The organism is Arsenophonus endosymbiont of Aleurodicus floccissimus (assembly GCF_900343025.1).
Taxonomy (GTDB): domain Bacteria; phylum Pseudomonadota; class Gammaproteobacteria; order Enterobacterales; family Enterobacteriaceae; genus Arsenophonus.
In genome coordinates this window covers 1-115343 of sequence record NZ_OUND01000004.1, presented here as the reverse complement: position 1 = coordinate 115343, position 115343 = coordinate 1, and the positions used below count along the sequence as shown (strand labels likewise).

Here is a 115343-nt window from a genome sequence, read left to right as displayed (position 1 = left end):
GTATTGACACATTATGATGCCGAAACGGTGCGTTATTTTTTATTATCAGGGCATTACCGTAGTCAATTAAATTATACCGAAGAAAATTTAAAGCAAGCTCGCACCACGCTTAAGCGTCTTTATACCGTTTTACGAGATACTGATACTAATAATTTTATATCTACAGATAATGAAATATTTAAGCGGCGTTTTATGCAGGCAATGAACGATGATTTTAATACGCCGGAGGCTTATTCAGTTCTATTTGATTTGGCAAGAGAAATTAATCGACTGAAAATCGATGATATGGCAATGGCAAATGGATTAGCCGTACAATTACGCCAATTAGCCAATATCTTGGGGTTATTAACACAGAATCCTGAACAATTCTTACAAAGTCGAGCACAAGTTTCTCACAGCGCTGACATAGAAAAAATTGAGACATTAATTAAGCAACGTAATGATGCACGCGAAAACAAATTATGGGCGCAGGCTGATTCAGCGCGTGATGAACTGACTAAAATGGGCATTATATTAGAGGATAGTCCGCAAGGAACCGTATGGCGTCGTAAGTAAAAAAACAGGTTCAAGTTTTAGTCTATTTATGGTTGTTAGATTGATTGTTTTTAGCTAAGTTTTGGTTTGTTGTGTAAGTTGTGTAAACAGAATGTTTCTTTATAGGATTTATTTCATCAGTAAACTATAAATCAATTCAGCCACCATGAGATCGCCAGTGCCGGCTGTACCAATAATTTTACAAGCCGGCAGTTTTGCCAACTATATTCCGCTATTATTAATCCGCATAGGCTCCTCTTTGCCTAATGATATTATTATGTGATAAATATCCTCTTTTGTGATCGTAAGATTGTTTGTTGAATATCCAGTAAAGCAGCAAGTGAATGAACAGCCCATATTGCAGTTGGTATCGATTCTAATTTATTTACACTGGTACTTAAGCGATTCTTTAAGTTTAGTAACTTATAAGCTTAATTCATTATTAATGTGTCAAAAACAAATATTGCTTTGATAGTTCGTCATATTTTCATTAATAAGTGAATTTGATTGAGTATAAATTATTTCTAAATAACATAATGTTTTACCAAAGCTTTTCCTGTTAATACGACATTACCTTTATTTTTCTATTTTCATTATGTTTAAAGCTTCGGAGGTTGAAACAAATCGGCAATCATTACATCAATAATCAATATATAATTTACCATTTAAATGATCTATTTCATGCTGAATAAGCCTAGCCAAAAATTCTGTTGCGTGAATACTTATTTTCTTACCTTCTAATGTATAAGCCTCATAATGTATTTCATTGTAGCGATAAACTTCACCGATCTTATTTGGTATTTAAAAACAACCTTCCCAATCTTTAGACCTGCATTTAATATAGGGGTATAAAACGGATTTATTAGTATCGTCGGTGATAAAGTATCATAAACATATTTACGTTTTTCTTTTGCGTCTGGAGGTATCTAAATAATTACGATTTGAAATGGATAACCAATTTGAGGTGCGGCTAAACCGGCTTGTTTTCCTAAAGGACTTTTTAAATTATGGAAAAATTTTGGCAAAGTAGAAATAATTTTTTTTTTGCTTGCTATTTAGCGGGAATATTACAGATATTGCTGATATTGAGCAAATATTATGATCGTCTTCTTCAATAGTAACTAATCGTACCGTATCTTTCATATTATTACCTTTATTACTATTTGTTAATGCATAACAGAAACTGATTTTATAAAGGAATAGTAGAATCACATACAAAAATATTTTCTTCATAATTGCTAATATTCTTTTAGTTTATATAGGAGTCACTCAGAATATTGATTGACATTTGAGTTGAATAATCAAGTGTATTTTTTACTCTTCATTATGTGTTTTAAGCGATATTTTATAATAAAATCGAAAATATCGCTCAATATCAAGATAATTTATTTATCTGACAACTATATTTTTTAGCGGTGGAATAAAGCCATAATCAAACTGTTTGACGACAAAAGTTCTATTACCAACAATTTTAATTTGCACAGTCGGTGCTTCAGTACCACCGATATGAAATTTGTGACCACGACCGGGAACATTATCGATGAATGAAGTGACAAGACCGTTAGGCATAACATATGTGAGTAAGTCTGAAACGGTTGGGAAGATGGATTGCCTAACACTAAACCAGAACTGTTAAGTGGTGTGTAAGGGCCGAATAATGAATCGCTGATAAAACCATAAACAGCATCTGGGCCTTTCAAACCATCGGCATAAGTGTATTGATGACTAATGGTAAAAAGATAATATTTACCATCTTTAAATACAAAATGTGGACGCTCTGTTTGATTATTTACACCTACAGCGGTGAACAATGGAGGAAGTATTTCCCAATTATTTCCCGTGCTGTATCTTGCAACTGCAAAACCAATACAACCAACTTGATACTTAGCGTCGCCCACATCTTCAAAACCTGGCGGCACATTTGCCCATATCAGTGCTAAAAATAATATGGGAGCCTCTATCACCGGCAACATTACCCTCAAAGACCATATAAAGATTGCCATCATTGGGATCAATGAAAGGGCAAGGATCGCGGAAATTCCAATACTCATTCTGTTCTTCTGTCTGATAATAAACGCCATCGGCAGAGAAAAGTGGGATAACCTTGTCAAAGCCACTTAGTTTTACACTATTATTGTTAGTTTGCACTTTACCACTAACTTTAGCGATAGTAGTGCCAGGTGTAACACAGGTATAATAAAGATCAATGTCACCGTTATCATTTAGTAAAATAGGAGTACCGGCCCACTCATGTTCTGTTGGCGATACGCCATCATTCATTACTAGGCTACCGTATTACCAACTCTTACTATTTCTGGCGTACCAAAAGCACATACGTGCTCGGCCATGTCGATCATTCCAATCTTTAACAATATCGTAATTACCATTTTTGTCTTTAAATCGGTCGGGTTGTTTCACTGCCGTGAGAGTAAAAATAATCGACCAACCATTTACTGATACAATATTGACCTTGGGTTGAGTTTTTGTTTGATCATCGAAATGCACCTTAAGTGCATCAGCTCGCGTCCAACAACTAGTAATAACTCTATCTCTTAGTATGTCCATGATTTAAGTTAATCTCCTTATCTTTACAGGAGTATTTAATCTAACAATAAAAAAACAAATTTCTAACGTTAAAAAAATCTATCGTCAACCACACAACAAAAAGGATAAAATGACGCGTTGCGGCTTAATAAAGAAAAGCGAGTGGTGATGTAGGTAGTGGTAAATATATTGAAATATCAAATAATCAACAAAAAATAGATGGTTCTTGCTATCTAACCTTGGTATAACGAGTTGATATTCCATTTTTAATGGATATTGATTTAAATAGCGCTAGTACTGAAGTAAAAGGTAGAGATTTATAACGAAAACAGATCACTTTACTTCTATATAAATTACTCAATCTTAAGTTTTTTAGGAGGTGTATATGATGCGTTGCCCTGTTTGTAAAAATACCGCTCATACTAGAACGAGCTGTTACTTAACTAACAAAACTAATGAATCTTATTATCAACGTTAAAATATAAGATGTTCTTGTACCTTTAAAACATTAGAAAGTTTAGCCAGAATAATTTCTGCTCCAGAGACAGAAGAAAATTTTACTATTGTTACTTGATAAGAATAATATTATGAAATATTCACTCATTAGCTTTAAAAGCTGTAAATCATTACTTAAAAATGAGTAAAAATTAAGCAGAAGATTAGCCCCCGTTATAAGGGGCATTGTTAAATATTTTTTTATAATTGATGATTACTCTTTAACTATTACGCTATTATTAATTAAAGTGACAATATTATTTTTGCTAATTTTACAGCGTTTACGGGTTTCAACTTCACCATCAACTTTCACATCACTTTGGGCGATAAGCGCTTTGGCTGCGGCGCCGCTATATCTACCCAACCTTGCAATTTCAATAAATTACATAATTTAATATAAGGCTGCCCATTTAGATGAAAGATGTCCATTTTATCGCCTATTGGTTAGTATTTTGAATATCATGATATTCTTCACAAGCTTGTAAGGTATTTTGCATAAGTGTTGCCACTGTCATTGGGCCAACGCCACCAGGCACAGGAGTGATCCAGCTAGCGCGTTGTTGTGCTTCTTGATAGCAGACATCGCCGGTAACGGTGCCATTTTTAAGCCGATTAATTCCCACATCGATAATAATGGCACCCGGTTTTATCCATTCACAGGGTATAAAACTTGGTTTACCAATAGCCACCGCTAGCAAATCAGCCTGCTCTATATGTTGACGTAAATTAGTAGTAAAGCGGTGGGTGACAGTAGTTGTACAACCAGCAAGTAGCAATTCCATGCTCATCGGGCGACCTACGATATTTGAAGCACCAACGATAACCGCATTTAAACCAAGTAGATTAATTTGGTAGCGCTCAAGTAAGGTAATAATGCCGCGAGGGGTACAAGGGCGTAGTCTTGGGGCTCGTTGGCAAAGACGGCCTATGTTATAAGGATGAAAACCGTCAACATCTTTGTCTGGATGTATATGTTCTAATATCTTGATATAGTCAATAGTTTTGGGCAGTGGTAATTGAACCAGGATGCCATCAATTGCCTTGTCATTATTAAATTGAGCAATTAATTGTAAAAGTTCAGACTCAGTGGTTTTTTCCGCTAAATCATATGAGCGAGAAATAAAACCAACCGCTTCACAAGTACGACGTTTACTGTTTACGTAGATCTGTGAAGCCGGATCATTACCGACTAAAATGACTGCAAGTCCGGGAGCTCGCTTGCCTAGTGACAGTCTCAATTTAACTTTTTCGGCAATTTCCTGTTTGATTGTTTCGGAAATCATTTTTCCGTCAATAATTTTTGCTGACATTTATTTCATTAATCCATAAAAACATTGTGATACTGCTATTTTGTCAGAAGAAAGGGATGCTGTCAGTTTTATTAGTAGCCAGAAAATGAGCAGATAGATAATTTTTCATTGAAAAGACATTGACTTAGTGCTCAGCAACCGTATAATCCAACGACATTATTTTATTATTGAATAAGCGTTTTTTTAAGCGCCCTTAGCTCAGCTGGATAGAGCAACGGCCTTCTAAGCCGTTGGTCGTAGGTTCGAATCCTACAGGGCGCGCCAATAAAATTAAGGTGTTAAGCAGATTAGTACGAGGTTAAGTTAAAAAATCAAGGTCAAGCAATGGGTCAAGTTAGTTATTCTGTAATTCAACCCACTTGTTGTAACTTTCCTCTGACCAACCAAGAAAAAGTCCGCCCAGCGTTACCTTAGGCTTCGGAAATTTACCCCTTTTGACCATCCTCCAAATTGTTGTTCTGCTTTTATTTAATTTCGTCTCCATCTCTTCATATCCCATAAATCTTGTAGTATCGAATGTCGCCTCTGTTTGCTGTCTGTTAACTTTAGTGGCGCGCTGTGCAGCTAACCATACCTTCCGAGCCTGCTCAATACGGAGATGACTCCACACATACCGACGCTCTGACATATCGCCAAAGCCGTCTGGAACAGTTTCACTAAGAAAATCATCAAAGGTTTTAATCACTTCAAACCTTTTTTTTCATTGTTTCAAGCAGAATATTCCGCAGTTCGTGTTTTAAGTTAATCCTATTCCACTCGAATAATATGATGTGTGTCATAATGACCTCTGCTAAAATCAAGCCGCTGCTCCGTTCGTCATGACGGGCTAGCAGGTAGGGGAATTATGAATCGTAGGAATGGGATTTTTAGTGACGTGATGAAGGAGAGTGAGCCTATCGCGCTACCAATGTATTTAACTTGACATTCTGTATCTCACCGCTGCTAATTTTTAGCGCTAGTTCCGGTCGCTAAATATATTATGGATGCTTGGGTGTGGTATATTTGCAGCCGAAGTGGTTGAGAAATGGCGAGCGACTTTTGTTTTCATAACTACAACGGAATTACATTGTTATTTTTCATCAGAGCCACTTTGACTTGTTTCAGAGTTTCGGTTAACTGGAAAATATTTGTACATAGTAGCCAATGAAACACCATACAGTAATGCAAGCTGTTTTCTACTATTGCCGGATCCAAGTAATTTTTTAGCCTGCTCTTGCTGCGCAGAAGATAATGCGTAAGGTCTGCCGCCGATACGTCCTCTACTTCTTGCTGCGGCTAAACTAGCCTGAGTACGCTCGATAATCAATTCCCGCTCCATTTGTGCCAACGCACTCATTACATGAAAGAAAAAACGGCCGGCGGATGAAGAGGTGTCGATAGAATCCGTCAAACTGTGAAAGTGAATCCCTTTATCTTCCAGTTCAAAGATTAAACCGATTAAATGTTTGATGCTGCGGCCTAATCTATCCAGTTTCCAAACAACTAAAGTGTCGCCCGCTTTTAAGCAATTTAAAGTGCGTTTTAATCCTGGTCTCTGGTCTGTTTTTCCACTGATTTTACCCTCAAAAATCTGTTCATAATTTGCGCAAATCAAGGATTTTTGCTATAAATCGGTGTTTTGGTCATTTTTTGACACCCTCATATATAGCCTATTTTTGCCATTTTAACCCCTTTCCTCTCCTCCGTAAGCCCTGTGTTAGCTGATAGATATTTAATTATATTAAACCAAGGTTTTTCAGAAAAAGATTTTTATCTGAAATGTCTGCCCCGTTTTGATTTTTTGCTAATTTTTGATTTAATAAATTAGTGACTGTTTCCGAAAACTTTGGGTCATTGCCAAGCGCTTTTGCAAGCTTGTTTAACGTATTTAAATCGACTGTTGAGCCATCAATTAGCGCTGTTTTAGCATTATTCGCTTCTGTCTCAGATAGTTTCTTTATTGCATGATAAAGCTGGTCATGCTGGCTTTTATCCAGTCGTATACCTGAACGCTCAACCACAGTACAAACTTCTTCCTGGAGTGCATCATAAATATCACTATTTAATTTTGTTGACGGTGTGTCGGTAGTGGGATCCCCGTTAGTAAAACCGTTTTTCCCCTGACCAAATTTATCTTTTTGTGCGGTCTGGGTATCAATCCGATGCATCATTTTCTCCTTTGATGTAGGCAAAAAGTACTTGGGTATAGGAAGGACATTGGCGTTCAATCACGCATTCCACTGCGCTATCGCCCCATGTCCTAATTGACTACATTGCAAGAACTGGTACAGTTAATCCAGCATACATTGGCTTCGGCAGGAATATTCACCCGCCAGCCAGTAGTAACGTCACTTATCCCCCCACACCGGATCCGGCGTACCTATCAAGATGGTGAAACTGTTCTATTGTTGCCGTGGGATAACCCAGGATTTCTAGCTGTTTTTTAAAGAAGGCTTCGTTAATACCACCAACTATATTGACTTTGGCATCAAGCACTTGCTGTCTTTCTTCTAATGTTTGCGCTTTATTGGCAAGACATTTATCCGGCAGTTCGCATAATTTTTCGTAGCGATTAATTAATTCAACCGATTGGGCCGGATTAATTTCAATCATCAGGCTATCGGCGTGTTGATGCGCATGTGCCAGAGAAAGTGCCAGCCCTTTAATCAGCAGATCTTTTTCATCCCATGCCGGGCCAGGCGGTAATAATGTTCGTAACAGTTGCGTATATTCGTCGTCGAGTTGACTCATTACGCTTATTCCTTATATTTTGCCCATGTGACCTCGCCCAATACCGGCACCTATGTATCGGTCAATTCAATATCTGCCGTTAGCGCAATTAGGCGATGCGTGACTTCTCCTGCCGCCAGACTGATGGCTTCCGCGAGTCTTGAAAGAAAAAGTTTGCTGCCAGGCTCTCCTTCTCGCTGTAAGAAGGCTTTGATTTCCACGATAACTGCTGCCCGAATTTCTGGCGTATCGGTTGATAATGCTATCGAAACTGGAACAGTTTTTGCCGTGACCGGAAAGACTGTTAAGCCACTACCTGCAACAGGGGCAAAGGGTACAATATGCTCTTTGACTTTGGTTAAGATTTTCTCTGTGGGTGCCGGATTATCGACATCATCACTCGCCGCCATGACTCCAATTGTGCCGATACCGTTCTTGTGTCGATGTGTCCATGCGCGGTTTATGCCTAAAATTTCTTTAGCCCAGCGAACATAATCACTATCTGCACGACCTTGTGGCGTATCGTACCAGTGCGCCATGATGCGTTGTCGCCAGCTATCCAAATCTTCAATATCGGTTCCTGTCCTGATGTTATCAGCATAACCGGTCGAAGATAAACCAGAAATAGGCGTAGCAAGTCTTAGCGCAATGCCGTCCTCACAATTGCCAGCCTGACCGCTGCTTTTTGCAACGACGGGTACGCGAAATACACCCTTTGCTGATGTTGCTGAGGCCGTTGTGGTGTATATTTGACCATCATCACGGTGTATTGCAGTATCAGCGGGCAGCGATATGGCATTTTGTACCCCCTCCCAGTGAACAAATCCGCTCGCTTTGGTTGCACCTTTGCGGGGACAACGCTTGATATTACCGTGTCGGGTCAACCAGTCTTCATCGGCTAAATCCGGCAAGATATTACGCGCTAAATAATCGATATAGCCGTACAGGGTATGAATAGCGGCGGCTTGTACTCTTGTGTACACTTCGGCATCTAGGTGGCGTAATACGCTATCTTCATTAAATCGTGTGAGCAAATCACCGCGAAGGGTGTCTATCAGTTGTGGCAGGGTCGGGCACGAAAAACCGCTATTTTGCATGGATTACGCTCCACAAATTGTTGATGGTCATCGTTTTTATGTTATGGTCAGGTAACGTCAGGATGACAGTTACAATTAATCTATCGATGCTTGAACGTACTACCTCAATATCAACCCGAAGCGCTACCCCGTCCTCCGTCATCCACTTGAGCGCCTGAGCGATATATTCGTTCGCTCTTTGCGCCGTTTGATGGGTTAAGGTCGCGCGTTTCAGCAGATGCAATCGAGAGACAATCCGGTCATTTTGTACGGTCGGCCAAGTATCGCCCCACCACCCAAACTGCGTATCTGTGTCATCATCCGGTTCAGCGCGTCGCCAGGTGAAAAGCGATATCATCACTGCCCACCTGAGTCGTTCCTGATCGGGTAACGCTGTATTCACTTTTTTATTCATCAGCATATTATTTACATCTGTTGATTGGGCTTGCCTGTTATGCCACCGCTATAACCTTTGTGATCGTAGGTATTGTACTGCGCTCGCATGGTGCTCAATGAGCCGATTTTGTCCTATATTTCTGCCTGTGAAACGATGGATTGTGCCACCGTGATCTTTCCCTGCGTTTCTACTTGTTGTGTGTCCAGCACGATTAAAAGTGTCCGTGGTCGCTTCTATCAATCGTCCACGCTTGAGCATGATGCTGTTGCCTTCGTCCGTGCAGATCGCTACTTCACCGCTTTTTAGCCTTTTTATCCGGTAGCGCCGATCAGCAATACTAATCACTACGCCATGCGAGCGGTCATCACCCAGGAATAGGGCAACCCATTCCGCACCAGCATGCGCTGTTGAGGTAAATCCGTAAGGCTCTAGATATTCCATTCTGTTTTTTGTTTCACTTGCCACTAACGAGATATCCACTTGCTGGTAAGTGAGGGTGCTATTCACCCCTCGTACAACGACCCTTGACCACAGGCGCAACAAGACTCGCTGTAGCATGGCTAAGGCGTTTTTCATTAATAAATCTCCTGCTTAATAAATGGTTATATCGTTTTAGATATCTGTTCCCAATCGTTTTCTGCGGTCAGCGCTTTCAATTCTTTAAGCAGCGGAATATACGCGGCTTCGGGTGTAACACGGAGTTCACAGCGTGTTCCGCCTTCATCATGCGTATAAAAAACTTCGCTAATGACCGGTTCCCGATTGTTAAAGCCTAGCACAGGATCAAAAACAATAACCCTCTGGTTAGGTTTCCACAGACTGCCGCCAACCTTGCACCGTATAAGCGGTTTCCTCGGTTCTGGCTGCCCGTTGCTACGCTTCAAATTGACTCTGAGCGCGACAACTGGCTCCGGTTGCATTTCCGGATTGGCGGATATGTTGCGGACGATAGCGCGTTATCTGGCTATCCCTGACTCTGGCGCGGAGTACTGTCAGCGTGGCTTCCCCGAAATCGTCATCATTACCCGACCGTTGACCTGCTACTTGATATTCAGAAAAGTGTTCACGGATACTTTGCTCGGTATTACAGGTAGGAATATTTTCACCCCAGACCAGCGCGGTGGTGGCTTTGTCATTACCAATCAAACCAATTAACAAATTGCCGTCTTCGTCATCCCAGGCGAGCGCCTGTTGGCTTCCTAGCGCCTTGTTTAATTTTCACGTGTACTTGTTGTTTCGCCGTAATCGGCCTGAAAAGCATATAGCGGCGTTTTTGGGGCTTTTTGGTTAATGAACTTAATACCAAAGGGTTTTGCCAGTTCTGACGGGATTTGATGTAAGGTTTTGCCCGTAAAAAGCGTAGTATTTGCAGCACAGTCGATTAAATCCGCTGTCTTACTACGACCACTGATACCAACATGGATACTTTTAGCGTCATAACGTATCGGTGTGGCTTCAATCCAGCCGGTTAGGACTTTATCCTGACCGATGAGGACTTCGACAAGTTCACCTTTTTTAATTCTGGGCTGTAACGGTACGCTTCCTGACTCCCCAGGCCATTGGCGGGTGATTTCTACATTGAAATCGCGTGAGAGCCGCTCTATTGCCTGCTAAAATTTGTACCCGCGTCCAGCCCCCCATTCGCGCTCGTTGACGCGCAATATCACGTAATTATTCATCTTGGCGGGTATTCTCAAAGGTTTAACTGGCATAAAGCCAGGATGATTAACGGCATTCCGGCTGGTGATATCGGTTTCCCGTGCCGCATTGTCATACCACTTGGCGGCCAGAACCAGTGCGGGTAGCACCGCCTCTGGCGTACGGGTAACCGTTTTTTCAACTTGCGCCAATCGTGTTGCAATATCACGGTTCGCATCGGTTTTCACCTGTTGCAAGGCAAGGAACAGCGCATCGTCAAGCGTTAATGCCTGTTCGTGCTCGATAAACCTGATTCAGGGTTTCTCGCACTGTGACCAATGCTCCCACGTGACCGCCGCCAGTCCTTCTGTGTGGCTGCCTGCCGCATGAGAAACCGCGTGTAATGTGGGATGGGAAATATTGACGTCTATCTGGCGTTTCTCACGTTGATTAACCGGTAACATGGCGGTACGTGGTGGTGGGAGTTGTATTAATCGCCACGTCGCCTCATGGATGGCCGTGTTACGCAAAAAAGCGGCAATACGATTACTGCGCCTATGTTCAGACTGAATACTTGGCCTGTCGCTTTTCCAGACGCCACGCGGCGCTAAATCATGCCCCAGCGTCACACCAGATAGCGTCTTGATTTTTGCTGTGCCAGCAGTGTTGTGGCATCCTGAATAGTACGCCTGCCAGATCGCCACATCCGCTGTATGGCTTCCACAAACCCTTTATCCGATGAGCCAGATTTAAACAGTACAGAAATATCACCGTGTAATAATCTTGATGCGGCGGTAATGCCGCTATCGATAGTATCAAAAGCGTTGGTAACATAGCTGACCATGGATTTAGCCTGATTCAACACCCCATTCTGGCTAAAATCCGTCCCCCTGTCGCGGAAAACAAAATGTCATAAGTAAGATTAGGATTAAGTTTATTGGGAAAAGTTCTGTCAATATAAGGAATTTTTGATAAGTTGACTATCACATCTTCGGTTTTATTATCTTCACGATATTTTATTCTTACAAATTTCATAATTATTACTCCTTGTTGTTTTATTTTGATTATAAATCAATGATTTATAACTTGATGGCTATATAGTCAAAATGATCATCACGCTTCCTGATGGTTTTAAAAGATTTTTTTCTGATAAAATTAGTATCTGAGGGATGCCTAAACTGACAGTTTTACTTATTTCTCCTATAGACTCAAAATTAATTCCTATCGTTTTCGTTGGTTCGTCCGCGTTTCCATTGTCGTAATTATCAACTTCTATTGCTAAAAAACTCATATTCCTTCTCCTTTGTTTTTACTTACTGCTACTGCCTGGAAAATCGGTTATAGCCGACATCGTAACTCAGCCAGGGTAGCGCATTGCCTACGGGGGAGATACGCATACCCGGCGGGGTATTTTCAAAGATCAGCCTGACTTCACCGTCTCGTGGTTCAGTTTTGCTCAGTGAATCCAAGGTGTTTTTTTGGGGCTTACTGAAATTGTCAGTTGCCCTTGTCATCTTTAAGCAAATGACTGTCGCCCATCATTGAACGACCAAACTCGCCCCAATCCCGCGCTGTTCTGATGTTTTGAAACCATTCATTATCACCGAATGCGGCATTGAGACTTTTGTCGACAAGCGGTGCGGCTTCCATCGCAACAGCACCAATAATTCCCGCTTTTCCCAGCATCCCCTTGATGCCAGAGGGGATGTTTTTAGCCAATGTTTTTATTTCACGGGTGACATGCCGAATCGATTTCACCATATCGACAGCCCATTTTGTCGTAACAAAAACCAGAATGCCTGCGAGCACGGTTTCCCAACCGCCGATTGCCTGAATAACGCCATCAATATCTTTCCAGACCGCTTTAATAATCGGGCCGATCGTTTCCCAGTTTTCGACGATAAGTCCACCCCTATTACCATTAACGTGACCAGTTTACCTAGCGTCGACATTTTCATCACACTGTTAAAAATCCTGAAAGCACGGGTAACAACACCTACTGTTGTCGCGGTTTCCAATAGATAAAGGCCCCACTTGGCGAAGGATTTAATCAGTTTTGGATTGGCTTTTGACCAGGTGCGAAATTGCTCAATCAACGGCTGGATTTTCTCTGTCGCTTCAACAATGGAAGGTAGAAAAATACTACCAATACTCACGCTGGCAACATGCATCTGATTTTTAAACAGTTGTATTGCATTTGCGGTAGTGACTGCCCGAGTAGCATATTCCTTCTGCATCGATCCGCCGTACTTTTGTTTATCGGCGACGCGATCCAGGTTAACTTCCAGTAATTTAAGGTTGGTGAGTAGTGGCGCAATGGCTCCAAGGGATGCAGAGCCAAACAAATCATTTAATAATGCGGCCTGATCTTTTTTAGGGACTTTCTCAATGGCTTTCAGCACCATCAACATGGCGCTTTTCGCGTCTTTCTGCATCTGTGCGGCCAGTTTTTTGGGACTTATTTTTAAGGTACGTAACGCAATTTTTGTGATTTTGTCGCTGATTTCCCTTTGGTTAACGCCAGCATAAAGTTTTTTATACCGGTTGCAGCCACATCTGACTCGACACGCCCATACCGGCAATCGTTACGCCAAGTGCCGCAATCTCACCCGAGGCAAAACCCGCCACTTCACCCAGCGGGCCAATACGGGTCACAATTTCAGAGATTTTGGCGGCATTGGCTGGGCCCGTTATTGCCAAGGTAGTTGATTTTATTGGCAAGCGAGACGACATCATTTTGCGTTAACCGGAAGGCGGTCCGCCACTGTGCCATCATCTACCCAGATTGCTCAGCCGTTTGGTCAAAGGCGATACCCATTTTTACGGCGGAGATTGGGTGAAGGACATTAATTCTTCTTTCGCTATCCCTGCCTGACCGCCCGCGGCCACAATCTGACCAATGCCATCTGCGGCCATCGGCAATTCTGTCGACAGCTTAAGAATATCTTCCGACATCTGTTTAAACTGTACAGGCGTATCAAAATCAACCACCTTGCAGATATCAGCCATCGTCGACTCAAAGTCTATTGTCTGCTTGATAGGGCCGGCCATTGCGGTAACAATCCCTGCCCCTAATGCCGCCGCGCCTGTCATTCCTGCGCTAAACTCTTTCTTGAAGGTCTTGATTTCACGCCGCATCCCCTTTAGCGGGGCGGAGAGTTTATCAACGGCAGTGATAATAGCTTTTAACTCAATACTGTTAGCCACCATGCTGCTCCTTGTTAATGTGAACAGCCTCCCGTTTCCAGATCAAAGAACTGGCTTAGCGGATGCTGGCGTAATTCAAGGGGATTTAGTCGCCAGAACCAGGCAACGTTATAGAATCGTCGTCTGAGACTGCCAGGTTCTGGGCACCGGTAAAAAAACCCGCGATGATCATCGAAGCTACAAACACATCATGTAGCGCTAGCTGTTGTGCGGAGGAGCGGGGTATCCCCCGTCAGTTCAGGCAGATAAGACAGAGCTGAACGCGTATCCAACCGCATATCGCCTCGTTCAGAGTAACTAAAAGGAATGCCGTATTTTTCAACCTGATCAAACGTGGGTTCCTGAATTCTCAGGACGGTGACTTTGTTATTGTGTACCTGAATCGGCTTACTCAGTGCTATTGATTTCATTGATAAAATCCTTCGTCTCCGTGAAATTCCATCTCGACCGTGCCTTCGTCAGCATTATGTGAAGATTCTCGCCGGATAGCCACCCGCCTGACAATACATAGACCATACCGTTAGCTAATTCAGCGGTAATGGTCATTTCATCTGCTGTAGTGAGTTTTTTTATCGGGAAACTTCTCTTAACTTTAAATTCTACCTTAATATAAGGCGCACGATGCGTTTCCTTGTAATACACACTGCCATCAATACCCACAAGATCTTCGCGGATAACCGTATTCATCGGCACTTCTACACTGCCATTCAGTGAGAGTTGTTGGCCGTCCACCTTAAAATAGCAGGTGTCACCTATTTTTCTTTTTCCCGTCATCACACCACCTCACCCTGATTATATTGCAGCCTGAATTGATTTGCCAACACAAATACCCGCAGTTGATTGATATAATCCGCAAGAAATACCACATCAATCCGGTTGGGGCCTTTTCCATTGTGTTCAACGATGAGATTTTTACGGAAAGCCTCGAAATTCTCGACAATGCCTTCATCTTCCATCTGGCGATAAACCGCACAGAGTTCACCTTTAATCACGGCGGGCGTAGCAATCGCCTGACCTGCCCAGAATCGTGTACCGTCATCGGCCAGTTTATGCCGTCCGTTGCTGCTGGTTACCGATTTCAATCGTCGCAAAAGGTAAGCGCTGGTATAGAGTCTTTCACTGTCCAGATAGCTGTTATCCGCCACCCCGTAACTGTTTTTCTGGTAGGTCGTCACATCGCGCTGAATGCGTAATACGCCGCCTTCTACATTGGCGGCGGCGATACTGTGTGAAAGCAGGGATTGCTGCTCTGTCAAGGTGAAGCGTTTGCCAGACGGTGCGGGTAATACCCCGCTTAACTCGCCCGTGTGGGTGGGTCTGGCTGGGTCATTACGCAAAAATATCGCGCACCGTGCCAGTCGTGCCGCTACCAGTTCATCAAGCGCAGTTTGTGTCGCTTTCTCATAGCCTGCAATGGTGAGATGCGGATCATTAAAGGTGTCACCAAAAGCGACCAGTTCACCGACCGTCGCTTTTTTTGCGGTATAAACATAACCGTATAACCGTTGATAAGAACTCCAGCGACCGTTCGTGTCGTTCATCTCCGCGCTTATCTTTTGCAAAGAGGCAGCATCAGAGAAAGGCAGCCCAACAAAATCAAATAATAAGTCATCCATTATGCTGATAACGCTATCCATATTGGGGGAGCCAGCACCGCCACTCATGGCAGTAATGGTAATATTAAGACCGTGAGGCGTATTCTCACCGCCTGTCGGCGAATAATAGTTCATCATCAAGGGAATATCGTTGCCGGTTAACCCTTTATGTTTTGCCATCAAGCTGATTTTGTCAGCATCTATCGTCGCGGTGACGGGTAAGTCCTCATTATCGTTAATGGCCTTGCCAAGCGCGGCGGCTAACCGTATTTGCCGGATCCGATTTCTTGACGGCAGCTAAAATACGTTGATTGCCGATATAGAGCGTGACGACACCAGAGTTGGTTGCTGTCCCGCTAATCGTGATGTCGCCTTTTGCTTCAGGCCCATTGTTTCAGGTAGGGCAATGATAAACAGTTAACCGACCGCATCAATCCGGGGATACGCCTGCACCATGCGGCGCAACTGGCTGCCACGACCGGCTAGCTGTTGCATCATTTCTGCTGATCTGCCGAGGGGATGATCATCGGTGAATTCAGGGTGATTTGTGCATGGGGTAATGCATGGCCAATGAGGAGTGCCGGGCCACTGGTTTGTGTCGTATTGGCAGCGCTGTTATCCATTTCTGGATAGAAACTAGGCACTCGCAGATGGGCGTTCACGGTATTAAAGCTAATGGTCATTCTTGAGTCTCCTGTTTAGCTTTTTTTAACTTGTTTCTTGCGGTATCAGCCGTCTCTTGTTCAATCGGGGAATCATCAGATTCAGACACTTCTTCAATATCATCGTCCTGCTTTCTTTTGATCCAAAAAAGTGTTTTTTGAACCTGCAAACCATCTTCGGGAAGATAGTTACCAAAATATTCTTTAGTATCGCGCATATATTGTGGAATAGGCACTTTTCGCGCGCGCTGGGGTTTTATAAAAACAATTTCTGGTTGTATACCCATCATTTTATATTCATCTCCAAATGTGCGTTTATACTGCTTGATTGCTCGTTTAGATCAATAGCAACGCTATGCAAATTGGGTAAATTGTTCAAATCAACATAGTGGCGGGTATCTTCAAGCGTTGATGTCTGTTTCAGTATTAAATTTAAACAGGTAGTGATATTCGGCGCGGTTTGAATCGGCTTCCTCTGCACCGTCATAATGAATTGCACCACAACCAGGCTCTGGCTGGCTGCCAAGTAATGCCCGCTAGATTTCAGACCTGACTTCATTTAATGTGTCGACAGAGGGATATTGTCCCTTTTGATTACGTGCATTATTTAAAATCACCACGACATAAAAACTTTCGGTTAATGATTGCCAATAATCCGTTTGTGACCGTTGTTCACCCACAACATCTTCTCCCGGAATAACGTAAGCAGCCGGCAAAGACAATTTTCCGCAATCAGGTAAATCCTCATATTGAGAAACACTGCCTACTCTATTCTCAAAGCGTGGGTAATAGGTACGTAATGCAGAGATAATAGGACTTAATTTCATTCATGACTCCGACGGCGCTCTGCTCGTAGTGATTTACGAAGTTCTCTTTTGAGTATGTAGGCAGTCCAACTTTTTAATCGCGTTAATTTTACCACCATGTAATTTTGACATTTCTCAATACGCCATCCCCCGCGTTGGTAGTGACGTTTTTGTCGTTTGTGCTGTTTAGACATGCCGCGAGAAGTGCTACGTACCCCGTATAATGCAGAAAAACAGTGTAGAAATCGCCTTCAATTGGTTCACTGCCGACACCACGTTTCTGCTTGGGGGCAATCTTGATCATTAATCCGGGTCGTCGTGATGTCGCTTTCGGAACGTAATAACCAATAGATCGCGCTAATCGTCCGGTTTGCCACCGTGGGGTTTCACCGGGTCTTGAACGGCCACCCCGCTTCATTAGTTGACGACGTGCTGCTTTCAGATGCATTTGACCGACTTTCACAAAAGCACGACGGATCCTTGCGCGATTAAAGACAAATTCTTTGGGTTGATGAAAATCAATATGGAGATTATCCAAAATCATTTCCTCTTTCGGGTTGACTGCGCATTTCCTCATAAGAAAAAGACAGAAACCGCCCCGCACTGTTGATATCAGTAACGCCCCGTATGATATAGACGACACCGTTAATTACCGTTTGATCACTTGAGTAAAGCGATTGTCTGTATCTCACAATAATTTTATGCGTGACGGTTTTGTTGATTTGAAAAGAATGGAGGCGAAGTGTGTCACTCACGGAGATCAATTTTCCCCAGACGGTATGCTCGTATTGATTTGCTGCCTGTATCCCGCTACCGCCTATCGGTTCATCTTGTCGTGTATAAAACAAAACGCGCTTATTTAACTCCCCGGGATATAGGAAACGGGAATACGGTCTGCTATAATGCAGTTTCATAGTCCGGTCAGCCTGTAGTCATCAACTAAAAACTTAAAAAACGGAAAAATAGACAACTATTCCATATCGGATAGCCCCCACGATACTCATATAACCCCGTCACCAATAGTAACATACCCTGAATAATCGCCGCATTGATAACCAGACCGTTAGGGTCAGTTTTAGGCACGGAGGCTTTGTAGAGATTACAGTTAAGGTGTGCGATGGTTTTTTGCTCTACGGCGGCGATATAACTATCAAGGAGTACATCTTCACTGTTATCGTCTAATTCAATCCTGCATTGTCGTTTGACCTGTTCTTTGTTAATAAGCATAGTTGTTTATTTCCAGTAAACAATGGCCTACATTGATAGGCCATTGTATTTAACGTTGATTACTCTCCGTTATTCCCGCCTTTTCCTGCGCCACCTAAAACCTCTATCTTAGTTAAGTCACCTTTGATAAACGCTTCAGGGTGGTAAACCGCGAGCGCCAGACGCTCTTCGCAACGAATCAAAATCATATTCTTTTCAAAATCATTGGTATTCTCGGTACTGATCACCATGTTTGCTTCTTCACGGTCAAACAGTTGCGCACTTAAATTGAAAGCCCCCACCAGGAATTTATCTTTAAACTCAGCGGCTTCTGTGACGACAACGGGTAAGCCCCACAACGTCGGCGTCGTCAGGGCTGCCGGATTGGAAAGGAGATAGCGCCCCAGCGTATTCTTGATAAGTTCAATCTGTGCCTAGTTGGTAAAGTGCAACACACGGCCTGTCGCGGGGATCCGTGTGAGTTGCCGCTTGTAGCATGGCAAGCCGCAGATCATCGATCGCGGTTCGATGTGCTGGTTTTAATTCTACTTTGAATGCAGTGGCTTGAGTAAAGATCCCGTTCAGGTTTGAACCGGGTACCGTCACCGAAGAGAATTTGCTGCTCTTCAACGTATTTCAGGCCATAACGTAGCTCCATATCGATAAGGGAGGCCAGTTGCGAAAAGTCATCCAGAATTTGTTTGGAGGCTTTAAACATATGGGCAATCGTGCGAACGGGGACGGTTGCCTCTTTAAATTCAATCGTGCTATAGGGCTTCGTGGTATTTTCCGCGACAGTCTTGGCATTATTATTATTGGTAAATCCTTTCTGCTTCACGTAATAAATCGTGTTACTTTGCGTCTTTCCACTGGCAATCAAATCACGAATAAACAACCATTGCTTCGGCTTGGTCAAGATGTCTGTTTGACGGTCTGGGGCGACAATCGTTCCTGTAACATCCGATGAAATAAGTGTAGCGTTAATCGGCGCGACTATCCGTTTGCTGGATTCCATGCCCGAGCCTAAAGCCTGTACCACCTCCATGCCAACCACTTGTTGACCGATAGAACTCACCACGTTCAACGCATTGGCGACCGGCATTTGGGCAATATGTTGTTCAACTTCGCCTACCTGGGCTTTCAGGGTTTTTTCTGCTTCGCGTAAGGCGTTTAATTCGACCGCCATTTTATCAACGGCCGCCTTGGTTTCTGCGGAAAGTTCACCGGATTTTTTCGCTTTCTTCAGGGGTTTCTCTGCCTGGGCGTTATATTTGCTGCTGGCTTCTTCAATAGAAGCCGTTACTTTCTTAAACATTTCATTAATATCAGACATATTGTCTCCAGTTTAATGGGGTATCGACACCAGACGACGCAAGGCATTATCCAGTTATGTCAAGGTCTCCGAAGAAACATTAAGGGTATAGCGGACAGCGTACCGTGAGAGGGCGTGATAGCGCTCGGCATATCACCCCGTAAAGCTTTAAATAATCGTCGGCGTTCAGCGCGAGGTGTATTGGTTTTCTCTAACAGTGCATCCAGTTTTCTCAGTGCGGCGGTAGGCGAATCGTTATCCTGTTGTGTGCTATCAGCGGGTAGGAAGGCATCCGCCGCAAAACCTTTCTCTACCGCTTCGCCGCCATTAATCCAGGTTTCATTATCCATCATCGCGGTGATCGTCTTTTCATCCATCCCGGTTCTGGCGACGTAAACATCCCGCATGGCAAAATCAAAGGGGGTCATTTTTTCGGCAATGTCGGCAAAGTCATGGCGATGACCGACGGCCATACCCCAGGTGTTGTGGATCATCAGAAAAGCACTTCGCCCGATTTGTATCTCATCGCCTGACATGGCAATGATTGAAGCCGCAGAAGCCACTAATCCCAATATTTTCACGGTCACTTTGCTAGCATATTCACGGAGTTGATTGAAGATAGTTAGCCCTTCAAATAGATCGCCACCCGGCGCATTGATATTGACGGTAATATCTTTACCTTTCAGTGAACGTAATATTGCGCCAATTCGTTTAGCGGTGATCCCTTCACATGCCCAATCCTGCCCAATCGTCTAAAATATCGATAGCGTATTATCATCCTGGATTGATGCCCTGATGATGCGGTTCCATTTTGTTAATGCTGACTGTGAAATTTCACTGGTCATTTTCGGACAGGGAAAAACCGCCGGGAATACCGGAAGTGCATGTTTTTTCATCGGGAAAAACTCCAGTTATTTTGTTTCTTGCTGGGGGCCAGTCGGGTGATGAGATGAGGATTTTTCAGGAAATAACCAGGCATTTAGAGCAACTCGTGCTTTTTCGCTGTCATTCGCCTGCCCCAGTTGATCGAGGGGCGTGAGGTTTAACTGAACAGTATACAGGTCTTCGCCATCAATCGGCGGCAGATTTTCCAGTCTCCTCACATCATTGCGACTCATCCAGCCATTTTGTAGCGCAGTAGTGTAATAGGCTGCTCGACCCGTGCTATCGGTTCTGAGCAGTCCTTTAACAGAAAATTCCGCAAAATAATCCTTGTTATTATCCAACAGACAGCGGGCAATTTCCTATTCAATATTGACCAGTAAGGGCCGTAATGTATTGGTCAAGAAAATCAGGTTCATCCCTTCTACGCTAGAAGCCTAACTGCTTTATTTCGTAATATGACCGACCATAAACGGCGGAACGCGATACCAACGGCAGATTTCTTCGACGTTATGATCGCTGCTTTCCAACATTTGTGAGGTTTGTGGATCGAGGGGGATACCATTAAATTTCATTCCGGCTTCTAGCAACATCACTTTGCCGATATTTTCTGAGCCAGCAAAGTTTTCAAGATGCTTATTAAATCTTTCACGTTGTTCTTCTGACAACAACTTATCGAACGAGATAAAACCGGATGCCGACATGCTTTTCTGGAAATACCGATCTGCCGTTATTTCGAGCGACATCGCGTAGCCAAACACCTCACGACCCGTTTTCAACGGCATTATGCCGGAAATACCGTCTAATCCGAACCCCCGTATGCGCATCATGTCATTATCTGCAATAACTCGGGGTTTTAATGAGGAATAACCCGGTTTGGTGTCGTTGGTATAGTGGTATTCCAGTCGCCCGTTATCACGGCGTTTAACGGTGATGTATTGGGGTAATAGTGGGACGAGGGAGACCAGACGCTGACCGACCTTCTTTTTTTCAACAAAGGCATTACCACGTAAACACAAGCTGGCAACAATCATTTAGATAAAACGCGAAGGGGTCATTTCCAGGTTAGGACGACGACACAAGACAGGATAAGCAGGGTGTTGCTGTGCGAGGCTGCGTGAACCATCTGACTCACGGTGATAGAGTTTGAGCGGTAACGTGGATATCGATTCACTCAACAGACGCACATACGCCCAGACCGCAGAAAGTTGTAGGGCTTTATCCGTTGTCACCACTTGCCCACTCTTACTTTGGCTATAGTCATGAAACGATGACAGCGTATCCGTTAAATTCTGCGGCACACCTAGCTAGGTGTGCACCGCGCTTTTAATTTTGCCAGGAGATTTATGTTTTTTCACTACAGCCCTAACATAATCGGATTTGTTAAAAAGCCAACCAGATCTCCGCTTTCTTCCTCAACAACCTCGGCGGCCCCGATTGCCATCGCCAGCGCAACAACCCCGTCAATGCACCCGGTTACTACGGCGTTTGCTAAAAACACGATTGCCGTTTTTATCTTCTTCAATAACGGTATTCGCGGCCTTCCAGCGTAGGCAGGGATTAAAATCAATGAGTAATTCACCACCGAGAAGACGCTGCTCAAGCAATTCAATGGATCGTGGCATCCAAAGTCCGGATTGTTTCGATTTTCCAAAGCCTTGTCCGTGCGGCGTTAATACCGTATTCACCCCTTCGTTTTCCAGTTCTGGCTGTAAATAATCAAGATGATACGCATCGTAGGCAATACGATTGAGGGTATATCGTGCGGATAATTCGGCTATTCGTTGAGCAACAAAACCCAGATTAATCTCATTCCCTGGCGTGGCGTTAATATAACCCTCTCGCAACCAGGCATCGTAAGGCACTCTGTTTACCCTAGCACGTTCCAGTAAGGTGTCTTTAGGTGTCCAGAACTCGACATAAGCCACTTTTTCTTCCGGCCAATAAAGCGCCAGTGCCGTTAAATTCTGCTTGCCGGATAAATCCAGGCCACCATAGCAGGGTGAGCTTGCTAGTGCTCCTAAATCCAGCGAGGCTTCCTCACCCGCCATCCAGCTATCACTATTAATCCAGGGATTCTCGGCATCGACCCACTGACAGAAATTGAGACGACGAACCAGGCCTCTCTTTGGCTGGCATACCACGGGCTTGCGTGACTTGCTCCTGTAGATAGCGTTCGCTGAACGTATGCTATAATGAGGGATTCGTTTTTTTCCAACAACCGCTATCTTTAAAGGGGTCATTGCCTTCGTCCAGCGAACAGATGAATGCGAAAAAGCTATCATCTTCAATGCTGCCCTCTGCCACTTTACGTCCGTATTCGTGATAGTCGTAACACACACTGGTTTTGTTATGGCCGCTATTGGTGATCATGAAAATCAATGCCTGTTGGCGGCCTTTCTTTTGTGCCCGCCCGCATCATTTCAACGATCTGATTACTTTTGTGTTCGTGAATTTCGTCAATCAAGGCACAGTGAGGACGCGGGCCGGATTGCCCATCATCGGCACTGATAGGCCGGAAAAAAGCACGGGCTTGTAAAAATGCCAGATTCCATTCCTTACCCGCCCCACCGGATTTCTGGATACGTTCGGCCAGCTTTGGCGATTGGTCTATCATCGCGACGGCGTCACGAAACAGGATCATCTCCTGGTCTTTTTTGGTGGCAGCGGCGTAGACTTCGGCTCGCGCTTCATTATCGGCAACCAGACAATAGAGCCCTATCCCCGCCGCCAGTGGCGATTTCCCTGATCCTTTTCCAGCTTCAACGTAGGCCATCCGAAAACGGCGTTGTCCTTCGTTGTTTCTCCAGCTAAAAAGGGTGCCAACGATAAAACACTGCCAAGGGAGTAAATTAAACGGCTTGCCTTCATAGATACCGCCGTTCAATTGCAATACGTTGGAAAAAAAACGGATGGCACGCTGTGCGGATCCGACATCCCACAACAGACCCCGCGTATTACCCGTCGATAAATCTCGCAAGTGACGTTGACAGGCATGACGAATATCAGGCCCGGCAATCTCTACGCCTGAAATAACTTGAGTGGCATAGTCGGTGGGCAAATCAGTGAGCGAAGAATTCGTCGAGTTCGTCCGTTTTTTTTCTTTGTCATGTGTCCTCACCTTGGTTCTTGCTGCGGGTGTTAAGCCAAATTCAACCAGATAGCTTTAAAGCGTTTATCCGCATCCGACAGCATCGAAACGGCTGGATTCGCCTTGATTAATATGCCGTTTTGAGAATGCACCTAAAACGTTTCACCGTTGCTCTCTATCAAGGCGCGATATCGCAGGATCTCAGCGTAAATATCACACAGCTTTTTCAGTGCAAAAGCATCGGCAATCGTTAATATGCCCATGCTATTTAACAGTAGTGTTAGCCGCTCCCAGATTTCTTTTGCCGTATTGGATAAGTGTTTTGGGGGAGGAACTGAATAGGGTGGTGGGGTAGGCTTTGCGCTATTAAGTAGTCTTCTTCCTGGATTACCGGTTACTAATTTTAAGGCGGTTGGTTTTGGGCGTCTTCCAGCCATAAATGTATCCATTTTGTTAATTTTTATAAAAGTATTTGTATTTCAATAATATAAGATGTTTTGTGAAATGAGATTTCATTTCGCGACTGTGCGTACAGAGGGGGCAACGTGGGTCAGTAAGCTTTATTTACTGGAACTTTTAACCCACTCTCCCTATTTATTTTGTTGATACCAGTGACTATTGGGATTACTCGGCATCCCGTTTTCATCACAACCAAAGCCTTTGTTACCTTTTTCCATCCGTTGCTTGGTTGTGTTGTGATGTTGAGCACAGAGTGGCTGCTAGTTCTTTTCATCCCAGAAACGTTTTTGTGCTGTCTTAACTTCTTCTGCTTGTCTGAGCAAAGTGAAGACGATGCGTTACAATGTGGTCAATGACGGTAGCAGGATTAATTAAATCACTATCTAGGCACATTACACATAAGGGATTTTTGGCAAGAAATGCCTGTCTCGCTTTATACCAGCGAGAATTGTACAGTTAGGTTTTCTTCATAAGGACAACCATGTTTTACAGGAAGGCCTAGAAATTTGGCTTGGCATATTGATTGTCTGAGTTAAAGAATGCCTTTAATTCTTTTTGTAGATCATTGAGACATTCAGGATTAATTCTTAAAGCACAAAATTTGTATAATTTAAACCTATAGACTTCGCCATTTTTTCTATTGGAACAGTTTTTACATACTTTATTCTCGATACAGGTATAAGAAACTCCACGCTATCAAACGTAGTAAATTTCAAAAAGTCATTATTTATTAATGGCTCACGCGCAGATATATACTCTTTGGGAGTATCAGCATCTTTGAAGCAGACTTGAATCCCATACGCAAACATTTTTGGCGAAATTCTCATTATATTTCCCTCTTTCTTTCATTATACTGACACGCTTTTTTGGCGTATTAAGTAACGCTTCTCTGGCATTTTTAAAAGTTTCAAGTGCATTATCTTCATTCGGCGGCTCAGGCAACGGCATCGAGTGGCTAGCGGTACAAGTTTTTTGGATACCTTGGCAAGAATATCCATAGTGGAATTTGCTATTTCCTAGATAAGTACCGATCAATTGCATTTTGTTTTCTTTTCGATAAATTAGTACCTTATCGTCAATGTCTGGCATACCAACACGACAATCAATCGAATGATTCATTCCTGCTTTTCCTGTTGATGAGAGAGCACCACCTGCCGAATTATAATCCTGCAAGCCGTTTATTTGCTGTTCTGCGATTTCAATTCGTCGTCTGAGGGTTAAATAATTTAGTTGAGCGGTGTAGTCAAAGTCTGGCGCGGGCTGCATCATCCAAGCCGGAGGGGGTGGTATTGACTGACACATTGGAACAGGTTGCTTTGACGTGCAACCGGCGACGACTAGTAGCTACATCGCGCTCAAGCTGGGTAATAAGTTTCTTATCATGTTCAAGTGCTTTGGTGTGTTGTGTATCCAGCGCTGGGATGGTCTGCATTTGATGGCTTAACTGCTCAAATACAACCTGTTGTTTTTCCCTATCATATACAGTAATCTTTCGTGCTTTTTCAGCGTCGTAATACAGTGTCCGGTAATACAGGGTTACTCCTAATATTGAGGTCAGTAGCAAAGCGATAACAAGAGGAATTTTCCAATTCATAAGTTGTTTCCAGAAATGCCGTTATGAATGCTGATGTAACTTGCGGAACAATCGCATTCCCGTAGGCGCGCAGTCGTCCCACTCTGTTGGTAATCCCATTAGCCAACGGGAATGTGTCGGGTTCAACTGATCGCCACCTTCCGTCCCTGCAATAAAGCCAATCAGCATCTCGCCAGAAGCCTTTAGTCGCATTAGTTGTGACCAATAAACTATTTTGTGTATCTGGTCTTTGAGATTCGAGCAACCCCTTTCTTCTTTCATTTTGCTAGTACTTCCACTGAACACATCGACATTGAGTCAATCGCATTCGGCGTGCCCTACAGAGCCCGTCAGCCATACCAAACGTACTAGCTGGGATTTGATCGCTGCATTGCATTCCCTGCCATCCTTCCAGTCGCCCGCAGTGGGTGTCGGCCAGCCAATATAGTCTCTGTTTGATATGCGGTGCGTCGAAGCACGCAATGAATAAATCAAGTGCTGCTGTGGTGTACTTCTCTGCTTCCAAGTCAGTTTGTACAATGTCGAGCCAGCCGAGGCCGTCTTTGCTCGCAACCTGTTCACCAAAAATAACGTCAGGGTTGCACTGCTGGATGAGATGAAAGAACGCGGGCCACAAGTGCCGCTCATCAGCAAATCCTTTACCTTTACCTGCCGCGCTGAAAGGTTGGCAAAGGCAGCTTCCTATCTAGACTGGCTTGTTATCGCGCCATTCTGCATTACGCAATGCGTATGACCAGACACCAATTCCGGCGAAGAAATGGCATTGTGTAGGGTTTAAGGTCATCCGGTTTGACATCCTTTATTGAGCATTCATCGACATCACCATCGGCAATATGACCCGCAACGATTAAATTACGCAGTCATTGCGCCGCGTAAAGGTCAATCTCGTTGTAATAAGCAGACAAAATGATTCCTTACCGTGCGATATAATAAGATTTATGGGGATAAATTCAGAACGGGTAATTATTTCTTTACGCAAATTGCTTTTGCGTTGATGTCCTTAAAAGTCTCAAATTCCTGTTCAAACCTTTTTGCGGCAAATTGATACCTGTTTTCAGTGTCAAACTTTTGTGTATGAAGGCTAGCTACGTTACTGGACGAGTAAGGACTGGCATACATAGCCAGGATTAATATCCACATGAAGTCATCCTCATTTTGGTTTGATTTGAGGCTGATACTTTCCAGCCCAGACTTTGGCAACATGCAGACAATCTACAAACATCTTACCTTTTGCACTGGCGGTATTGCGGCGATAATGTTCTTTTGCTATGTCTGCACTGATCCGTGCTACAGATTGGTCATATCCTTGTTTGATCAATTCAGTTATTACATGTTTTTCAATGAATTCTAGGTTGCTCATCTTGCTTTAAATTCCTGGTATCTGGAAAATTGCCAAGATCGCATAGAAGAAGTTGAGAGAGTTTTTTCACCTGTTCTTCAACTATTTTAATTGTCTTTTTTTCTCTTCTACGTAACGCCATTAGGCTGCTACCTTTTTGGCCATGCTCTGTAAAAGAATACTTTTCAGCCAGTGCAACCCGATCTTGCATCTGCTTAATGGTGAATTCTGTTAAATCGGACAAGTCGAGAAGGTTAATATCTTGACCACCTTCTAACTCAGTCATCCTGTCGAACACGGTTTCCTGTAGTTCGTAACTGTAGCTCATTGCCATTAGGCAAGCTTCACGTTTGGGGAAGCGATAAATCTTGCGTGTGGCCTGAGCGCCGTTTCCAGCGGTGAAAATATCATCTCCAAAAAACTTTGGAGATGTGGTCTCTCCTAAGACCTTTGGCACTTTGAGCATAAAGCTGTCGTGACGTAGCTTACGATACTTCTTGCAAGGGAACGCTAAACCCTTCACGTTTTGCTTTTGATGCACGGTCAGTGTTAATGCAGTCAACCATTTCAATACTGCTCATAGTTGGCTGTTTAGATGTGGGGAGTACGATAACATTTGAATATTGCATTGCGTTTTCCTTTTGAATTGAACCGTTGCTGCATAGGAAATCAGTCCATCGAGGCTCGCCAGCACTAACCGACTTCCTCAAAGGCTCATTTCAAAAGGTTCCGGTTTGATGTGATTCTTTATGTAGCGTGGCGCGTATAGAAAAGCCTTGAACGATAACCAAGGCTCATTGAGTTGGATTGATTAGTAAATCTGGATTTAAACAAAGTTCCCATTCCACCTCTCTGCGATTAATCAGCACGTTTGATACCTTTCCTTCATCGTATTTCCATCGGCACATCTGATCACAAGCGCCGTGAATATCTCCGGCGTTCAACTTTTTGAGTAGCGTTGAATTGGCAAAAGCCCCACTGCCAATATTGTAAACAAATGAAATTAAAGTGGCTTTCTGCAAATCGGAGAGCGGAACAGTGACATAATGTTCAACGGTGGAGCGTGCTACTTACAAATCCCGTTTCATCAACTCGTTACATTCTTCTTCGCTATAGATTTCTCCCTGTGTAACGTCCTTGCCCGTATGACCGTGACAAACAGTGAGCACACCACCACCATCACGATAGAGCTTATAGAGCTTATAGAGCTTATAGAGCTTATAGAGCTTATAGAGCTTATAGAGCTTATAGAGCTTATAGAGCTTATAGAGCTTACCTTCGTGCCACTGCACCAAGACGGCAGCCAGTGCTAATACGCCGCCTGCCGTCACTGTTATCAATCGTTTACGAAATTCAGGAGACATTATAGTTAGCCCGTCGGCAGTTCAGCCGAGTATTGGTACATATCGGGCGTGAAAGTTTCATATTGACCGTTATCCCAACCCTGAAAGTAGAGAAAATCTCCACTTTCCGCAATAACACTGACCACGACATTGTAATAGGCTGCATTATTGGTAATAAGATACTGCTTAACTTTTGATGACTTGCTGGGGTTTTCACTGGAAGGGTGCAAATGGAGTGGTATAGCCAACCGACTTAAAGATTACAGCCGATGCCCTGATATGTGGCAAAAAAGCATAGCTGACTGTTATCAAAATAATGTCGCTTGGCTATAATTCATTGCTCATCGTGACTTCCTCTTTATTGTTATTATTTTATCTTGAAACGGTACTCTTTGTGTCGGTAGTACCAGTTGAGGCCAACGGTCAACACTGAACAGATAATACCGGTAATTAGCGCCCATTCACTGAGCGAAAGCGCTCCAAATAGGAACGTCGTCGCGCTGGCAACATAGGTAGTGCCCGTTGTGTATTTTTCAATATTATTCATAGATAGCTTTATTTATTTTCGGGTGTTTGAATAATGGGGTATGTCTCTTCTGGGAGAAGGGTAGCGCTTCGGCAAAAAATCATACCTTTGTTATTGATTTGAGGAATAAGATTTCCTATTTCTTTTTTAGTCTGCAAAAATCTATCTATTTCTAACTCCACGCCGATAGCTTGCCGACCTAATTGAATTGCGGCTTTCACCGTTAAGCCTGATCCCATAAAGAAATCCACTACGGTATGTCCCGACTTACTACTGGCGTTAATAATATGCTCAAGCAAGGCTGCTGGTTTTTCACAAGGATGTTTACCGCTGGATAGTATAGTACGGGCGGAAAGTTCCACACATCGGTATACGGCACGTCTTTGGTGACAGAAAAAGGTCGGCGCAAGTTTTCATATTGTCGCTTAAGTTCGGCATAGCTTTTCATCAGTTCACCGTAATCACGCTGAAGTTCGTCGTGCTTCAAACTCAGTTGATGGTGATTATTGACGAGAGACGACGCTAATTTTTTCTCAGCTGCTTTTTGCGAAAAGAATTGTTGCAAACGTTCATACTGTATTTCGTTCGGTAGCTGCCACTGAGAATACGACAACCAATACCGATGCATGTAGCTTCCCATATACTTTTCTATTTCTTTGTTTGTGATATTGAGTTGATTTTTTGCGGTGATGAAATAGTCAATCAGTGGAGAAAACACTCCGCCTTTTAACTCAGCACATTTCAATGCATAGCCAGCGTCATTTTTTGCTGTACCCTCTGCCTCGTACTGCTCGGCAAACAATATTCGCTCGGTGCTGGGGAAAAATAAACGAAGCGTATCCTTCTTCTGTCGCCGCCACCGGCCAAACGGTTTAGCCCAAATAATGTGATTTAACACCCTCATGTGATTTTTTAGCATAATTTCGGTATCAGCGGCCAATGCCTCACTACAAAACAGATAGAGACTGCCGTTTGGCTTTAATATCCGCTGGAATTCAACAAGGTAATCATTTAGCCACGCTAGATATTGCTCGGTTGTTTTTCACTGTCTGTCCCATGTACAGGATTTAACACGATAGTATGGCGGATCAGTCACAAAGATCGATGGAATTATCTGACAGTGTTTTGATATATGGCAACTAGTCTCCGTTAACCAATATTGGTTGGTTTGAAAAAGTCATCGTTGTTACCTTAGATTTTAAATGTGATTGACCTTGTTGGTGTATTGATGGTTTTTTAGTCAGCGAAGGTTAACAATATTCATCAATAATGACGACACACTTGCCGCCTTTTACACCACCGTTGTTATCCATCTTCTCAATGGTCATCATGCGAACTTGGCTATCATCGTGCCAAATATCCGCCCCAGTTAAAGAATCGAGTACACCTTTGGAATAATTGTCTACATCACACTTTATCTTGTTGGGTAGATAGAGTTGCATCGATACAGAGACCTCACCTTCAAATTTTTGGCAGCCGGATTCTGGCGCATTTCGTTGACAATTTTTGCGGTTGTTGCTTTAAATTCTTTTGCTTTATCACTGAGGTAAGTTCTTTTTGAGTTATGTCGCCAATAAGTATTAACGCTGGGCGGGAATGGGAGTTCGATTATCACGATTCACACCTTTTTTTAATAATTTTTTTTCTTTGACCATACGTCATCCTGCATGCAGGTATTCGCCACGATCGCTAAATAAACAACACACTGCCCTTACTGTTGCCGGCCTTTCCTTCCTTGCCTGTTTCGGTAGAAACAAATAAGAGTCGTCCTTCAGTGATGAAACGCACTTCATCAGATGTTTTTAACGCTTCATGAAACCATGCTGTAGAGGTATCAGAAGGCAATAACATCACAATCGTTTTTTTCTGTTTGCGGTACTGTTTGGCTGCTTTTTTTACCCAAGGCATCATCTTGCTGCTGTATGGAGGATTGCAGAAGATGGCCCCTTCAATATTCCAGTCACATGTTAGTGCGTCTTGCTGTTCAGTTAAAAAATCTTTGCATAGCGTGTTATTTTCATCAGCAGTGGCATCTAATTTGAAATTAAATTCAACATCGAGTGCTTGAAATACTTCAATAGGCGTTTGCCATCGATCTTTGAATGGCTTCGGTGTTTTGCTGATAATCATAGGTTTTAAACCAGGGTAGGTTTTTGTATAACGGAGAATGCCAGACTTTGTTAATCATGAGAGAGTGTAAAAATATCTGTGTAAATGGCATTTTGAGGAAAACCTTCAAAGGACAACAAAATGCCTATCAGCAACGAACTTATTGACCAACTGCTTCAAGATTGTCATTCCCCTTAGGATCTGCTGGGTGAATCAGGCCTACTCAAGGTACTGATTAAAAGACTGGTGTAACAGGTTCTTGAAGCTGAGATGGAGATGCACCTTGGGTATGCCAAGCATGACCCGGCAAGGTAATAATTCAGGCAACTCCCGCAATGGCAAGACATCCAAGAGCGTACGTAGCCAAAATAGGGAGATCGAGCTCGATATTCCGCGCGACCGCAACAGTACCTTTGAGCCGACACTGATCGGTAAGAACGAAAAACAGCTTAACGGCTTCGATGACCGCATTATTTCTATATATTCTAGAGGGTTATCAACCCGTTATATTCAGGCACACTTTAAAGAAGTATACGGGGTAGATGTTTCCGCTAGCTTCATTTCTCAAGTCACCAATGCCGTGATGGATGAAGTTAAGCGCTGGCAGCAACGGCCGCTGGATGCGCTTTATCCCATTGTTTACCTTGACTGTATTGTTGTTTAAAAGCCAGGATGGTGGAGCCGTGGCCAATAAGTCTGTTTACCTGGCCCTCCGCGTCAACAGCCAGGGCGAAAAAGAGCTGCTGGGGCTATGGGATAGCCAAAACCGAGGGGGCCAGGTTCTGGTTATCTGTGATGACAAAACTGAAAAATAGTGGGCTTGGGGCTTGGGCTACAGGACATCGTCATCGCCCGCTGCGATGGCCTGAAAGGCTTTCCTGATGCCATTGAAGCTGTTTACCCGCATACGCGGGTACAGCTCTGCATCGGTGCATCAGGTGCGGAACTCGCTGCGCTACGTAGGCTGGAAAGAGGGTAAAGCCGTTGCTGCTGACCTCCCGCACCATCACCATCTTATAGTTCCGCAACGCTAGAGGGCGCTGAAGAGACCCTGGATGCCTTCGCCGCCAAATGGGATAAACAGTTCCCGACGATCAGCCTGTTGTGGAGAAGTAATTGGGAACGTCTCATCGTCATTTTTGACTTTCCGCCGGAGATCCGCAAGGTTATCTATACCACCAATGCGATAGAGTCGTTAAATGCTTCATTGCGCAAGATAACGAAAACGCGACGAATATTTCCAACGGATGACTCAGTGCTAAAATTACTCTATCTAGCCTTGCATAATATCTCGGCTAAATGGACCTTGCCAATCAGAGACTGGAAACCGGCTATGAGCCAATTCATGTTGATGTATGGAGAACGAATCTCCGGTTAAGCGATGGAGCCATTTACACAAAATTCATTACAGACTCAATCATGCAGCGTGGCGTGGGTTTATTGTTACAGCTTTCTTCAAGTTTCACCGAAACATCCCACAGTTTTTTATCGGTATTCATTGTTTTCTCAACATGATACCCCTTTTCTCTGTATTACTTCACAAGTCTATTAGCCTCTCTCGTGCTAATGGCCTCGTATCGAAACCAGCTTTTTCGTAAATATGTCATTTGGTACTAACCTTGAAAATTTAATAAATGCTATCTGTACGCCACTGTGAGCGCTGTTAGTAGTGAATTGGTGGAATTGATTTGGTGATTGAAAACGCCGTATAGAGCGTTTTAAGCCGTTTAAAAGCTACTTATGCAGCCATCCGTGAACGGTAACTACTCCACGTGAACGTCAAAGTACAACCTCCGCCGTCGTTCATCTGGTCAATCACACGCTCTCCGATAAATCCAGTCAGTTTGTTCAAGGCCAGATTGCTGATCATTATCGTCGGCTTCATACTCTCGTCGCGCGTGTTGATGACCTCGAATAAAATCAGCTTTTCCGCGTCGCTATCGAACTGAACCCCCACCTCGTCAATGATGAGCAAGTCAGGCTGCGTATAGCGCTTAATAACTTCAGCTTCTGAACATTCTGCATTTTTGCTCCAGGTCGATTTAAACTAACGGGCAATGCGCAAAACGGTCGTGAATAGCGCTGAGTTTTGGTGTTCGTTGATAACATGCTTAGCAATCGACAGGGCAAGGTGATTCTTGCCGGTTTCTGGCTTGCCACACATCCCCAAACCGCCACCCTGCTTAAGGCGTTCAGGCCAATGGGTGGGCATAGGCATTGCAAAATTTTAAGCAACGGGCCGCATCTGGGTTCACTGCCTCGTAGTTATCCAGGGTGACATTAGTAAAGCGCTCTGGCAGATTCAGGTTATCCATGAGAATTTTAATTTTGCTGCGCTTGCGCTGTTTTTCATGCTCTGCTTAGGCTTGCTGCAACTGAGATAATTTTTCGCTCAGGCAAGCAGGGCATTCGGTTTTTGTCTCAATCCCTTTGCCGTGAAGCGCCATCCTACGGCAACGTTGTTTGAATACGCCGTGCCTGTCACAGATGGCCTCTCTTTCCTCGTAAACCGTGTGTTCCAGTGGCTTAGGGGGCGCATTCAGGTCTGCCAGTTTTTGACGTACGGTAATAATTTCTGTGCTGTAGTTCATAGACCCTCCTTCGTTAGACACTCCCTCGCCCAATCAGGTAGCCGCTGTTCCCCATAGTCCTTGTCAGCAAAGCTATCTGCGACAGAGTGGGATTTCGTCTGTTGAGTTCTTCTTGGTTGATTAGGCTCGAAGAGTCCTTGCCCCAACCGTTGGCGATACTAGCGTTAATAATTTCTTCTGGCTGATGCCCATTGTCTTGGCACTTGCCTAGCAGCTTGATAGCTTGAATCACCGTCTGCTGGGATTTAATCGGCTTGTTGATTTCCTTGCGGTACTGCACCCAGGAATCCCAGGTTGATTTGAGTAGCCAAGCGGGAAGGTCTACCGAGCTTGGGTCAAATGATTTTGATTTTGCCAAAGAAGGGGTTTGGGGTAGTTTATGTTTTAAAATATTTCTTTCCTGTCTTTCCTTTCTTTTATGTTTAGCTGATTCGGCTAAACTCTCATTAGCTGATTTAGTTAAACTTATATTAGCCGTTTTAGCTAATGTGTAGCTGTTTTGGCAACCATTAGCCAATTCAGTAATGGTTAGCTGATTTGGCTCATTTTTATTAGCTGTTTCGGCTAATGTTTCATTATGATTAGCTATTTTGGCTAAACCTTGCTGATTTGGCTTAATTTTATTAGCTGGTTCAGCTAAACTTTTATTGAAACTCCACTCATGATGGTTTTGATTTATGGATACTTCATTATTGTGTTTAAATATCATATTCATGTTTTTAAGTTCTTTCCTAACTTTACTGACATGCGTATGATGGATCGCCGTCATTTTCCCTATCCGTGTATTTTCAATGTGTGAACACTGTTTATTCCAACCTATAGTCAGTCGGTGAATGGCGTCAAATACTTTATATTGCCGAAATGTAAGGGGCGCACGTAGTAATGCTTCTTTTAACTCATTATCCCACTTAGTAAATCCAATATCGCTTCCAGTCATGAGAAACGCCTGTGCCTCATCTTTTGATTTAAAATAGGATAGGTAACGTTAGTCATGACAAGGCTCCTGTAAATTCTCTTCTTTAAATAAATAGGTGCTTGATAAGCTGTTTCTCAATTCCTATTTGTCGATTTCATGCAAAATGACATCAATGTTTTTGCACAGATAATCCAGAATTTCAGGGAGCCACGGAATAGGCTTAAATTCAGCTTCTCCAGCCTCAAGATACTGATAGATATTATGCTGCCACGTCTCTTGCTCTAATAAGCTTGCTGTAGCTTTCTGAGCTAATTTCTAGCTTTATTTTTCCTGCCGAGCCACCGGAGGTATCAACAATTCTCATGTTAATTTTCCCCCATGCCAGTACGTACAGGTTGACGACCGGCCCAGATTAGGCAGTTATCTTTGAACATGCAATTGAAGGTGCGGCGATCTTGGCGTGTAAACGACACTTTGCGGTAAGGGGTAGTGGAGTATTCTCGGATAATCCAGTAGGTACCAATAAACTCAGGGCGAGTTTGGGTAGTAGCAACTATAGTGATGGCCTCTTGTTGAAGTTTTTCAAACCTCGTTCCACGCTTGCAGGCATGGTGGCGAGACGTAACAGGGATGCAAGACCAGTCAACAAGAAATCCGGCGAGCCTTTCAGCTTTCCCGCTACGTCCCACCATTATAGGGGCGTAGCGCTGATTTCGGACGTAAAAAACCGAATTAAAGCGGGCTATTATGTCCGCTTGTTGACTCAGGCTTTCAGGCCCGACACTCATTTTATTAACGGTGCTGGATACAATATAGCGCATGTTTTGCTCTTTCGTCAATACGTACATGGGTTTATGCCGCAATTCCGTTCATCATGACGCTTAAGAGCTTAGGAAAACAGGCTATCGTAGAAGTGTGGCTAGGTCTGGCGCGGGTTATTCGGATCGGTCAGGTTCTTGCCAAACTGTAAGCCTTATCAGTTAGTGACCAGAACAGCTTCTCTTTATCAGGATGCTTACTGCTAGGACGTGATTTACGTTCAGCAAGTCCCAGTAGTTGCAGCCGCCGGATAACCAGATTGGGCCGTATAGGGCTTACCGTGCAGCAGTAAAAGCTCTATGAACGAATGATGTGACTTCACTTGATCCGGTTACACTGCCCTCTGGCACGTCTACGGCGTAGGTTGGCAGAATATCTGGCATACCAAGGGAAGATTGCAACTTTTTCATTGTACCCAACATGGCAGAAGGTGCTATACATAGCTCCTGCTTGTAAAAAGCGAGCATTGCCAATCCAGCTTGAACTTTTTCTACCAGTACGCCGCCGCCGCTTTTTACTGAATTACGAAATTGCTCAAATACTTGAACTTTAAAGGTGGGTTCAATCCATGCAGCATAGCGAATAGCAACAAGTTCATTTGCTCAAGTACTTGATTCTAGGCCACCTTTAATGACGTTAACCGAAGCCCTTTTTTGGGCTTCGGTTAACGATTGTACAAATGCGGCAATACCATCAGAACGCATAAATTTTGAAGGACGCTGAGAATCTGTCGCTTTACCTTGCGCAGCGGCGGCACGGTGTAAATCATTTAAACAGTAATGCCCGAGACGGACGACGGTATTTTCGATCATAATTAACTTGGTCATAACAATCTCTTCACTGTTAAATGAATTCGGCTGAAAGCCATTGATGAGTAACGTTTAAATCCGTGTTGGCATAACAATAACGGATGTGTTTTTGTTTAACTTGATAATTACGACACTGTCATTACCGTTAGGTTTAATTTTTATTAATTTATATTTCGGGTTATAAATTTTTGCGACTTTCTCTATATCTGCAAGATAGCTGGCATTGAAGCCAATTTCTGAAACGGGCTTGTTTTCCTTGGGCATTATTCGGCTAATATCAGGGTATTTCCCGTTAATAACCTCACAAGTTGCTACACCAACCCTGATACCGAAACAATCAAGATAAGTGACCATACCCAATTCGGTGTCTATTTTTGCCTTATCAAATTTGACGAACTTAGGCCCTTTGATACCAACGATAACGTTTTCTTTCAGATCTTCGGACTCATGCTCACCGAGAAAAGCACGATGACCGTCAGTCGAATAAAGTTTTTTCTTGGGAGCAAAACAAATGCCGTTTAGATAATATCTTTCATCACATTTAGCCTGAAAAATCATCGCACTAAGAAGCGCCTGTTTACTAACAGTTAGAATCATTTTTATCCCCGATAAGATACTTGAACTTTATGATTTATTCACTAAAAAACACATTATCACTGGGATATTCTGATTGATACTGCTGATAACCTCTTTCTACCGGCTTCCTTTCGTCTTTATCCTGTAGCGTGGCGAGCTTCTTATCGATTGTTTGAGCGGGGTAGCCGCCCATTAATCTGTTCATCTAATGTTTGTCGTGTTTGAGCGATGAAGGGTAAGATAGTATAAAAGCTATAAGTATCCTGTCCGTTCGCTTTTGTCTTTAGTGTTTTTTACAGTACTAGCCCAACGCGCTTATTGGTAAGCTCTGGTGCTATATGGGTGTGCGCGTTAATCATCTTGGTTGGTTAGTTGCTGAACGCCAGCGCAGCCCATGATGGCATGAATCATATTGACACCGTGCTTATTGGGCGTTTTATCTTTTTTCTTCGTGTATGCATTAAGATAATTTGCTTTCTTGCCATCATCTGATTCAACCGAAAATTCAATTGATTCAGCACCGCCGCTACTGGTCATATATTTTGCTTCGAGAATCGTGACAATATAAGTGCCAAATTCATTGATGAATGCACTTTGACCGGCGGCTAATGTAGCTTCTTGGCTATACGTAAAGGTGATATTGTTCAAGAGTTGTCTCCTTAAGAAGCAATGATCTGTTCTATTTTATTTTTGGTGAATTTGATAACATCAAGAAACTGAGCGCGTCGAATTCTAAGTTGATTAATATCTTTCTCGTGATTTTTTCGATGCAGCCTATTTACAATTAACTGTCCACCCTCTGGGAAATCAGAACAGTAGCTGACAAAATCCACCCAATCACGACCTGTACAATCAAGGTGCCCTATGAGTTGCCATTTGTAAGCAGGGTCAAAAGATTCGCGTTCCAAAGTGGCATAATGCCCGGGGCGGTAACAGACTTAATTGCAATAACCCCGTCGTCTCTGACTAATCCATCAGGACTATCGCCATACTTACCGCAGTCAAAAAATCCTCCATTGGTTACATCAACAAGGTTTGTCTCTTCGTATAGCTTTCGGGCTATGGGTTCCTGCTCGCGCCCGCGTAGCATGTGCTCATTAGTGAAACTAACGTCTGATTTTTTCCCGTTGATAATTTTTAGCGCAATCTGTAACGCATATCGCCTTGCCGGTTCGCCGAAGGCTTTTCCCTGGTTGGCCATAAAACCGCTAAACTGTGATGCAGAAACCTTTCCTAAGCGCAACGTATCCCAGTCTCCCGTATTTTGCTGTACGTTATACCATTGCATTAGCGCACTCCTTCTTGAGGGTTCCTGGTCTTCCAGCGACATCTCAACATGAGCTAATACTTTTTCTAGCGAGCCAGTATTAAGATAACTTTGCTTGGCTCTTTCCCATGATTCTACTTTGCTTGGCGTTAATATTTTTTTCTGGGTAATGGCAGGATAAATTCTTAATTCATCGACAAATTCCTGTCTATTTTTTACGCGCTCAACGCAAATCATGACTTTTACATTTTGCCAATCTTCAAGAAACGGCGACCCCGTTATTTGTCTAACCATCTTGCTATTGGTTGCATTGAGAATCATCGGCTTAACTGTCTTCGCCGGGTCTAATTTCTTTCTCTTCAAAATAAGCTGTGTTAAAAACATCTTTTGTTCTTCTGGTTTTATCCGGTTCAAATAAAACATGAGAGATAGTTAACACTGTCGGCTCAACAATATCAGCGCTGCTCAAATAAGGAGAATCGAGCGCCTTTCTATAGTGTGTTTTTTCTGTCATTAAGCTGGAACCTCGTAGTAAGCATCACGACATTGCATCAGATATAAAATTTGTTCAACTTTCTGGGTAACATCGTATAAGACTTCATCGAATCCGTCGGTAGTTTCCAGTGCGAGTAACCATGCTTCGTATTCATCGCTTTTATCTGTATCGGAGAGTTTTTGCGTAAGATAGGCATTGGTTAAACTTTCGTATAAATACTCCCCACCCGGCTGACAGAACCCTTCTTCTTCGACCGTTAATTTTTTCAGTGCCCAAAGCATTTCATTTTCAGTTTGAATGTCCATGCGGTTTCCTTCTTCGGCGATAGCGATTCTTGACCGTATAGAGATACGCCTTCGTTAAGCAGCGGTTATCAATGCTGTCAGTAGGGTATCTGTCCAATTTATTTTTGAATGTAGCAAGAAGGTTGATGAGGTGATTTTCTTGTAAGTTATCTTCGGGCCATGCACTATCAATGATTTCTTCAGTTGGGCGTGTTTTTATCAAGCTTAATCTTATTGTGCGTATTCGACATTGGTCTTGATAATGCATTTGCTGCCGCTCACGGCAACGTTGACAAGCATTCATTGACAAATGTCTCCTTTATAAGAAGATTTATGCTAAGCACGAAACGTACTTACTACAAATACACCTATTGGTTATTCAGTGTTTGTGTACACCTGTATCGGCATACTCCGTTCGGAAAGTCCCTACGTAAAGTAGGCTCAACTCCGCTTCACATAAACTTCATGCTTAGCTATCAGCAAATTACAGGCGCAATTTCCCTGCCATCCGTTTCACAGATTTTTTTGCTGATACCGTATTGTTAAAGAGCAGTTCACCGCACTAAACGCTGGCTATGGACTTTTGTTCAAATTTCTTGCTTGGTTCACAATCCAAGCCACTTAAGCCCAAGCATCACGTTCTTCTGCGGGACGGTTGTAATAAGCTTCAAGGACTCTGTGATTAAATTCTGAGATGACTACCCAGCGTTCACCAACACGCGCCGCAGCTACTTCAGGATCGGTTAACTCAACAACAGGTAGTTTGTTGTTAATTATCATCTTCCTGACAGCGGTTTCTGGCTTTCCGAGTAGCTCGGAAAACTTTTCAACGCTGACTGCGTCAAGCGGATATTTAACCTCGTAGTCATTCTTAATCATCCGATCCTCATATCCTTCAAAGTGCTTCTAGGTACTGCTAAGTCGCTTTAAGTCACTTAAAGAAGAAAGTCTGGTATTTTTCTTAATAGTGGCATTTGTTGAAAATTATCCAGTTTTACGTGGATTTTTCTTCATTTATGGAGGGTTTACTTGGTTTGCAAGACAGCCCTGACTTTGTAGTCACTTATGGGCGACTTAATATAGAGGATAGACTTCTAATGAAGACTTTGTTAATAGATCACGGTAAAAAACTTAAAGCAGTAAGACTAAGTGAAGGTATGACACAAATTGAATTTTCTCATGTACTTGGCATTGGATTAGGGACAATCAAAAATTATGGGGCAGGCATAAGAGGTGTAGGTTTGGTTATTTTAGATAGAGTAACGAATCATCCAAAATTTAGTAAATATACGCTATGGCTAATGACTAACTCTACGGCTCCAGAATACGGCTAAATTGCGCCGGATCTTCTAGACATTGAAGCTGATAAAATTAAAGAAGATGGTAGATTATCAAGAAAAACAGAAGAGGTCATTGAGCAGATATCATCACAAAAACCAAATATGCAACTTATTATTAGTTGTATAGAAAATCTTGATGATAATGAGTTACAGCAGCTAGCCAAACTACTCTCTAGAAGACGAACTATGCTTTTGCTTGAATTATTAGATTTAGATAATCAATCATTTTGAATTTACCAGAAAATAAAAAGCGGGCAGCCCTGCTGCGTTTAGAATCTATGGGCGAGGAGCAGTTCAGAGAGATTTTATCCAAAATTGAAGCAAATACAGACTTACCTCAAGAAGAGATAAATGTATTTACAAAAAAAACAGCAGGTTAAGATATCCTCATCTTTAGGTAATTATTTGGAGGTGGGGAATATTTCAAACTAATAGTGTATTTAGTTCATCATCGGTTAGACCGGTAGATGTTTTTATAATTTGCCGATCAACACCATTAGCAAATAATTGCCTTGCTAGTTGGCGTGTCACTTCTTGACGGCCTTTTTCTAAGCTCTGCTGCAATCCCTCATTAACCCCATCCTGTCGGCTTAGCGGTAGCCTTTCTGTTTGCCTAGTTGGATACCTCTGGCCTCACCTTTAGCCTCAAGCTGTTCTGCTATCGTCATAAAATCCTCCCGGTAAGTCGGTGCTTTTCCGCAAGGTTACGTATGAATCCCTCGCCATCAATTATATTCCCTGCTTTAGCTATATAATATAATAAACTCTTGCATTGTTCTTTGGAATAATGCCATTTTTCTATTAGAGTAGCTAACTCTACGGCAAGTTCCAACATATCGCGGGTTCGGATGTGCTTTTGTACGAGTTGCAGAAGTGCTACTCGGCGATGTGTCAGGATCTCCTCATCCGGTATCGTGGTAATATCAACCAGCGGGAATGCTTGCCTGTAGACTGATTCTGCCAGTTCTGGGTCAGCAAAGCAATCGAGCCATTGGGTAGTGTACGGATAGGGTGATGTGGTGCCGTGATAGAACAGCAACGGGATCACTACCGGCAAGGTGACGCGCCGCTGCATGGCTGCTATACTGTACCGTAGAAGCCTGAATGCCATTAACTTTTCAGGGCGGCTCTGGTGCTCGACTACTGTGTGTATATAACCTTTCCCCGAATTCGTCTGTACAGAGTAGAGCATATCTGAATACTGGGTGCGTAAATCGTCTTCAATAAAGCTGCCTGACTCCATCGTCAGAGTACTGAAATCGCAACGCTCCCGAAGATAAGGTGGAAGATGCACTTCTAAAAATCCCTTGCTACAGCGATATAACCAAGGAACTTTTTGAAAAGGGCATCATGTTGGGATAGTGAAGGTTTTGTCATGAGCGTAGTATACCTAGCTAAGTTAATAAAATGCCATTAAAATAATAGCCCAACGCATAGCGACTCAAAAAACTACGTCGCTCCCGTTGGATGGATAACAGAAATTGATAAATTACAAGCTAAGTAATTTTCTTTCCCATAGTTCAATGATCTCACATTTTTCTTTTAGATAGTCGTATCGATCATAGTGTCGAACAGATACTATGGGCATTTTATGATTCTGCAATCTATCACGCATTTCAGCCCTGATCCCGATCTCACCCGCTAAAGTCTTAAATGTTCTGCGTATATCTCTGGGCGTAAATTTAGTGAACTTTTCCCGTAAACAAAACTTTCTTAATTACTTGGCGTATTCACTCGGTAGTAAATGTCCTTCCTGGGTATCCGAAGGAAATAAGAAGGCATTATTCGGATAACGCAGTTCCATCTCTGTCAAAACTTTAACGGCAGTAGGGCAAAGAGGCACTACATGATAATCCCCAGTTTTGATATATGAGGCGGAATTGTTAGCGTGGTATTGTTTTTATCCCAATTATCATACGTATTTGTCATCAGCTCCCAAGGCCGCTGCCCACCAGTAAAAATACAAAGCATTAACAGTTGCGCATAATCAGGATTTAATGGGCATGCTTCAGCAGGTATATTTATAGTTTCTAACAAAGTACGTAATTCGCTCGATGATATAAAGCGATCTAACGCTTTATCTGCACCGTGTTGAGAAGGTACTACTGTGACGGGGTTGCTTGTTATTCCGTACAGTATTTTTCCTCCCAGCTTAGCCGGATCATTATCAGAAAATAACCTAAAATTAAAAACGGCATGTAGATTAGCACGAACCTTATTTGCGCCAGCTAATGCTCCTCTTTCAATAAATTCAGATAATACTTTTTTAATATGTTCTGGTGTAATGTCACGCGCAGGTATATCACCGTTGATATGTTGACTGTTGAGTACTTGTTTTAGCCGATTATCGGTTTTCGCATAAGAACGTTTTCCCCGTAGTCGTTGATCTGTGATATAGTTTTTAAACTGGCATAAGGGCTTATGATTGGTTGACCTTGTTGTAGCTTTTTAGCTTCTTCTTTACATCGTAAGCTCGCATCAGACAAGCATAAAGCTGAATAGTCGCCTAAGTAATGAAAGAGGCTTTACCGTTAATGAAATATCGGTATATGAATGTTTTACGTCCCGATGGGTATACTTTTACAACAAGGCGGCCAGTTCCTCTAGAGGAGGATGCTTGCCAAGCATAGTAAGCCGATTGTTTGGGTTTCAAGCCTCGAATTTTAGTATCTGTGAGTAGTGAGCTAGCCATGATTTTGAGGTCAAGTTATGATGCAATGATATGCAACCCGATGAAACATTGCAATGCAATAAAACCATTTAAAAACAACTTGATGCTTGTATTTGAAACAGAATGAAATAGGGTGAAAAAGCGTGGTCGTGGCCTTCTAAGCCGTAGGTCACAGGTTCGAATCCTATAGGGTGTACCAGTTATTTCAATGTGTTACATCAAATTTAACTTTTCAGTTTTTTTAAGTGGGACAAATTTAAGACACGATTTTTGAATTTATTGAAAACATCGTCGATTTGTTTTGCATGTTCAGTAAGATGATTAGGCGCCAGGTGATCGTACCTACGTACCATCTCGATAGATTCCCAACCTCCCATCTCTTGTAATACTGAAAGCAGAACACCTGACTGAATTAACCAGCTAGCCCAAGTGTGTCTCAGATCATGAAATCGAAAGTTTTCTATACCGGCTCGGTTTAGTGCGGCTCTCCAGGCAGTATTAGAATAATCAACTGCAAAAATATTTTTCAGTTGGCTATTTGCACAGAATGGAAAAAAGCTAATAAAAAGTTTGATTAAATCTATTGGTAGAGGTCCAGGGATGTAACGCCTAGTTTTGAGGGGATGTCAATGGTTTGGTTTTATTGTTGTTGGCGGTGGTTTTACACTTTAATATGAGAGTTGATTATTTTAATTTTTGCTAAATTAGTCTGTAAGTTTAATAATATGTTTAAGCGCTCAATCATACATCATTTCTATTTTATCATTTAGTGAATCTTTGGTGTCATTATCTACAGAGTAGTACTCTGTATATTTGTTAGTAAAATCTATTGGTTTCTTTATTATATAGAATATTATTACAGTGTAAATCATCATGCATTATCTCTTTATCGCCTAAATCACAGATCATATGTCGAAAACGTTCCTGTGCACTCAGCGGAAATATTTTATCTTTAATGCTAGTGATTGTTACTTCAGGTACTTTATATATTCTAATATAAAATATATCACATTTTCTATTAGCGCGGTAGCTCCTTCTCCGTAATATTTATTAAAACAGTTTACTTCTTCTCTGGCTCAGAATTCTGTTCTATGTCTATCAATTAAATTATATAGTTTTTTTAATATGAAATTTTTATTATTATCATCAAAATATGTTTTTCCGTGAAGTCCTTCTCCGATTAGTTCTCCTAGTTTTATATTTTTATTTTCTATATCATTTTCTTTTTGTAATGCGGCAGATATGCTGAACTGATTATGATTAAAAACACTCAATATTTCTTTTGGCATATATTCACTATTTATATAATTATGTTATTTTAATGAGGATTAATCATAACAAATGTTTTTTATGAAATAAGTTTATTTTATTAACTAACATTATTGCAATTAATATATAAACATGATTTCTATGTAAATTTTTATAATCACACAATTAAATTTAATAGTGGCTGCTAATTGCAGTATGTGATGCCAAATATTTAAGCGATATCGATAGTTAAAGTATTAAAATATTTTATTAGTTATTACTTAGGTATTGATAATTTTTTATTATCAACAAAAGATTTGTTTTGAGTATTTTATTTTCTCTATACTTAAATAGGTTTATATGCTGTTAAAGCAAGTTTTAAATTAATTTATAAAAATTAAGATAAATATTTTAATATAATAATATCATGAAAACGGTGTCTAGAATATATTTAACAGTTACTTATAGTTAAGTTGAAATTTTGGATTTTAGTTGTATATTATTTTTTGTGATTAATAAATATATGCTTTTACAAAGCGGAAATATACTGATTGGTTTATATTTTTACAATAAAAAACGGAAAGATATTAAATTAGTCCTCTTCTATACTTTTGTATTTTCCTAAAGAATGAAGACAATCTATATAAAGCAGAGCTATTTAAATTCTTTGATAACTTCTTGTTTCTGCTTTTACCAGAAAACGCCGCAAATCCTTGTTATTTATCTTGGAGAGAATGTTATAGTATAATAAAAACCAATTTTAGTTGTTCAGTAAACAGAACATAGATACAGTAATACTGTATCTATGTATCAAATTTTTAATCAAAATTAATTTATTTTAAATTATGAAGAATGTGATTTTAACATCAGAGAAATAGTAGAAATTTAATCATGAGTTTATCTATTGGAAATGGTTTTTTATAAGAGAAAAGATAACTATTTGAGATGTTAAAGAAATACAAAAAAATAATTCATCTATTCAATTAACATTATGGGAAAAAATAAAATATTTATTTTTTTCTACGGGAAAAGAAAAAGCTTATTCTTGTGTAGCAAAATTAAATAACTCTTTAGCATAATTAAATTCTGAAGAAGCAACAAAATATTTTTTGACATTAAAATATTTAGCTTCTGATGGACATAAAAATCACTTTCTAGAATACGGCCACTATAATAATTTTTGTGAAAAAATAAAAATTTTTGAGTTAAAAGACGATAGCTGGAATACTTTAATAAAATTTTCATATTCAAGTAATGGAGGTTTTTTTTATATCAATTTTTAGATATAAAAATAACTAACTTATAGATTCCAACGCTATTTCTGGCTAAAAACAATATGACTTAATCATGCCGCTAAATCTAATTGATTATAGCGGCAATTTTTTATTAACTATTTAAGCAATAGAACGGCGCAGAGGTTTATAGATAAAAAATAATTGCCTAATACTACAGAAAATTAGAAGAGGTCTATTTTTGTTACTGAGGTCTTGCGGCAGAATCCGAGCGCTAAATCCATTTTGCATGGTATATGTGTATAACACAAACCGGATATTCTTTTTGGTATAACATAAATTGCCTGTCGCTTTATATTTTTAGGTTTGTTTAGTCTGACTTGTTATTATTTGATAAAGAAAGTTAAGTTCTCCCAAAGGAAGAAACAGTGAATATTTTAAATAATAATTTGATAACTCATCCTATCATCATTAAATAAAACATATTTAAACTTAATCACGGAATACTTTTTTTTTACTGTTAAAATTTAAAATCACTGCGTATTAGGTAAATTGTCGTTGATTGTGTTTGTAGCAATACAGTTATCAGGGTCGTCAAAATGTATAAAATATTTGGTGCTTGATTTTTTATTTATATCTCTAGTTATATTACCATTTTCAGATAATGATAAATAACTAAAGGATAAAAAAACGTAACAATAAGAATTTTGTTTAATGATTGCATAACTTACGCTCTATAGGCAAATAAAAATTATTAAATAAATAATACGCAACTTATATAGTAACTCAATAGCATTAGTATAAAGGCAATAAAATTCTATCTAGATGTGGGTATTATATTTTTTATATAACTTTTCACACTACCAGTGTGAAAAACTATTTGGTAGTTAACCAATAAAATTTTTCTTAATACTAAATATAAAATAAAGGGTAAATCTCATATTATTCGGCATCCACTCTGCCTATCGTAAAAGAGGTGGCGCTAAGATAAAAGTGCTGGCGGGAATGGTTGGATGTAAAAGTTACATTAGCCACAGCTGGGAGCCGTGGCTGTTCGGATGATAAGAAAGAAATTGTCAAAGTTGTTTAATCATGGATGCTTCTTCTTTTCGGGGGAATTTGTAAGTAAAAAAAGTCGCTAAAAGCAGCCAGCATAAGCCGTAAAATAAATTTAGCAGATTAAAAGCACCTTCATCTCTCCATAGATAAACTATTTTGGTAAGCTCTATGCCTAAAATAAATATTACTATGTTAATGATGCCCATAGCGGCAGAAACAGTGCCTCTGCTTACATCACTGGAAAATAAGATTAATCGGATTAAATCGGCGTTCGTCATACCAAGCCCGAATGCGTATACAGCTAGACCCGCAGTTATTCATAGGTAAGCGCCTGATGAGGAAAATATTGAACTGGTAGCTATTATCAGACCAATGATTATCAGCTTACCTCCAAATTTAATTAACTGAACTAAAGTTTTTTTCCAATTAGACGGCTTAATGTTAGGTTATCAATAATTAATCCACCGAAAACTGGTATTTGTAATAAGCCAGAGATCAGCATTGAGAGTTGTTGTTCACTTATGATAATAACAGGGGAGAGTGCTATCCAAGCTAGTAGCGGTACGGCGGCAAATCCTATTGCAAGTGCGCCGCTGATAAAATGCTAATTCTTCAGTACTTGTTTATAATCACGCCATAAATGGGGAAAAGATAATGTTTCCCCTTTTTGCGTTACGGTTTCTGGCATGAAGAAGAATAAGCCGACGAATGCGATCAAAGCTAAAATAGCAAAAATAATAAATATGCCTTGCCAGGGAAGGATATTGATTAAGGTAGCGCCGGCCAATGGCCCCAGTAATGATGCTATTAAAGCCACATTGGCCATTAGTGCAATAATTTTGACGCAGACGGTTTCGTTGGAAGCCTCTTGAATAGTTGCATAGCCGACTGAACCGATAAAGCACAGCCCAATGCCTTGTAAGAATCGCATGGCAATGAATTGCTCAATATTCGAAACGAGCAAAATGGCTAAACAGCTAATAATAAAGAACAAGACGCCAATAAGCATAATTGGACGTCGACCACGTCTGTCTGATAATGGGCCAAACAAACCATTGTAAGAAGACGCCCCCGGCCAGAAATGCTGTCATGGAGGTGGGGATCCATTTTACGCCAGCATTGAAATTTGCTATCACTTCTAACATGGTGGGTTGGATCATATCGTTAGCGATGTACACGCTAAATTCAAATAACGTTAAACTTAACGGAAAGAATATACGTTCTGACTTTGACAAAGAGGATGTGCGCATGAATTTATTCTTATTAAAATAGGTAACCGTATAGCCCGCTTTGAGTATTGATATAATAGTCAATAACGGATAGGTGTTATTTTATTTCAATTAGTATAACAAAATCCAGGCTATTTTATCGCACAGTAGATTAAGGTAAGCATAGAATTTTGGTGTTCTTATACACTATATCAGATATTTTGTAGCCAAAATTTTTTAGCGATAGCGACCCATTTTAGGATTTGGCTGTTATTTTCTATTAGGGTATGCGCTTTGTTATACACTAAATCAATAATATAAAAGTGATGAGCCCCAATTTTATCAATAAAGTAGGAATAAACAATGAACGAGTCACTTGTGCTATTCCATGGAACTAGTTTGCCATCGTCATCTTCCCAGATACAGTTCTCCTGCCACAAATGAGTATGATGGTAGCTATTCATGTCTGGCAAAGCTTGGTCTTTCCATTGGTTTATCTCTGTCAATAGTTTCAACAAACATAAGATGGGTGTTCTAGCTAGATATGGTATGGAGGTATAGGAATATCACCGAATGCCATATATTTTTGTTTATATTCTTTGAATTCGGTAATAAACGATTCTGCTATAATTCCTAAATTAACAACGAGGTTTGATAGAATTTTCTGTACATGAAAGCTACGAGTTATTTTTATTGCCATCAATCCTTATCTCACTTTTTCCATTTCCTTTGCTGCTATTTAAAAGGCATCAGACATAGCCTTTTTATATTCAGCAGAACGCCTAATAGTTTTACGAACTTTTTTATCTTTTTCCTATTCTTGTGATATAGTCTACCTCGATTTGTTATCTCACGCTTCACTCTATTCAAGTTTTGCTTGTTAACCTTTAGCCTGATTCTATCGTTAACAAGTAGATTTTTAAATAACTATTTATTACATTTTGAACGTTATTTGCTCATTATTACTATAGTTATATTTTAGAGCGCTTTTTATACAAAAAATTCCTTTTAGATATAACTATTACTCTCTTAGTTATAGATTAGAGCATATTTTAGCTAAAAATATCTCTATAGTTATAATCCATTATTACTTAAGTTATCATACTGAAAACAACCTTATTTGTAAAAATAACAAGATTTGCTTTTGCTTATAAATAGATATAAAAGCACCACTTGGGTGCTTTAACCCATAATGCAGTATTTGTTTAGTTCTTTAACGATATATTTAAAATGCCCCTTGATTTTGACAGCACTTTTTAGTTTCTGACGGATAGTATTTTTCATTGTGTTAAGTCCAATCAAAATAGCGCTGACATAATGGTTACTGTTTGGTGTTCTCCATGTTTTTATTCCTAATATTTAGTTAAATGTGATATTTAATATCGATTATATCAGATAGTTTACCTGTATATTTTGATTAATTCCTTGGCTCAACTAGAGCATTGTTATGTAATTGGTTGTTTTTTATTATTTAAAATAAAATTATTTATTATTCACTTTTAGATTACCACATATTACATTTTTATTAACATTAAAGTAATTAATGGAATGGTTGTTATTTGAACATTAAAGCTTATATTCATTATTTTTAATAATTTTGCGTTGTATTATAATTACATAAATTATTGTCGAATTTGTTGTTTTCCCTGTTGTTTTAGCCAGCCTAAATGCTGGCTTTTAGTTTTAAGAAAAAGTGATGCCTAAATTAATTGCAGTGTTATTATCGGCTTATGGGCATAATATTTCAGTGCTAAAGTGAAAAAATAATTAGCTTATAGATTGATATCGAGTGAACTGTGTCAACGAATTTAGTTAATTAACAAAAGACATTGCCAATCAAATAGTATTAATTTATTGATAAATATTATCAATAATAGCTTCAAGGCAAGAGTGTCAGTATTTAAACGAGCAGTATTTAAACGATATTAATAAGATGGATGTTGTTGACACTTAGTTGCTAAATAAATTTTTCACTATCGGTCATTTCTTTCGACAAAACATTAATTTGATAGAGCTAAATGCCACCTTAAAGGTGGCAATAAGAACAAACCATATGCTTAATCACATTTTCGCTGTTTGTTTTTTTAATCTATTTGTTTTATTTTACTGAGACTTTCGGCTAGCATGCCAGGATCAGCAATTTTTGAGACTAGCGCAAGATAATCAATCCCCATTTTCAGCATATGCTGCACCATTAAAATCTTGTTCATAGATTAGCTGTTCGTTAGTAATACTATTCCATAAATATCCGGCAACCCAGGTACAGTTGTTAATTGGGGTATAGGCGCCATTAGCAGGATTTTTTACCTCCATCCCCATTAACTTGGCCATTAGATAACTTTTTCTATTTAAACTGGGAATAATAGTTTGCTCTAATTTATCAGGACAATGGTCTGGATTTGTTAAGCGTATGCAACGCTGAATATAAAATTTACGTTCAGGGCTATCATTAATTTCTTCTTAGTCTGCGTTTTTAACAAATCCGAGATTTCCATGATACGCGTAGCTAGTATAATCTCCTTTTTTATCACTATTGAAAATAATTATCCACGCGTGGCCTAAATCTCCACTACTAAATATTGTCGCTAATGCTTCCATTACCACTTTAGCGCGTTTTTCTTTTTCATCAATAGGGTATTTGTCGCTGCGTCTAATATTTTTATGACTTCATTTAAATTTATTCGTTCTGCTGTGCGATTTGTGCGTATGCATAATTGCGGGTAGCCAATGGTCGGATCGCCAATTGGTGCATATTTGTTTGGTGTTACACTCATAATAGGAATAACTAAATTAAACATAATCAAACATCTCCTTTTTTATAATAAAGATTTATTTAATAAATCCTCTTATTAATATAAATATATCTATTGCTGTTTAATTTTTATATGTGCAAATATTTAATATAAATAATGATGTGAAATCTATTTGCTAGATATATTTAACAGAGAGAGTGATATATGTATAATAAAATAATTTAAAAAATTATATTCTATTTTTTATTTACTGGTTTACTAAATAAAATTTATCAGGTTTTTTTGTATAAGTTCATCAATTGTAATTAATAGAGAAAAACATAATTTTTTCTTTTAATATATATTGTTTCAAGGTTAAATAATTAAATTTATTGTTACTTAGGTTATTTTAACTATAGATTTTGATGAAACAAAACTTTTCATTTAATTTTGTTTACTGTTTTTTATTAACATGATTATGATAAATCTAAGTTTTAAATTATAATACAAATTGTAATTAATGAAAGTATTAACAATAGCTACGTGTTTTGTAACTATTTTTTAGCTAGCTAAATTGTTAATCAGAAAGATTTTAATCAGTCTATTAATTAAAAAATATTTGCCGACCTCTGAGTGATTGGATCTTTGCAACATATTGATTAGAAAGTTAAAAGTTGAATCTGGTTGCTTATTATAGTGTTAATAAATTATTTTAAATCTTTTTTAAGCAAGTCAGCAGGTAGTTTTTTAATATCACCATTTTTTAATATAAATAGTAAATTACCTTGCCAAAATTCAGCAATAAATACATTTTTTTCTTGTATTTTGATCTTTTTCAATTTCAATAAGGCCCGTTTTTCTTATTTCAGCATCTTTCATTAAGATCACTGATGGCATTTTTGCTCCCTCGCAAACAGCGGTCATCTGTCCATCTGGTTCAACTTACGCATAAACAACTTCTTGAAAAGAATGTATTCCTTTTGATCTCAGCTGTGAGGAGATTTTTAAAATATCTATTTTATTTTTGTTTTGCAGAATATTTTTCATTAAAAATTTGCCGTGTTTAATAATTGGAATTGGATCACCAATGGTGACAGAACGAATACAGTGGATATGCTTACTAATAAAATTCAATAAGGAAACCAATGAGACACCGATAAGCAAAACAATAATATATTGATATAGTGGAATGGAATCTGTGTAAATTACTCCACCAATTATACCTCCTAGAACAAAATTGCTTATAAAATCAATCGGCGTCATTTGCGATAGTTGATTTTTTCTTGAAAGGTTTAAATAGGTAATAACAATGATAAATTTGATAAGAACCCATCCATAATAAGCCATATTTCCCCCTTAAAGGTTAACTAAATGTAAAATATTATTATTTAAAAATATGCTAATTTTTGTCAAAGTCTATTATTAAATAAATTAGCTTGTTGTTTATCAGTAAGGGGAATAAATAAAAAAGTTGGAAAATAAAAGAATGTTTTTTAATAAATCATCGCTGATTTACAAAACTTTATCTGGACAGGATGCGATTAAATTAGAAAAATAGTTCTGCGCTGCAATTGTCATAACGTACAGGAAATGCTGGCAAAACGGCATTCTGTAGCGCCTGACCGGTCTTAGAATGTAAGGTTAACGGTGCTTTTACTTTCGAAGTTTCAACAATTTGACCATTTTCCATTATCATAATCTGTTGACAGAGACGCTCAACTAACCGTAAGTCATGTGTAATGAATAAACAGGTAGTGTGAAATTGTTGTTGAAGGTTTTTAAGTAATTGGATGATTTCAGCTTGGAGTACCAGATCGAGATTAGAAACTGCCTCATCAAGGATCAGCAATTTGGGCTCCACAGCCATAGCACGTGCCAGGCATACACGTTGTAACTGACCACCGCTTAGTTGAGGTGGACGTTGATTGAGTAGAAAACTATCTAATTCAACAGCATTTAGCATTTTAGTTATGCGTGCATGCTGTTCCTCTTTAGTTAGCGGTAAAAGGTGACGAATAGGTTCACGAATAATTTCCTCTATGGTTTTACGTGGGTTAACGGCAGTTATCGGATCTTGAAATACGATCTGAACATCTTTACGAAATTGTCTAATTGCTTTTCCTTTCAGTTTGGTTAGAGAAGTTCCGCACCAGAGGATCTGGCCACAACTAGGCGAGATAAGACCCAACAATAAACGTGCTAGCGTACTTTTTCACAACCACTGCGACCCAATAAAGCAACGTTTTCTCCGGCCTTTAGTGTTAGCGTTATTTGGTTTAAAAGCGGGGGGTTGATCGGGATAGCCAAAAGTGACTCTATCAATATCAAGCAATGTCATACAGAGAACTTCAGATCATATAATGATGCCAGATGCGTGGCTACTAAATTATGCGTAATTTGGTGTTTAGGTGTGTTAAAGATGGTGTTAACGTTGCTATATTCGACAATTTTACCATCGTGCATCACAGCGACGTCATCAGCCAAACGCGCCACTACTCCCATATCATGGGTGACTAATAACATACCAACCGCCCGAGTTTGAATAGTGTTTTCTAGTAGATCAAGAATATGTGTTTGGGCAACCGTATCAAGATCAGTCGTTGGTTCATCAGTAATGATAAATGGTGCATCACTGAGTATCGCTATTGCTATCATCATGCGTTGTAACATCCCGTCACTCATTTCAAAAGGATAAAGCGAAAGTATACGGCTAGCATTTTCTAATCCAACTGACTATAATGTTATGTTAATCCTCTCGATATCGACAGGTTTGCCAAGTGCCCGGCAGGTTTCTTGAATATGGCTAGCCATTGTATTAAGCAGATTAAAAGCACTGCGTGGATTTTGCATGATGGTTGCGATGTGGCTACCACGTAATTGTTGAGCGGAGATAATATCTCTATCTAGTAGTAAGCTTCCGACGGTCTGATTTATGCCCGCAGGTAATATTCCGAGCATGGCGGCGCATGTTAATGACTTGCTACAGCCGCTGCTATCAACTAATGCTAACACTTTGCCTTTATTAATGGTGAGTGATACATCTTGAACCAGCAATCGTTGTGCTTTTAGTGTTATATTTTGTAGCTCAATTTTCTGTGACATTAGCCGTTACGCTCCGCTAGCAGATAAGGATCGAGGTGATCGCGTAGGGCATCGCCAAGTAGATTAAAAGCCATCACCGTTAGAAATAGGGCTAAAAAACCCGGCCACAACATTTGTAGAGGTTGAGTCCAGATATATTGGCGAGCATCATTGATCATAACTCCCCATTCCGTAGTTGGGGCAGTAACATCCAGTCCAAGAAAAGACATGCCTGCCACATGTAGCATCATATGACCAAGATCTAAGCTTGCCAAAACCAACAACGATGGAATAATTGCACCGGCTAGGTAATCAATGAATAAACGGCTGTTGCTGGCGCCATACATCCTTGCTATTAGAATAAATTTGCGTTGACGCAGAGAATAACAATGTTTCGCACCATACGTGCATACCAAGCCCAATGTGATAAAGCGATAGCAATAATTACGTTTGTTAGCCCTGTTCCTAAAACGCCGACTATAAAAAATGATAAAATTAAAGTAGGAAACGTCATAAAAAGCTCAGTGGTACGCATCAGGATTTGATCTATTTTGCCACCTAATAACCCAGCGCTGCCAACAATGATCAATCCTAATGACAGTATCAAAATAAGACAGAGTATGACGGAGCCTAGTGAAACACTTGTAGCCGCTAATAAACGAGAGAAAATATCGCCGCCTAAATGGTCGGTACCAAGCCAGTGTTGCTGATTTGGTGGTAGTAGTCGCTGTGTTAACTCGATTGCTTGTGGATCGTAAGGTAGCCACCAGTGGCTGGTAAGGGCTGTTATAACCAGTAATACAATAATGATGATCGCTAAGCGGACAGACCAACGAGTTGAAAGGTAAAAATTCATGCATTTCCTCTTTCATGACGTTGGATCCTTGGGTCAAGAATGGCATTAAGGAGATCAACCAGCAGATTGCATAACACATAAACTACAACCATCATTAAGGTAAAACATTGGATCACCGGATAATCTCGATTAAAAATTGCTGATACGGCATAGCGACCTATACCAGGCCAGGCAAATATGCGTTCAATAATCAGGGTACCACTGATGAGCTCACCAATGTGCATTCCAAATGCGGTTACAATAGGTAATGATGCATTACGTAAAATATGTCGTCTTTCAGTTTGTTGCTTATTTAGTCCTCTTAACCTTGCCCAGCTAACATGTCGTTGTCCTGCAACTTCTAACATACTGGCACGTTGCAATCTTGCATTAATGGCTAGTGATATAAAAGCAATAGAAAATGCCGGCAAGATAATATGTTGCCAGCTACCATAACCAAAAGCAGGTAGCCATTTTAGCCACACTGAAAATAACATGATTAATAGAAAGGCTAGCCAGAAATTTGGCATTGAAACGCCTAAAAATGCGATAATACGTACGATAAAATCAAGTAAACGATTACGGTCACGTACCGCCCAGATACCTAAGGGTATCGAGGTAAATAAAATAATCAGTAATGCTGCTGCAGCGAGTTGTAATGTTGCTGGCATAAATTATAAAAGATCATTTAGTATAGGACGTTGAGTTGCATATGAAATGCTAAAGTCTAGATGCAGAGCTTGCCATAACCATGTTTCATACTGCACAGTGAGCGGTTGATCAAGACCAAGGATTATTCGTGTTGATGCCAACATTCTGGCGTAGGCGGCAGATTTGACAGCCGCAAATAGTCCATGGCTAAGTCACCGGTGCCATAACGCAGTAGGGCGAAAACAATCACTGAAGCAGCTAATAGCAACGGTATCAGTAGTAAAATACGCCGTAAAATATAACGTAACATTATGATTTCTCCGGCTTGATTTGCTCAAATGCAATTTCTGTCGATACAGGTGAAAACGGAATATAACCTAATTGTGGACGAGAGATGGACATCAGTGATATATAACTAATTGGCAGATAAACAGCTGAATGATGTAATCGAGTCAATAAATCGGCATATAGCATTTTACGCTGTTGTTCATCTGTTGTTGTCAGGATCTGGGTGATTTCACTATCAATTATCTTTTTGTCGGGCAAACTTAATTGAGCTTGATAATCTGCATGGGAAGGAACCCGCATCGAACTCATAAAAGCGTAGGGATCGTAAGGAGCACCCCAGGTGCGATTAAAAATCATGCTAAAACGGCCATCGTGTTGACGGGCATAAAAGCTGCTTTCTTCTTCGCCTATTAGTCTTGTGTCTACCCCAAGTTGCCGTAAGTTAGCCTGAATAACTTCAGCCATTGTTTTATTGAGGGTGTCGGTTGCAATAAAAGCAAGTTCAATTGTTAGCGGCTTACCTTCCTTTTCGCGGATTGTTTTACCTACCGGTAATATCCAGCCAGCACTATCCAATATTGCTTTAGCTTTCTGCGGATCATAATCTCTGGTCGTGAGTTTGATATTCGCATAAGGTACCGATGGGGCAAACAGGGTATTGGCTACTTTTTGGGTAGAATAAAATGTATTGGCGCTCAGCTTTTTTTATTAATAGCATGATTAAGTGCTTCCGGCACCGCTAACTCTTTAGTTGGTGTTCGCGCGGAGTTTAGAGCTAGCATCACCGTTTCAATCGGCGCAGAAAGCTGGGTATGGTACTTTAGATTATGGCTAAATCGTGCAAAAGTCTCGGGTGGTAATAGCCCTTCATTACCATATAGTAATTCGATATCGCCAGCTTCAAATGCGACGGCGCGACTAGTTGGATCGTGGATCACTTTGATGGTTATTTTTTCTAGAGCCGGTTTTATGCCCCAGTATCGATCATTACGTAGCAGAATATCATATTGATTAAGTTTTGATGTCTGTAACTTTCATGGCCCAGCCCCAATTGGCGCTATGATACCATCCATAGTTTCATGTTTTTTAAACTGCGAAGGTGCGATAAAACGGAAAGGACGAGGTAAAGATAGCTCCTGCAGGAAAGGGTAATAAGCGCTTTTCAGCGTAATTTGTAACTCAGTGTTACTTAACGCTTTAACATTGGTTATCTGGTTAGTTAATTCTAGCCAAGCATGACGTTGGCGGTTATTGAGAATAGCCCGAAAATTTTTTTCAGCTGCCTGCGCGTTAAAAGGTTCACCGTTAGAAAATTTGACGTCATCGCGTAAGGTAAAAATCCACACTCTACCATCTGAGGAATGCTGCCAACTTTTTGCAAGCCAAGGTTTTACTTGCCCATTAGCTTGATATTCAATCAAGGGTTCATAAATCATACTTTGGGCAAACATCTGGTTTGGGGTGTAGATATGTGGGTTAAGTGGTCCTATATTAACTGACCAGGCAATATTTAATTCTTTATTGGAAGCCGCATAAGATGTATAGCGAAGTACAACTAAGCAAGATAATTAAAGTGCGGCGTACGATAGACAAAATTTTTTCCTCAGTGGGTAAATCGTTAATGAAGGTATGCAGATTTTAATAATTCGTCATACTTCTGGATTGAGCTGGATCAAAGTGGGCGACTAATCGGCGTGGTTAAAACTTGGAATTGGTAGTGATGTTCGTACTTATAATATGATATATGGTATGTCTAACAAGTTCTTATATAAAATTCTATAGATATTGAATAACAAATTAATATCACCAGTAGCTTAATTGAAACCTTCCTAAAATAGTTATCAATAATTTCATTTGTTATAAAAGAACTATTTTTTCACCAAAAATAATATTATAACTTAACATTTAAGTGGGATTAAATAGCACTCGTTTATAGGAAATGTAAACAAAATGAAAAAAATTTTATTGTCCAGTTTGGCGACAGCAATTGGGATGGCTATTTCATCTGATGCTATGGCAGATGAAAAACTAAGTACGGAAAAAATTAACAAGGATGTTATTGTTGTAAAAACAAATCCATTAAATCATTCTTCATTATTGATGACAACGCCAACTAAAATTTTGTCAGGGGAGGAATTAACGCAGCAGAGTAAAGCTTCTATTGCCGAAACATTAGAGGAAATACCTGGTATTAGTGGTAGCCATGTTGGTGCTGGAGCAATAAAATCGATTATTCATGGTATGTCAGGCGCACGCGTTAAAGTACTGAATGATGGCATTGATGTACTCGATGCTTCGATTGCTGGACCTGATCATGCTATTACCAGCGAACCTCTATTAGCTAATCGAATTGAAGTTTTAAAAGGGCCGGCAACATTACTTTATGGCGGTGGTGCGATTGGTGGTGTTATTAATGTGCTAGATGCTCGGATCCCGACTTCATTACCAGGTAAAGGTTATGCAGGGCAGATCAATCTACGGGCGAATAGTGTCGCTAATAAAAATACCGGAGCTGTCGGGTTAACATTAGGTAAAGAGAATTTTGCGTTACGATTGGAAGGATTAAAACGTCATACTCAAGATTATCGTATGCCAAAGCTAACCGGTGAACTAGATTCTTATCGTTTGCAGGGTTCCTATAATCGAACTAATAATTTTAATATTGGTGCCAGTTGGATTATGGAAAAGGGCTATATTGGCTTGGCCTACGGTATTCAACATAACGAATATGATTTACCGGGACATAGACTGCCATGAACATAGCTCTTCAGGCAATTGGCATTGTGAGAAATATGATCATACGCATTATCATGGACATTCTCATGGGCACTCTCATACACACAATCATAGCCATGGTGTTCCTTTTGTGAATATGAAACAGCAACGTTGGGAAATTCGTGGCGAATATCAGGATCCATTTAGTGGTTTTGAACGTATCCGACTATGTGCAGCACATACGGATTATACTCATGATGAGATTGAAGGTCGAACAGTTGAAACGATATTTGATAATAAACCAACAGAGGGACGGTTAGAATTAACCCATGCACCTATTTCGGGTTGGCGTGGGGGGTAATGGGTGGAGGGTTTACTCAGCGCAATTTCTCAGCTGAAGGTTTAGAAACGTACGTTTCTGCTACTTTAACGCGAAATTAGGCACTTTTTTTAATTGAGGAATTTGAAGCCGGCCCGTTGCGTTATGAATTAGGCGTTCGTCATGAGTGGCAAAAAATTGATGTAACAAAAGGCAGTCGTTCTCGCCAACATGGTGGGACTTCCGGATCGGCAGGTGTAACATGGACATTAGCACCTGAGTATGCATTGACAGCTTCATTATCCCATTCTAAACGTTTACCTATTGCTGAAGAACTTTATGCGAATGGGATCCATGCAGCAACAAGGACGATTGAAACCGGTAATGAGCATCTTAAGGCTGAATCAGCAACCAATATTGATATTGGTTTTACCAAATTTGCTGGTGATTTCCAATTTGGCCTAAATACTTACTATAACTATATTGATGGATATATTTATGGCAAAGATACAAGTTATTCACCAGGCGCCGGTTATCGCCATCTACACTATGTTCAGCAAGATGCCGTTTTTAATGCGGTGAAGCTGAAGCATCATATCAACTTACTGATAATACCAAGTTTACGGTACAAGGTGATATTGTTAAAGCCAAGCTTCGTAGTGGAGGCTATTTGCCGCGTATTCCGGCTTATCGTGTTTCGGCTACCATTGAACATCAATGGTTTGAATCTTTAACTGGACGATTACGATTTACTCATGTTGGTAGTCAACATAAAGCAGCGCAATATGAAACACCAACAGCCGGTTATAATCGAGTTGATGTTGGTTTGACCTGGCAAAATCATTTAAATGATTTGGATTATATGTTGTATGGGCGCATTGAGAATCTATTTAATGGCGTAGCACGGGATCATACCTCGTATATTAAAAATGAAATGTATTTGCCTGGTCGTAATTTTGTCATCGAGGCAAGTTTATCTTTCTAAATTTCAGGGGGAATTGGTTTGGTATCAACACTATTTAGTCATATTGAAATGATCCAAGGCAATAACCCTTGGGGCAAAGTATTAGATGCGGGTACAAGCATTAATTCACTAAGCTGGATAAGCCAGCTTAATAGTGAAAGTTGGACCGCAGTAACTTATACAATTAATATGAAAGTTGATATTCAGCAAATTATTTCAGCTAAGCAAAGATCTCAGGATCGTCTTTTATTAGGTAATTGGGCTGATAGTGATTTTATGATTAATGAGCGATTTGATACCGTTATTGCTGACTATTTATTAGGTGCGGTAGACGGTTTTATGCCTTCTTACTGGCAAATACCTTTATTGTACCGTTTAAAATCATTAACCCTTAATCGGTTTATTTTACTGGCTTAGAGCCTTACGTGCCTTACAATGCAAGTTGTCGAGTGGGGCATCTTTGTAGTAAGTATTAGCCGTTTACGTGACGTGTGTTTATTACTTGCTGGTGAACGTCCATATCGCGAATATCCAGCCGATTGGGTTATCTATCATTTACAACAAATGGGATTTGAAATAGTAGATCTAAAACATTATCCAATTAATTACGGTCACAATTGGTTGATAGGTCAAATGGAAATGTGTCGCCAGCGGATCAGTAGGCTCGTTGATCGACAATTATCGATGACTATACTTGAGCATATTAATCAATTAGAACAACAGGCACTGGTATGAATTGCTTAACTAGGAAGCTTAAAACATGGGGCAGATTATGTGATTTCCGCTAAATTAGCGAAATAAAATTTTATTGGCATAATATATTAATAAATGAAAACTGGACTGGAGACTGTTTATATTAACAAAATGGCGATAATTTAATATTGAATTTTATTGTAAAAATACTTATGACCTGTTCTCCCTGTCCATATTGAGCAAATAAAATAGATAACATTAACCAGGATTAAAATATTGCCATTTACTAGCTGTTGCCATAAACATCAATTTTATTTTGTCTGTTTATCGCGTCCTATAAAGTACCGTAATAGATTACAGTACTTTATCCGATTTATCTTATTTTGGTTTAGATTTAAGTGTAAATTAGCCACATGTTTCGGGTGAAAAATCTTTATGTCCTCTACCTTCATAGCATTTAATTAATACATCTTGAGGTTTTTCTAAGATCCATTTGTCATCTTTAAGGATAAAAGTAAAAATGGTTTTGATTGCTTCGACAGAATCATCTAAAAGGCCAGACTCTCCAATGCTCACTTCCACTGAATCAGGAGATTCAACATGATTGGTACGTTGAGTAATAACAACATTACTAACATCAGGTTGTAAACTATTTCCCATCATTTTAATTACTAATGGGATTGGTTTATTTTCATTATCTGACATAGTTGTTTCTGTTTGCTTATCACAAGCAGCTAATAATAAACAAGAAGAAAGAGCGATCGTTAATTTTAATCTATTCATTTTTAACCTTTATTTTTTGTGAAATTCACTATCGATTATAAATTAAATAGCAATATTTATCATAGTATATTAATCTGAAATTTTGTTACTTATATAGTGTTTTCTAAATTATTTGGTTATTGATAGTTAGGACTAAAGAATATTTGTTATTTATGATAATATTAATCCTATTTTTTAATTAATAAGAATAGATACAATCTCATCTGAAAGAGGATATTGAGATATCTATAACACAGTTCTCACTAACAATCTATAGAATTTTCGAGTTACTTGGTTATTAGTGACGTTTTTATCATTTACAAATATAAAAACTGATTATTAATGATTAAGGTGTAATAATCGGAAATCAATAAAACATTGTAGAATAACTTTATAAGATATTGGAATAACATCTAGCAGTTAGAGTAATATTTATACAATATAAATTTTTTAATAAACTATGTTATTCTCAAATTTTATTAATGTTACTTAAAATCTAATTTTTGGATGATTAGCAAATAATCGTAATTATTAAAACAGAGATAATATACTTTTTCTTATTGAAGAGTCATCTGTAATTAGTTAGATAAATGTGGAACATTATTTGTGATTTCGAGGGTAGTATCGAGGATATCTGTGATTATTTTTTCAATAGCAGAGTTTAAACCTATATTAGTAATTATATTTGTATCTTTTGTATTTTCATTTGATATATCAGTTATGGCATGGGCAAAATTAATGCTAAAAATAGAGATCATAGCTAAAGTTTTTAATAATCCTATCATAAAATTATCCTCAAATGATAATTAATTATACGCCATCTATTTTAACATTGCAATAACATTTATGAAGTGTTATAAATCTGATTTATATAAAGTAGTTTATTGTATTTTATATTTATTTTTGCTGTTTTGTCTTATTAACGAATATGCGTGTTTGCTGGTTTAAATATTATAATAAAGTTTATTTTAAGGGATTGACTATAAAGATGAAAAATTATCATATGAAAATATTTTTACCATTAATTTTTTTATTTTTACTTATTTCTGGCTGTAATATTATTCAACATGAACCAGCATGGGATACCTCTATTGAAAAAATTACGCCGGCAGTAAGACAAAATTGTGGAATAGGCTGTCCATTGGGAGGGAGTAATACAATAATATATCGTGATGTTTATACGCTAAATAATAATAGTAATACCAAATTTGCTGATTGGATTGCCTACTTAATAACAATCGACAGTATAGCTTCTGGCAAGCAGAGAAATTGGAAAAAAGATCCCCTGACCTAAGTAATTATGAAACTTTATCTCCAGCTGATTATATTGATGCTAATAAAGTATTAAAAGTAGATAGAGGACATCAGGCGCTATTAGCTTCTCTGGCTAATTTGGTAGACTGGCCGGCACCTAATTATTTATCTAATATCACACCGCAAGCAGCTGAACTTAATCAAGGCCCATGGGCACGTTTAAAAGATCAGGAAAGAGTTTTAGCCAAAGCAGGTAATAAGGTATTTTTAGTAACAGGTCCTTTGTATAAAAAAATATTGGTAAGCTACCTAATAGCGATAAAAATCATTTTATCCCCAGTGGATATTGGAAAGTGACATATATAAACGAAAGTCCTGAAAAATCTTCTTATGCAGCGTTTGTTATGGAACAAAATACATTGCAGAGCAGGAATTTTTGTCAATATCAGGTAACAGTAAAACAAATTGAACAGAGAACGGGTTTAATTATTTAGAGTCGGTTACCAGCAAATATTCAACTAGCAATAAAATCAAAACCAGGAAAATTAGTTGATAAAATAGGTTGTAGCATAATTCAACCTAGATATTAATTGTTACTAAATTATATTTTGTTAAAGTTAAATTAATGGAACATCAACCATGCATAGTATTATTGAATTATCAAATAATTATGGCAAATTAAATAAATCAAGAGGATTTATTAATCAATATTCTCATGGTAATCATGAAGTAAAGTCTTATGATGGAAGTTTGGCTCTTAAAATTTATTTTCCAGATGCAAGAAAATATAAATTTAAATTAATATATTAAATTTGATGCTTTTTATTCTTCAACTCTCTGTTTTGATAATAAAAAGCTTAGAATAAATAGATACGAAAAATTAATGTTTATTTCAGCTGTAACCAATCGATTAGATAACAGATTTATTATTGAATAAGCATTTTTATTAATAGCTACTAGTTAATACTGGTGGTTTTCTATTAAAATATTATTAATATTGATTAAGTTTTTATATTTTCTGCTTTTTTATATTTAATATTAAAAATAAGTTGCATTTGAAATATTTTATCATATTTTATAACAATTGATTTTAAATAAAACTAATAATGAGTCATATTTTTAAATATGGTATTTAAATGATTTAACATATTAAGTTATTATAAATAAAAATTATTTTAATTAATAACTTACTAAGATATACATTTATTTAGTTATTAATATCTTGTATATATTCTTGATTACCATAAACAAATAAGTATAATTCTCATTTGCGTTTGAGGAAATTCCTATTTCAGTAATAGCTTTTCTATATTTGACAGGGAATTTATATCGTTTTAGATAAAAATGTTAAACGTAAAGAGTTCGTATAAATAACTATATGATAAAACAAAATATTTTTTATTGTATAGGATTTCTGTTTTTTTTATCATGGCTCAATAATGGCAAGTTGTTTTCAATTAATCATTGGTATGAAATGGGTATTGGCTGCTTTTTCATTGAGTTCAGTTTCTACTGATTTATAGCAAACCAACTTTCCAGTCGGTCATTGTTTATAACACCAGTCTTTTTTTGAATAAAATCATGAATAATATCAAATATATGAAGGTACCATTTTGTGGCTCGTTATTGATGCTGACAATGAGTACTGCAGCGCAAACAGCAACTACTGAAATCGGTAATAAAAATAATCAACAAGATACAATCGTCGTGCACACAAAGTCGCAAAATAACTTTCTGCCTGGTGGTAATTCCCTTGTTCCGGCCTATTTAGATGGCCATATTGCATATGGTGGTTGTCTTGGTATGTTGGGCGAGCAAAATGCCATGGATGTTCCATTTAATGTAATTGGTTACACAGCCAAAATGGTAAAAGATCAGCAGGCAAAAACCGTTGCTGAAGTTGTTAATAACGATACGGGTGTTCAGAATGTGCAAGGGTATGGTAATTTTACAGAAACTTATCGTATCCGAGGTTTTAAATTAGATGGCGATGATATGATGCTAGGTGGATTGCCTGGCATTCTACCTCGTCAGATGGTGGATACCGCTATGATCGAGCGGGTGGAAATCTTTAAGGGCGCTAACGCATTAGTCAATGGTGCAGCTTCTTCCGGTGTTGGCGGCGTTATTAATCTTGAACCCAAACGAGCAGAAGATATACCCATTACTCATTTAGGACTCGACTATACTTCAATGTCGCAAGTGGGTGGAATATTAGATGTTGGACGCCGTTTTGGTGAAAATAATCAGTTTGGGGCGCGTATCAATTTAGTTCACCGCGTGCGAGAAACTGCGGTAAAAAATGATAAGCGTCGAACCACGTTGGTCTCACTTGCTTTGGATTATCATGGCGATCGAGTTAGTAGTTCATTGGATTTAGATTATCAAAAGAAAACTTTTCACGGTGGTACAATGGGAGTGGATATTGGTGGTGTCGACTTTATTCCACTAGTACCTAATAACACACATAATTATAGTCAAAAGTGGAGCTATAGTAATATTGAGAATCAGTTTGGTCTGGCACGAGCTGAATATGATCTGACAAACAACTGGGTACTCTATGCTGGGGCAGGTGGTCAACATGGTCAGGAAATAGGTGCATATAAGCTCACCCAAGATCATAAATAGCAAGGGTGATGCTACAGTAAGCCGATTGGATACAAAATTCTTTACCGATACATTTAGTGCTATGGCGGGAGTACGTGGGCAGTTTGCGACAGGCGTTGTCTCCCATCGCTTGAATATGGGATATTCTGCACAGAATAAACGTAATAAAATGGCATGGCGAATGTCAAGTAATGATCCGTTTACCAAGATTTATTACACACGTGATGTTGCTATGCCGGATAATGCTATTTTTGGTGGCGACTATTCTGATCCATTAACAACAGTGCGCACCTATACTCAAGGTTGGCTATTAAGTGATACATTGAGTGCTTTTGAGATAAATTACAGTTTTTGATTGCGGCGCGTCACGAGCAAGTAGAACTTCGTAATTATAATATTGAAACAGGTGCTGAAGAGCGTGATGAACGTTATAGCAAGAACCACTGGATGCCTACTTATGGAGTAGTTTATATAAACCATGGCAGCAGATTGCTTTATATGCCGATATGCCAATCATACTGAAGCCTTGCAACCGGGAAGTGTAGCACCAAAGGGCGTATCAAATTATGGTCAAAGTACAGGTATTGCTCATTCCCAACAAAATAAGGTAGGTATAAAAACGGATTTTGGTCGGATCGGCGGTACATTAGCATTATTTGAAATTAAAAAACCTTCTGCACTTATGGATAATGTTACAAAACGTTATAGCCTTACAGGTGAACAGCGTAATCGCGGTATTGAATTAAACATATTTGGTGAACCGGTATTAGGCTTGCGATTGAATACTAGTGTAACTTGGTTAGCTCCAGTGTTAACCAAGACAAAAGATAGAGCCAATGATGCGATTGGCGTGCCACGGTTTTACATGGTCATTGGCGCTGAATATGATATTCAATCAATTGATGGTTTAACTGCCATAATGCGAGTAAATCATTCTGGTTCCCAATATGTTAACCTAGAAAATAGCAGAAAACTTGATAGTTATACCACTTTGGATTTAGCTATGCGCTATAATATACGCGTTAATCATAATCAAAATCAAATGGTTTGGCGTGTTGGTATTGATAACTTAACTAATGAAAAGTATTGGTCTAGTGTTGAAGATTATGGCCGCTATATTTTTCAGGGCACACCCCGTACTTTGAAGGTGTCAGTCAGTTATGATTTTTGATTTATCCATCATTATGTTACAGCATAATACTGCATTTGATTAAAATTTAAACTTACTTAGTTGTAAAGTTTATTTGTTAATGTCATATCATCTAAAGCGGCTACCAATGGTAGCCGTCTCTTTTGTAGTCTACTAACTAATTGATTTGGTTTGTTGATGATAGTTAGCTTCTTATTTGGTATTTTTCTATAAGAAAGAGGCTAACAAACTCATTGGTTAGCAAAATAATTAAGAATAAATTTTTTCAATTTTATTAGTCAGCATAATTTACCAACACAGAAAAAAAATTAAAAGGCAAGTTATCAAGAGATGATTATGAATAAGCTTATTTGTTACAAGCAATTTGCTATTTGGCATAAAAATACTATCCCGCTAGCTTTAATGGAACGTCATAATACTAAAGAAGGTACATGGGCTCAATTGACGATATTTCTGGGCAGCTTACAGTTTGTGATATTTGGTGAGAATGGTAATAAACAGCAGTATTATTTTGATGTAAACAATCAACCAATTCAAATTCAGCTGCAAATGTGGCATAAAATAGCATTTGCTAATGATGATATTGAGTGTCAACTCTCTTTTTATTGCAATAAAAATACGTTTTTTTATAAAAAAATGGTTTTACACTTCTACATTCAGAAGTTTGTGCTCTTTCCCAAATTACTAAACCATGTAAAGTATTAGATTTGGGATCAGGCCAGGCCGGGGCCGTAATAGTTTTTTTGGCGTTACAAGGTTATGCTGTGACAGCAATGGATATCAATCCTCAACATATTAATACCATTGAAATGGTAAAAAAATCAGCTAATATTTTAAACAGATAAAAACAGCAATCTATGACATTAATGATCATGCTTTAACAGAAAATTACGATATGATTATTTCAACTGTAGTATTAATGTTTTTACAGAGAAATAAAATCGCTAAGATTATTGAGGATATTCAAAATCATACTAATGTGGGTGGTTACAATTTAATTGTTTGTGCAGTTGAAATAGATAATACGCTTTATGAAATTTTACCTTTTAATAGTCTGTTAGCACCTAATGAATTAATAACTTATTATAAAAAATGGGAAATCATTAAATACAATCAAGATCCAGGACATTTACATAAAACTGATAAATTTGGTAATCGCATAAAATTGAATTTTGCCACACTGATTGATCGTAACAAACTGTTAAATAAAGTTTAATTTAACTTAGCAAAAAATTATTTTTCTAATTGTTTTTCTTATGGTTCAGACATAAATGATATTCAGAGAAAAACTTTTATATTAAACTTTATTTTTGTACTAAGGAGAATATGACAATGAAAAATTATTTTTTTGCAATAATTCCTTTTTTTATTGGCAGGTTGTGTCAGCTCAGATGATTATGAACAACAGTATTATAAAAAGAAGAGAGAAGAGTCTCAAATGGGCGTTGGTGTAGTGAAAACGGATAGTCAACGAAGGGCTATCATGTCAGTTGAAAAGCCTGATTGGTCAAAGCTATCGGAGTCTCGTAGACCTAGAGAAAATTAAATAAATTATAAATATTTTTCTTATCTATTGTGCATTGAAAAGAGTATTTCAATGCATAGTTAATTATTTACCGATAATATTAACTGTTCAATTATTAAAATAACAATATTGAATGATGTATTTCCCTAAATATTCATAATTTTTAGTATAAAACTTTGTTGACTCGCTATTGTATTAAATTGTTTTTTATATAATAAGGTTTTTTATTTAAATTATATCAATAAGTAAAAAATATTAGCCTTAATCAATTAAGAAATTAATTTTTAATCTAAAAATGATCATTTTTAATGATATTTGATTGTTTTTAAGTGAAAATTTTTCAAATTAAAATTTATATAAAATTAATCTGTTATATGAAAATAAAAAATGTTTCAATAAAAAATAATTTTATTTTACTTGATTAAGTGTCGCTATTAATTTAACAATCCCAATTGTCTTCTAATTACTTATATTTATTTTGTTAATGAAATATTTTTCTGACAGATACTTTGTTAAATCATATGATTAATTAAGGGATTTATAAGATGAAAAATAATTTCTTATTAATGCTATTTATATTAATTGTTGTAACTGCATTTTGAAGTGTAAGTTCTACTCGTAAATCAATGCATGGATTTATTTATACACCTAAAAGTCGGTCGGTTTTATGCTGGATAGATCAGAATAATGATTGTGGTAGTGCTAGTCATGACCCAATGTCGATTGAAGGTGCTAGTGGTTTTCCAAAGTAGGGTGCTAAAGATAGTAGAATAGCTAGCGGTGATAATTTTTGGTTTAGTCAATTGGATCAGCAAAATAGTGATCGCTGGCATAAAAATAATATTAAAGTAGGTAAAAATATATTTGAATGATTTATAACTCAGCCAAATCATACGGTAAGTTGGGAGTTTTATATTACTAAGCAGAATTGGGATCCAAATGCGCCATTGACGCGTGATTCGTTTGAATCAAAACCATTTTATTTATGATCTAATGATGGAAAGAAATTAACTGTTGATGAGATGAATATTGAATGTGATGTACCGAAACGAAGTGGTTATCAAATTATTTTAGGTATATGGACAATAGCTGATACGGGATACGGGATCAGCTTTTTATCAAGTTATAGATGTTAATATATCAGATATATAATAGTTAAATAGTTTATAAGGTTTTGGTCAAATTGAGTAAAAATTTAACAAATTAGCACTTATTCATTAATATAATTATCAGATATAAAATATCTATATTTTTATAAATAAATTATAAAATTTTCTATTTTTTTCTTTTATCATTGAATTAAATTCTATGATAACCGAACAAAAATTTTTGGTGGTATCACTATGGGATTTTTTAACAGCTTATATTAAATAAACAGTGAATAGTTATAAATATATTTTTTATTCACTAGCGTATGTAGCATGCTTGATATACAAATAATATTTTTTTAAAAAATTAAATTTGTTAATTTATTAGTTTTGTTTCGTGTTGTTATTTTTTGAGAATAAATTTAAAGATATTTTTAATTCAATGTTAATTTTATTTAAAATAAATATGGAGTAAATAAATTATGGCTATTCAACGTGGTCTGTGTGATAATAATCCAGGAAATATTGACTATAATCCTATTAATAAATGGCAGGGTGCAGTTACCTTATGATCCTGCAATTGAAAAACGATTTTATTGATTTGAATCACCTGAATATGGCATTCGTGAAACAATGTTATTACTTGGAACATATCAAAAAAAGTATGGTTTAAAAAATATATATGATTTAATTAGTCGATTAGCACCAAACAGTGAAAATAACACTAACTGATATGTTAAAAGCGTATCCAATAGTATTAATTTATCATCTAAGACAGTTGTTAATATAAAAGATAAAGCAACATTGATTAGTTCAGTAAAAGCTATAATATTTTATGAAAATGGTCAACAACCTTATAATGATTGAGTCTTTGATAAAGTTTATAGTTAAATATTATTAATCCTGTTATATTTTTTATTTTTCGTTAGTATGGATTATTTAATTAAAATAATCATTTATTATCAAAGAAAATTAAGTTAGAGCTCACTTTTATTGCTAACACAAATATATTAATCCTATCAACGAGATAATTTTATATAGAAAAAATTCCTACTATTGTTAGTTAGGCTATGAATGCTAGCATCGGTCTGATGAATATAAAAAAATGACAATTATATAACAAAGTATAAAAATGAACATAAATGTTAATTAAACTAATTCAATATCCTCTTTATTATTTTTTAGAATGATTTTTTAATAAAATAGCAATAGCTATTATTTATCAAAAACAATATGACTCGAAATGATATAGGTATGATAATGAAGTATAAAATTTATACTAAATTTTTTTCAATAGATACTGTTACAAAACGTTTTTTTAAGAGCTATCTCTTACTATTTGATAATGTAGTTGACTTAAAATTTTAAACAATTGATGAAAGTTGTTGTTCTACTATTAATTAATAATTTTATAAAATCATGGTCAAAATATTGCGTTAATAAAGCCACAATCCATTTAAAAAATTAACAATTACAATCAATTGTGAATTTATTATTAATTATATATAATTGTGATGTTGCAACGCTTTGTTGATTAAGATTATTGCTATTATTTATTGTGATAATAAAAAAATAAATTATGTAAATGAGATGAGACATTATAAATAGTTTATTCTTTTAAATTATAAAAATGGAGATACAAATTAGCTGGTAATAAAAGCTAAGCGTATAGCTAAAAGTTTTGACCTAAATTATTTAGGTGCATGAAGTAGAGTGTATGACAAGTAATACTTTTGTAAGGGTAGGTATCAAACACTTATATGGAGATGATATGCGAAAATTGTTTATGATGTTATTGGCGCTAATGATAGTGGGTTGTTCGTCTAAAACCCCTATCGTTGATAGAGGTAATTATTATATCGATAAATCTTTTTCATCGAGAAGCCAAGATGATCGAGTAAAATTTTTAATATTTCATTATACTACAGTAAATGATGCTCGCTCATTGCAAATTTTAACTCAAGCTAAAGTAAGTGCACATTATCTTATTCCGTCAATTCCGAAAATAAAAAATGATAAGCCCGTTATATATAACTTTGTTCCGGAGGATAAAAGAGCATGGCATGCAGGATTAAATAATTGGAACGGTAGGCTTAATCTTAATGATAGCTCTATTGGTGTCGAAATAGTCAATAAAGGGTTTACTGAGGATATACTTGGCGATAAGGTCTGGTACCCTTTTAATGAACAGCAAATTTCCGCTATTATTGTTTTAGCTAAAGATATCATAAAAAGATATAATATAACTCCTGATAATGTCTTAGCCCATAGTGATATTGCTCCTTTTAGAAAGTATGATCCAGGTAAACTTTTTCCATGGAAACGTTTAGCTGAGCTTGGTATTGGAGCTTGGCCGGATGAAATGACGGTTAAGAAATATCTGGCAGGGCGATCAGCTTATGCGCCGGCTAGTGTGTTAGTTGTTCAAAAATATTTGCAGAAATATGGTTATGATAAAATTCCACAATCAGGTGAACTTGATGAGGAAACACGCAGAACCATTAGTGCATTTCAGTTTCACTTTCGACCAGCTGATATAAGTGGTAATGCAGATGCTGAAACAGAAGCTATAGCTCGTGCATTGGTTGAAAAATATAGGAGTTAGAGTCATTAATGGTTACCAATGATTAATGGTTTGATATAACGTAATTATATTTTATAAATTAAGCCCCTAACAATTGAATATTCATTGAGTGGTTTTTTTATAATCAATAGAGATAAATTGTCTGTATTCAATTCGCTTAATATCAGGTTGTCATTTAGTCGATGAATTATTAAAAGAGTATTTTTATTATATAATGATTGTTATCAATTTTGACTAGATTTTCCCAAAAAATGATTTCTATGTTTTCCTATATTTACAGTTTTTTTCAAAGCCTGTATATTTTAAATATTAACTAACACTGCTAATAAGTTTTATGGATAAAATAAATATTTATAACAGTAATTTATTTTTAATTTATTAAAATGATAACGTATCTAAATCAACTTGAAGGTAGTTATAATGAAATTTGTAAAATATGCACTTTTATCAATAGCATTAATTTCATTTAGTAGTATGGCTGCTTCTACTCCAATGAATACAACTAGTCAAATCAATGTTGGACAGCAATAAGTCAAAACCAAACACCATATCTCATACTGGTAAAGTAAAAGCGAAGAAAGCTGATCATATTAAATCTGGAGCAAAAAAAGCACCTAAAAAATTATGCCTAAAGTAAATTAAATTTGTCATAATAAATATTAATTAAAATAGAGGATGGCTATAATATCGGCCTCTATTCTTGTATCTGGCTATATTAATAAATTAAATAATCTTTGTTGATAGTGACTAATGTTGATAATAATTAATTAACTTTTTATTTTATAAAATCAAACTATCTACTAGATAAGACTATGGCTAGTTAATTTTTATAAAAATATCCCAGATATTTTTTATCTGTGATCATATATTAAATATATTTAAAAACAATAGACTAATCCTATACCTAAAATATTATCAGTGCTAATATCGTAATTCTCAGTAAATTTATTCTTATTTAATAAATTAATTTTATAATCTAACAGTGCAGCAAAATTTTTATTAAAATAGTAGAATGAACCTAGTGATACGAATTTATTTAAGTAATTATTTCCATATTCTCCAAGACCTTTTTCTTGAGCATGAATGTAAGCTAATGATGGTTTCAAACTATAATAAAATGTATATTGAGCGACAATTTCAAAAGTTTCTGTTTTAGATGCAATGTTGGTATTCGTTGAGCCAAAAGGTGTCTTATTACGTGTTTCAATATAAGTTGATGCCAGATAGACGTTATTGGTATTATATTTTTCATCAATGCTCCAAGTTTCTGCGCGTTTGCGATTGGCATAGTAATTAACCTTGTCATTATTGACATTATGTGAATTGCTATAATTGCCGCCAAAACTTAGTCCAAAATCAGTATTATATATCACTGATAGACCATAGCCGTTATTTTGCTTGGCTGTACTTACAGCTGATTTATTTTATCCGTATTTTTTCCTTGATATTGTAATGCAATGTTTAATCCATCAATATAGCCAAAGAAATTATTGTTGCGATAGGTAAGTAGATTTCTATTTATACCGTTCATATAATTATCAGGCATTGATATGCCATCATCCCAAAATATAGGCAGGACATCAATCCAGCCGTTAATATGATATAGCACGCTATAATTACGGCCGTAATCAATATAACCTAAATATTTATGATTAATTCCAACATAGGCTAATCGATTTTTATTGATGTGGCTATCCTCTGTTTTATTAACCATTGTTTCCCATTCAAATTGACCAAATCCAGTAAGGTTATCGGAAATTTCGGTGCTGCCTTTAATTCCAACACGAACTCTTGAACCATCTCTGCCACTTTTAGCTTTACCAATATGGTTTCGCACATCAATTTTTCCATAAAGCTCTAATTTTTTTCCATCTTGATTATATATTTCAGCAGCATTGGCAATATTAGTTACGGGAAATACTAACATTAACAATGCAATACACCTTATTTTCATGCCACTCATCCTCTTCTCTTGTTTTTGTTTCATGTAAAGACAATAAAAAATATATATTTATGATCAGTCGCAAAAATTATAGCTAATTAGTGTAATTTGTTAAATAAATAAACAATAAAAATAAATTGTTAATATGGTAATAAATAATTTTTTACATCAAATAATATTACCATGTAATATATATTTTTAATGGTATTAACAAATTATTTTGTATGCTCTTTTGGGGTTATAATAATTTTTTTTTGAATAAAAATAAAGTTTATTATGTATAAAATGAAGAAAGGATAAATATGAGATTTATTTTTTCAATATTTTTTTTATTTATTTTTTCTTTACAATAAAATATATTTCTATCTTTATACTATTTATTGGATAATATTTTGCTATAAAGTATCAATAATGAAACTTTAATTATAATTTGAAATTGACTTTATTTTTATATCTCTAATATTATTTTTAGATAAAATTAGTATGTTATTTATTTGATCTATTTTCATAAATAACCAATTCCACTAGATAGATAATTATTTTAAAAAATTTTGTAGTGCATGTTTTATAAATATATTGTATTTATTTTTGTTGTATTTTGATTTTAAATTAGTCTCAAATGTTAATTTTAGAAGATAGTTTATGATGAAAATTAAAAATCTCATGATAGTGGTTTTTCTTTTTTTAGTTTCATTTGGTGTTTTCGCTTAAGAAGTTATTATTGCCTCAGCAATTAGTCTTAATGAGGCCATTGAAAATTTAGAAAATAAAGCAAAAGAGAAAGATTCCACTATTGTGAAAATAATTTCTGCGGGAGGAAAAAATTACGTAAGAGCAAGTGCTATCATAGGAAAAAATTAATAATTAGTTTGTGTGACTATTATTCACCCTTCGTTTCTTAGTATCCTCTATTATAGAGGATACTATTTTATAATTTAGATCATTCATTTTTATTACTATTACCCTAGCTAATATAGTTACTTATTTTAGATAACAAAGTTAATATAATGTTAGTTTTTTAAATATTATTAAATTTAATATTGAACAATAATGTAATATTTTTAACCAAACTACGGTAATTTATATGTAGTTATTATTGGTAACAATGTAGTTAATAGTATTAAATTATTTTTTATTAATAAAGTTTTACTTTGATAGAATGCGAATAACTGTGATTAAATAGATCTCTATTACAAGGAAAACAGTAAAATAAAATATATTATAAAAATTTATTTTCAAATGTTATTTTTTTTATCTTAATGATGAAGCTATTTCATAGAGTAACATCATAATTTTTTGTGATGATCTATAATAAATTATTTCTTCTTGTTTGGCAATTAATCACTTAAAAATTCATTTATTATTAATATTGCATCAAAATTGACTATTCTTAATCTTTAACGAAAGGAATATTGATATGCTTTGGAAGAATACCTCAACCCAGTTTAGGCATATATCAATTTTAATTCACTGGTTGGTTGCGCTTACTGTTTATGGAATGTTTGCGTTGGGGCTTTGGATGGTATCTTTAAATTATTATGACGCTTGGTATCATAAAGCGCCAGAAATTCATAAGAGCATCGGTTTTGTTTTATTTTTGCTGATGGTATTTCATGTTCTATGGCGATTTATTTCACCGCCACCACCTAAGCTACTAGATAGTTATAGCAATTTAGTAAAAATAAGTTCTACTCTTGTCCAATTTTCCCTTTATTTACTTTTATTTGGCATATTATTTAGTGGTTATTTAATTTCTACTGCCGATGGTCAACCTATTTCAATATTTGGTTATTTTGACATCCCGGCAATATGGTTAGATGAGGGAATGCAGGCGGATAATGCAGGTGTTATACATCTTTATTTGGCTTGGACACTTATTATTCTTTCTATTCTTCATGTGATTGCAGCATTAAAACATCATTTTATTGATGGTGATGTTACCTTAAAACGCATGCTTGGCATTCATTCAAGAAAATAACTTATTGGAGATAGTTATGTTGAAAATTTTTTTTTTTTTTGGCTTTAGTAACCACAATTTTGCTATCGAGCGTTAATTCAGCAATAGCTGCTAATTATAAAATTGATAATGAAGGTCAAAACGCTTTTGTCCAGTTTCGCATTAAATACTTAGATTACAGTTGGGTTTATGGTAATTTTAAGAATTTTGCCGGTAATTTCACGTTTGATGAAAAGAATCCACAAAATGATCAGATTAAGGTGGTAATTAATACTGAAAGTATTGATACTAATCATGCTGAACGTGATAAGCATTTGCGCAGTGCAGATTTTTTAATGTAAAAAAATATCTAGAGGCAACTTTTATTTCAACTAAGGTCAGTCAAGTCAAGGGCGCTTATCATATCGATGGTCAGCTGACGTTAAATGGTGTAACAAAACCCATAGTCCTTAATGCTATCTTAATGGGTAAAGGTGACAATCCATGGGGAGGCTATCGTGTTGGTTTTGAGGCAACCGGAAAAATTAAATTGAAAAATTTTAACTTTAAAAAAGATCTTGGGCCAAAATCGCAAGAAGCTGAACTTATTATTTCTTTTGAAGGGGTGTTAAATTACTATAAAATAAAAGTAATATTGAAAAGTAATATTATATTAAGAAAATTATTTTTAATTTATGACTAGTTGATGAATAAAGTCACTTGATTATAATTAAATTTTATTTTATTCGGTAACAATTGATAAGCAATCAAGTATTGCTGTTAATTTTTTACCAGCAGTATGAAATTTTTTTTTACAATTATTCTATTTAAATTTTCATCATATTTAGGTTTATTAGTTTTGATTTTGCTATGCTGATAGTTAAAACAGAGAGAAGGCCGTTATATATGAGATTTAATCTATTAATTTTCTTCATTTATTTTTTGTTATTGGGCTGTGATCAACAATTAAAACTAAATGACGAAAATAAGCAATTATTACGTTCTTCTATTGCTGAAGTACGAGATGTCTCTCTCTTTTGAAAAACAGCAACAATTTGATAAAGCTATTGATATTACTATGTTTAATAGCATTAATTTTGATGAGTATCGTCAACTTGGTGAAATAGCTGCCGCTCGGGCATTGGAAAAACGGATTTACCGAACGTTAGATGGTAAAACAGCAGAGCAAGTTATTAATGAAGCAAAAAAGATAAAAATAGATCGTCTGGCATTTGATGAAAATTTGCTTTTTTAATTAAATAACTTACGATTTTAAATATTACTTTTTAATATTAAGCACGGTGCAGTATCTCGTTAGGCGAGGCTCCTATACAAACATAGGTTGCTGATCTGACGACGTCGAGAGACGCCCAAGATCAGGATAGGATTATATCGAGTCAAGGTGTGTATCCCCATGTAACTTCCTGCTACTTTCAGGATACGTTGTATATTGCTAAAACTGAGACGTTGAGATAGCTTAATATTCTCGCATCTAGTTTTGCCCTTATATTGAAAACTGTTTGCAGTTTATAACAGTGATAGGGTTTCGAAAATGAAGTTAACATTCTTACAAAAAACGGCTCCCAATGTGATGTGTCCGGCCAATAGCCCTACAGAAAATTTCAATGAGCGACATCATAATAAATTTGATGAAGTGAAAGTTAGTGTATATATGAGCCAATCTTATATTGCAGTTTCTATGAATGATTCTGTTGCCGCTATTAAAAATAATCTGGCTAATATAATTCCCGGCGATCAAATCCCGACTTATCTTTATGTAATTGATAAAAATAAATATCTGAATGGTTTGTTATTAATGAAAACATTATTAATCATCATCAGATGAATTATTTGTATCAGATATTATGCAATGTGATTTTTTTTCTGTTTTACCATATCAATCACGTGAAGCAGTGTTTGCTCTTCTCAATCATTGTGATGTTGATTCTATTCCGGTTGTGTAGTTTTCTAAACTAAAAGGGGTATTACGTGCTCAAGATATTGCTGAATTAATTGAGGATGGGAAATACCAAGATGCACATCTACAAGGCGCTACGCTACCTTTAGAAGTGCCTTATATGTCAACCAGCCTAATAACATTATAGCGTAAACGTGTTGTTTGGTTATTAATGTTATTTGTGGCTGAAGCTTATACATGTACAGTATTGAAAGCTTTTTCTGATCAGTTGAAATCTGCTATTTCATTAGCTTTCTTTATTCCTTTATTAATTGGCACCGGCGGTAATAGTTAGTGGTACTCAGATAACTTCTACTTTAGTGCGAGCAATGGCATTAGGGGAAGTAAGTTTACGTAATTTAGGTGCTGTGCTTAAAAAAGAGATATCTACATCATTTTTAGTGGCACTAACGATAGGTTGTGTTGGCATATTTTGTACCTGGATCCTGGACGTAGACTATTAAGTTACTCTAGTTGTCGGTTTGACTGTGATGGTAATTACTGTGTGGAGTGCGATTATTTCTTCGATTATTCCAATGGTACTGAAAAAATTGAATATTGATCCTGCGATTGTTTCTGTTCCCTTTATTGCAACTTTTATTGATGGCACAGGATTAATTATTTACTTTGAAATTGCTAAGATGATTATGACTGATTTAGCTTGATCAACAAAGGAGAGTGATTTGCTCTCCTATTGATTTTGCCAAATAAGATATTGACCACATTTTTTGCAAATATACTCCCCTTTGCCGAGTTGGATTTTGTTGTGCCGGCGTAGGGTTAATTGATGGGATAGGTCGCACTTGCAATGGTAATGAAAAATCCACTTATGAACTGAGGTTAATGCAAACTGATAAATTTTCTGTGGTGGAGCATCAAGGATTATTGGCATAATCCATTTCCATTCTTTACCATGAGCGTCTATTTTGCCAAAACAGTGATAAACCAATAAATGGGCTAATTCATGTGGAATAACTTGATTGATAAAAATTTCACCATTTTCAATCAGTGAAATGGGATTAAGATGTATTTCCCACGCCTCCAGGTGAGCACTACCGGCGATGGTTCCTCGTTGTCGGTAATTAATCAACGGTTCTGTAAAGGTTTTTCCCAATTTGGTACTCGCTATAGCCAGTTTGTTGCGCAATACTCGCATGACAATCTGTTGTAAAGCGATAGGTACTCGATGTGATTTTATATTATTAATATGGTTAAATGGGCTAAGCGTGAGCTTAGAGCAAACGTAATTAATTTATTATGGTATTTTTTAAATAATCGTTAAAAAAATTTAATAACTAATTGCTATTTTTGCATAGTTCCAAAATAACAAAAGGGAAAGTTATCTAACTGTCCCTTTGCTGTTTTAACAAGATAAAATCGACGATTAGTTAGTTAAAACCGACGGCTGCGCGAAGTTCAGCAACTTTATCTGTTTTTTCCCATGGGAATTGAGAGCGGCCAAAATGTCCATACGCGGCAGTTTGACGGTAAATAGGCTGTAATAAATTGAGCATTTTGACTAGACCATAAGGACGTAAGTCAAAAATTTCATGCACTAAATGAACTAATTTTTCATTGGCTATTTTTTCAGTACCGAAAGTTTCGATCATGATGGATGTCGGTTCAGCCATACCAATCGCATAAGAAATTTGAATTTCACAACGATCAGCAAGTCCCGCGGCAACAATATTCTTTGCTACGTAGCGCGCTGCATAGGCAGCAGAACGATCGACTTTAGACGGATCTTTGCCAGAAAAAGCCCCGCCACCATGTCGAGCCATGCCACCGTAAGTATCGACAATAATTTTACGACCAGTTAAACCACAATCACCCATTGGACCGCCTATAACAAAACGACCTGTTGGATTAATAAAATAGTTAGTATTTTGCTGTAACCATTCTGTCGGTAATACTGGCTTAATAATTTCTTCCATTACCGTTTCTGATAAGGTGTTTTGGCTAATTTCTTCAGCATGCTGAGTAGATAAGACAATAGTATCAATGCCCACTATTTTATTATTTTCATATTGGAAAGTGATTTGGCTTTTAGCATCTGGACGTAACCAGGGCAAAGTACCATTTTTTCGTACTTCAGCTTGGCGTTCGACTAAACGGTGAGCATAAGTAATTGGCGCTGGCATAAGAACATCGGTTTCGTTATTAGCGTAACCAAACATGATCCCTTGATCGCCCGCACCTTGTTCTAAAGGATTTGTGCGATCGACTCCTTGATTAATATCAGGAGATTGTTTGCCAATTGCACTGATAACAGCACAGGAATTGGCATCAAAACCCATATCAGAGCTGGTATAGCCAATTTCGCGTATCGTGCGCCGCGTAATTTCTTCAATATCTACCCAGGCGCTGGTCGTAATTTCACCGCCAACCATTACCATACCTGTTTTTACATAAGTTTCACATGCAACGCGTGCTTTTGGATCCTGCTCAAGAATTGCATCAAGAACTGCGTCTGAAATTTGATCTGCAATTTTATCAGGATGACCTTCTGATACTGATTCAGAAGTGAAAAGATGTGTGGTCATAGATGTTTTATTACCTTAAAAATTCGGAGAAACTGAATTAGATGTATTACCATCCAGACGTCTATTATAATGTTAATTTTGCGCTATTGCTAGCTGTTTTTTATCTTTGTTGATAGCAAAAATCTGATTTGCTAAATATAGATAAATATGTTGATGTTTTATTCAATTTGATTTTGCATTTTTCTTACGAATAAAGGTATAAACAGCGCGATAACTGATGAACCTTTTTTTTATCAGGCGTTATGCGGTATTATCGGTATTGATACTACTTCCCAATTTAAAATGGTTACGTTCTGAGGCTGAATGTTATAACCATGTTTTGAGATGAATGGGTAATGTTCCATTATCAGCAAATAGCAAATTACCAATCATCACAGCTTAATGTCTGTGTATCCGCTTCTATTTCCTTTCTCTATATTATGGCTTCTAGTCGAAATTATAGGTCGTACTCGAGACAGACTAAAATCATTCATTGATAAGTTGTTTTGCAACTATTAAATAACAGAATGATTGCTGAGTTGTTATGAATCCTTTTTTAGTAAAATAAGAGTTATTGCGCTGTTTCCTGAAATTTTAAAATTTACACGAGAATATTATCTCGTTAGATAGGATATGTTGGGGAAAAAGTGAAGCTCACACTCCATTTCAGGAGATAAGTATGAATAACAATATCGCGCGTAAAATGCAACAAACTTATAATATTACATATTGGGGAGGCGGCTATTACCAAGTTAATGAACAAGGTAATATTACTGTGTGTCCTAATCTTGACCAACCAGAAGCGAAAATTGATTTAGCCGCCTTAGTTGAACAAGTACAGGAAGAATAGCAACATCTACGTTTGCCGGCACTGTTTTATTTTCCGCAAATTTTACAACATCAATTGCGGTCAATTAATGCTGTATTTGAACGGGCACGTCGTGATTATGGCTATCAAGGTGATTACTTTCTGGTCTACCCAATTAAGGTAAATCAGCAACGGCGAGTAATTGAAACTTTAGTGAGATCAGGAGAACCTTTAGGTTTAGAGCCCGGCTCCAAAGCAGAATTAATGGCTGTATTAGCACATGCTGGTATGAAGAAATCAGTGATTGTTTGTAATGGCTATAAAGATCGGGAATATATTCGTTTAGCGTTGATCGGCGAAAAACTTGGCCATAAAGTCTACTTAGTGATTGAAAAAATGACTGAAATTGCCCTAGTTTTGGATGAAGCTAAAAGATTAGATGTTATTCCTCGTTTTGGAGTACGAGCGCATTTGGCGTCACAAGGTTCGGGTAAATGGCAAGCGAGCGGTGGTGAGAAATCAAAATTTGGTTTGGCCACCGCTCAGGTTTTGTAGTTGATTGATGCATTAAAAAGTGAAGTGCGTCTGAAAAGTTTGCAATTATTACATTTCCATTTAGGTTCTCAGATGTCTAATATTCGCGATATTGCCACAGGCGCTAGAGAAGCGGCTCGTTTTTATGTTGAGTTACATAAATTAGGTGTCAAAATTGAGTGTTTTTATGTTGGTGGTGGTCTTGGAGTTGATTATGAGGGACTAGGTCACAATCGGATTGTTCTGTCAATGATTGTTTAAATGAATACGCCAATAATGTTATCTGGGCGATAGGTGAGCTTGTGATGAACATGAGTTAGAGCATCCAACGGTGATCACTGAATCTGGTCGAGCGTTAACCGCGCATCATACCGTATTAGTTTCCAATATAATTGGGGTTGAACGTAATGAATTTACTCAGATCACTCCACCACCGAAAGATACCGAATTATCGCTTATTTCCCTGTGGGAGACATGGAATGAAATGCAATAGAGAAATAGCCGTTCATTACGTGAATGGCTGCATGATAGTCAACTTTCGTTATATGATGTGCATACCCAATATGCCCATGGCATGTTAAATTTGACAGAGCGTGCTTGGGCTGAAGAGCTTTATCTTAATATTTGTCGTCGTATTTAGCAGGATTTAGATCCCAGTAATCGAGCTCATCGTCCTATTATCGATGAGTTACAAGAGCGAATGGCTGATAAGCTATATGTTAACTTTTCGTTATTTCAATCTATACCGGATGCCTGGGGTATTAACCAACTTTTTCCAGTATTACCGATTCAAGGATTAAATGCGCCATTAGAACGGCGGGCGGTTTTATTAGATATTACCTGTGATTCGGATGGTATTATTGATCACTATATAGATGGTGATGGTATCGCTGCTAACATGTCAATGCCTAATTATGATCCAGAAGAGCCACCGATGATAGGTTTTTTTATGGTCGGTGCTTATCAAGAAATATTAGGCAATATGCATAACTTGCTTGGCGATACAGCAGCGATTGACGTCTATATTGATAATTCGGGTGAAGTCAGGTATTTACAAAGTGAAGAGGGGGGATTCGGTGGTGGATATGCTCCATTACGTCAAGCTTGATCCTAACATGTTATTGACGCTTTTTCGTGATCAAGTCAATAGTAAAGATTTGACGAAAAGTTTAAAGGAGCAGTTTTTGGCTGAATTTGAAACAGGATTATATGGTTATACCTATTTAGAAGGTGAGTCAATATAAGTTAGCCAAGGTTATTGAGTAATAAGGGAATAAATCTTAACCGGTGCATCGTAAATCTCGTCCTTTAAGGCAGGGAGGATGCCAGGCAGAAGTGCAGTAGCCTTAATAGTGAAAGTCATTCACTAATAAACAGTTTGAGATAAATTATATGATCAATAATACATTAAATAATCAAGAAGATAACTCTTTGGTTTCTAATGCCTTTGGTTTCATGCGTTTTCTACTCCATTTTTTACCTTATGATAGTGATGCACAATGGGTGATCACCGGTGTTCCTTTTGATATGGCGACATCAGGTCGTCCGGGCAGCCGGCCCATGACGGCTGCTATTCGATAGGTATCAGCAAACCTGGCATGGGAGGGTAAACGTTGGCCATGACAGTTTGACCTCAACGATCAGTTAAAAGTAGTTGATTGCGGAGATCTGGTATTTGCTTTTGGTGATGTACAGGATATGAGCGATAAGTTGCAGGCACATATCGAAAAATTATTGGCATCTAGTAAAAGATGTTTAACCTTTGGTGGTGATCACTTTGTCACGTTACCTTTACTGCGTGCACACGCAAAGCATTTTGGCCCTATGGCGTTGGTTCATTTTGACGCTCATACCGATACTTATAATAATGGTAGTCAATTTGATCATGGTACCATGTTTTACCATGCACCAAATGAAGGATTAATCGATGCCACTCACTCAATTCAGATTAGTATCTGTACCGAATATGATAAGCATAATGGCTTTACAGTGGTGGATGCGGCTTATGTGAATGACGCACCACTGGAAGATATTATTGCTCAGATAAGGTCGACAGTGGGTGAATTACCGGTTTTTTAACCTTTGACATTGATTTCCTGGATCCTGCCTTTGCGCCCGGTACAGGAATGCCGGTTGTCGGAGGGTTAACCAGTGATCGTGCCTTAAAGTTGTTGCGAGCTTTACAACCATTGAATATTGTTGGCATGGATATTATGGAAGTTGCTCCGGCTTATGATCAGTCACAAATTACTGCCTTAGCGGCGGCTACCATCGCGCTGGATATGCTTTATATTCAGGTTAGCAAAAAGCGTCAACTAAATCTATATAATTTTGCAACCAAAATGTGCCATTTACGGCACATTTTTATTTGTGCCTAAGTCAACTAATTATCTATCAAATTGAATGAATATTAGTTAAGACATGCAATTAATCTGAATTTATTTTTTACTTATTAAAGTAAGTTATCTGACGGTTTTTCATGCAACAAAATAGGTAAAATATCGCTCTTTAAATGGCAGGAATAAAGTATAAATGCATCGTATATCTAATAATTTAATCTTAAATTCTGCCTATTATAGACAAATGGCGGAAAAACCAGCTCCTTTCTCTTGTTGTCAGAAAAACCAACCAAAAAGTGGGTATTCCAGTAACGCATTTAAACACCCTTTCTAACTATGCAATTCAAAAAAATCTGATTTACGGTATTCGACCCATTAGTCCATTTGCGACCTCTTTAATTGAAGCCGGTTATCTCACTAAGCCGCTTAATGATTAAAGGGAAAACCGCTGATTGGGGTCCACAAGCCGGATTTATTTGTATTGATCAAAATTTTAGTAAGCTTGTTAGACAGTTAGAACAAGTGCAAAAATACAATGCCTTGATCAGTAAAAATATACAAAATGGTGAAGCGATTAATATGCCTTTGACTATAACCTGCGATAGTATCAACGAACTGATTGAATTAGGTTGTCTTGAATTATCCCGCTCACGTGGTGATAAAATGATTTTGGTAGCACGTTCACCAACTGGGCAGGAATATCAATTTGACGCTATTTATCAATCTAATAGTAATAACCACTATCGAATAGAAATAGCCGGGAAACCGATTTATGTGATGAGTGAACCGAAAATACACGAACCATTTGTCCCTGATTATGATTTATTATTGGTAGCTCCTCATATTAGTGATTATGGCACACTTGATACTGTGATACCGAGCGAACGTAATCATACCAAATTAGGTACCGCAAACCATCGTTTGTTGAAATTAGCCGATGATATTCATCGTGCTTTGGATCGCGATGAACAGCATAAACTTATTCATCATGGTACAGATGTGAATAATGAGTCATTGGAATTAGCAGACAATTTTCCGGTGACACTATTTTTGCCTAAAGCGATCGAAAAATATGCCAAAATAACGGTACTGGATTCAGTGGAGGCACTGGCTGAATTTATTCAAACTGCTAAAAATGAAGGTTATCATGTACCGCTCAATGAGCGTTGGCAAGAAATACCGCATATTCGTCTGGCTTCTTATGAAGAATCTCGTTAACGAATTGAACTGTATTTGCGTAAAATGTCATTATAAAGACCACTCTCTGTAGATAGCTGGGTTAAGTTGTTATTTATGAATTGGTAAATCAAAATGGCGTGCCAGTATTGTAGCAGTAAAATTTTTCTTCAGATAAAATCCACGCGGTAGAGTCATTATTGGTTGGCCGTGTCTACCTATCCCTTCTGTCAAAGCTTTATGATTTGCAGCTTTAGGGCGGATTTGTAGTACCTGGCCATGGCGTGCGGTGATGTTTGCAACCTGACCTAATACGATCATATCCATTAATTCTTCCCAATCTTTTTTAAGCAGCTGCTCTTCTATTGGATTGGGACTCCACAGTAGTGATGAAGCGACTCTGCGCTTTGCTAATGGGATTTGGCGCTCACCTTCAATGGGTATCCATAAAACCCGCGATAGCTTATGACGTACATGACTTGAAAGCCAGGTTACTCCACTATTACCGGTTAAAGCTGCCACACAAACGAAGGTTGTTTCTAATGGTTCACCATAGCGGTTAATAGGGATGGTTTTAAGCTCAATACCAAGATGAGCAAAATCTGCTTCTGCTTTGCTACCAGCATTTGCGCCTAAACAATATTCTAATAACTGACCTACCCAACCTTTAGCACGTCTAAGGTCGTGGGGGACTGCGATACCTGCCTGATAAGCCAGTTCAGCCATGGTATAACCCGCTAGGTTTTTGGCTTTACTCAGTAAACTTTGTTCATCATCAGGGGCCGGCGAGAAAATTGCATAAATCATGCCTGTATAAAAAATAGCCAGTTAAATTTGTACACACAGTGAAAATTTTAACATAGATCGAGTAAATAAGAACAATCTATTGATAATCAAATCATTTTATCCAAGGTCGATATATTTTTTTTCTGTTATGAATTTAATCGAATAGGTAATAAACAGGATCTCAGCTATAGTTATCCACAATTTTACTGGATAACTCTAATAAAAAGCCTTTACTGGTTTAATTTACAGTCTTAACAGGATGGTTTATGTTAAAAAGATCTGTTAGCTTGTTTAACAAAACAGTGTATCCTGTGGATAAAATGGATATTGCTGGATCTTTGTTCATCCTGTTTTGATGGTTAGCTATCAGTTCTGCTTTGAGCTATGTTTAATCAATTAAATTGATTTATCTCTATGAAAAAAATATTAATTTTTTATTTCGAAATTTATCGATTGAAAAAATTATGAAATTATACCCTGTTTACTATAGCTTTTTTCACATGGATATCCACAGAAAAGGTGAATAAATTAATAAATATAGCCCTACATGTGGATAATTTTTTATTATTAATAGATAAATTAAATTTTTTTTCACTAAATAAAACGTAATATAAGATTTAGGCATCTAATTAAATAGAATGTCATCACCTTTTCTAACATTTTAATTAATTTAAATGAAAAGAAAAATAATCAGGCTTTGCCTACATAGTGAGGTAGTGCCTGTTATTTGAACTGTTATCGCAAAAATAGTGGTTGCTGCTCTTCATAACGGGTAATGAACTTTTCATATTGTAAAGTCAATCCGATATTATCTAACTCATTCATCAAGCAATAACGATGAAAATTATCAATGCTAAACAAATAAGTTTTATCCCCAGTAATGACTGTTTGGGTCGTCAAATCAATGGTGAACTGGCAACCTTCATCTTGTTCTACATAGTTAAATAACTGGTTAATTTCTGCTTCATTTAATTTAATTGGTAATAATTGGTTGTTAAAGGCATTGTTATATAAAATATAGGCAAAACTTGGCGCAATAACGGCGCAAAAGCCATAATCTGTTAATCCCCACGGCGCATATGTTTGCGCGATGATCCACAACCGAAATTTTTACGGACTAATAAAATAATGGCCCCTTGGTAACGTGGTTTATTAAGGACAAAATCCGGATTAGGTTGTTGCCCGTTATCGTCCAGGAAACGCCAATCGTGGAAAAGATGTTGACCAAAACCGATTCGAGTGACCTTTTGTAAAAATTGTTTTGGGATGATCACATCAGTATCAATATTGGCAACATCTAAAGCAGCCACTAAGCCGGTATGTTGGATAAATTTTTTCATTTTGCCAATTCCTGTTTTATTTGCTTATTATCGATCTTACGCACATCGACAAAATGGCTATAGATAGTCGCCGCAGCTGCCATTGCTGCACTGACTAAATGAGTTCGACCGCCGCGGCCTTACGCCGTCCTTCAAAATTACGGTTGATGGTGGATGCACAACGTTCGCCAGGAGCAAGGCGATCGTTATTTATTGCTAAGCACATAGAGCAACCCGGTAAACGCCATTCAAAACCCACATCAATAAATTTTTGTATAAACCTTCGTGCTTAGCTTGTGCTTTTACTGGCTCTGAACCAGGAACAACAATTGCTTGTACATTAGCGGCCACTTTTTTGCCTTTCGCAATAGTGGCAGCAGAACGCAAATCTTCAATACGCGAATTAGTGCAAGAACCGATAAATACCTTATAAATCTTAATGTCGGTCAATTTGCTCCTAGCTTGTAAGTCCATATAATTTAATGCTTTCTCTGTAGAAGCATATTAAGTGGTATCGCGCAATTGATTTGGTGACGGCATGAGGCTAGGCTATCGATCGCAATTACTTGCCCTGTGTTAGTTCCCCAGGTAACCTGAGGGGCGATTTCATTAGCATAGATAGTTTTGATAGCATCATAATGAGCACCGGGATCAGTCTTCAGTGTTTTCCAATAACTAACGGCTTGTTGCCACTGTTCTGTGCTTGGTGCAAATTGGTGGCCTTTAATATAATTAAAAGTGGTTTCATCAGGCGCAACAAGACCCGCCTTAGCACCCATTTCAATTGCCATATTGCAACAGTCATTCGGCCTTCCATAGTTAAGTTTTCAATTGCTTCGCCGCAAAATTCAATAACATAACTGGTGCCACCGGCACTACCGATTTTGCCAATCATCACCAGTACCATATCTTTAGCTGTGATGCCATTAGCTAGTTTACCAATGACCTCAATTTTCATGGTTTTAGCTCGAGCTTGTTTTAAGGTTTGCGTGGCCAAGACATGCTCAACTTCAGATGTGCTAATACCAAAAGCTAATGCGCCAAATGCACCATGGGTTGCGGTATGGGAATCACCGCATACGATAGTCATGCCAGGTAAAGTTATGCCTTGTTCTGGTACCATGACGTGGACAATACCTTGGAAAGGGTGCTTTAAATCGTAAAGAGTAATAGCAAATTGTTGATAATTTTTTATCAAGGTTTGCATTTGAATGCAAGCCATCTCACCACTAGCATTAATGTCTTTAGTCTGAGTAGAGACATTGTGATCCATGGTAGCAAAAGTTTTATTGGGTTGTCTGACCGAGCGGTTATGGGCTCTCAATCCATCAAATGCGTGAGGCGAAGTGACTTCATGCAGTAAATGGCGATCGATATAAATTAATGGTGTTTCATTTTCCGTTTCATGGACAATGTGTGCATCGTACAATTTTTGATATAAAGTTCTTGCCATAATCTAAACCTCTTGCATAATATGACTGGCAATAATACTGCCCATTTCATCGGTACTGACAAATTGCTTATCTAATGCCAAATCCTGAGTTCGATAACCTTGCAATAATGTTTTATTGACGGCATTTTCTATCGCATCAGCAATATGTGGTTGGTTGCAGGCTATAACGCATCAATAGCGCTACAGATAAGATTTGCGCAATTGGATTCGCAATATTTTACTAGTTATATCCGGTGCTGAGTCGCCAGCAGGTTCGTATAAGCCAAAATTTTGTTGATTTAAACTGGCGGAAGGTAACAGCGCGATTGAACCGGTAATCATTGCACATTCATCGGAAATAATATCGCCAAAAATATTAGAGCAGAACATCAAATTGAGCAGGATCTTTGATGAGCTGCATAGTGGCATTATCGATATACATATGATTGATTTCGACATCGGGATAAATTTTGGCAATATCATTGACAACTTCTCGCCATAAAATCGAACTTTGCAATACATTAGCTTTGTCTATTGATGTTACTTTATAGCTTCGTTTACGCGCTGCCTGAAAAGCGATATGTGCAATGTGTTCTATTTCAAAACGATGATAAATCTCGGTATCAAAGGCTTTTTCATCAATACCAGCTCCAACACGTCCTTTAGGTTGACCAAAATAGATCCCACCGGTTAATTCACGCACACAAAGAATATTAAAACCTTTTGCTGTAATATCCGTCCGCAATGGACAGAAGTTATTTAAACTAGGATATAGACGAGCAGGTTGTAGGTTACTAAATAACTGAAAATGTTTACGTAATGGTAATAATGCGCCACGCTCAGGCTGACTAGCAGGCGGCAGGTGTTCCCATTGTGGGCCACCAATTGAACCAAAGAGTATCGCATCCACTTGTTGGCAACCTGAAAGTGTTGCAGATGGTAATGGCTGACCATGGCGCTCAATAGCAATTCCGCCGACATCATATTCATGCGTTACGATGGTCAAATTAAACTATTGGCCAATAGCAGCAACACCTTTAAGGCTTATGCCATAACTTCAGGGCCAATACCATCACTGGGTAAGACAGCAATATTATAATTACTAGCCATATTATTGAATTACCTCTGTATTGCAGTGGTTTTTTTGTTTTTTCACTAATTTTGTGCGTCAAATGTTATTTAACACGTTGATCATTGCCATAGCGGACGATTCGACAATATCGGTTTCCAGGCCGATACCATGAAAACGACGGCCAAAGCATTTAGCAACGATATCAACTTGACCTAAAGCTTCATTGCCATGACCTTTAGCGGATAACTGGTAGGAAATCAGTTTAATGGGATATTTGGCTATTTTATTAATGGCCTAATAAATCGCATCTACGGGGCCATTGCCTGTTGCTGCTTCAGATTTTTCCTTATCGCCACAGATTATTTTTATTGTGGCTGTGGCAAGTAAATTTGAGCCAGATTGGACACTGAAATAGGTTAAACGGAAAAATTCAGGTTCTTGTTGTTGATTTATGAAAGCCAAAGCTTCTAGGTCATAGTCGAAGATCTGACCTTTTTTATCAGCTAAGTGCAAAAATGCTTCATATAAGCGTTCTAAATTGTAATCTGTATCTTGATATCCCATCTCTGTCATTCGGTACTTTACCGCCGTTCAGCCAGAACGAGAAGTTAGATTTAATTGAGTTTCTCTTAAGCCAATGGATGCTGGTGTCATAATTTCATAAGTTTCTCGATTCTTTAGTATACCATCTTGATGGATTTCTGAAGAATGTGAGAAGACATTACTGCCAACGATCGCTTTATTAGCAGGGATAGGGGCATTACATAAATTGCTGACTAATTGACTGGTACGGTAAATTTCTTGCTGATTAATATTTGTGGTGACGGCTAACATTTTTTGGCGCACTTTAATTGCCATAATAATTTCTTCTAAGGCACAATTGCCAGCGCGTTCTCCTAAACCATTAATCGTTCCTTCTACTTGTCGAGCACCGGCTTGAATTGCAGTAATAAAATTGGCTACCGCCATACCTAAATCATTATGACAGTGGACCGAAATAATGGCTTTATCGATGTTTGGTACCTGATTAAAAAGATCTTTAATAATATTGCCAAATTGAGCAGGGATAGTATAACCGACAGTACCAGGGATATTAATCGTTGTTGCACCAGAATTGATTGCTGTTTCCACGATCCGGCATAAATTGTCAGGATTAGTGCGTCCAGCATCTTCACAGAAAAATTCTACGTCATCAGTATAATGTCTGGCGTGCTTAATAGAGTGGCTAGCGAGGGCTAAAATATCGTTAAATGAACTTTTTAATTTATGTTTAATGTGCATGAGGAGGTTGCTAAAAAAAGGTGTAACCTAAAACTATTGGCAACTTTTAATGCTTCAGTGGCGACATCAATGTCGCTATCAATACAGCGTGCCAAACCACATATACGGCTATTTTAAATTTCTTTGGCAATGGTTTGCACAGATTTAAAATCTTCCTGCGAGGAGACTGGAAAGCCGGCTTCAATAATATCGACGCCTAAACGTTCCAAAGCATAAGCAATTTGTAATTTTTCTTTGGCGCTTAAACTTGCTTGTAAAGGTTGTTCGCCATCACGTCATGTTGTATCAAAGATAATAATATTATTGCTCATACTGTTTGTTTCTTTATCGTGTTCTTGCTTGTTATCGGTTCTTTTATTAGTAAGTTTATAGAAAGTGCTATTTAGTTAGATTGTAGGTATAAAAAACCGCGCAGATGCGCGGTTTTTTTATTGCGGGTGGATATTAATAACTTCGTTCACCGATAAGCATACCGCGCACAGAAAATGCGAGAAGTAGTAGGCTTAGTAGGTGAATAAAAAGATACATAAAAAATATTTCACCCTATTAATATCAAAGATATTATCTTTGTAATTACCTGATTTTTATCATTATGTCAACATGAAATAAAAATTTATTTTGTTAATATAGCAAATATTTTTACTAAGATATATGGCAAAATTTTATATTTTTAATATTATTTTTATCTATTCATTTAATTCAAAAAACTGATTAAATTTCGTTAAAAATTAATTCTATTATATTTAATTAATTTTGTTAATGTTTCTTAATTGTGAAGTATAAAATTAGTTTAATAAAAATATATTAGGAAGTGCTTGTTATAAAATAAGTAAAGGAAATATTGAATAAGCAATAATTTATTCTGTGATGAATCTGATAATTTATTATGAATAATAAGAATTGAATAATTTTATTATAAATTCTACCATGCTTTATTTTATCATCTAATTGAAGGATTAATAGATGGATATTTAATTTTATTATTCATTGATTATGTAAATGTTGAAGGGTAATAATTCTATAATTAGGGTTTTGGTAAAATGATTTTTAAACTGATCAGTTAATGTTAAGGCATGGAAGCTAAAATAATTTTAAAAATTAAATGGTTCGCTTAATTTATTTTAATGAATTTAATAATAAAACAACATACCTAAGTTAATAATTAATTAGGTTAATCTTTTATTTTTATTCATTGAACATACATATATATCAAGTGGAGTAAAATAATGACTGACTACAACACAGTTTCAGCAACGAAAAAAGAGCCAAGCGATATTCATTTGCGAAATGTTGATTTAAATTTATTAACGGTTTTTGATGTAGTTATGCAGATGTAGAATGTGACCCGTGCAGCGCAAATTTTACGTATGTCACAGCCTGCTGTCAGTAATGCTGTATCGCATCTGAAAGTGATGTTCAATGATGAGCTTTTTGTTCGTTATGGCCGAGGTATTCAGCCAACTTCACGTGCTAAGCAACTATTTGGTCCAGTTAGACAGGCATTACAACTAGTGCATAATGAATTACCAGGTGCAGGATTTGAGCCAGAACAGAGTGAAAGAGTATTTAAATTATCAATATATAGCCCACTAGATATTCGTTTGGCAGCTAGCTAGTATTGTTGCTAGAGTTAAAGAGAATGCACTAAATATTGACGTAATTATTCAATCCTATCTTGATGATAATATTGCCCATCAATTAAAATATCAGGAAACAGAATTTGTTATTAGCTATAACGAATTTGATAAATCTGAATATCATCACCATCCATTATTTAATGATGAATTAGTTTTAGCTGTCTATAATAATCACCCCAATATTAAAAATACAATTTCTGATGATATATTACAGCGTGAAAAAAATGCTGTGGTCTCCATGGATAATATGTGATCTTTTAATAAACCCTATTATCATAATAGCGATCTTTTTCATTCTATTATTTACCAAGAAACAGATTTAAATAGCGTATTAAATATTGTTTCTCAAACTCATTTTGTTGCTATTGTACCAAAATGGCTTGTTGAATATTATTCAAATCAGTTAAATTTAAGATCAGTTGAATTACCTTAGGAAAAAACAGCGCGTCCCTGTTATTTGATCTGGCATGAATCCACAACTCGTAACAAAGGGCATAAGTGGATGAAAACGCAATTAGGACAACTGAGTAACTAATAAATAGAATATTTTTCGTAAATTCTGCAAATAAGTCGACAGGAATAGATAATAACGTTTGAATTAAAGATAGTTTGTAAATTATCCCATTACAATTATCAAATTGATATATAAAATATTTTCTTTTATAAAAGCACTTTTATGCCAAGTTATTGTTACGTTAGTGTGGATTTGGCGTGAACGTGTTTTTTAAATTTCATTAAAGCCTCTTTTTTTATCTAGCAATTATGTATAATGCCGCTATTAGCTAACAGCTATACGCTGAAATTATTTTTTATGACTTTAGCATATATAACCTGTTGTCACTAAATAATTATATTTGGTAAATAAAAGTTCACTAAGGGAAGATATTTTGACTATTGAGAATTTGCATTCTTATCATTTAGTTAACCAGTTTCAATAAAAGATTAATTCGCCAACTTTGGCTAAAAGAGTTGCTTTTAGAGAATGGTCAGCAGCTTATTAAAAACAATTAACCTGGCAAGAAATTGGGCAAAAAACAGAATCTATTTCTTTAGCATTACTTACATTAGGTGTAAACGTACAAGAAAATGTCGCTATTTTTGCCGATAATAGGATGAATTGGTCTTTAACTGATTTGGCTATTCTCCAAATCCGGGCAGTGACAGTGCTTCTCTATTCAACCGGTAATGTCACTCAGGCTACTTATATCTTAAATGATGCTAATATTCGCATTCTATTTGTTAGTGATCAGGTTCAATATGATATTGCTCAGTCGCTATTTGAATTTTGCTCTAAATTAACTGATATTATTGTTTTTAATGAAGATATTGATATTTCTGATTGCCCAACATCAATTAAGTGATTTATTTACATTAATTTATACTTCAGGTACCATCGGTAAGCCGAAAGGTGCGATGCTTGATTATGCCAATATGGCGGCTCAACTTTATTTATATGATAAACGCTTAACATTAACTGACTCAGATATTTCACTCTGTTTTTTACCACTTTCTCATGTTTTTGAGCGAGCTTGGAGTTTCTATGTTATGCATATTGGCGCACAAAATGTCTATTTAACAGATGCTCAAAGTTTTAGAGAAGCTATGGTTGCAGTAAAACCCTCGATGATGTGTGCGGCGCCCCGTTTTTATGAAAAAGTTTATGCTACCATAAATCAGAAAGTTGCCAAAGCGCCTTGGCTTCGTAGACAGTTTTTCAATTGGGCGTTTAATCAAGGTAAACGTCATATAGCACTGGCTTAACAAGGAAAAAAGCAATTGGTTGCATCGTTTTTTTATAGTAATGCGGATAAATGGATATTAACTAAATTAAAAATGATTTTAGGTGGTCGGTTACGTTTTTTACCTGCCGCTGGCGCTCATCTTGATGATAAAGTTTTAGTTTCTTTTTGGCTGTCGGTATCAATATCAAATATGGTTATGGTATGACAGAAACTTGTGCGACAATTTCCTGTTGGGAAGAGAATAATTATTGCTTAGGTTCGATTGGTACACTGCTATCTGATATTCAGGGGCGTATTGGTCAGGAAAATGAGATCCAGGTTAAAGGGCCTATTGTATAATAAGCCAACTGAAACAGCACAGGCCTTCACCCAGGATGGTTGGTTCAAAACGGGAGATAGCGGTAAGCTTGATGCAGTCGGAAACCTTGTTTATTACCGAACGGTTAAAGGATTTAATGAAAACCTCTAATGGAAAATATATTGCTCTTCAGTTGATTGAAGGGACATTAGGTCAAGATCGTTTTATTGAACATATTGCAGTAATCGCTGATGCGCGTAAATTTGTTTCCGCACTAATCGTACCTTGTTTTGATTCACTGGAAGAGTATGCCCATTCAATTAATTTGAAATATTGCTGTCGATTGGAGCTATTACGTAATAGTCGTATTGTTGAACTATTTGATTCACGCCTTAAAGAAATGCAAAAGAATTTTGCTAGTTTTCATCAAGTAAAACGTTTTACTCTGTTACCTATTGGTTTTTCTATGGAAAATGGTGAATTAACTTCCACTTTAAAATTAAGGCGTGTGATCATCGCACAACGATATCAGCGTGAAATTAAATCCATGTACCAAGACTAAATTCTAGTAGGGTTTTCATGGTGAAAAAAAGCAAATTTTGCGGTGAAAATATCTCTTCAGCAAGTTAAAATGGAGCAACATTTATTGTCTCAAGCTTTTGAGACTTTTCCTGTTTGTAAAAGGGGTCATCAACGTGAAATTGGATGAAATTGCCCGTCTAGCCGCAGTTTCCCGCACAACCGCCAATTATGTTATCAATGGTAAAGCTAAACAGTATTGAGTCAGTGATAAGACTGTTGAAAGAGTGATGTCTGTTGTTAAGGAACATAACTATTATCCAAATGTGGTTGCTGCAGGTCTTCGAGCTGGCCGTACGTACCCATTCAATTGGTTTGGTGATCCCAGATTTAGAAAATACCAGTTATACACGGATTGCAAATTATTTTGAGCGTAAAGTACGTGTTACTTATTGCCTGCTCTGAGGATCAACCAGATAACGAAACTCGGTGTATAGGGCACTTACTAAAGCGTCAGGTGGATGCAATATTGTTTCTACCGCTTTAGCCCCTGAACATCCCTTTTATCAGCGCTGGACTAACCGTTCATTACCTATTATTGCGTTAGATCGCGCATTAGAACAACAGCATTTTATTAGTATTGCTAGTAATGATTTACAAGATGCCAAAATGTTAGCAACTGAATTACACAAATTTTCGGTTAAAAAAGTTCTCTATTTAGGTGCGCTACCTGAGCTTTCTGTTAGCTTATTACGTGAACAGGAATTTAGAGAATCTTGGCAAGATAATTTACATTCTGTCACTTATTTATATGCGAGTAGTTATGAACGTTGTGCTGCTGAAGAAATTTTTGCGCAGTGGTTAAATCATAATGAAATGCCGGAAGCGTTTTTTACAACATCATTTTCTCTGTTACAAGGAGTAACGGACGTGATGTTAAAGCGTAATGGGCAATTAGCAAATGATATTGTGATTTCAACTTTTGGTGATAATGAATTGTTAGATTTTTTTTATTTGTCCAGTATTATCGGTTGTTCAACGTCATCAAGCTATTGCTGATAAAGTAATAGAACTGGTATTAGCCAGTTTAAGTGAAAATAATAAGCCAAACATTGGTGTAACACGTATCTAACGTGACCTATGTAGAAGAGGTAGCTTAAGTCGTAAAATTTAACTTAAGTTAAAAAATATTTAATCAAATTTAAAAAATGCGCTATTAAAATGGCGCATTTTTTAAAAATTAATAAACTAATAACAATAAATGATAATAATTCGGATAATTCTTAATAAAATTGTTTCGAATAATAAGATTTACACATAAAATAGTCACGGACTGATATAGAATATTTTTCTATTCAAAGTATAGACTTTGTACGATAAGCGATATAAAAAATTACTGTATATTTATCAGTATGTGCAATATACTGATAAATAATGTAAATTTTAAAATTTTACGACAAATAATTTTTGGAAAGTTTGATTAATTGTTATTTGTATGTATAAAGTGTTATCTGAAGGTTGATTTAAAATGAAGCATTGGATTGGTTGTGTATTTTAGTTTTTATTTCATTTTTTGCGAAATAAATAAGTTTCGACAGTGAATATAAGTATAAAAATTAATTTATTCAATTTTATCATAATGTTAATTGTTTTTAATTTTTTACTCGTCAGAAAACCCACCCAATCATCTTCCAACATTATTCTGTAAATAAAACTAAAGCACCGTGCTGCTGCTTGACAAGATTTTCATACCCTTCGTAAACTCTATAGTAAGTGGGAAATTGTGGTGTAATGTGGTGATTTTTGTAATATAAGGGTTGAAGAGATATGTTTCGTGGCACAACACTCGTCAACCTCGACAGCAAAGGACGATTAACCGTGTCTACGCGTTATCGCGGTATGCTGAACGAGGAGTCTGAAGGGCAGATGGTTTTTACTATCGACCTTCATCAGCCATGCCTATTACTTTATACATTACTTGAATGGGAAATTATTGAAAAAAAACTATCACAACTTTCTACTATGAATCCGGCTGAACGTCGTGTTCAGCGTTTATTACTTGGGCATGCCAGTGAATGTCAGATGGATAATGCATGTCGTCTTTTGCTCGCCAATACTTTGTGGCAACATGCCGGGCTCAAAAAGGCAGTTATGCTGGTTGGTCAAATTAATAAGTTTGAGTTATGGGATGAACAGACTTAGTATCAGCAAGTACAAACAGATATTGAGGCTCAACACAGCACAAATTAACCATTATCAACGCGGTTACAGGATCTATCTCTTTAATATGGCAGACAGTCGGTTTAAACACATCAGTGTGCTTCTTGATGAAGCAGTCAATGGATTGAATATAAAAGCAAATGGTATTTATGTTGACGGTACTTTTGGCCGGGGAGGGCACTCACAATTAATTCTCTCTCGGTTAGGCAGTGAAGGGCGCCTGATAGCGATAGAGAGAGATCCGCATGCAGTGGCAGCCGCTGAAAAAATGATTACTGATGACAGATTTTCAATTAAACATGGTTCTTTTTCTCAGTTACAGACATTTATTGCAGAAGAGGAATTAGTTGGCAAGATTGATGGCGTACTGCTTGATTTAGGTGTTTCATCACCGCAATTAGATGATCCAGAGCGAGGCTTTTCTTTTATGCGTGATGGACTATTAGATATGCGGATGGATCCGACTACAGGTCAATCTGCCGCTGAATGGCTGATGAAGGCGGAAGAATCGGATATAGCCTGGGTATTGAAAACTTATGGTGAAGAACGATTTGCAAAAAGAATTGCAAAAGCGATTGTGGCTCGTAATCATCATTCAGCGGAAGAGCCATTAACACGGACAAAACAACTGGCAGAATTGATAGCACAAGTTAGTCCGTTTAAAGAGAAACATAAACATCCAGCAACGCGATCGTTCCAGGCAATTCGTATTTATATCAATAGTGAATTGGAAGAAATAGCAAAAGCATTAGAGGGTTCATTGAAGGTATTGGCACTGCAGGGACGGTTGTCCATTATTAGTTTTCATTCATTGGAAGATAGATTGGTCAAGCGTTTTATCCAAGAGTATAGCAGAGGACCAAAAGTCCCGGTCGGATTACCATTAACCGATGTGCAATTAAAAGCAATTGGTAGCCCGATATTGAAAGTATTAGGCAAAATGAAACCGACAGCAAGAGAAGTTATCGAAAATCCACGAGCAAGAAGCTCAGTTGTCCGTTTTGCTGAAATGTTGTAATGATAATGACTGCGGAAAAATATAGCTTAATTAGGATCATTGGTTACGATATTTTTCGGCACGGAGCTGTCCCGTTGATTCTATTGATAGTGATTATCATATCAGCGATTTCAATTGTCACAGTCAGTCATCAAACACGATTATTAACAGCACAAAAGGATTTGATGACAGAAGAAAAAGAATCTTTAGATATAGAATGGCGCAATTTGATTTTGGAAGAAAACTCATTAGGAAATCATAGTCGAGTTGAACGCCTTTCGGTTGAAAAGCTACAAATGATCCACGTAGATCTGGCACAAGAACATATTGTGATTACAAAATAGTTTTAGCCAATAGGTAAACAACATGAAGCCTGCGCGCCCAGTGAAGTATAGAAGACGGTACGAAAAAAAAGTTAGCTATGTTAGCTGGCGTTTCTTGCTATTGTGTGCGGGTATAGGATTGGCATTAATTGGTCTCATTATTCGTGTTACTTATCTACAAGTCATTAACCCGGAAGAGCTTGTTAGAGAAGGTAATATGCGTTCGCTTCGCGTTCAGAAAGTGATGGCTGCACGGGGCATGATAAGTGATCGTGAGGGGCGTCAGCTAGCAGTAAGTGTTCCGGTTTATGCTATTTGGGCTGATCCGAAAATAATTTACGAAAATGGTGGATTAACCAATGATGAACGTTGGCAAGCATTAGCGGATGAGCTAAGGCTTCCGCTTGAGCAAGTGAACCATAAAATTAGTCTTAACCCTAACAGTCGGTTTGCCTATTTAGCGCGCCAAGTCAATCCATCGGTTGGTGAATATATTAGCAAATTAAAAATAGCGGGTATTTATTTGCGTAAAGAGTCGCGTCGCTATTATCCATCTGGTCCAGTAGCCGCTCATTTAATTGGGGTAACAGATATTGATGGACAGGGAATTGAAGGAATTGAAAAAAGCTTTAACTATCTATTAACTGGGGCTCCAGGCGAAAGAATAGTGCGTAAAGATCGTTATGGGCGAGTTATCGAAGATGTTTCTTCCATTGATAGTCAGGTTGCCCACGACTTGGTATTAAGTATTGACGAACGTATACAGTCATTGGTTTATCGTGAATTAACACGCAGTGTAATGGAGAATAAAGCCGAGTCGGGTACTGCTATTTTAGTCGATGTTCATACGGGTGAAGTATTAGCGATGGCTAACAGCCCCTCCTATAACCCGAATAATCTTGCTGGTACTCCAACTCAAATGATGCGTAACCGTGCGATCACCGATGTATTTGAACCCGGATCAACAGTTAAACCGATGGTAATTGTTAGTGCATTGAATAATGGAATTGTCAAAGCCAATAGTGTGTTAAATACTCAACCCTATATGATTAGTGGTCATGAAATTAAAGATGTAGCAAGGTATAGTGAGTTATCGATTACCGGTATTTTACAAAAATCAAGTAATGTTGGTGTTTCAAAGTTAGCGTTAGCGATGCCAGCCGATGAACTGGTAGACGTTTATGCTCGTTTTGGTTTGGGTAAACCAACAAATTTAGGATTAATTGGAGAAAGTAGTGGTATCTTTCCTAATAAAAAAATGCGGTGGTCTGAATTTGAAAGGGCCACTTTTTCTTTTGGTTATGGGCTAATGGTAACACCATTACAGTTAGCGCGAGTTTATGCAACAATTGGTAGTTTTGGTATTTATCGTCCGCTATCAATTACAAAAGTTGATCCGCTAGTATCCGGAGCTCGTATTTTCCCTGAGGCGATTATGCGGACCGTGGTTCGCATGATGGAAAGTGTTGCATTGCCTGGTGGCGGTGGCGTTCGAGCCGCAGTGAAAGGTTATCGAATAGCGATTAAGACAGGTACAGCAAAAAAAGTTGGTAATGATGGCCATTATATTAATCAATATATTGCTTATACGGCTGGCGTAGCAACGGCAAGTAACCCTCGTTATGCCCTGGTTGTGATTATCAATGAGCCTACTGCGGGGAAATATTACGGTGGTGCTGTTTCTGCGCCCGTATTTGGAGCCATTATGGGCGGCGTTTTACATTTAATGAATACAGAGCCTGATGCATTGACCTCAGATGATAATGAATTAGTAATTAACAAGATAAAAGAGGATACAGGTGGCAGATCGTAATCTACGCGATTTACTTACACCACTGGGTGTTAACGCGCCGGATAAGGTGTTACGAGAAATGACACTTGATAGCCGTAAGGTAGCGGCAGGAGACCTATTTTTAGCAATTAAGGGCCATCAAACAGATGGACGACAATATATTTCTCAAGCGATAGCGCAAGGTGTTGCCGCAATTATTGCTGAAGCACAAGGCGAGATAGAAGCTGGAACGATTCGATATATGCATGGCGTCCCTGTCATTTATATTAATGATCTAAATAATCAATTATCACTGTTAGCGGGAGAATTTTATCAACATTCAGCTGCAAAATTGCGATTAATCGGTGTAACAGGAACAAATGGTAAAACAACCACTACTCAACTAATTGCTCAGTGGGCGAAAGGGCTGGGCGAAGTCAGCGCCATAATGGGTACGGTGGGTAACGGAATATTAGGACAAATTGTACCTAGTGAAAATACCACCGGCTCGGCGGTTGATGTTCAGGCTGAATTGCAGTTGTTGGTCGACAAGCAGGCAACCTTAGTAGCGATGGAAGTTTCCTCCCATGGCTTAGTGCAAGGTCGGGTTGCTGCTATTCCTTTTACCGCTGCTGTGTTTACTAATTTAAGCCGTGATCACCTTGATTATCATGGTGATATGCAAAATTATGCAGTGGCAAAATGGTTATTATTTTCAAGCCATAAATCTGATAAACAGATTATCAATGTAGATGATGATACCGGTTTGCAGTGGCTTGCAAGATTACCACAAGCATGTGCAGTTTCGATGGAGGATCGCATACCTACCGATTGGCAGGGTGCTTGGGTGCTAGTGGAGCAAGTTGATTATCATGATCGTGGGGCGACTATTCATTTTAATTCGACTTGGGGAAAAAGTTCGCTAGAAAGCCGACTAATGGGGGCCTTTAATGTTAATAATGTCATTTTAGCCATGGCGACACTTTTAATGATCGGTTACCCATTTGATACGGTGATAAAATCATCACATGCTATACAACCAGTCTGTGGACGAATGGATGTCTTCACCTCACCAGGACGACCAACGGTTGTTGTCGATTATGCTCATACTCCTGATGCGCTCGAAAAAGCTTTAATTGCGCTCCGTCTCCATTGTCGTGGCAAACTTTGGTGTGTCTTTGGTTGTGGTGGTGATAGAGACAAGGGTAAACGTGCATTAATGGGCAGTGTGGCTGAACAGTATGCTGATATTGTGGTAGTAACCGATGATAATACACGTAGTGAAGAGCCAAAAGCCATAATTGATGATATTTTAAGCGGTTTTCTTGATGCTGGTCGGGCAATGCCGATTGTTGGGCGAGTGGAAGCGGTCACTAGTGCCATTATGCAGGCCAATACTGATGATGTCATATTAATTGCCGGTAAAGGTCATGAAGATTATCAAATTATTGGTGATCGTCGGCTCAATTATTCCGATCGCTTGACGGTAGCACGGTTATTGGGGGTGATGGCATGATCCCTATTTCATTGAAGCAATTGGCGACTGTAACACAAGGTGTTTTACAGCAAATAAATGATCAGCAGGCAGCGAGTTTATGGCTGAATGCGGTAACAACCAATAGCCGCCAGCAACCCATTAATGGTTTGTTTATTGCTTTAAAGGGTGAACATTTTAATGGTCACCATTTTGCTAAAGAGGCAACTGCAGCTGGTGCTACGGCATTATTAGTTGAGCGGCCGTTAACCATTCACTGCCCACAGGTTATTGTTAAAGATACGCGTTTAGCTATGGGGAAGTTAGCAGCTTGGGTTCGATCACAAAGTAAAGCTAAGGTTATAGGGCTAACGGGCTCTTCTGGTAAAACTTCGGTTAAAGAGATGGTGGCCGCCATTCTATCACAATGTGGTACAACACTTTTTACTAAAGGTAATTTCAATAATGATATTGGTGTGCCGTTAACGTTATTTCGATTGACGGCAGAGCACCAGTATGCAGTGATTGAAATGGGAGCCAATCATATCGGTGAAATTGCCTATAGAACTAATATGGTTAGACCGGATAGTGTATTGGTTAATAATTTATTTGCTGCTCATCTTGAAGGTTTTGGTTCATTAGCGGGTGTTGCTAAGGCAAAAGGCGAGATTTTTCAGGGATTAGCGGAAACAGGAACAGCGGTTATTAATTTGGCTAGCCATGATTGGAAAAATTGGCAATCTTATTTTAAACAACAACAAACCATTTTGCGTTTTTCTATAGAGAAACAGCAACAGGCTGATTTTTATGCTGAAAATGTTACTACAAAATCAATAGGTAGCGAATTTGAGTTGCATACACCAATCGGTATTGTTTCAATATTATTACCCTTAGCCGGTAAACATAATGTTGCCAATGCATTAGCTGCTAGTGCTTTAGCTATGTCTTTTGGTGCGACGCTTGAGCAAATAAGACTTGGATTGGCAGCTGTTCAGCCGGTATCAGGTCGTTTATACCCCATTTATTTAGCGCCCGGTAAACTTATTTTAGATGACACCTACAATGCCAATACCGGCTCTATGATTGCTGCTGCTGATGTTTTGTCTCAAATGCCTGGATACCATATTTTGGTTGTCGGTGATATGGGTGAATTAGGCGATCAGACCGAAAAATGGCATCAAGAAGTCGGCTTGGCAACTCAGCAAATGAAGCTTGACCGAGTGTTAAGTATTGGTCAACAAAGTGTCGTTATTAGTCAACAGAGTGGTTGCGGTGAGCATTTTGCTTCTAAAAAAGAGTTAATTGCAAAACTGATCCCATTAATAAAAGAACACGAAACCGTATCAGTTTTAGTTAAAGGTTCGCGCATTACAGTAATGGAAGAAGTTGTACACGCCTTACAGGAGTGCTTTTTATGTTAGTCTGGTTAGCCGAATATTTAGTTAAATATTTTTCTGGCTTTAATCTTTTCTCCTATTTGACATTTCGGGCTATTACCAGTTTGTTAACGGCTTTGGTGACTGCGCTATGGATGGGGCACTCTTTGATTTCTTATTTGCAAAAGTTACAAATAGGTCAGATTGTGCGTGATGAAGGTCCCGAATCGCATTTTAGCAAACGTGGCACACCTACCATGGGTGGTGTATTGATTTTATCTTCTATTGTGATTTCAGTCATGCTATGGGCGCGGTTAAATAATCCATATGTTTGGTGCGTATTAGCCGTTTTATTGGGATATGGTGTTATTGGCTTTATTGATGATTATCGTAAAGTGGTACGTAAAAATTCTAGAGGGTTGATTGCTCGTTGGAAATATTTCTGGCAATCCGTATTGGCTTTGGGAGTAGCATTTGCTCTATATAGCACAGGTAAAGATACGGCAGTCACTCAATTCGTTGTACCATTTTTTAAAGATGTCATGCCACAACTTGGTCTGTTTTATATTTTACTGACTTATTTTGTCATTGTTGGCACAAGTAATGCAGTTAATTTAACTGATGGATTAGACGGTTTAGCGATTATGCCAACCGTTTTTATTTCGGCAGGCTTTGCATTAGTGGCTTGGGCAACGGGTAATTTCAATTTTGCCAACTATTTAAAAATTCCTTATATCAGCTACGCAGGTGAATTAGTCGTGGTTTGTACGGCAATTGTTGGTGCCGGTTTGGGATTTTTATGGTTTAACACTTATCCTGCGCAAGTTTTCATGGGCGATGTTGGTTCATTGGCATTAGGCGGTGCATTGGGAACGATTGCGGTTTTATTACGGCAAGAATTTTTATTACTGATTATGGGTGGTGTTTTTGTTGTTGAAACCTTATCGGTAATTTTACAAGTTGGATCATTTAAACTGCGTGGTCAACGCATTTTTCGGATGGCGCCGATCCACCATCATTACGAATTAAAAGGATGGCCTGAACCTCGAGTCATTGTGCGTTTTTGGATCATCTCATTAATGCTGGTATTGATTGGATTGGTAACATTAAAGGTACGTTAATAATGGCTAATTATCAGGGTAAAAAAGTTGTCATCATCGGGTTAGGCCAGACAGGTCAATCTTGTATCGACTTTTTTCTCTCTCGCCAGTTTGCGCCACGTGTAATTGATACCCGAATAACACCGCCAGGTAAGGATAAATTGCCGGCGGAAGTCGCCTGCCACTGTGGTAGTTGGAATAGTGAATGGTTGATGGCAGCTGATTTGATCGTTGTAAGCCCCGGTATTTCGCTTGCTACCCCAGAATTAAAAAAAGCCGCAGATAAAGGTATTGAAATTACTGGTGATATTGAACTTTTTTGTCGTGAAATAGATAAACCGATAGTTGCTATCACCGGTTCTAATGGTAAGAGTACGGTTACAGCATTAGTTGGCGAAATGGCAAAAGCAGCTAATTGGCATGTGGCAGTTGGTGGCAATATTGGAACGCCGGTGCTGACATTATTAGCAAAAGATTATGATTTGTATGTATTAGAGCTTTCTAGTTTTCAGCTTGAAACAACATCAAGTTTAAAGGCTGCGGTAGCAACCATATTAAATGTGACAGAAGATCATATGGATCGGTATCCGACAGGCATTGAACAGTACCGCGCGGCTAAGTTACGAATTTATGCTGGCGCTAAAGTTTGTATTATTAATGAACAAGAACCACAAACTTGGCCACTATTGGGCCGTGATGCACGTTGTATCAGTTTTGGCATTAATAGTGGCGATTATCAATTAAATACACGTTGCCAAGAACTACAAATAAAAGGGCAACCGATTATTGATACCGCTGAAATACGGTTAGTTGGGCAGCATAACTATCTTAATGGCGCGGCTGCCCTGGCTTTAGCGATGCGGTGAAGATTCCAAGAAAAGCAAGTTTAACGGCATTAACTCAATATGCATGCTTGCCTCATCGTTGCCAATTAGTTCATCAGCATCAAGGTATTCAATGGGTTAATGATTCTAAAGCAACGAATGTTGGCAGCACAGAAGCAGCTTTAAAAGGTTTGCAAGTAGCTGGAACGCTTTATTTATTATTGGGTGGGGAGGGAAAGTCAGCAGAGTTTTCACCATTAAAACCCTATATCTCAGCAAAAAACATTAAATTGTGTTGTTTTGGCCGTGATGGTTATCAATTGGCACAATTAAAACCGAATAGTTTGTTACTAGATACAATGGAGCAATGTCTGCGCGCCATCGCACCAGAATTGAAAGCCGGTGATATGGTACTTCTTTCACCTGCTTGTGCTAGCTTCGACCAATTTCGTAACTTTGAACAACGCGGTGATAGGTTTAGCCAATTAGCGAAGGAGTTAGGTCAAGAATGATATTTAACTTCAAACGACTAACAAATTGGGCTAATGGTGAGCCCGATGACGATGTTCTGGATACGATCCTTTATGATCGTACTTTGGTTTGGCTTACATTAGGTCTGGCTATAATTGGTTTTATTATGGTGACATCAGCATCGATGCCAGTTGGACAGCGTTTAACGCAAGATCCTTTTTTCTTTGCTAAACGTGATGTTATCTATCTTATTTTATCATTTGGTTTAGCTTTATTAGTTTTAAATATTCCAATGGTATTGTGGGAAAAATATAATTTTTTATTATTGATAACATCCCTAATACTGTTATTAGTGGTATTAGTTGCCGGAAGCTCAGTTAATGGTGCTTCTCGTTGGATTAATACCGGTATTGTCCGTATACAACCGGCTGAGATCGCCAAATTAGCCTTGTTTTGCTATGTATCCAGTTATTTGGTCAGAAAAACTGATGAAGTGCGAACGCGGTTTTTGGGCTTTATCAAACCGATGTGCATTTTAATATTAATGGCTATTTTACTGCTATTACAACCTGATTTAGGTACAGTAATTGTGCTGGTTGTGACAACTTTAGCACTGTTATTCCTTGCAGGTGCTAGATTAGCACCGTTTATTATCGGTATTGTTATTTGTGCGATAGGTGTTATTGGCTTGATCTATTTTGAACCTTATCGTTTGCGTCGAATAACCTCTTTTCTCAATCCATGGGCGGATCCTTTTGGCAATGGCTATCAATTAACACAATCTTTGATGGCGTTTGGGCGTGGTGAATTATGGGGCCAAGGTTTAGGTAATTCTATCCAAAAATTAGAATATTTGCCTGAAGCACATACTGATTTTATTTTCTCAGTTTTAGCGGAAGAACTCGGTTATATCGGTGTTGTGTTAGTGCTTTTAATGTTATTTTTCGTTGCTTTTCGCAGCATGATGATTGGCAAACGGGCATTAGATGTAAAGCAGCATTTTTCTGGTTATCTAGCCTGTTCAATCGGTATCTGGTTCACTTTCCAAGCGTTGGTTAATGTTGGCGCTGCAGCCGGAATGTTACCAACTAAAGGATTGACACTACCGTTAATTAGTTATGGTGGCTCTAGCTTATTAATTATGTTTATTGCCATTGCCATCTTGTTACGTATCGATTTTGAAACACGCCTTAAGAGAGCACAAGCATTTATAAGGAGAACGAAATGAGCCAACCAAGACGCCTCCTGGTGATGGCAGGCGGTACTGGAGGACATGTTTTTCCCGGACTAGCAGTGGCTAATTATTTAAAGCTACAAGGTTGGGATGTTCGTTGGTTAGGAACTGCTGACCGGATGGAGGCAGATTTAGTTCCTAAGCATGGCATTGAGATTGAATTTATAAACATTTCTGGTTTACGTGGTAAAGGTATCAAAGCATTGCTGGTAGCTCCGTTTAAAATTATTAAAGCAATAAAGCAGGCAAAAGTGATTATGCAGCGTTATCAACCTGATGTCGTATTAGGCATGGGAGGATATGTTTCTGGCCCGGGTGGTATTGCTGCCTGGCTATCTAATATTCCAATTGTACTGCATGAGCAAAATGGCGTAGCAGGTTTAACCAACCGGTGGTTAGCTAAAATTGCTAAGCGTGTTTTACAAGCATTTCCAAGTGCATTCCCTAATGCTACGGTAGTCGGAAACCCAATTCGTGAGACGGTATTAGCCTTACCTGAACCTGAAGAACGTTTAATTGATCGTGATGGCGCTATTCGAATTTTAGTGATAGGGGGTAGTCAAGGGGCAAGAATTTTAAACCAAACATTACCCGAAGTTGTAGCTCAACTAGATGGAAAAGTGACTATTTGGCATCAAACGGGCAAAGGTGCTCAGAAAATGACGGAAACTTTATATAAAAAGTTATGTGGTAAATCAGATAATTATAAAGTAACTGAATTTATTGATGATATGGCTGAAGCTTATGCTTGGGCTGATATAATCATCTGTCGAGCAGGTGCTTTAACGGTAAGTGAAGTTGCTGCTGCCGGCTTACCAGCAATTTTTGTTCCTTTTCAGCATACAGATCGGCAACAGTACTGGAATGCGTTACCGTTAGAGAAGGCTGGAGCAGCGAAAATTGTTGAGCAGCCGCAATTTTCAACGGATGCGTTGGTGGATCTATTAAATCAATGGTCGCGTCCGCAGTTATTGGATATGGCAAAAAAAGCACGAGCGACATCGATTACTGACGCAACTAAACGTATGGCGGTAACCTTAATTGAAGTTGCTAAATGAAACCGATTTTACATTGCAGAATGTTGAAATCAGCGATAGAAATAGTGAAGAGAGTAAAGTGAATACACAACAATTAGCCAAATTAAGAGCAACAGTGCCTGAAATGCATCGAGTTAGGCATATCCATTTTGTTGGCATTGGCGGTGCTGGCATGGGTGGTATTGCTGAAGTATTGGCTAACGAAGGTTATGAAATTAGTGGTTCTGATTTGTTACCTAATACGGTTACTGAGCAATTAATAGAGCTTGGCGCAAAAATTTATTTTAATCATCGACCAGAGAATGTGGCAAATGCTTGTGTTGTTGTCGTATCTACGGCAATCGCTGCCGATAATCCAGAAATTATTGCAGCACGCGAAGCTCGTATTCCGGTCATTCGACGCGCTGAAATGTTGGCTGAATTAATGCGTTTTCGTCATGGAATTGCTATTGCAGGAACCCATGGCAAAACAACGACTACCGCAATGATTGCCAGCATCTATGCGCAAGCAGGGTTAGATCCAACTTTTATTAATGGTGGATTAGTGAAAGCAGCAGGAGTTCATGCACGTTTAGGAACTAGCCGCTATTTAATTGCGGAAGCTGATGAGAGTGACGCTTCTTTCTTACATTTACAACCACTAGTTGCTGTTATAACAAATATTGAAGCAGATCACATGGAGACTTATGATGGTGATTTTGAGAAATTAAAACAGACTTTCATTAGTTTCTTACATAATCTGCCATTTTATGGTCGAGCAGTATTATGTATCGATGATCCAGTGGTGCGCTCGCTACTACCGCAAATAGGTCGTTATATTACCACTTATGGTTTTAGTGATGACGCAGATGCGCGCATCAAATCCTATGAACAGCGAGGCAATCAAGGTTTCTTTACTGTAGCGCGAGAAAACCGAACTGATTTAGCGTTTATTTTGAATGCACCAGGGCGTCATAATGCATTAAATGCAACTGCCGCTATTGCAGTAGCGACGGAAGAAGGAATTGATGATAGTGCTATCTTGACTGCGCTAGAAAAATTTCAAGGCACGGGTCGACGTTTTGATTTTTTAGGTAATTTCCCTTTAGCTGAAGTTAATGGCAAAAAAGGTAGCGTTATGCTGGTGGATGATTATGGTCACCATCCAACAGAAGTTAATGCTACTATTAAAGCAGCAAAAGAAGGATGGCCAGATAAACGTATCGTGATGGTTTTTCAACCCCACAGATATACTCGCACACGTGATCTATATGATGATTTTGCCAATATTTTAGAGCAAGTTGATGTATTGATAATCCTAGATGTCTATCCGGCAGGAGAGGAGCCTATTTCTGGTGCAGATAGTCGCTCATTATGTCGGACAATTCGCAATCGAGGCAAATTAGATCCCATTTTTGTCGCTGAACATAAGCAAATTGATGAAGTATTAGCACAAATTATCGAAGATAACGACCTGATACTTATACAGGGAGCTGGTAATATTGGCAAAATAGCACGTAATTTGGCTGACACAGATTTACGGCCAATGCTAACAAATGAACGAAAGGATCATGGCTGATAAAGTTGCCGTGCTTTTAGGCGGAAATTCAGCCGAAAGAGAGGTGTCACTACAATCTGGTGAAGCGGTAGTAAATGGCTTGCGTGATGCTGGAATAGATGCCTATCCAGTTGATATTAAAGATTTTACTGTCATCAAATTAAAAGAAGCTGGTTATAATAGAGTTTTTATTGCTTTACATGGACGCGGTGGTGAAGATGGCACGGTGCAAGGGGTTTTAGAATTTTTAGCTTTACCCTATACCGGTAGTGGTGTTTTAGCTTCATCACTTTCGATGGACAAGCTACGTACTAAACAGTTATGGGCGGGGATAGGTTTACCGATTGCACCCTATATAGCACTGGAGAAACAACAGTTAGCAATGATGTCAGATAAAATGCTTTTTGAGTCTGTTTATCATTTGGGGTTACCGCTTATTGTGAAGCCAAGTCTTGAAGGTTCAAGCGTTGGTATGAGTAAAGTAACCACTTTGTCTGAATTAAGAATAGCGCTCGAGTTTGCTTTTCGTTATGACAAAGATGTGCTGATTGAGAAATGGCTAAATGGGCCTGAATATACCGTGGCAATTGTAGGGGAGCAGGTACTGCCTTCGATTCGGATTAAACCGGCAGGCGTTTTTTATGATTATGATGCCAAATATCTCTCTAATGAAACACAGTATTTTTGTCCTAGTGGGTTGAAAACTGAAGAAGAACAAAAATTGAATGAATTAGCGTTAGCGGCTTATAAGGCGGTTGGTTGTACTGGTTGGGGACGTGTTGATGTGATGAGGGATAACAATGGTATTTTTTATTTATTAGAAATTAATACCTCACCGGGAATGACTGGTCATAGTTTAGTACCCATGGCTGCGAAACAAGCGGGAATGAGTTTTTCACAGTTAGTTAAAAAGATTTTGGAATTGGCTAAGTAATATGCCGCAGGCATCATTGAACGTTCATAATAAAGAGCCTAAAGAGTGTCGTAACGATGGCGGCCGAAGTAATGGCTCTTATTTGGCAGGCATTATCTTCTTCTTGATAGTATTGGGTACTATTATATGGAGTGGATGGATGGTATTAAATTGGATGAAAGACGTTAATCGATTTCCTATTTCCAAGCTGGTGATCACTGGAGAACGCCATTACACTCGTGATGATAATGTTAGAAAAGCAATATTAGCACTAGGTATGCCGGGTACATTTATGACTATTGATGTGAATGCGATCCAGAATCAAATAAAAACCATACCATGGATAAGGCAAGTTACGGTACGTAAGCAATGGCCGGATGAACTAAAAATTCATTTAGCGGAATATAAGCCTTATGCCAAATGGAACGATACCTTTTTTATTAATGCAGAAGGCTCTGTTTTTAGCTTACCAGCGTTACTAAATTTTAAAGGTAATTTCTTAATGCTATATGGTCCACAAGGCAGCCAGCAAGAAGTATTAGAGATGTATCATGTTATGCAACAGCAATTAGCGTCATATAATTTTAGCATTAAGTCAGTATCAATGACTGACCGACGCGCGTGGCAATTAGTTTTAGCGAATGATATTCGATTAAATATCGGTAAACAGGATATTAAAGAACGATTAAACCGTTTTGTTGAGCTTTATCCATTATTAAAACAAGTGACAGATAAACGTATTGGATATATAGATTTGCGATATGGTAGCGGTGCTGCGGTAGGTTGGTTGCCACTTTTAGCCGAACCTGTTACACACTGAATTGAAATAGTTTGAGACTGCTGATTGATTAGATACAGGCAAATTAATGATGATTAAAACGACGGACAGAAAATTAGTAGTTGGTCTTGAAATTGGAACTTCCAAGGTTTCTGCGCTGGTTGGTGAAATTCTGCCTGATGGAATGGTAAATATTATTGGTGTCGGAAATTGTCCATCTCGAGGGATGGATAAAGGCGGTGTGAATGATTTGGAATCAGTAGTTAAATGTGTGCAGCGAGCTATTGATCAAGCAGAATTGATGGCGGATTGCCAAATATCATCGGTTTATCTAGCGCTTTCTGGCAAGCACGTTAGTTGCCAAAATGAAATAGGTATGGTGCCTATTTCTGAGGATGAAGTTACTCGAGATGATGTAGATAGCGTAGTTCATACTGCTAAATCTGTCCGGGTTCGTGATGAGCATAGAATTTTACACGTTATACCACAAGAATATGCGATTGATTATCAAGAAGGAATTAAAAATCCAGTAGGACTTTCAGGTGTACGTATGCAAGCTAAGGTACATCTAATTACTTGCCATAATGATATGGCCAAAAATATTGTCAAAGCAGTTGAACGTTGTGGTTTAAAAGTAGATCAATTAATTTTTGCCGGTTTAGCGTCAAGTTATTCCGTTTTAACGGAAGATGAACGTGAATTAGGGGTATGTGTCGTCGATATTGGCGGAGGAACTATGGACATAGCCGTTTATACTGGCGGTGCACTGCGCCATACCAAGGTTATACCCTATGCTGGTAATGTCGTGACAAGTGATATTGCTTATGCATTTGGTACCCCCCCTAGCGATGCGGAAACAATAAAAGTTCGTCATGGATGCGCATTAGGTACTATTGTTAGTAAAGACGAAAATGTTGAGGTGCCAAGTGTAGGTGGACGGCCGCCAAGAAGTTTACAACGTCAAACATTAGCTGAAGTTATCGAGCCACGTTACATAGAGTTGCTAAACTTAGTAAATGACGAGATTTTAAAATTGCAAGAACAATTACGTCAGCAAGGTGTTAAACATCATCTGGCAGCGGGTATTGTCTTAACAGGAGGCGGTGCTCAAATTGATGGTCTAGTCGAATGTGCCCAAAGAGTATTCCATACTCAGGTACGCATCGGTAAGCCATTAAATATAACTGGTTTAACGGACTATGCACAGGAGCCTTATTACTCCACAGCTGTCGGGCTCCTGCATTACGGCAAACAGACTCATCTTGGAAATGAAGCCGAAATGGATAAGCGTACATCAGTGAGTAGTTGGTTTCATAAAATCACTAGTTGGCTGAGAAAAGAATTTTAATTTTGTAAGAAGCAAATCTTCGCTTCTATATAAGGCACAAAACGGAGAGAGATTATGTTTGAACCAATGGAATTAACCAATGACGCGGTGATTAAAGTCATCGGCATTGGCGGTGGCGGCGGCAATGCCGTTGAACACATGGTGCGTGAACGTATCGAAGGTGTTGAATTCTTTGCTGTTAATACAGATGCTCAGGCATTGCGTAAAACAGCAGTAGGACAAACTATTCAGATCGGCAATGGTATTACCAAAGGCTTGGGAGCAGGAGCGAATCCTGAAGTTGGTCGTAATGCCGCTGAAGAAGATCGTGAAGCCTTGCGCAATGCGCTTGATGGGGCAGATATGGTCTTTATTGCTGCTGGTATGGGTGGTGGTACGGGCACCGGCGCAGCCCCTGTTGTAGCCGAAGTTGCTAAAGAGCTTGGTATACTGACGGTAGCGGTTGTGACCAAACCTTTCAACTTTGAAGGTAAAAAACGCATGGCATTTGCTGAAACAGGGATCTCAGAACTGTCTAAGCATGTTGATTCCTTGATTACCATTCCGAATGATAAATTATTAAAAGTGCTTGGACGCGGTATTTCTTTGTTAGATGCATTCGGTGCCGCCAATGATGTGTTAAAAGGCGCGGTTCAAGGTATTGCTGAGCTTATTACTCGTCCAGGTTTAATGAATGTCGATTTTGCAGATGTTCGTACCGTCATGTCTGAAATGGGTTATGCTATGATGGGATCAGGTGTAGCACGAGGTGAAGATCGAGCTGAAGAAGCGGCAGAAATGGCAATTTCCAGCCCCTTGTTGGAAGATATCGATTTATCGGGCGCTCGTGGTGTATTAGTTAATATTACCGCAGGTTTTGATTTACGGCTTGATGAATTTGAAACAGTGGGTAATACCATTCGTGCATTTGCGTCTGATAATGCAACGGTTGTTATCGGTACTTCACTGGATCCTGAAATGAATGATGAATTACGAGTGACCGTGGTTGCTACAGGAATTGGTATGGATAAGCGGCCAGAAATCACATTGGTTACTAACAAAACAGCCCAAAAATCATCGCTAGAGCAGCGTTATCAGCAGATGCAAGGCTCAATGCCGGCTATGACGCCGTTAACAGAGGAAAAATCTGCTGCTAAAGTGGTGAATGAGCAAAATATGCAATCAAATAAAGAGCCAGACTATCTTGATATTCCAGCTTTTTTAAGAAAACAGGCTGATTAGTTAACAATTGATTGGTTTCTCTGCTTTTTGTGCTAAAATATCTTGCTAATCCTGGAGTAAGGATTAGCAAGATTGTTAACGATGTGAGAGAAAATGATGATCAAACAAAGGACACTAAAACGTATTGTTCAAGCGACGGGCGTCGGTTTACATACTGGCAAAAAAGTCACTTTAGCATTGCGTCCAGCACCGGCCAATACCGGGGTCATCTACCGCCGTACAGATTTAAATCCGCCGGTTGATTTCTCGGCTGAGGCAAAATCGGTGCGTGATACCATGCTATGTACCTGCTTGGTCAATGAAGATGATGTACGTATTTCAACGGTAGAACATCTGAATGCTGCATTGGCAGGGCTAGGAATTGACAATATTATCATTGAGGTAGATGCACCAGAAATTCCAATAATGGATGGAAGTGCTGCGCCTTTTGTATTTTTATTGCTAGATGCAGGCATTGAAGAGTTAAACAGCGCCAAGAAATTTCTTCGTATTAAAGAAAGTGTCCGAGTTACAGATGGTGATAAATGGGCTAAGCTAGTACCTTATAACGGATTTAGCTTAGATTTCACTATCGATTTCAATCATCCTGCTATTAATAGTAGTACTCAACGTTATAAACTAGATTTTTCGGCAAAATCTTTTGTTAGAGATATTAGCCGTGCGCGTACGTTTGGCTTCATTCGTCATATTGAATATTTACAATCTAAAGGGTTATGTTTGGGCGGTAGCTTTGATTGTGCGATTGTTGTTGATGATTATCGCGTATTAAATGAAGATGGCTTGCGTTTTGAAGATGAGTTTGTGCGTCATAAAACGCTAGATGCTATTGGTGATTTATTTATATGTGGTTATAATATCATTGGTGCTTTTACCGCGTATAAATCAGGCCATGCATTGAATAACAAATTATTGCAGGCTGTTTTAGCGACGGAATCTGCTTGGGATATGGTGACGTTCGAAGATGAATCTGAAATGCCAGTCGCATTTAAAACACCTTCGACAATAATAATCTGAGATATATTATTTTAAGCAGGATATTCTAACTGTGGTACATCAGTGGATTATTCTCTCTCTTACGTTACTTTCGTTGATGCTTTTTACTCAAAAGCTAATCTTTATTACTAGTTGCTTTGGTATTCTCTCCTGCCAATGCAGCTAGCCGCTCTAATTTTCCCTTTAGTTTTTTTGGACTTCTTTTTGCTAGGTTACGAATTGTCTTTGCGCTTTCTTTGCTTAGTTGGCTTATTATCTGTTTTGATGGTTTTATAGCTATTTGCTGAAATGATAAGCAATTTTTAGATGATAATGATGGATTAATCATTATGTTGATTGAAGATAAAGATGGTAAAATAGTGTGACGTAATGTTGAGAGTAGCGTAGGAAGTTCATAGTTTAGTCGCACTTTTCGGCTAGCATTTGTAACTTCTAGAATAAGAATATGTTGACGATAATTAGCGACTCGACACCAAGCCTTTAATTCGATAGGAAGTAGGCTGATAACAGTATTATTGAGTTTAATTAATGCCTGTGCGCGCTGTTGAATGGTTTGTAAGGTATTGGACTCAAGGTTGCTCTCTTTTAACAAAATATTTAAAGATTGGGGATAACTATCGCGCATTTTTTACTCCAACTTTTATATTATATGATATTCAATGAATATATTAGATCTTTGGCGACATTTTGGTAAACGATATTTTTGGCCATCCCTGTTATTAGGTATTTTAACGGTTAGTATTGGTATACCTACAACTTTGGCAAAAGTGACTGAAAATATGTCACATACTAGCCAGTTATTACCCCATTATCAGCAAAATTTAGCATTAGATCATCTAATAGCTGCCAGTAAATATCGTATTTTTTATAATTGTGGCGCAAATTATTGGCATCAGCACGCTTTACGTAATATAATCGGTCAGCTGACTTTTGTTTTTTCAGCCAAAGAGACACAAAAGCAGCTGGACGCCAACTTAAGTGCGCACAACAAACCAATTTCGCTTTATAATATGCTTGACACTCTTTACTCTATGATTAATTTGAGTGTTTTTCATCCTAATGAGCAAAATTTCAGCTACTTATTAACACAATCTTCTTACCACATTACCTACCAAACTGTGCTATGGGTTGTTTGGGGTCAGGGTATTCGAGCCGGGCCTTAACACAAATTTCATAGACTTTTCGTTGATTCTTATAGCAACCACTGTTCAACTAAATATATTAATTATATCGGTTGAAAATAGATAATACAGGTGGATTCTAACAAGAACACCACCTTAATTGAGAAAAAATATTTATGTTAACTAAGTTACTAACAAAAATTTTTGGTAGTCGTAATGATCGTACTTTACGTCGTTTAGGTAAATTTGTTGATATTATTAATCAGTTAGAGCCTGAATTTGAAAAATTTTCCGACCAAGAACTTAAAGCCAAGACTGATGAATTTCGCCAGCGTCTTAAATCAGGTGGAACATTAGATGATTTAATCCCAGAGGTGTTTGCCACCGTTCGCGAAGCCAGTAAACGGGTATTTAATATGCGGCATTTTGATGTTCAGTTGCTAGGTGGTACGGTACTTAATGAGCGCTGTATTGCAGAGATGCGTACTGGTGAAGGAAAGACATTAACATCTACATTACCTGCATATTTAAATGCTTTAACGGGTAAGGGTGTCCATATTGTTACTGTAAACGACTATTTAGCTAAGCGCGATGCAGAAAATAATCGGCTATTGTTTGAATTTCTTGGTATGACAGTCGGTATTAATTTACCCGGTATGCCTGCTACATTGAAGCGTGAAGCCTATGCCGCGGATATTACTTATGGG

At 38.1% G+C, this 115343-nt stretch carries 85 protein-coding genes, 1 tRNA gene, 49 pseudogenes and 1 riboswitch (1 of these 136 running past the window's edge); of the genes and pseudogenes, 52 read left to right on the top strand and 83 right to left on the bottom strand.

Translation table 11 applies throughout. The features are described from left to right. Nucleotides 1–555, top strand: the 3' end of a protein-coding gene (gene cysS, locus ARADI_RS12830) for a cysteine--tRNA ligase (RefSeq protein ID WP_119712283.1). It extends 837 nt beyond the left edge of the window; 555 of the gene's 1392 nt are visible here — the last part of the coding sequence; its start codon lies off the left edge, out of view; the stop codon is at nt 553–555. 618 nt (nt 556–1173) lie between these two features. On the opposite strand, the gene ARADI_RS20275 is transcribed toward cysS, so the two are convergent. The 3 genes and pseudogenes from ARADI_RS20275 to ARADI_RS20265 form a co-directional block, all read right to left on the bottom strand. Further along, nucleotides 1174–1323, bottom strand: coding sequence for a peptide deformylase (locus ARADI_RS20275; protein ID WP_305000203.1), 150 nt, complete (start codon nt 1321–1323; stop codon nt 1174–1176). 600 nt (nt 1324–1923) lie between these two features. Beyond that, a pseudogene (locus tag ARADI_RS20270) lies at nt 1924–2507 on the bottom strand (glycoside hydrolase family 68 protein). After that, nucleotides 2437–3099: pseudogene (locus ARADI_RS20265) on the bottom strand (glycoside hydrolase family 68 protein). Before ARADI_RS20265 ends, ARADI_RS20270 begins: the two co-directional pseudogenes overlap by 71 nt. Before the next feature lie 364 nt (nt 3100–3463). Here ARADI_RS20265 and ARADI_RS21825 point away from each other — a divergent pair. Beyond that, the gene (locus ARADI_RS21825) at nt 3464–3556 is read left to right on the top strand and encodes an ogr/Delta-like zinc finger family protein (RefSeq protein WP_439647117.1); all 93 of its coding nucleotides are present in this window, start codon (nt 3464–3466) and stop codon (nt 3554–3556) included. A 231-nt stretch (nt 3557–3787) separates the two neighbouring features. Here the strand turns inward: ARADI_RS21825 and ARADI_RS12810 are convergent. Next, a pseudogene (locus ARADI_RS12810) lies at nt 3788–4002 on the bottom strand (RNA-binding S4 domain-containing protein). Between the two features lie 8 nt (nt 4003–4010). Then, nucleotides 4011–4883, bottom strand: coding sequence for a bifunctional methylenetetrahydrofolate dehydrogenase/methenyltetrahydrofolate cyclohydrolase FolD (folD, locus tag ARADI_RS12805; protein WP_119712282.1), 873 nt, complete (start codon nt 4881–4883; stop codon nt 4011–4013). Between the two features lie 187 nt (nt 4884–5070). Between folD and ARADI_RS12800 the strand changes: the two genes are divergently transcribed. Further along, a tRNA-Arg gene (locus ARADI_RS12800) sits at nt 5071–5147 on the top strand. Nucleotides 5148–5217: 70 nt separating this feature from the next. Here ARADI_RS12800 and ARADI_RS18685 read toward each other — a convergent pair. From ARADI_RS18685 to ARADI_RS12620, 36 genes and pseudogenes are all read right to left on the bottom strand, one after another. Then, entirely contained in the window at nt 5218–5511 is a 294-nt protein-coding gene (locus tag ARADI_RS18685) for a helix-turn-helix transcriptional regulator (protein ID WP_238149457.1), read from the bottom strand. 441 nt (nt 5512–5952) lie between these two features. Continuing rightward, nucleotides 5953–6545: pseudogene (locus tag ARADI_RS12790) on the bottom strand (recombinase family protein). A gap of 53 nt (nt 6546–6598) precedes the next feature. Continuing rightward, entirely contained in the window at nt 6599–7090 is a 492-nt protein-coding gene (locus tag ARADI_RS12785) for a hypothetical protein (RefSeq protein WP_182853261.1), read from the bottom strand. Next, nucleotides 7017–7613, bottom strand: a pseudogene (locus tag ARADI_RS12780) (YmfQ family protein). The gene ARADI_RS12785 and the pseudogene ARADI_RS12780 overlap by 74 nt, the downstream one beginning before the upstream one ends. Before the next feature lie 50 nt (nt 7614–7663). After that, the gene (locus tag ARADI_RS12775) at nt 7664–8689 is read right to left on the bottom strand and encodes a baseplate J/gp47 family protein (RefSeq protein ID WP_119712281.1); all 1026 of its coding nucleotides are present in this window, start codon (nt 8687–8689) and stop codon (nt 7664–7666) included. Beyond that, entirely contained in the window at nt 8679–9089 is a 411-nt protein-coding gene (locus tag ARADI_RS12770) for a phage GP46 family protein (RefSeq protein WP_119712280.1), read from the bottom strand. Before ARADI_RS12770 ends, ARADI_RS12775 begins: the two co-directional genes overlap by 11 nt. 42 nt (nt 9090–9131) lie before the next feature. Beyond that, entirely contained in the window at nt 9132–9572 is a 441-nt protein-coding gene (locus ARADI_RS12765; RefSeq protein ID WP_439647116.1) for a phage baseplate assembly protein domain-containing protein, read from the bottom strand. Nucleotides 9573–9667: 95 nt separating this feature from the next. Next, nucleotides 9668–10744: pseudogene (locus tag ARADI_RS12760) on the bottom strand (phage baseplate assembly protein). Nucleotides 10745–11017: 273 nt separating this feature from the next. After that, complete coding sequence (locus ARADI_RS18675; protein ID WP_238149455.1) at nt 11018–11332, bottom strand: hypothetical protein; 315 nt, start codon at nt 11330–11332, stop codon at nt 11018–11020. Beyond that, a complete protein-coding gene (locus tag ARADI_RS18670) occupies nt 11329–11565 on the bottom strand; it encodes a hypothetical protein (protein WP_238149454.1) in 237 nt (78 codons plus the stop codon). Before ARADI_RS18670 ends, ARADI_RS18675 begins: the two co-directional genes overlap by 4 nt. Then, nucleotides 11562–11738, bottom strand: a complete 177-nt coding sequence (locus ARADI_RS12750; RefSeq protein ID WP_182853249.1) for a hypothetical protein — start codon at nt 11736–11738, stop codon at nt 11562–11564. Before ARADI_RS12750 ends, ARADI_RS18670 begins: the two co-directional genes overlap by 4 nt. Nucleotides 11739–11796: 58 nt before the next feature. Further along, the gene (locus ARADI_RS12745) at nt 11797–11994 is read right to left on the bottom strand and encodes a hypothetical protein (protein WP_119712279.1); all 198 of its coding nucleotides are present in this window, start codon (nt 11992–11994) and stop codon (nt 11797–11799) included. A 28-nt stretch (nt 11995–12022) separates the two neighbouring features. Then, nucleotides 12023–13910, bottom strand: a pseudogene (locus ARADI_RS12740) (phage tail tape measure protein). Nucleotides 13911–14316: 406 nt separating this feature from the next. Further along, nucleotides 14317–14684: pseudogene (locus ARADI_RS12735) on the bottom strand (phage tail tube protein). Then, nucleotides 14684–16188 (bottom strand): annotated as a pseudogene (locus ARADI_RS12730) (phage tail sheath subtilisin-like domain-containing protein). The pseudogenes ARADI_RS12735 and ARADI_RS12730 overlap by 1 nt, the downstream one beginning before the upstream one ends. Beyond that, entirely contained in the window at nt 16185–16457 is a 273-nt protein-coding gene (locus tag ARADI_RS12725) for a DUF2635 domain-containing protein (protein WP_119712278.1), read from the bottom strand. The pseudogene ARADI_RS12730 and the gene ARADI_RS12725 overlap by 4 nt, the downstream one beginning before the upstream one ends. Next, nucleotides 16454–16994 (bottom strand): annotated as a pseudogene (locus ARADI_RS21820) (phage tail terminator protein). Before ARADI_RS21820 ends, ARADI_RS12725 begins: the two are co-directional and overlap by 4 nt. Next, nucleotides 16991–17517, bottom strand: a pseudogene (locus ARADI_RS12715) (hypothetical protein). Before ARADI_RS12715 ends, ARADI_RS21820 begins: the two co-directional pseudogenes overlap by 4 nt. Beyond that, the gene (locus tag ARADI_RS12710; protein ID WP_119712277.1) at nt 17504–17887 is read right to left on the bottom strand and encodes a phage head closure protein; all 384 of its coding nucleotides are present in this window, start codon (nt 17885–17887) and stop codon (nt 17504–17506) included. The pseudogene ARADI_RS12715 and the gene ARADI_RS12710 overlap by 14 nt, the downstream one beginning before the upstream one ends. Nucleotides 17888–17912: 25 nt before the next feature. After that, nucleotides 17913–18200, bottom strand: coding sequence for a head-tail connector protein (locus ARADI_RS12705; protein ID WP_119712276.1), 288 nt, complete (start codon nt 18198–18200; stop codon nt 17913–17915). 59 nt (nt 18201–18259) lie between these two features. Next, a pseudogene (locus ARADI_RS12700) lies at nt 18260–19512 on the bottom strand (phage major capsid protein). 59 nt (nt 19513–19571) lie between these two features. Next, nucleotides 19572–20189 carry a head maturation protease, ClpP-related gene (locus ARADI_RS12695; protein WP_439647128.1) on the bottom strand — a complete coding sequence of 206 codons (618 nt, stop codon included), beginning with the start codon at nt 20187–20189 and terminating at the stop codon, nt 19572–19574. 213 nt (nt 20190–20402) lie between these two features. After that, nucleotides 20403–21674: pseudogene (locus ARADI_RS12690) on the bottom strand (phage portal protein). 56 nt (nt 21675–21730) lie between these two features. Continuing rightward, nucleotides 21731–23434: pseudogene (locus ARADI_RS12685) on the bottom strand (terminase large subunit). 1 nt (nt 23435) lies between these two features. Then, nucleotides 23436–23901: pseudogene (locus ARADI_RS12680) on the bottom strand (phage terminase small subunit P27 family). 790 nt (nt 23902–24691) lie between these two features. After that, nucleotides 24692–25225: a hypothetical protein gene (locus ARADI_RS12675; RefSeq protein ID WP_238149450.1), complete on the bottom strand. Its 534-nt coding sequence runs from the start codon at nt 25223–25225 to the stop codon at nt 24692–24694. Continuing rightward, a complete protein-coding gene (locus tag ARADI_RS18640) occupies nt 25167–25487 on the bottom strand; it encodes a lysis system i-spanin subunit Rz (RefSeq protein WP_238149449.1) in 321 nt (106 codons plus the stop codon). Before ARADI_RS18640 ends, ARADI_RS12675 begins: the two co-directional genes overlap by 59 nt. Continuing rightward, nucleotides 25426–26377: pseudogene (locus ARADI_RS12665) on the bottom strand (DNA cytosine methyltransferase). Before ARADI_RS12665 ends, ARADI_RS18640 begins: the two are co-directional and overlap by 62 nt. A gap of 290 nt (nt 26378–26667) precedes the next feature. After that, on the bottom strand, nt 26668–26877 hold the full coding sequence (locus tag ARADI_RS12655; protein ID WP_119712275.1) for a hypothetical protein: 210 nt from the start codon (nt 26875–26877) through the stop codon (nt 26668–26670). Beyond that, nucleotides 26855–27418, bottom strand: coding sequence for a Rha family transcriptional regulator (locus tag ARADI_RS12650; protein WP_369407028.1), 564 nt, complete (start codon nt 27416–27418; stop codon nt 26855–26857). The genes ARADI_RS12655 and ARADI_RS12650 overlap by 23 nt, the downstream gene beginning before the upstream one ends. Before the next feature lie 232 nt (nt 27419–27650). Next, nucleotides 27651–28220, bottom strand: a pseudogene (locus ARADI_RS12645) (lysozyme). Nucleotides 28221–28225: 5 nt separating this feature from the next. Next, nucleotides 28226–28447, bottom strand: coding sequence for a hypothetical protein (locus ARADI_RS12640; RefSeq protein ID WP_147392414.1), 222 nt, complete (start codon nt 28445–28447; stop codon nt 28226–28228). Between the two features lie 119 nt (nt 28448–28566). Beyond that, on the bottom strand, nt 28567–28746 hold the full coding sequence (locus tag ARADI_RS12635; protein ID WP_119712274.1) for a phage holin family protein: 180 nt from the start codon (nt 28744–28746) through the stop codon (nt 28567–28569). A 107-nt stretch (nt 28747–28853) separates the two neighbouring features. Beyond that, nucleotides 28854–29864, bottom strand: a pseudogene (locus tag ARADI_RS18635) (DNA-methyltransferase); the annotation flags it as partial. Nucleotides 29865–29975: 111 nt separating this feature from the next. Next, nucleotides 29976–30221, bottom strand: a pseudogene (locus tag ARADI_RS12625) (RusA family crossover junction endodeoxyribonuclease); the annotation flags it as partial. 193 nt (nt 30222–30414) lie between these two features. Continuing rightward, entirely contained in the window at nt 30415–30855 is a 441-nt protein-coding gene (locus ARADI_RS12620; RefSeq protein ID WP_119712272.1) for a phage N-6-adenine-methyltransferase, read from the bottom strand. Between the two features lie 268 nt (nt 30856–31123). Here ARADI_RS12620 and ARADI_RS18630 point away from each other — a divergent pair, with 268 nt between their 5' ends. The 3 genes and pseudogenes from ARADI_RS18630 (at nt 31124) to ARADI_RS18620 (ending at nt 32212) form a co-directional block, all read left to right on the top strand. Next, nucleotides 31124–31498, top strand: a complete 375-nt coding sequence (locus tag ARADI_RS18630; RefSeq protein ID WP_238149469.1) for a transposase — start codon at nt 31124–31126, stop codon at nt 31496–31498. 8 nt (nt 31499–31506) lie between these two features. After that, complete coding sequence (locus tag ARADI_RS18625; RefSeq protein ID WP_238149473.1) at nt 31507–31716, top strand: transposase; 210 nt, start codon at nt 31507–31509, stop codon at nt 31714–31716. Then, nucleotides 31649–32212, top strand: a pseudogene (locus ARADI_RS18620) (transposase). The gene ARADI_RS18625 and the pseudogene ARADI_RS18620 overlap by 68 nt, the downstream one beginning before the upstream one ends. 360 nt (nt 32213–32572) lie before the next feature. Here ARADI_RS18620 and ARADI_RS21815 read toward each other — a convergent pair. The 14 genes and pseudogenes from ARADI_RS21815 to ARADI_RS12565 form a co-directional block, all read right to left on the bottom strand. Continuing rightward, nucleotides 32573–32809 (bottom strand): P-loop NTPase family protein, encoded by a 237-nt coding sequence (locus ARADI_RS21815; protein ID WP_439647115.1) that lies wholly within the window; start codon nt 32807–32809, stop codon nt 32573–32575. Nucleotides 32810–32881: 72 nt separating this feature from the next. Continuing rightward, complete coding sequence (locus tag ARADI_RS21810) at nt 32882–33046, bottom strand: hypothetical protein (protein WP_439647114.1); 165 nt, start codon at nt 33044–33046, stop codon at nt 32882–32884. Nucleotides 33047–33194: 148 nt separating this feature from the next. Continuing rightward, nucleotides 33195–33425 carry a hypothetical protein gene (locus ARADI_RS21805; RefSeq protein WP_439647113.1) on the bottom strand — a complete coding sequence of 77 codons (231 nt, stop codon included), beginning with the start codon at nt 33423–33425 and terminating at the stop codon, nt 33195–33197. A gap of 13 nt (nt 33426–33438) precedes the next feature. Next, complete coding sequence (locus ARADI_RS12605) at nt 33439–34362, bottom strand: replication protein (protein WP_119712271.1); 924 nt, start codon at nt 34360–34362, stop codon at nt 33439–33441. A 344-nt stretch (nt 34363–34706) separates the two neighbouring features. Beyond that, nucleotides 34707–35180, bottom strand: coding sequence for a hypothetical protein (locus ARADI_RS12600; RefSeq protein WP_147392413.1), 474 nt, complete (start codon nt 35178–35180; stop codon nt 34707–34709). A gap of 255 nt (nt 35181–35435) precedes the next feature. Further along, nucleotides 35436–35627, bottom strand: coding sequence for a hypothetical protein (locus tag ARADI_RS18615; protein ID WP_238149448.1), 192 nt, complete (start codon nt 35625–35627; stop codon nt 35436–35438). A gap of 135 nt (nt 35628–35762) precedes the next feature. Beyond that, complete coding sequence (locus tag ARADI_RS18610) at nt 35763–35987, bottom strand: hypothetical protein (RefSeq protein WP_238149447.1); 225 nt, start codon at nt 35985–35987, stop codon at nt 35763–35765. A 54-nt stretch (nt 35988–36041) separates the two neighbouring features. Beyond that, nucleotides 36042–36566: a beta clamp domain-containing protein gene (locus ARADI_RS12590; RefSeq protein ID WP_119712269.1), complete on the bottom strand. Its 525-nt coding sequence runs from the start codon at nt 36564–36566 to the stop codon at nt 36042–36044. A 34-nt stretch (nt 36567–36600) separates the two neighbouring features. Next, on the bottom strand, nt 36601–36750 hold the full coding sequence (locus ARADI_RS18605; protein WP_238149446.1) for a hypothetical protein: 150 nt from the start codon (nt 36748–36750) through the stop codon (nt 36601–36603). A 146-nt stretch (nt 36751–36896) separates the two neighbouring features. After that, a complete protein-coding gene (locus ARADI_RS18600) occupies nt 36897–37193 on the bottom strand; it encodes a hypothetical protein (RefSeq protein ID WP_238149445.1) in 297 nt (98 codons plus the stop codon). Nucleotides 37194–37407: 214 nt separating this feature from the next. Then, complete coding sequence (locus ARADI_RS18595; RefSeq protein ID WP_238149444.1) at nt 37408–38196, bottom strand: YqaJ viral recombinase family protein; 789 nt, start codon at nt 38194–38196, stop codon at nt 37408–37410. Next, nucleotides 38138–38326: a hypothetical protein gene (locus ARADI_RS18590; protein WP_238149443.1), complete on the bottom strand. Its 189-nt coding sequence runs from the start codon at nt 38324–38326 to the stop codon at nt 38138–38140. Before ARADI_RS18590 ends, ARADI_RS18595 begins: the two co-directional genes overlap by 59 nt. Next, nucleotides 38326–38613, bottom strand: a complete 288-nt coding sequence (locus ARADI_RS12570) for a hypothetical protein (protein ID WP_119712268.1) — start codon at nt 38611–38613, stop codon at nt 38326–38328. Before ARADI_RS12570 ends, ARADI_RS18590 begins: the two co-directional genes overlap by 1 nt. A gap of 584 nt (nt 38614–39197) precedes the next feature. After that, nucleotides 39198–39471: pseudogene (locus tag ARADI_RS12565) on the bottom strand (Cox family DNA-binding protein). A gap of 119 nt (nt 39472–39590) precedes the next feature. On the opposite strand from ARADI_RS12565, the gene ARADI_RS12560 reads away from it, so the two are divergent. Further along, nucleotides 39591–39926 carry a helix-turn-helix domain-containing protein gene (locus ARADI_RS12560; protein WP_182853246.1) on the top strand — a complete coding sequence of 112 codons (336 nt, stop codon included), beginning with the start codon at nt 39591–39593 and terminating at the stop codon, nt 39924–39926. A gap of 233 nt (nt 39927–40159) precedes the next feature. Continuing rightward, nucleotides 40160–40312: a hypothetical protein gene (locus tag ARADI_RS12555; RefSeq protein ID WP_182853245.1), complete on the top strand. Its 153-nt coding sequence runs from the start codon at nt 40160–40162 to the stop codon at nt 40310–40312. A gap of 43 nt (nt 40313–40355) precedes the next feature. On the opposite strand, the pseudogene ARADI_RS12550 reads toward ARADI_RS12555, so the two are convergent. The 17 genes and pseudogenes from ARADI_RS12550 to nikA form a co-directional block, all read right to left on the bottom strand. Next, nucleotides 40356–41309, bottom strand: a pseudogene (locus ARADI_RS12550) (Rpn family recombination-promoting nuclease/putative transposase). Between the two features lie 340 nt (nt 41310–41649). Next, entirely contained in the window at nt 41650–41775 is a 126-nt protein-coding gene (locus tag ARADI_RS21800; protein ID WP_439647112.1) for a hypothetical protein, read from the bottom strand. After that, nucleotides 41775–41969, bottom strand: coding sequence for a site-specific integrase (locus ARADI_RS21795; RefSeq protein WP_119712264.1), 195 nt, complete (start codon nt 41967–41969; stop codon nt 41775–41777). Before ARADI_RS21795 ends, ARADI_RS21800 begins: the two co-directional genes overlap by 1 nt. 204 nt (nt 41970–42173) lie before the next feature. Further along, nucleotides 42174–42233: pseudogene (locus ARADI_RS21790) on the bottom strand (hypothetical protein); the annotation flags it as partial. A gap of 594 nt (nt 42234–42827) precedes the next feature. Further along, a pseudogene (locus ARADI_RS12535) lies at nt 42828–43106 on the bottom strand (tyrosine-type recombinase/integrase); the annotation flags it as partial. A gap of 313 nt (nt 43107–43419) precedes the next feature. Beyond that, a complete protein-coding gene (locus ARADI_RS21785; protein ID WP_439647127.1) occupies nt 43420–43599 on the bottom strand; it encodes an OspG family effector kinase in 180 nt (59 codons plus the stop codon). A gap of 80 nt (nt 43600–43679) precedes the next feature. Continuing rightward, nucleotides 43680–43892: a hypothetical protein gene (locus ARADI_RS12530; protein ID WP_119712263.1), complete on the bottom strand. Its 213-nt coding sequence runs from the start codon at nt 43890–43892 to the stop codon at nt 43680–43682. Between the two features lie 2267 nt (nt 43893–46159). Then, nucleotides 46160–47392 (bottom strand): annotated as a pseudogene (locus tag ARADI_RS12525) (MFS transporter). 170 nt (nt 47393–47562) lie between these two features. Then, nucleotides 47563–47856: a type II toxin-antitoxin system YafO family toxin gene (locus ARADI_RS18580; protein ID WP_238149442.1), complete on the bottom strand. Its 294-nt coding sequence runs from the start codon at nt 47854–47856 to the stop codon at nt 47563–47565. Nucleotides 47857–49513: 1657 nt separating this feature from the next. Beyond that, a complete protein-coding gene (locus ARADI_RS12515) occupies nt 49514–49681 on the bottom strand; it encodes a hypothetical protein (RefSeq protein ID WP_182853244.1) in 168 nt (55 codons plus the stop codon). 266 nt (nt 49682–49947) lie between these two features. Beyond that, the gene (locus tag ARADI_RS12510; protein ID WP_119712262.1) at nt 49948–50148 is read right to left on the bottom strand and encodes a hypothetical protein; all 201 of its coding nucleotides are present in this window, start codon (nt 50146–50148) and stop codon (nt 49948–49950) included. 641 nt (nt 50149–50789) lie between these two features. After that, nucleotides 50790–51429, bottom strand: a pseudogene (locus ARADI_RS12505) (DUF421 domain-containing protein). A gap of 199 nt (nt 51430–51628) precedes the next feature. Next, nucleotides 51629–52410 (bottom strand): annotated as a pseudogene (gene nikE, locus ARADI_RS12500) (nickel import ATP-binding protein NikE). 6 nt (nt 52411–52416) lie between these two features. Next, a pseudogene (locus ARADI_RS12495) lies at nt 52417–53184 on the bottom strand (nickel import ATP-binding protein NikD). Continuing rightward, nucleotides 53184–54019: pseudogene (gene nikC, locus ARADI_RS12490) on the bottom strand (nickel ABC transporter permease subunit NikC). The pseudogenes ARADI_RS12495 and nikC overlap by 1 nt, the downstream one beginning before the upstream one ends. Beyond that, nucleotides 54016–54959 (bottom strand): annotated as a pseudogene (gene nikB, locus ARADI_RS12485) (nickel ABC transporter permease subunit NikB). The pseudogenes nikC and nikB overlap by 4 nt, the downstream one beginning before the upstream one ends. Further along, nucleotides 54959–56533 (bottom strand): annotated as a pseudogene (gene nikA / locus ARADI_RS12480) (nickel ABC transporter substrate-binding protein). The pseudogenes nikB and nikA overlap by 1 nt, the downstream one beginning before the upstream one ends. Nucleotides 56534–56887: 354 nt before the next feature. Here nikA and ARADI_RS12475 point away from each other — a divergent pair. The 6 genes from ARADI_RS12475 (at nt 56888) to ARADI_RS12450 (ending at nt 59670) form a co-directional block, all read left to right on the top strand. After that, on the top strand, nt 56888–57694 hold the full coding sequence (locus ARADI_RS12475) for a TonB-dependent receptor plug domain-containing protein (protein ID WP_119712261.1): 807 nt from the start codon (nt 56888–56890) through the stop codon (nt 57692–57694). Further along, on the top strand, nt 57666–58013 hold the full coding sequence (locus tag ARADI_RS18575; protein WP_147392412.1) for a hypothetical protein: 348 nt from the start codon (nt 57666–57668) through the stop codon (nt 58011–58013). The genes ARADI_RS12475 and ARADI_RS18575 overlap by 29 nt, the downstream gene beginning before the upstream one ends. 92 nt (nt 58014–58105) lie before the next feature. Beyond that, nucleotides 58106–58705, top strand: coding sequence for a TonB-dependent receptor (locus ARADI_RS12465; protein ID WP_255420722.1), 600 nt, complete (start codon nt 58106–58108; stop codon nt 58703–58705). Next, nucleotides 58642–58956 (top strand): TonB-dependent receptor, encoded by a 315-nt coding sequence (locus ARADI_RS12460; protein ID WP_119712258.1) that lies wholly within the window; start codon nt 58642–58644, stop codon nt 58954–58956. The genes ARADI_RS12465 and ARADI_RS12460 overlap by 64 nt, the downstream gene beginning before the upstream one ends. Before the next feature lie 18 nt (nt 58957–58974). Beyond that, nucleotides 58975–59352, top strand: a complete 378-nt coding sequence (locus ARADI_RS12455) for a hypothetical protein (RefSeq protein WP_119712257.1) — start codon at nt 58975–58977, stop codon at nt 59350–59352. Nucleotides 59353–59370: 18 nt separating this feature from the next. Next, complete coding sequence (locus ARADI_RS12450) at nt 59371–59670, top strand: hypothetical protein (RefSeq protein ID WP_119712256.1); 300 nt, start codon at nt 59371–59373, stop codon at nt 59668–59670. Between the two features lie 363 nt (nt 59671–60033). Here ARADI_RS12450 and ARADI_RS12445 read toward each other — a convergent pair whose 3' ends face one another. Continuing rightward, nucleotides 60034–60411, bottom strand: a complete 378-nt coding sequence (locus ARADI_RS12445; protein ID WP_119712255.1) for a hypothetical protein — start codon at nt 60409–60411, stop codon at nt 60034–60036. 557 nt (nt 60412–60968) lie between these two features. Then, a complete protein-coding gene (locus ARADI_RS12440) occupies nt 60969–61175 on the bottom strand; it encodes a hypothetical protein (RefSeq protein ID WP_119712254.1) in 207 nt (68 codons plus the stop codon). 218 nt (nt 61176–61393) lie between these two features. Here ARADI_RS12440 and ARADI_RS19945 point away from each other — a divergent pair. The 8 genes and pseudogenes from ARADI_RS19945 to ARADI_RS12400 all read left to right on the top strand — a co-directional run bounded on the left by ARADI_RS19945 (nt 61394) and on the right by ARADI_RS12400 (nt 70619). Then, a pseudogene (locus tag ARADI_RS19945) lies at nt 61394–62234 on the top strand (DNA/RNA non-specific endonuclease). Between the two features lie 49 nt (nt 62235–62283). Continuing rightward, complete coding sequence (locus ARADI_RS12430; RefSeq protein WP_182853243.1) at nt 62284–62454, top strand: hypothetical protein; 171 nt, start codon at nt 62284–62286, stop codon at nt 62452–62454. A gap of 771 nt (nt 62455–63225) precedes the next feature. Further along, nucleotides 63226–65422 (top strand): annotated as a pseudogene (locus tag ARADI_RS12425) (TonB-dependent receptor). A gap of 315 nt (nt 65423–65737) precedes the next feature. Then, a pseudogene (tehB, locus tag ARADI_RS12420) lies at nt 65738–66617 on the top strand (SAM-dependent methyltransferase TehB). A gap of 153 nt (nt 66618–66770) precedes the next feature. Continuing rightward, nucleotides 66771–66947, top strand: a complete 177-nt coding sequence (locus ARADI_RS12415; RefSeq protein ID WP_182853242.1) for a hypothetical protein — start codon at nt 66771–66773, stop codon at nt 66945–66947. A gap of 605 nt (nt 66948–67552) precedes the next feature. Then, the gene (locus ARADI_RS19940; protein WP_255420713.1) at nt 67553–67678 is read left to right on the top strand and encodes a hypothetical protein; all 126 of its coding nucleotides are present in this window, start codon (nt 67553–67555) and stop codon (nt 67676–67678) included. A 123-nt stretch (nt 67679–67801) separates the two neighbouring features. Further along, nucleotides 67802–67915: a lytic polysaccharide monooxygenase gene (locus tag ARADI_RS21165; RefSeq protein WP_119712357.1), complete on the top strand. Its 114-nt coding sequence runs from the start codon at nt 67802–67804 to the stop codon at nt 67913–67915. Nucleotides 67916–69785: 1870 nt separating this feature from the next. Further along, nucleotides 69786–70619: an N-acetylmuramoyl-L-alanine amidase gene (locus tag ARADI_RS12400; protein WP_119712252.1), complete on the top strand. Its 834-nt coding sequence runs from the start codon at nt 69786–69788 to the stop codon at nt 70617–70619. A gap of 857 nt (nt 70620–71476) precedes the next feature. On the opposite strand, the pseudogene ARADI_RS22170 reads toward ARADI_RS12400, so the two are convergent. Continuing rightward, a pseudogene (locus tag ARADI_RS22170) lies at nt 71477–72552 on the bottom strand (porin). Nucleotides 72553–73957: 1405 nt separating this feature from the next. Here ARADI_RS22170 and ARADI_RS12390 point away from each other — a divergent pair. From ARADI_RS12390 to ARADI_RS12375, 5 genes and pseudogenes are all read left to right on the top strand, one after another. Continuing rightward, complete coding sequence (locus ARADI_RS12390; protein WP_119712251.1) at nt 73958–74518, top strand: cytochrome b; 561 nt, start codon at nt 73958–73960, stop codon at nt 74516–74518. Nucleotides 74519–74556: 38 nt separating this feature from the next. Beyond that, nucleotides 74557–75104: pseudogene (locus ARADI_RS12385) on the top strand (YceI family protein); the annotation flags it as partial. 278 nt (nt 75105–75382) lie between these two features. Beyond that, entirely contained in the window at nt 75383–75517 is a 135-nt protein-coding gene (locus ARADI_RS19935; protein WP_255420712.1) for a hypothetical protein, read from the top strand. After that, nucleotides 75501–75731: a hypothetical protein gene (locus tag ARADI_RS12380; RefSeq protein ID WP_119712250.1), complete on the top strand. Its 231-nt coding sequence runs from the start codon at nt 75501–75503 to the stop codon at nt 75729–75731. Before ARADI_RS19935 ends, ARADI_RS12380 begins: the two co-directional genes overlap by 17 nt. 48 nt (nt 75732–75779) lie before the next feature. Further along, nucleotides 75780–75955, top strand: a riboswitch (M-box (ykoK) riboswitch). Between the two features lie 112 nt (nt 75956–76067). Then, nucleotides 76068–77098 (top strand): annotated as a pseudogene (locus ARADI_RS12375) (magnesium transporter). Between the two features lie 26 nt (nt 77099–77124). Here the strand turns inward: ARADI_RS12375 and ARADI_RS12370 are convergent. Both ARADI_RS12370 and metK read right to left on the bottom strand, forming a co-directional pair. After that, nucleotides 77125–77631: a SprT family zinc-dependent metalloprotease gene (locus tag ARADI_RS12370; RefSeq protein ID WP_119712249.1), complete on the bottom strand. Its 507-nt coding sequence runs from the start codon at nt 77629–77631 to the stop codon at nt 77125–77127. A gap of 190 nt (nt 77632–77821) precedes the next feature. Continuing rightward, on the bottom strand, nt 77822–78976 hold the full coding sequence (gene metK, locus ARADI_RS12365) for a methionine adenosyltransferase (RefSeq protein WP_119712248.1): 1155 nt from the start codon (nt 78974–78976) through the stop codon (nt 77822–77824). A gap of 658 nt (nt 78977–79634) precedes the next feature. Here metK and speA point away from each other — a divergent pair. From speA to ARADI_RS12345, 4 genes and pseudogenes are all read left to right on the top strand, one after another. Further along, nucleotides 79635–81541 (top strand): annotated as a pseudogene (gene speA, locus ARADI_RS12360) (biosynthetic arginine decarboxylase). 148 nt (nt 81542–81689) lie between these two features. Further along, nucleotides 81690–82675, top strand: a pseudogene (speB, locus tag ARADI_RS12355) (agmatinase). A gap of 257 nt (nt 82676–82932) precedes the next feature. After that, a complete protein-coding gene (locus tag ARADI_RS21150; protein WP_182853241.1) occupies nt 82933–83073 on the top strand; it encodes an anthrax toxin-like adenylyl cyclase domain-containing protein in 141 nt (46 codons plus the stop codon). Next, a complete protein-coding gene (locus ARADI_RS12345) occupies nt 83066–83854 on the top strand; it encodes an anthrax toxin-like adenylyl cyclase domain-containing protein (RefSeq protein ID WP_119712246.1) in 789 nt (262 codons plus the stop codon). Before ARADI_RS21150 ends, ARADI_RS12345 begins: the two co-directional genes overlap by 8 nt. 69 nt (nt 83855–83923) lie before the next feature. On the opposite strand, the gene mutH is transcribed toward ARADI_RS12345, so the two are convergent. The 5 genes and pseudogenes from mutH to leuA form a co-directional block, all read right to left on the bottom strand. Next, entirely contained in the window at nt 83924–84619 is a 696-nt protein-coding gene (gene mutH, locus ARADI_RS12340) for a DNA mismatch repair endonuclease MutH (RefSeq protein WP_119712245.1), read from the bottom strand. A gap of 714 nt (nt 84620–85333) precedes the next feature. Beyond that, nucleotides 85334–85938 (bottom strand): annotated as a pseudogene (leuD, locus tag ARADI_RS12335) (3-isopropylmalate dehydratase small subunit). Further along, nucleotides 85935–87370: pseudogene (leuC, locus tag ARADI_RS12330) on the bottom strand (3-isopropylmalate dehydratase large subunit). Before leuC ends, leuD begins: the two co-directional pseudogenes overlap by 4 nt. Nucleotides 87371–87373: 3 nt before the next feature. After that, nucleotides 87374–88355: pseudogene (leuB, locus tag ARADI_RS12325) on the bottom strand (3-isopropylmalate dehydrogenase). A 162-nt stretch (nt 88356–88517) separates the two neighbouring features. Beyond that, nucleotides 88518–90013: pseudogene (leuA, locus tag ARADI_RS12320) on the bottom strand (2-isopropylmalate synthase). Between the two features lie 915 nt (nt 90014–90928). Here leuA and leuO point away from each other — a divergent pair. The 19 genes and pseudogenes from leuO (at nt 90929) to lpxC (ending at nt 113536) form a co-directional block, all read left to right on the top strand. Beyond that, a pseudogene (gene leuO / locus ARADI_RS12310) lies at nt 90929–91874 on the top strand (transcriptional regulator LeuO). A gap of 406 nt (nt 91875–92280) precedes the next feature. After that, nucleotides 92281–93941: pseudogene (locus ARADI_RS12305) on the top strand (AMP-dependent synthetase/ligase). Nucleotides 93942–94074: 133 nt separating this feature from the next. Next, nucleotides 94075–95030 (top strand): annotated as a pseudogene (gene cra / locus ARADI_RS12300) (catabolite repressor/activator). Nucleotides 95031–95725: 695 nt separating this feature from the next. Further along, nucleotides 95726–96148, top strand: a pseudogene (gene mraZ / locus ARADI_RS12295) (division/cell wall cluster transcriptional repressor MraZ). A gap of 37 nt (nt 96149–96185) precedes the next feature. Beyond that, the gene (rsmH, locus tag ARADI_RS12290) at nt 96186–97136 is read left to right on the top strand and encodes a 16S rRNA (cytosine(1402)-N(4))-methyltransferase RsmH (protein ID WP_119712243.1); all 951 of its coding nucleotides are present in this window, start codon (nt 96186–96188) and stop codon (nt 97134–97136) included. Between the two features lie 5 nt (nt 97137–97141). After that, nucleotides 97142–97459 carry a cell division protein FtsL gene (gene ftsL, locus ARADI_RS12285; RefSeq protein ID WP_119712356.1) on the top strand — a complete coding sequence of 106 codons (318 nt, stop codon included), beginning with the start codon at nt 97142–97144 and terminating at the stop codon, nt 97457–97459. A 22-nt stretch (nt 97460–97481) separates the two neighbouring features. After that, nucleotides 97482–99251, top strand: coding sequence for a peptidoglycan glycosyltransferase FtsI (gene ftsI / locus ARADI_RS12280; RefSeq protein WP_119712242.1), 1770 nt, complete (start codon nt 97482–97484; stop codon nt 99249–99251). Next, nucleotides 99238–100725 carry a UDP-N-acetylmuramoyl-L-alanyl-D-glutamate--2,6-diaminopimelate ligase gene (gene murE / locus ARADI_RS12275; protein ID WP_119712241.1) on the top strand — a complete coding sequence of 496 codons (1488 nt, stop codon included), beginning with the start codon at nt 99238–99240 and terminating at the stop codon, nt 100723–100725. The genes ftsI and murE overlap by 14 nt, the downstream gene beginning before the upstream one ends. Then, nucleotides 100722–102104 (top strand): UDP-N-acetylmuramoyl-tripeptide--D-alanyl-D-alanine ligase, encoded by a 1383-nt coding sequence (gene murF, locus ARADI_RS12270; protein WP_119712240.1) that lies wholly within the window; start codon nt 100722–100724, stop codon nt 102102–102104. The genes murE and murF overlap by 4 nt, the downstream gene beginning before the upstream one ends. Next, nucleotides 102098–103180 (top strand): phospho-N-acetylmuramoyl-pentapeptide-transferase, encoded by a 1083-nt coding sequence (gene mraY, locus ARADI_RS12265; RefSeq protein WP_119712239.1) that lies wholly within the window; start codon nt 102098–102100, stop codon nt 103178–103180. Before murF ends, mraY begins: the two co-directional genes overlap by 7 nt. A gap of 2 nt (nt 103181–103182) precedes the next feature. Beyond that, nucleotides 103183–104495 (top strand): annotated as a pseudogene (murD, locus tag ARADI_RS12260) (UDP-N-acetylmuramoyl-L-alanine--D-glutamate ligase). Next, complete coding sequence (ftsW, locus tag ARADI_RS12255) at nt 104492–105682, top strand: cell division protein FtsW (RefSeq protein ID WP_119712238.1); 1191 nt, start codon at nt 104492–104494, stop codon at nt 105680–105682. Before murD ends, ftsW begins: the two are co-directional and overlap by 4 nt. Next, the gene (gene murG / locus ARADI_RS12250; RefSeq protein ID WP_119712237.1) at nt 105679–106746 is read left to right on the top strand and encodes an undecaprenyldiphospho-muramoylpentapeptide beta-N-acetylglucosaminyltransferase; all 1068 of its coding nucleotides are present in this window, start codon (nt 105679–105681) and stop codon (nt 106744–106746) included. The genes ftsW and murG overlap by 4 nt, the downstream gene beginning before the upstream one ends. A gap of 103 nt (nt 106747–106849) precedes the next feature. Beyond that, the gene (murC, locus tag ARADI_RS12245) at nt 106850–108283 is read left to right on the top strand and encodes a UDP-N-acetylmuramate--L-alanine ligase (protein WP_439647126.1); all 1434 of its coding nucleotides are present in this window, start codon (nt 106850–106852) and stop codon (nt 108281–108283) included. Continuing rightward, the gene (locus tag ARADI_RS12240; protein WP_119712236.1) at nt 108276–109196 is read left to right on the top strand and encodes a D-alanine--D-alanine ligase; all 921 of its coding nucleotides are present in this window, start codon (nt 108276–108278) and stop codon (nt 109194–109196) included. Before murC ends, ARADI_RS12240 begins: the two co-directional genes overlap by 8 nt. 1 nt (nt 109197) lies before the next feature. Next, a complete protein-coding gene (gene ftsQ, locus ARADI_RS12235) occupies nt 109198–109995 on the top strand; it encodes a cell division protein FtsQ (RefSeq protein WP_119712235.1) in 798 nt (265 codons plus the stop codon). Nucleotides 109996–110044: 49 nt separating this feature from the next. Further along, nucleotides 110045–111301, top strand: a complete 1257-nt coding sequence (ftsA, locus tag ARADI_RS12230; protein WP_119712354.1) for a cell division protein FtsA — start codon at nt 110045–110047, stop codon at nt 111299–111301. Nucleotides 111302–111355: 54 nt separating this feature from the next. After that, nucleotides 111356–112522 carry a cell division protein FtsZ gene (gene ftsZ / locus ARADI_RS12225; RefSeq protein ID WP_119712234.1) on the top strand — a complete coding sequence of 389 codons (1167 nt, stop codon included), beginning with the start codon at nt 111356–111358 and terminating at the stop codon, nt 112520–112522. A gap of 96 nt (nt 112523–112618) precedes the next feature. Beyond that, a complete protein-coding gene (gene lpxC, locus ARADI_RS12220) occupies nt 112619–113536 on the top strand; it encodes a UDP-3-O-acyl-N-acetylglucosamine deacetylase (RefSeq protein WP_119712353.1) in 918 nt (305 codons plus the stop codon). Between the two features lie 94 nt (nt 113537–113630). Here the strand turns inward: lpxC and ARADI_RS12215 are convergent, their stop codons facing one another. Continuing rightward, nucleotides 113631–114140 carry a DUF721 domain-containing protein gene (locus ARADI_RS12215; RefSeq protein WP_119712233.1) on the bottom strand — a complete coding sequence of 170 codons (510 nt, stop codon included), beginning with the start codon at nt 114138–114140 and terminating at the stop codon, nt 113631–113633. A gap of 34 nt (nt 114141–114174) precedes the next feature. Between ARADI_RS12215 and secM the strand changes: the two genes are divergently transcribed. Both secM and secA read left to right on the top strand, forming a co-directional pair. Beyond that, the gene (gene secM / locus ARADI_RS12210; protein WP_119712232.1) at nt 114175–114678 is read left to right on the top strand and encodes a secA translation cis-regulator SecM; all 504 of its coding nucleotides are present in this window, start codon (nt 114175–114177) and stop codon (nt 114676–114678) included. Nucleotides 114679–114812: 134 nt separating this feature from the next. Further along, nucleotides 114813–115343, top strand: a pseudogene (gene secA, locus ARADI_RS12205) (preprotein translocase subunit SecA); the annotation flags it as partial.

Excerpts from the sequence above, each read along its gene's own strand:
- ARADI_RS21825 (WP_439647117.1), top strand. The coding sequence starts at position 3,464 with ATGATGCGTTGCCCTGTTTGTAAAAATACCGCTCATACTAGAACGAGC.
- folD (WP_119712282.1), bottom strand. The coding sequence starts at position 4,883 with ATGTCAGCAAAAATTATTGACGGAAAAATGATTTCCGAAACAATCAAA.
- ARADI_RS18685 (WP_238149457.1), bottom strand. The coding sequence starts at position 5,511 with ATGTCAGAGCGTCGGTATGTGTGGAGTCATCTCCGTATTGAGCAGGCT.
- ARADI_RS12775 (WP_119712281.1), bottom strand. The coding sequence starts at position 8,689 with ATGCAAAATAGCGGTTTTTCGTGCCCGACCCTGCCACAACTGATAGAC.
- ARADI_RS12770 (WP_119712280.1), bottom strand. The coding sequence starts at position 9,089 with ATGCTGATGAATAAAAAAGTGAATACAGCGTTACCCGATCAGGAACGA.
- ARADI_RS12750 (WP_182853249.1), bottom strand. The coding sequence starts at position 11,738 with ATGAAATTTGTAAGAATAAAATATCGTGAAGATAATAAAACCGAAGAT.
- ARADI_RS12745 (WP_119712279.1), bottom strand. The coding sequence starts at position 11,994 with ATGAGTTTTTTAGCAATAGAAGTTGATAATTACGACAATGGAAACGCG.
- ARADI_RS12725 (WP_119712278.1), bottom strand. The coding sequence starts at position 16,457 with ATGATGGGTATACAACCAGAAATTGTTTTTATAAAACCCCAGCGCGCG.
- ARADI_RS12710 (WP_119712277.1), bottom strand. The coding sequence starts at position 17,887 with ATGAAACTGCATTATAGCAGACCGTATTCCCGTTTCCTATATCCCGGG.
- ARADI_RS12705 (WP_119712276.1), bottom strand. The coding sequence starts at position 18,200 with ATGCTTATTAACAAAGAACAGGTCAAACGACAATGCAGGATTGAATTA.
- ARADI_RS12675 (WP_238149450.1), bottom strand. The coding sequence starts at position 25,225 with ATGTGTCAGTCAATACCACCCCCTCCGGCTTGGATGATGCAGCCCGCG.
- ARADI_RS12655 (WP_119712275.1), bottom strand. The coding sequence starts at position 26,877 with ATGAGCAACCTAGAATTCATTGAAAAACATGTAATAACTGAATTGATC.
- ARADI_RS12635 (WP_119712274.1), bottom strand. The coding sequence starts at position 28,746 with ATGAATAATATTGAAAAATACACAACGGGCACTACCTATGTTGCCAGC.
- ARADI_RS12620 (WP_119712272.1), bottom strand. The coding sequence starts at position 30,855 with ATGATTATCAGCAAAACACCGAAGCCATTCAAAGATCGATGGCAAACG.
- ARADI_RS18630 (WP_238149469.1), top strand. The coding sequence starts at position 31,124 with ATGCCAAGCATGACCCGGCAAGGTAATAATTCAGGCAACTCCCGCAAT.
- ARADI_RS18625 (WP_238149473.1), top strand. The coding sequence starts at position 31,507 with ATGGTGGAGCCGTGGCCAATAAGTCTGTTTACCTGGCCCTCCGCGTCA.
- ARADI_RS21810 (WP_439647114.1), bottom strand. The coding sequence starts at position 33,046 with ATGCCCACCCATTGGCCTGAACGCCTTAAGCAGGGTGGCGGTTTGGGG.
- ARADI_RS21805 (WP_439647113.1), bottom strand. The coding sequence starts at position 33,425 with ATGAACTACAGCACAGAAATTATTACCGTACGTCAAAAACTGGCAGAC.
- ARADI_RS12605 (WP_119712271.1), bottom strand. The coding sequence starts at position 34,362 with ATGACTGGAAGCGATATTGGATTTACTAAGTGGGATAATGAGTTAAAA.
- ARADI_RS18615 (WP_238149448.1), bottom strand. The coding sequence starts at position 35,627 with ATGCTCGCTTTTTACAAGCAGGAGCTATGTATAGCACCTTCTGCCATG.
- ARADI_RS18610 (WP_238149447.1), bottom strand. The coding sequence starts at position 35,987 with ATGACCAAGTTAATTATGATCGAAAATACCGTCGTCCGTCTCGGGCAT.
- ARADI_RS12590 (WP_119712269.1), bottom strand. The coding sequence starts at position 36,566 with ATGATTCTAACTGTTAGTAAACAGGCGCTTCTTAGTGCGATGATTTTT.
- ARADI_RS18605 (WP_238149446.1), bottom strand. The coding sequence starts at position 36,750 with ATGAACAGATTAATGGGCGGCTACCCCGCTCAAACAATCGATAAGAAG.
- ARADI_RS18595 (WP_238149444.1), bottom strand. The coding sequence starts at position 38,196 with ATGTTTTTAACACAGCTTATTTTGAAGAGAAAGAAATTAGACCCGGCG.
- ARADI_RS18590 (WP_238149443.1), bottom strand. The coding sequence starts at position 38,326 with ATGACAGAAAAAACACACTATAGAAAGGCGCTCGATTCTCCTTATTTG.
- ARADI_RS12570 (WP_119712268.1), bottom strand. The coding sequence starts at position 38,613 with ATGGACATTCAAACTGAAAATGAAATGCTTTGGGCACTGAAAAAATTA.
- ARADI_RS12530 (WP_119712263.1), bottom strand. The coding sequence starts at position 43,892 with ATGCCAAAAGAAATATTGAGTGTTTTTAATCATAATCAGTTCAGCATA.
- ARADI_RS12515 (WP_182853244.1), bottom strand. The coding sequence starts at position 49,681 with ATGGCCAAGTTAATGGGGATGGAGGTAAAAAATCCTGCTAATGGCGCC.
- ARADI_RS12510 (WP_119712262.1), bottom strand. The coding sequence starts at position 50,148 with ATGTTTAATTTAGTTATTCCTATTATGAGTGTAACACCAAACAAATAT.
- ARADI_RS12475 (WP_119712261.1), top strand. The coding sequence starts at position 56,888 with ATGAAAAAAATTTTATTGTCCAGTTTGGCGACAGCAATTGGGATGGCT.
- ARADI_RS18575 (WP_147392412.1), top strand. The coding sequence starts at position 57,666 with ATGATTTACCGGGACATAGACTGCCATGAACATAGCTCTTCAGGCAAT.
- ARADI_RS12450 (WP_119712256.1), top strand. The coding sequence starts at position 59,371 with ATGCAAGTTGTCGAGTGGGGCATCTTTGTAGTAAGTATTAGCCGTTTA.
- ARADI_RS12445 (WP_119712255.1), bottom strand. The coding sequence starts at position 60,411 with ATGAATAGATTAAAATTAACGATCGCTCTTTCTTCTTGTTTATTATTA.
- ARADI_RS12440 (WP_119712254.1), bottom strand. The coding sequence starts at position 61,175 with ATGATAGGATTATTAAAAACTTTAGCTATGATCTCTATTTTTAGCATT.
- ARADI_RS12430 (WP_182853243.1), top strand. The coding sequence starts at position 62,284 with ATGCATAGTATTATTGAATTATCAAATAATTATGGCAAATTAAATAAA.
- ARADI_RS19940 (WP_255420713.1), top strand. The coding sequence starts at position 67,553 with ATGCATGGATTTATTTATACACCTAAAAGTCGGTCGGTTTTATGCTGG.
- ARADI_RS12400 (WP_119712252.1), top strand. The coding sequence starts at position 69,786 with ATGCGAAAATTGTTTATGATGTTATTGGCGCTAATGATAGTGGGTTGT.
- ARADI_RS12390 (WP_119712251.1), top strand. The coding sequence starts at position 73,958 with ATGCTTTGGAAGAATACCTCAACCCAGTTTAGGCATATATCAATTTTA.
- ARADI_RS19935 (WP_255420712.1), top strand. The coding sequence starts at position 75,383 with ATGAGATTTAATCTATTAATTTTCTTCATTTATTTTTTGTTATTGGGC.
- ARADI_RS12380 (WP_119712250.1), top strand. The coding sequence starts at position 75,501 with ATGTCTCTCTCTTTTGAAAAACAGCAACAATTTGATAAAGCTATTGAT.
- metK (WP_119712248.1), bottom strand. The coding sequence starts at position 78,976 with ATGACCACACATCTTTTCACTTCTGAATCAGTATCAGAAGGTCATCCT.
- ARADI_RS12345 (WP_119712246.1), top strand. The coding sequence starts at position 83,066 with ATGATTAAAGGGAAAACCGCTGATTGGGGTCCACAAGCCGGATTTATT.
- mutH (WP_119712245.1), bottom strand. The coding sequence starts at position 84,619 with ATGATTTATGCAATTTTCTCGCCGGCCCCTGATGATGAACAAAGTTTA.
- rsmH (WP_119712243.1), top strand. The coding sequence starts at position 96,186 with ATGGCAGACAGTCGGTTTAAACACATCAGTGTGCTTCTTGATGAAGCA.
- ftsL (WP_119712356.1), top strand. The coding sequence starts at position 97,142 with ATGACTGCGGAAAAATATAGCTTAATTAGGATCATTGGTTACGATATT.
- ftsI (WP_119712242.1), top strand. The coding sequence starts at position 97,482 with ATGAAGCCTGCGCGCCCAGTGAAGTATAGAAGACGGTACGAAAAAAAA.
- murF (WP_119712240.1), top strand. The coding sequence starts at position 100,722 with ATGATCCCTATTTCATTGAAGCAATTGGCGACTGTAACACAAGGTGTT.
- mraY (WP_119712239.1), top strand. The coding sequence starts at position 102,098 with ATGTTAGTCTGGTTAGCCGAATATTTAGTTAAATATTTTTCTGGCTTT.
- ftsW (WP_119712238.1), top strand. The coding sequence starts at position 104,492 with ATGATATTTAACTTCAAACGACTAACAAATTGGGCTAATGGTGAGCCC.
- murG (WP_119712237.1), top strand. The coding sequence starts at position 105,679 with ATGAGCCAACCAAGACGCCTCCTGGTGATGGCAGGCGGTACTGGAGGA.
- murC (WP_439647126.1), top strand. The coding sequence starts at position 106,850 with ATGCATCGAGTTAGGCATATCCATTTTGTTGGCATTGGCGGTGCTGGC.
- ARADI_RS12240 (WP_119712236.1), top strand. The coding sequence starts at position 108,276 with ATGGCTGATAAAGTTGCCGTGCTTTTAGGCGGAAATTCAGCCGAAAGA.
- ftsQ (WP_119712235.1), top strand. The coding sequence starts at position 109,198 with ATGCCGCAGGCATCATTGAACGTTCATAATAAAGAGCCTAAAGAGTGT.
- ftsA (WP_119712354.1), top strand. The coding sequence starts at position 110,045 with ATGATTAAAACGACGGACAGAAAATTAGTAGTTGGTCTTGAAATTGGA.
- ftsZ (WP_119712234.1), top strand. The coding sequence starts at position 111,356 with ATGTTTGAACCAATGGAATTAACCAATGACGCGGTGATTAAAGTCATC.
- lpxC (WP_119712353.1), top strand. The coding sequence starts at position 112,619 with ATGATCAAACAAAGGACACTAAAACGTATTGTTCAAGCGACGGGCGTC.
- ARADI_RS12215 (WP_119712233.1), bottom strand. The coding sequence starts at position 114,140 with ATGCGCGATAGTTATCCCCAATCTTTAAATATTTTGTTAAAAGAGAGC.
- secM (WP_119712232.1), top strand. The coding sequence starts at position 114,175 with ATGAATATATTAGATCTTTGGCGACATTTTGGTAAACGATATTTTTGG.